We start from the raw sequence: 114,828 nt of genomic DNA on the forward strand, positions 1-114,828 counted from the left end.
TGCCGATTGTCCCTGAAGTAGATCCTCCGAAGGAATTATTTGAGGTTCCAGCACATAAATGCTTTGGCTTAAAAATCAGCCCTAAAAAGCTGAATAACATTCGTAAGGAAAGATTAATTTCCTTAGGTTTAAGTGATAGTGCAAGCTATGCTCAAATTGAACGTATTGAGCAGGAAATGGCTTATTTCGAAAATATTGTGGACAAAATAAAATGCCCTGTTATCGATGTGACAAATAAAGCTGTTGAAGAGACTGCTAATATTATTTTTAATTTATATTACCGCGCTAAGAACAATCATTTCTAAAATAAAAAAACCGCAGAAGAATCGTGCTTTGCAGTTAATAAAAGCTGGATTATCTTTTTAATGCGAAAACCTAACCTTTTCTCAAAAAATACTGTTGTTTTTTTCGGAAAACTTATGGTATTAAGCTAATTAATGTACTATAATAGAAAATTGTGATAAAAAAGTATTGTAAATAGGTTTAGACTTGGCTCATAACGAATAAACTATTTAATGTGAGAAGTCAAGAGGAAGAAAAAAATAATTTTCGACAACGACTCTTTCCATGAAAAAGTATTCATGAAAGAAGGAATATATGGAGTGATGTAGAATTAGTAGTACATTGGATAAATGCATCATATATGTTGACGCTGATTCTTGTCCTGTGAAAGAAGAAATTGTCGAAATGGCTACAAGCAGATCTATTGAGGTAATTTTTATCGCTTCCTATGCTCACATGAAACGGCATGAAGACGGAACAAACTGGAAGTATGTTGACAGTAGCAAGGAAGCAGTAGATATGTTTATTATGAATGCCGTAAAGGCAAATGATGTAGTAGTAACACAGGATATTGGATTGGCAGCAACACTGCTGCCCAAAAGAGTTTATGTTCTTACTCCAAGAGGAAATATCCTTGAGGAAAAAGATATTGGGACAGCTCTGGATATGCGCTATCTTTCTGCTAAAGCAAGAAGAAGAGGCATATACGGAAAAGGACCTAAGCCATTTGAAGAAAAGGATCGGCAGAAATTCAAAAAAAGTTTCGGAATCGTTTTGTCGAAAGTTGCAGGAGAATAAGCTGATTGTGTCGAATGTCTTATGTATAGGAATGTTAGTAGTAGGGAGATGTGTTGAAAATGGTTGAGCGCATTCCTGATGAGAAAGTAAACGAGGTCAAACAGGCAATTGACATAGTTGATGTCATTGGGGAGCATGTTGCATTAACAAAGCAAGGACGCAATTATTTGGGATTGTGTCCATTTCATGGCGAAAAAACCCCCTCATTTTCCGTTTCACCTGAAAAGCAGATATTTCATTGCTTTGGCTGTCACGCAGGAGGAAATGTATTTACCTTTCTAATGGACTTACAAGGCTATTCCTTCCAGGAAGCAGCTTTCCATCTGGCAGAAAGAGCGAATGTTGATCTCGGTGTAGAATTGCAGGAATCAAGCAATAAGCCTGCCATTTCTAAAGACTTGCAGCAAATGATGGATGCTCACGATCAGTTAACTAAATTTTACCATCATATTCTTGTAAATACAACGGATGCTGAGCATGCTTTACAGTATTTGCTTGACAGGGGCTTTACAAAAGAGGTCATTGAGAAGTTTCAAATTGGCTATGCACCGAATCAGTGGGATTTTGCGGTGAAGTATTTAAAGAAATATGACACTTCATTAATGGAAAAAGCCGGTTTAATTATCAAAAGTGAAAAAGGGGATAAATATTTTGACCGCTTCCGCGATCGGATAATGTTTCCTATTTATGATCGAAATGGCAATCCAATTGCATTTTCCGGACGTACACTAGGGGACTCAACTCCCAAATATTTAAACAGTCCGGAGACACCAATTTTCAATAAAAGCAGCACCCTATATAATTTTCATATGGCGAGGCCAAGCATAAGAAAAACACAGCATTCTGTCCTGTTTGAGGGATTTGCTGATGTGATTGCTGCTAACCGTGCAGGTGTGGAAAATAGTGTCGGGACGATGGGAACATCCCTAACGGATGAGCATATTGCTATTTTAAAGCGAAATTCCCGAACGATAACCATTTGCTATGATTCAGACTCAGCAGGAATCGAAGCAGCCTACCGTGCAGGAAAAATGCTGGCTGGTGCCAATTGTACAGTTAAGGTTGCCATGCTTCCAGATGGTCTGGATCCGGATGATTACCTTAACAAATATGGGGAAGAAAAACTGCAGCATGAAATCATGCAGGCGAGCGTTCCGTTTATGAGCTTTAAGCTCATATATCATCGCAGAGGAAAAAATCTGCAAAATGAAGGAGATAAGCTTAGCTATATAGAACAAGTATTGGGAGAAATAGCTAAGCTTGGGAATGCAGTCGAAAAAGACCTTTATTTAAGGCAGCTGTCATCGGAATTTTCCATCTCTCTCGATGCATTAAAAATGCAGGAGGAAGAGCTTGCCGGCAGGCAAACAATAAATAAGCCAAATAAAAGCATTAATGCGCCAGTTAAGCAATATAGTGTAAGAAAAAGATCCAACCACTTATTGCCGGCATACCATACTGCCGAACGAAGGCTGATTGCCCATATGCTTAAAAGTGAGGATATTGTATTGAAGGTCCGGGAAGCTTTGCAAGACAGGACATTCAATATTGATGAACATCAAGCGATTTTCACTTATTTGCTGGCTTTTTATGAAACAGGACAAAGTTCAGATTCAAGCGCCTTCCTTAATTTCATCCGTGACGGTGAACTGCAGCGGATTGTGGCAGACATTGACATGATGGAAGTAAATGAGGAGGTCAGCGATCAAGAGCTTACCGATTATTTGAAACAGCTGTTGAATTACGAAAAAATGCTGGAAATTAATGAAAAGAAAGCATTGCAAAAAGAAGCAGAGCGACAAAATGATTTTCTAAAGGCAGCAGAAATAGGAATGGAAGTCATGTTGTTAGTAAAATCATTAAAATAAATTTGATTGTCTTGATTTTTTGGAAGGAGGGGGACATATGGCTGAAAAGTCAGCCCGTTCAAAAGAGGTTGAAACGGAATTGACCCTTGATCAGGTAAAGGAACAATTAACAGAAGTTGGAAAGAAAACTGGGGTGCTTGCATATGATGATATTGCAGAAAAATTAGCCAGTTTTGAATTAGACTCCCATCAAATGGATGAGTTCTATGAAGTATTAGGTGATCAAGGAATAGAGCTTGTTGGAGATGGCGAGGATGAGCCACCGAATGTTCAAGAGCTTGCAAAAGGCGAGGAAGAGTTCGATCTTAATGATTTAAGTGTGCCTCCTGGCGTTAAAATAAATGACCCTGTACGTATGTACTTGAAGGAAATTGGTCGTGTAGACCTACTTTCCGCAAAAGAAGAAATTGTATTGGCAAAGCGCATCATGGAAGGCGATGAAGAAGCAAAACGACGCCTTGCAGAAGCAAACTTAAGACTTGTAGTAAGTATCGCGAAGCGTTATGTCGGCCGTGGAATGATGTTCCTTGATTTGATTCAGGAAGGAAATATGGGCCTAATCAAAGCAGTTGAAAAATTCGACTACGAAAAAGGATTCAAATTCAGTACGTATGCGACATGGTGGATTCGTCAGGCAATTACAAGAGCAATTGCGGACCAAGCCCGCACAATTCGTATTCCAGTCCATATGGTCGAAACAATTAACAAACTGATTCGTGTTCAGCGTCAGTTGCTTCAGGACTTAGGCCGCGAACCGACTCCGGAAGAAATTGGAGAGGATATGGATCTTACACCAGATAAAGTAAGAGAAATCTTAAAGATTGCACAAGAGCCTGTTTCCTTGGAAACACCGATCGGGGAAGAAGATGATTCTCATTTAGGTGATTTCATTGAAGACCAAGATGCAACATCTCCATCAGAGCATGCAGCATATGAGCTTCTTAAAGAACAGCTTGAAGATGTTCTTGATACATTAACAGACCGTGAAGAAAATGTCTTAAGACTTCGTTTTGGTTTGGATGATGGACGTACGAGAACACTTGAAGAAGTCGGAAAAGTATTTGGGGTTACGCGTGAACGTATTCGCCAAATTGAAGCTAAAGCACTTAGAAAGCTTAGACATCCTAGCCGCAGCAAAAGACTGAAAGATTTCTTAGAATAAGCGAGCTAGTTTAAATTCAAGTAATGATTGCCAAGAAATAGTTTACTTCTTACAATAGAAGTGACTGTTTCTTTTTTTTTTAACCGTATTAACATTAAGGATGGATGTGCTGCTCATGGAGGATAATAGAAAAACAGTGATTATCCAAGAAATACTTTATTGGAAACAAAATAAAATGCTTCCGGAACATTACTGCGATTATTTGCTCACCCTTTATACTGAAGGCAACAGAATAGAAGAGGAAGAGCTGCCAAAGCAAAAAGAAAAACAAAAACATTATATTTCCAGTGCAATCTTTTTATTGTTTATTCCGATTACAGTAGGTTTCTTATATTTTACTGAATTGTCTTTCATTTTGCAAATGGCTATTTCACTAATTTTTCTGATAATTTCAGTGGCAGGCATTTACTATTATCAGGTGAAGGGTCTTGGAAACGATATTCCCGTAACAGTAGCGGCTTTTATTGTCCTGCTGTTCAGTGTCAAAGCTGTACTTGAATATTTTCCTGAACAAATAATATTCTTATATATTATTTTAGCGATAAATTGTATCATTTGGTTTTGGGTAGGGCGAAAATTTAAGCTCATTTATTTTTCGATATCCTCCTATATCGGTTTTTTGATGATAGTGCTCCTCGTTTTTATGTCTTTTCGCTAATACGAAACGGGGCTTAAAGGACATGAGTACCAATGCAAGAATTATGAAAAAGGTAAATTGTGGTTCTTATGGAATTCTATAATTAATTATGTTACAAATAGGTAATAGAACAACTTTGTACAAGAAAAAGCAATGAAATGTGGTGTTAGGGATGAATACAGACAGATTATCTAATCGTCTTGAAACAGTGGCAAAATACATACCGGCAGGAGCAAAATTCGCAGATATCGGTTCAGACCATGCTTATTTGCCATGCTATATGCTGAAAAAACAGAAAGCTTCTTTTGCAATTGCAGGAGAAGTAGTTGATGGACCGTTTCTATCTGCTCAGAAGCAGGTCGTAAATGAAGGCCTTTCAGATGTTATTTCAGTTAGGAAAGGAAACGGATTGGAAGTCATAAACGATGGAGAAGTAGACTGCATCACAATCGCCGGAATGGGAGGCTCTTTAATAGCGGCAATTTTGGATGATGGAAAGGACAAGCTGCGTTCAGTTAAACGACTTGTTCTTCAGCCGAACGTTAGCGCCTATTCAATCAGGATTTGGCTTGTGGAGAATGACTGGTCCTTAGTGACAGAAGAGATTATCGAAGAGGACGATAAGATATATGAAGTGCTTGTCGCTGAAAAAGGAGAAGGGAAAAAACCTTATTCTTCTCATATTGATGCAGAGCTTCTGCTTGGTCCATATTTAAGCAAAGAAAAAAATCAAGCCTTCCAAAAGAAGTGGAGCATTGAAAAAGCAAACTGGGAAAGAATCATTGGCCGCTTAGAAACTGCTAATGAAACAGAGGAGACTGCTGCTAAACGACAGGAGCTATCATGGAAAATTGCACTCGTACAGGAGGTACTCGGAAATGAAAGCAATTAATGGGTTTGAAATTATATCGCTGTTTGAGCAATTTTCACCAAAGGCTTATGCAATGGAAGGGGATAAAATAGGCCTTCAAGTGGGCGATTTGAGCAAACCTGTTCACAATGTAATGATTGCTTTAGATGTTACTGAAAAAGTAGTTGATGAAGCGATATCTTTAAAAACGGATTTGATTATTGCTCACCATCCACCGATTTTTCGCCCCCTAACAAAGATAACGGCTGATAATCCTGCAGGAAGACTTATGCAAAAGCTAATCAAGCATGATATTGCTGTATATGCTGCACATACAAATTTAGATGTGGCCAAGGGTGGTGTAAATGACCTGTTGAGTGATGCATTGGGCTTAAGAGATTGCGAGGTTTTGGTGCCTACATATGAAGATAAGTTAAAAAAACTAGTAGCATATGTTCCTGTGGACCACGCAGAAGCCGTTAAGGAAGCAATCGGCAATGCAGGAGCTGGAGCGATCGGGAAATACAGCCATTGCAGCTTTACAGCATTAGGTAAAGGGGAATTTAAACCAGGAGAGGATTCAAATCCATTCATTGGCGAGCCAGGCAAGCTTGAGGTAGTCGATGAAATGAGGGTTGAGACTATTTATCCTCAAAGCTTGGAAAAAACCGTACTAAAGGAACTTAAGAAGGCACATCCATATGAAGAGCCTGCATTTGATATTTATGATGTCGCACAAAAGGGCGAGCAGCTTGGTCTTGGCAGAATCGGCAAAATAGATGAGATGACTTTGGCTGAGTTTGCTGAACATGTCAAAAAGAGGCTTGATGTCCCTGCTGTTAGAGTAGTGGGAGACGTGAAGACGAAGATTAAGAAGGTCGCTGTTTTAGGCGGAGATGGCAATAAATACTTTTCTCATGCAATTAGAAAAGGGGCGGATGTATATGTAACAGGTGATATGTATTACCATGTTGCTATAGATGCCAATGAACTAGGCTTGAATATTGTTGACCCTGGACATAATGTCGAGAAGGTTATGAAAAAGGGAGTCGCATACAAGCTCGTAGCGATGTGTGAAGAAAGAGGTTATAAGGTTAATATTTTCCCATCTAGCCTTCATACAGACCCATTTCAGTTTGTATAAAATAAAAAGCGATGAAGAACAACGGTTCTTCATCGCTTTTTGTTATTTTTTCTTCACTTTTGGAAGAATTTTGTTTAGTGGAACCTTCTTTTCTCTAGTCCATGTTTCTTCATCTTCTGGTTCATATTGCTCTAAAAAGGCAATCACTTCTTTTGTGATTGGCGTTGGTGTTGAAGCACCTGCAGTAACAGCAACAGACTGGGCATTTTCAAGCCATTCCAATTTCAGCTCGGAAACATCTGCAATACGATAGGCTGGAGTGCTGGCAATTTCTTCAGACACTTGTGCAAGGCGGTTGGAGTTATTGCTCATTGGATCTCCAACAACAATAAGAACATCTGCCTCGCCTGCCTGCTGTGCAACTGCTTCTTGCCTTACTTGAGTTGCAAGGCAGATTTCCTTATGGAACTCTGCATGAGGGAACTTCGAATTAATGCTGTCCATTAGGTCTGCGACGTCCCATTGGCTCATTGTCGTCTGGTTTGTTACAAGGATTTTTTCGTTTGTTATCGTAAGGTTTTCGATATCCTGTACTGTTTCAACAAGGCTCACCGCGTGTGGAGCAACACCGACAGCACCTTCTGGTTCTGGATGTCCTTTTTTTCCAATGTAGATGATATAGTAGCCTTCTTTTTCTTTTTCGCGAATTAAATCATGTGTTTTAGTCACATCAGGGCAAGTTGCATCAAGTGTGACAAGGCCTTTTTGTTTGGCGATTTCTCTAATTTCTGGTGATACACCATGTGCAGTGAAAATGACGGTCCCCGTTTCAACCTTTTCAATGATGTCCTTGCGGTTTTTCCCGTCTAATGTAATAATACCATCCTCTTCAAAGGCATCTGTTACATGTTTATTGTGAACAATCATTCCAAGGATGTAAATTGGACGTGGTAATGTTTTATCTAAAGCCGCATTACGTGCGATAACCATGGCATCAACTACTCCATAGCAATAGCCGCGCGGTGCAATTTTTATTACTTTCATTGTAATCCTCCCACTAGAAACCTCTTTATCCGAAAATATTACGAATAAGTTATAAGGACTCAAAAGATATCTTATCATATTCTATTATATAAAACTTATTAAAATAAGACAAAAATATTGAGATTGGAAGAAAGTACAAAAAATAAAAAGACCCAAGGCATGGGTCTGTAAAGGATTAAATATACATTCTCGGAACAGATACTCCGCCTTCTTGCGGACCGCTTTCAGGTGTTGCCTCAGGGATTTCAGTTGGTACGGCACCGCCATTGCTTGTTACAGCTGTTTCTCCAGCTGTTTTTGTGTTTTCGGTCCTTTTGATAGTCTTTTCTTCATCCTCCGTTGTATCACTGCTAGAGGAACTCAAGCCTTTGTAGAGCTTCCACATTGCCGGGATATTTCTCACCATTGGTCCATACTGGCTTATCATCGGGCCAACCTGGCTTGCTGTAGAAAGAAACTTTTGTGAATTTGCAAGAAAACCGTTGATGGAAGCAGGATTTGTCAATGTTTTTAAGATTCCGCCTCCGCTTGCAGCTGCGGCATTTCTTGTCCCTGCGCCGAATGTGGCACCTAAACCTCTTTGCGCACTATTTGTGTCTCCGCCTTTTCCCCCTCCAAGCAATTTGGAAAGTATGCCTCCGCCCCCATTTCTGGCAGGTGCTCCACCGCCTCTTCCCATCATCTGTCTTTGATAGGGATATGGAGCAGGGCCTTGCGGCATCATTCTTCCCCCCATGCCTCTTGGCTGCGGCATACGCGATCTTGGTGGCATGCTGCTGCCTCCTTTCTATATTTACCTGACAATCACTCGCTACTAGTGTATGCAATATAGTTGTCACTTGTTTAGGATTTAGCGGAGGAGAGAAAAAAAGAAATTTGATTTATTTGTCCGATATAAAAAATAGCAAATAAGGAAAAATAAAAAGAATGATGATAAGCAGGGGAATGAAAGGGAGTTTTCTAGTTATTTCGGCAGCTTTCGGGATTATTCCTTAGATTTAGTGGTGTTTTTATGAGATTTTTATTATAATAATATGATGGACTAGTGAAGCCACGGCAATTTTTATCTTGCCTGAACATAAAGGAGTTTTAAAAATGAGTAAAACAAAATTTAATAAATACGAATTACAGCCGTTCATCCTGAACGCAGTCGATGAGCTTGGCTTTTATGAACCAACTGAAATACAGCAAAAGGTAATTCCATTAATTTTAAAAGGCGAAAGTGCGATTGGACAATCTCAAACAGGAACAGGTAAAACCCATTCCTACGTACTGCCAATTGTCCAAAAAATTGTTTCACAGGAAAGTACTGTGCAAGCTGTTATCACTGCACCAACAAGGGAGCTTGCAACACAGATTCATCAGGAAATTCTTAAAATCACAAAACACGCGCCAGAGGCTATTACTTCCCGTTTGTTCATCGGAGGAACGGATAAACAGCGCGCGATTGAAAAGCTGAAAAGCCAGCCCCATATTGTTGTAGGAACACCGGGTAGAATCAATGATCTTGTGAAAGAGCAAGCCTTGTTTGTTCATACAGCATCAATGCTAATCGTCGATGAAGCAGACTTAATGCTTGATATGGGCTTCATAGAAGACGTGGACCAAATTGCTGCAAGAATGCCGAAGAATTTGAGCATCTTTGTTTTCTCCGCAACAATTCCGGAAAAGCTAAAGCCATTCTTGAAAAAATATTTGGAAAATCCTAAATATGTTCATGTCGAGCCAAAACAGCTAACTGCAGCAAAAATTGAACATGTACTTCTTCCTTCAAGGCATAGAGACAAGGTTGCGACAGTATATGAGGCGTTAACTACTTTTAACCCATTTTTGGCAATCGTGTTCACGAATACGAAGCAAATGTGTGACGAGGTAGCATCAGGCCTTTCTCGAAAAGGGCTTAAGGTTGCTAGACTTCATGGAGGCTTAACACCTCGCGAACGTAAAAAAGTCATGAAGCAAATCTTAGATCTAGAATATCAATATATTATTGCAACTGATTTAGCTGCAAGAGGAATTGACATTAAAGGAATCAGCCATGTCATCAACTATGAGCTGCCATCTGATTTAGATTTTTATGTTCACCGTGTTGGAAGAACGGCAAGAGCTGGTTCTTCAGGTATCGCATTGACGATTTACGAACAAGCGGATGAGGATAAGCTGAATCAGCTTGAAAAGCTTGGCATTGAATTTAAAAACATCGATTTGAAAAACGGTGAGTGGGTCGAAATTGAAGATAGAAACCGCCGTAAAAAACGTCAACGCTCAGCAGATGAAATTGATGCGAAAGCAAAATCACTTGTGAAAAAGCCAAATAAAGTAAAACCAGGCTACAAGAAAAAAATGCAGCGTCAAGTGGAAAGCATCAAGAAGCGTGAAAGACGTCTGAAAAGCCGAAACAAATAATTAATTAACTAAATGGGAAGGGAGAGAGAATTTATGGTGAAAATAGGTTCACATGTTTCCATGAGCGGCAAAAAAATGCTTCTTGCAGCGAGTGAAGAGGCATTGTCTTACGGAGCTAACACCTTCATGATCTATACAGGTGCTCCCCAAAATACCAGACGCAAGAAAATAGAGGACTTGAATATTGAAGCAGGGCTTCGTCATATGCAGGAGAACGGCATTGCAGATATCGTCGTACATGCCCCGTATATTATCAATGTTGCCAATACAACAAACCCTGCAACATTCGAGCTTGGTGTTAATTTCTTAAGATCGGAAATTGAACGAACAGAAGCACTTGGTGCCAAACAAATCGTCCTACACCCAGGTGCCCATGTTGGCGCTGGTGAGGAAATCGGTATTAAGAGGATTATTGAAGGTCTAAATGAAGTACTGACAGGCAAAGAGAATTTGCAAATTGCACTTGAAACAATGGCTGGAAAAGGATCAGAATGCGGTAAGACTTTTGAGGAACTAGCTATGATTATGGATGGTGTCACACATAGTGACAAGCTGTCTGTCTGCTTTGACACATGCCATACACATGATGCTGGTTATAATATTGTCGAGGACTTTGATGGAGTTCTTGATGAGTTCGACCGCATTATCGGCTTGGACAAGCTGAAAGTGCTTCATATCAATGACAGTAAAAATGCTGTAGGGATGAAAAAGGACCGTCATGAAAACATTGGCTTTGGTCATATCGGTTTTGATGCATTGAGCAAAATCGTCCATCATCCCCAGCTAGTAGATATTCCGAAAATCCTTGAGACACCTTTTGTCGGGGAAGATAAGAATAACAAAAAAGCTCCATACATGCATGAAATTGAAATGCTAAAAAGCAAAGCATTCAATGAAAACTTATTAGACGAAATTCTAAAAGGATAAAAAAAGGACCATTTCCCACAAGGTGAAATGGTCCTTCTTATTATAACTAGCAGTGTGAATCAAAGGGTAAAAGCTGCTGCAAGTCCAATGAGAAAAAATAAAAAGGAGCCGACGTTGAAACAATTGATGGAAAGGCTGCCTAATGTCCTTTTTAATTTATAGCTGTTTTTAAACCCTAGAGTGCTCGTTGCTGTTGTCATTTCACTATAGTTAGTGAAAAGTCCTCCAGTGCTTGAAAAGAAGATAAACAGTAAAGAAAAGACTATGCCAACATAAAAGATTGAATCGAGTAATAGGAGATTATATTTTTGTACAAGAAGCAAAGAAATACCAAATTCAACAAGGATAACTGCAAATGTAAGAATTAGAAATTTACCATATTTCATTAAATACCCCCTAAGTATGTCCTTTTTATTTTATTGTAACACAAAATACTGATATTTCTGACATTTATAAAGAAAGCAAAGACTACAAATGTGGTCTTTGCTTTTTGTTAATTTTGTCGATACACATATGGATCATTAGGCTCTGAAACCTTTTCCCATTTTGTTACTTTCAAAACAGGTATTGTCTTTTTGAATGGTTGATAATACATCGAATCGATTGTACCGGTTATTTGCAGCCAATCGTCATTGCTGGTTTTTAAGTCGTCTGGTAAATCAAGCATGATACCATATACCCCTGAATCGGCAATACAATGAATGATTCCAAAACGCAGCAGAAATGCTTGGTTAGGTGCCAGTTCATTATCCTTATATGCGAAGCCTGTCAATGTCATTTCTTCCCCCATGAACTCACCTGGATAATTATAGACTGTTTCAAGGTCATTCAAAAAGGTATCTCCCTCTAAAGTAATGGAGTCTTCTTTATTTAATTTTTTTAGACCCTTATCCATAACCTCAGAATAGCCTTCCTTGCCGTAATAGCTGCTTGTGTCAGGTTGAAGAAACTGGTGCTGGCTGTATTCGTCCCCTTCGTCATAAATTGGGAAAAACAGCCCTTTTTTTTCTACAATATTTGAATCAAGTGTGGCAACAGGTAAAAACAGTCCTGTCAAAACAGGCGTAATCATAATAAGAAAAGCAAACCCTCTTTTCCACCAACGATTTTCCTCATGTGCATGATCATGTCCGCAATCCACGCCGCATTTATGTCCGTGCTCATGTTCATGCTTATCTCCTTTTATATAAAAATAAAGGGAAATCAACGTAAACAAAATAAAGATATAAATCGCAGATTCGGATATATACGAGTACTTCATATTGATATATTTAGAAATATCACCAGAAGCATGCAGATGGAAAAAAAGGTATGTGAACCCGATTAATACAAAAATCCGAAACATTTACATGCCTCCTTAAAAAACTAATGTCAAAACTAAAACAGTAACGGTAATAGCTGTACATAGGACAGCAACAAATTTTACTTTAAATGTACTTAACAGCATCATTGTGTTTTTAATATCAAGCATCGGTCCAAAGAGCAGGAAAGCGAGAATCGAGCTTGTTGAGAAGCTGCCCCGAAAGCTTGCTGCAATAAAAGCATCTGCTTGGGAGCAAAGGCTTAAAACATATGCAAGCCCCATCATCACTACATGAGAGGAGACAGTACCATTCCCAATAGAAACAAGTGTTGATGTTTTAATGGTTGTTTGTACAAGTGCTGCTATAAGAGATCCTGCTACTAAATATTTTCCGACAGAAAAAAACTCATCAATGGAGTGTTTCAGCATGGCAGAAATTTTTTCTGAAAAGGAATGATAATGAGCAGCATGGCTGTCTGTTGATTTTAATGGCGAATCCTTCACAATAAATTGTAGGAAGATGCCAATGATAATGGAAGCCAGTATAGCCAATAAACCACGGTGTAGCACCATGCTCCAGCTGTTTCCAAATGCAATGTAGGTCGAAAAGAGGACGATTGGATTGATGATTGGTCCAGTGACCATAAAAGCAACCGCAGCAGGAACGGACACACCTTTAAGAATGAGCCTTCTTGTTATGGGGATAATTCCACATTCACAAGCAGGAATGATAGCGCCTAAAAGCGAGGCGACTATTATAGCCAAGATAGTATTTTTTGGCATAAGCTTCGCAATCATTTCTTCTGAAATAAAAACTTGAATAATACCGGAGAAGATAACACCAATAAGAATAAATGGCAGAGCTTCTATAACAATGCTTATAAAAATGGTGTTTAATTGCAGTAATGATTCCATATTCATATTATTGCTCCTTTTAACTTCCAAAAAATAAGACAAGCAATTCTTGTCCAAGGACAAACTTTAGCATAGCTAGATGAAAAAAAGATGAGAATTACAAGAAATTATTACAAGCAAAATGGTTATCTTTTTGAGAGGATAGTGGGTTTTTTACCGATTCTTGTTAAATAGGTGAATTTAACTAACGCAGCATGACTAGGTCGTGCCTCTTTTTTGAGTATAGACATTATCTTTTTTTGAAAAGACAAAAGCCTCTTTTCTCTGGGTAGAAAAAAGAGGCTTTTGATTAAGACTATTGTTTTGCGAACAGATTGAACAAGTTATTAACTTCCTTTGCAGTGGCTGGGCTTGTAATGGTAGCAAGCTCTCTAATTAGTTGAGCTCTTTCTGTTGGATTAAAGATATTGACTTTTTTACTGTTCAAGTGTTGTGCGAGTTTTTCTGATTCTGAGTCTGAAATAGGTATTTTAAACTGTTTGCTGTATTTCAGCAGTTCTGTAGGTGTAATCGTATGGATTTTGTGGTTTATTATATTTTCAAAAATTTTCATGTCATCACTCCCCATTCTAACATATGAGTGTTAGGCGAAAATGTGTCATGAAAATTTGAAAAAAATTAAATTGATTTATCTGGAGATGCGGTAACTTTACAATTATAGGGCATTCTTGTATACTAGTTTAGATAAAGTATTAATTAAATCGTAACGATTACTATATATATTCCAGAAATTGGGAGGTGTCACAATTGAATGTTGCACAAGCGTTGGACATACTGAAGGAAGAGGGCTATAAGCATACAGGGAAAAGAGAAGATATGTTAGAGCTGTTTGCTGCAAAAAATAAATATATAACAGCTAAAGATGTACTTGATGCTCTGAAAAATGATTATCCTGGCTTAAGCTTCGACACCATATACCGCAACCTATCCCTTTTTGTTGATCTAAATATTTTTGAGATGACAGAATTAAATGGTGAAAAGCATTTTCGCTTTACTTGCTCTCATCATCACCATCATCACCATTTTATTTGTTTAGAATGCGGAAAAACGAAAGAAATTATTACATGCCCAATGGCAGAACTGACAGACAATCTAAAAGGATACGACGTGTCTGGCCATAAATTTGAAATTTATGGAAGATGTCCAGAGTGTGTCCAATAAAAAAATCTACTGTACAAAACAGTAGATTTTTTTGTATTTATTTTGTTTTTATCCAATTTTCAACCCAATCAGAAGCTTCCTGCCAGCTTGTCACTCGGATGACTCCTTCAGGTATCGGGTCTCTGTTGTAAGGTGTATCAAATAATAGGACAGGAATGCCACATTCCTTATGTATCATTACTGCATTATCATGCTTATCCTCAAAAAAGATATCGACCTCGTATTGTTTAACAGCAGCTATTTTATGATGTGTACCAATTAATTCTATATGATCATAGGAAATACCGTTATTAACAAACCATTCCTTCGTAACATCAAGCAGATGCTTGCCTCTGGCACTGATAAAATACAGCTCATGCTTGCCTGCCCAGCTGCTTAAAACAATATTAGCCCCTTCTGCAAGAGGGGAAGCAGTATAAATTCGCGGCTCATTATCAATAAACCATTTGTCAAATTCCTCATGTGAAACTGAAACAAGAGGGTATAAATCGTATTCCTTAATATCATCAAGCGTAATATTTAACTGAAAGCTTTCATTTAAATAGGGAACGAAGGTATCTGGACTAGTGACAGTGCCATCGATATCAATCCCAAACCGTAATTTATTCATATGTACTCCTTTTTATGTTGTTTTCACGAAGGTTTCTATAGAATCCTTCCCTTAAGCTTAACAAAGATACGGACAAGGAGAAAGTCATAACTTCCCAAAAAAAAGCATATTTGCTGCCAAGCTTTTACACTTATAATCATTGCTGTTTTGGCCATTATAATAAATGCTCCTATTATAGAAAGCGAGGGAATGATCATGGCAGACTACAATAGCAATGAAGAAAAGAATCGCATCGATAGAGAGCAAGACGATTCACGTACAACTGATTACATGGAAGAGACATCTGCAGAGATTGTCAATCCAATGCCTTTTAACACAAGTGTCCCGATCCGTCAGAGAGTGGAAACGACGAATGAAGAGGCCAGAATGGCCACCACAGATCGTAGGGAGCATACAGAAAGCAATGGGAGAGGTATCGGTATTACAGCACTGATTATCTCGATCATTTCCCTGTTTGTGATGCCTATCATATTAGGAATCGTCGGGATTGTTGTAGGATTTGTAGCACGCAGACGCGGTGCAGTTACGCTTGGCTCTTGGGCGATTGCGCTTGGAGCATTGTCCATCATCATTGGCATATTTATAGCACCGTTCTTCTAAGGAAACCCTATAACAGTAACATGCCGGCAGCTTTAAAAGGAAGCTGCCGGTTTTTTTTATGAAAAAAAATAATATTTTTTATAGAAAGCGTTGACAATGATTTTAGTGCGTGTTAAATTTAGCTTATAAAACTTAATGAAACCGCTTTAGGATTGTTACTGATAAGCAGGCAAAACCTAAACTACGTTCTTGATCAATGGGGATATTATATCCTTATTACAGGGCGCAGTTTAGGTTTTTTTTATGGAGTTAAAGCTGGAGGGATGTAAAAAGCAGAAACAAAAAGGTAAATAAAAAGCTGTAAATGGGCGGCCACCCACATACAGCTCATGCAAAAAAACAATATTTTCCCCTAAAAATAGGAGGTACTATCATGGATTATAATAAATTATCAAAGGATATTTTGCAACAAGTTGGCGGTGAAGAGAACGTAGATAATGTCATTCACTGTATGACAAGATTGCGCTTTAACTTAAAAGACAACAGCAAAGCAAATCGTCCTCAAATAGAGGCGCTTGAAGGTGTTATGGGTACAAACATTAGCGGAAGCCAATTCCAAATTATTATTGGAAATGATGTTCCGAAGGTTTATAAAGGAATTATTGATAACAGTAAATTAAGTGGAGAAAAAACTAGCGGCGGATCTTCTGGTCAAAAGAAAAATCCGATAAGTGCTGTATTTGATGTCATTTCAGGTGTGTTTACTCCTATCCTGCCAGCAATTGCTGGAGCAGGTATGATCAAAGGTATATTAGCAATTCTTGTAGCTTTAGGTTGGCTTTCTAATACAAGTCAAACGTACATCATATTAACAGCAGTTGGTGACGGTGCGTTTTACTTCTTGCCAATCATATTAGCTGTAAGTGCTGCACGAAAATTTGGAAGCAATATGTTCGTTGCCGCAGCAATTGGTGCAGCAATACTGCATCCTGATTTAACAGCATTATTCACTGCAGGTGAACCAATTTCCTTTATCGGGCTGCCTGTAACAATTGCTACTTATTCATCAACAGTTATTCCAATTCTGTTAGCAATTTGGATTGCTTCTTATGTGGAAAGATGGATTGATAAAGTTACACATGCATCTTTAAAACTTATCGTAGTACCAAGTGTTACATTATTAGTTGTTGTTCCAGTTACATTGATCACAGTTGGACCGCTTGGAGCCATTCTAGGTGAATATCTATCTGGAGGAATCAACTTCTTATTTGATAATGCAGGACTATTTGCTATGATCCTTCTTGCAGGTTCATTCTCGCTTATCATCATGACTGGAATGCACTACGCATTAGTGCCAATCATGATTAACAATGTTACAGTTAACGGTTTTGACTATTTAATGCCGGCGATGTTCTTAGCGAATATGGGGCAAGCTGGAGCTGCATTTGCAGTTGCAATGAAAACGAAAAACAAAAAATTCAAATCACTTTCTTATTCTGTCAGTGTAACAGGATTAATGGGTGTAACAGAACCAGCTATGTATGGTGTTAACGTTCGTCTTAAAAAGCCATTTATTGCGGCACTTATTGGTGGAGCAGTCGGTGGTGCATATTTAGGAATCACAAAAGTTGCAGCATATATCATGGGTGGTAGTGCAGGTATTCCAGGGGTTACATCATTCATTGGACCAGGACTTAACTTTGTAAACGCTCTTATCGGTATGGCAATCGCGTTTGTTGCTGCAGCAGTTGCGGCATATCTAATTGGATTTGAAGATGTTCCAGCAGAGAATTCAGAAGAGCCAACTCAAGATGCAGAAGCAGAAGCGGCTGCAACGAAAGAAGCAGGTATTGTCTCAGAACAGATTTTAAGCCCAATCGTAGGAAAAGCAGTTTCATTAAGCGAAGTGAATGATCCAACATTCGCTCAAGAAATAATGGGGAAAGGGATTGCTATCATCCCAGAAAAAGGGGAAGTGCTTTCTCCAGTAAATGGTGTGATTACGACTCTTTTCAAAACAAAGCATGCTATCGGTATTACAAGTGATAAAGGAGCAGAAATCCTTATCCATGTAGGCTTAGATACAGTTCAGCTTGATGGTGAGCACTTTACAGCACATATGAAAGAAGGAGATGCTGTCAAAGTTGGAGACAAAATCACTTCCTTTGATATTGATGCATTAAAGAAGGCAGGCTTTGACACAATCACGCCTGTTGTTATTACAAACACAATGGAGTATAAAGATGTAACACCACTTAAGAGTGGTCAAACAGGCTCTAATGATGCAGTGCTTGATTTAACTGTAGTTTAAGTAAAAAAAGGGACCAAAATATGGTCCCTTCTTAATACATCGAAGAGGTGAATAAAATGGGAAAAAGATTTCCAGAAGGTTTCTTATGGGGCGGCGCAGTAGCTGCTAACCAGCTTGAGGGTGCATATAAAGCAGACGGAAAAGGATTGTCTACAGCAGACGTCTCTCCGTTTGGAATTATGAGCCCGCCAGATGAATCAATGACTGCTTACAATTTATATCATGATGGCATCGATTTTTATCATAAATATAAAGAAGATATCGCTCTTTTTGCGGAAATGGGCTTTAAAGCCTTCCGTTTATCGATTGCTTGGACGAGAATATTCCCAAATGGTGATGAAACAGAGCCAAATGAAAAAGGCTTAGCGTTTTATGACAATTTATTTGATGAACTGAAGAAATACAATATTGAGCCTGTAGTAACAATTTCACATTATGAAATGCCTTTGGCTTTAGTGAAGAACTATGGCGGCTGGAAAAACCGTAAAGTTGTTGAGTTTTATGAACACTTTGCAAGAACGGTTTTCACACGTTATAAAGATAAAGTAAAATACTGGATGACATTCAATGAAATCAACGTTATTCTTCATGCACCATTTACAGGTGGCGGACTGTTGTTTGAAGAAGGAGAAAATCAAAAGAATTCTCAATATCAAGGCGCACATCACCAGTTTATTGCAAGTGCACTTGCTGTTAAAGCAGGACATGAGATTATTCCTGGCTCTCAGATCGGTTGTATGATTGCTTCCATGGTAACATATCCATATACATCTAAACCTGAGGATATGTTTGCAGCAATGCAGCAAGACCGTCAGACTTTATTCTTCTCTGATGTTCAGGCAAGAGGCAGCTATCCTGGATACATGAAGCGCTTTTTCCGGGACAACAATATTGAAATTGTTATGGAGGAAGGCGATGAGCAGCTCCTTAAAGACGGCACAGTCGATTATATCGGCTTCAGCTATTATATGTCGTTTGTTGCCAGCACAGATCCAGAGCATCAGAAAACGAGCGGGAACCTGCTAGAAGGTGTCAAAAACCCGTATTTGGCTTCATCTGAATGGGGTTGGCAAATTGACCCTAAGGGATTACGAATTGTCTTAAATCAGCTTCATGACAGATATCAAAAGCCGCTGTTTATTGTCGAGAATGGACTAGGTGCAGTTGATACACTAAGCGCGGATGGAACTGTCCAAGATGATTATCGTATTGATTATCTGCAAAGCCATCTTGAAGAGGTGCGAGAAGCAATTGAGGATGGAGTCGAACTAATCGGCTATACTTCTTGGGGACCAATCGACCTTGTGAGCGCATCTACAGCAGAGCTTAGAAAACGGTACGGCTATATTTACGTTGACAGAGACAGTGAGGGTAAAGGTACTAATGACCGTATTAAGAAGAAGAGCTTCCATTGGTATAAAGAAGTAATTGAAACAAACGGCGAATCACTGTAAAAAAAACACCCCCCTTAGCGAGTTGCTAAGGGGGGTGTTTTGTAGTAAAAACCCCAATCAAAATCGATTGGGGTTTGTTTTCGTAAATTATTGTGAAAGTAAATCCTGTTTCTTTTGTTGTTCTTCCGCTTCCTCTGCCGCTTTTTTAGCAAAATACTCTTCGGCAATAGCGTCAATTTCTTTTTTCAATTCCTCTACCATTGTTTCCTCTGGCACCTTACGGACGATTTTCCCTTTGCGGAATAGCAAGCCTTCGCCTCTAGCTCCAGCAATGCCGATATCAGCCTCTCTCGCCTCACCAGGACCGTTAACAGCACAGCCTAGCACTGCTACTTTAATAGGTGCTTTAATAGTAGAAATATATTCTTCTACTTCATTTGCAATGGATATTAGGTCAATCTCAATCCGTCCGCATGTCGGACAAGAAATCAATGTAGCTGCATTTGCAGACAATCCGAATGATTTAAGTAGCTCACGGGCAACCTTTACTTCTTCAACAGGGTCTGCACTTAAGGAAATACGAACTGTGTTTCCGATTCCTTTGCTAAGAATAGCACCTAATCCTGCTGCGCTTTTTACAGTTCCTGCAAACAAGGTACCTGATTCAGTTATACCAAGGTGAAGTGGATAATCAAAAGCTTTTGCAGCCTTTTCATATGCTTCAATTGCAAGGTTAACATCAGAAGCTTTCATCGAAACAATAATGTTATGGAAGTCAAGGTCTTCTAATATTTTAATATGATGCAGAGCACTTTCTACCATACCGTCTGCTGTTGGGTATCCGTATTTCTCAAGAATTCTTTTCTCAAGAGACCCGGCATTAACTCCAATACGAATTGGAATCCCTTTTGCTTTTGCAGCTTTAACAACTGCTTCAACCTTTTCCCTTTTCCCGATATTACCTGGGTTAATTCTGATTTTGTCAGCGCCGCCCTCAATTGCTTTTAATGCAAGGCGATAATCAAAATGAATATCAACAACAAGTGGGATGTTAATTCTCTTTTTTATGTCTGCGATTGCATTTGCTGCACGCTCATCAGGACAAGCAACACGGACAATTTGGCATCCAGCTTCTTCAAGTCGATTAATTTCTGCAACTGTAGCTTCCACATCATGTGTTTTCGTTGTGGTCATACTTTGGATAACAACTTCATTGTTTCCGCCAATTGTCAAATTGCCAACTTTTATTGGTCGGGTTTTAGTACGATGTATAATTTCACTCAATGGTGATTCGCTCCTTTAATAATTGGAGAACCTAAAAATAACTGGATTCTCAAATAAATTCAAAAGTACATTCCTATTGTAACAATGAAATACTTATATTGACAAGAAACTTGCTGATATTAACAACTGGAAAATTACAATTGGACGTTTTATTGGTGATTACTGTAATCAGGAAAAGTATATGATTTTCCTACTTGGATATCCTCTGGAGAAACTCCTTTATTTAATTGCTTAAAGTCTTCAATTAGTGTATCAATGCTGACAGGGAGGGTTTTGGTTGTCTCTTTCTCCATAATCGTCAATACCGTTTCTCCTGCTTTCACCTCATGCTCGAAATATCCTGTGTTATCAGAATCAGGGGAAGCAGCTTGAACCTCTATAGAAGGCTCTTCTTTTACATTTAATGTACCGTGATTTAAATCATAGTAGATAACGTAGATTGTCAATAGACAAATAAAAATAGCGAAGAGCCTTTTCATATCGAGTTCCTCCTGCAATGGTTTATAGTAAAGAATATGCATAAAGAAAAAATGATAGAACCTTTTTTCTATCATTTTTTCCAAGTAATTAACTTGTTAAGAGAATCCATTTCCATTGTTATATAAAAACAATGTGCTGATATGTCAGGGCATTGACCCTTTATTTTCGTGTAATCACTAATCATAAAGAAGTTTTGACACTGCGCCTAAATCTATCACTTAGGCTTTCTTTCTTCTATCATTTCTCGTAAATAGCAGATTTTGCTGCAAAAAAAACTTGCTCCGTTATTACTAGAGCAAGTTGAATATGGGTATAAGTCTATTAACTATTCTTTTATTGGTGTTTTTGTTTCTATTTCTTTTATAGAAAGGAACACGATAAACATCGTAATGAACCAACTGAGAAGGCTGCCATTCGGTACGTTCGTTTCCAGGCTGTCCATGATGAAGAAGAACAGTGTCGGAATTGTCATACTGTAAACGGTGATTTTCCAAGTCTCCCTATAGGTGATGCCTTTCCCTAAAATTCTTGCGAAGAAGGTGCCAAAAATAGCAAGGATAAAGGCTTCAATTGCTTTTGATGCAGCTAGGAAGATAAAAAAGACTACGGCCATTATGCCTGTTAGCATAGGTATTATAGAATCGAAGTATTGGGCAAGATCCGTCAGGTCGCTTTTAGTCGCAGTTATATTTCCAAAATAGGAATATTCAAACGACTGTGCTTGCCCTGCTGTCACAATTACAAACTCTTTTTGAAGGAGTGCGACAGTATTGCCAGAGGAGCTAATATTCTTTTCATTGTAAGTCCCTGTAGAATCAATGATAATTGTTAAATCCTCTTTATTGATTACTTTAGGCTCCTTTAAATCTGAATGAAGGGAATTGTCTTCGATTCGGAAATCTGGGACATCCTCTTCCATTGTGGAAGCCAATGTATGTATTCCATCATTCATGCCCTTGTTCAAATAATAGATGGTAGGAATGGAGGTAACAATAGACAGGATGAGCAAGTATGCGATTGTTTTCCAAATCCCTTGAGTTCGGAAGCTTGCTATATCTTTTGGTGAATAGAGGCTCCGATAAAATTGCTTAAAAATATTCATTCATTTGACACACCCTTATAAAGATTCACTACTTATTTTATCTTTGCCTAAATGCATATACAAGCATAAGCCGTTGATTCACGAAAAAAACTATGTTAAACATATGATAAGAATGGAAACATTACTTCTTTTCATAAAATCATTTTGAGGAGGCGAACAATGGATATCATCTACTGGGTAATAATTGTAGCACTATTTATTGTAGCGTATATAGGATTGGTATACCCAATTATTCCAAGCGTTATATTTATTATTGGAGGTTTTTTGCTTTATGGACTGTTCTTTACCTTCCAAGAATTTTCATTATTGTTCTGGATTGTTCAAGGAGTGTTCGTCATTTTATTATTTATCGCTGATTATATGACAAACTTAATCAGTGTTAAGAAATACGGCGGGTCCAAAGCAGGTATATGGGGGAGTACGATAGGTCTCTTAGCAGGCCCGTTTCTCATTCCAGTTGCAGGTATACTAATTGGTCCATTTGTAGGAGCGGTTATCGCAGAGTTACTCGTTAATAAATCGCATTGGAAAGCAGCCCTTAAGGCAGGTGTTGGGTCACTAGTCGGTTTTTTAGGAAGTGTCGCAGCAAAAGGGCTCATTCAAACAATTATGATTGTCTACTTCCTTATTGCCATTTAATTAATATAAAGGAAGAAAGCTATGTAAGTGTATGCATTTTAGTTAAGACCGCACACTTCAATGGGACAGCTTTGGCAGTCGACAGCCCTTTTTAAAAAGCTAAGATCTTTTACAATAATCTTTTGGGAGGATGTAGAGATGATTCCGTCATCTCTTAAATCCTTCATTAAACGCTGAATAACTTCGCGAGTGCCGTACGTTAAGTTTGCTAGTTCTTGATGTGTAAGGGGAAAATCAATGAGAATACCATCACAAGTTCTCTTTCCGAAAGAATGGCATAGCCTGATAAGAATGCTATACAATCCACCTTTTTTTCCATTCATGATTAAATCTTGACATTTAATATTTGCTTTCAAATAGCCAGTGCTTAAATAGGAAGTGAGCGAGGCAAGCAGCGCTTTGTCGCGTAAAGCACAGTCCTCGAATTCAGCCCTGTCAATAACAAGCAGCTCGCAATCTGTGATGGGCTTAGCGAAGTGATAATACTTTGGTGCACGCTTGAATATTTGATATTCTAGAATTAAATCTTCTTGTGTAAGAATCTTCATAATAAACTCCTTGCCGTTTTCATGAATTCTTCCTACTGACATTTTTCCATCCAAAAGGATATATATATTATTGACAAAGTCACCTTCTTGAAAAAGTAAGCTTCCTTTTTTATAAACCTGAATATTTTTTAACGAAAAAAAATGCTGCAGCAGCAGACTGTAAAGTGATAATGTCCCTTCCTTCATAGTTAGCACTCCCTTATTTGTCTCTTAAGTTCGATTAAAAAATATTGTGAATATATTGTCAAACTAATAATGTATCGTTTTAGGTTGTTTATTAAGCGTTGTTTTCAAGAATCCTTTATATACCAACGGATAGTCGTTAATGTGTCTATTTAACGAAATTTTTTAAACGGGAACTTCTTTCTTGTTAGGAAAAGATGTTTGTTATTGTAAGCAAGTTGGTATAAAAAGAGTAATCATTAAGATACTAACCGAAGTATACAGAGCTAATTTTAAGACAAGCCGTCAAAATAAAAAATAATCCTTCTAAATAAGGCAAATTATTTGAAAGGAATGGCTTAATTTGGTACTGTTTTAATAGAAAAACTTCTCCCGTAATTATTGTCAAAATAGTGATAATAATTTTAGGGGAAGCAAAAAAATATACCTATACATAGGAGGAATAACAAATGTCTTTCTCATTACCACAATTACCATACGCTTATGATGCATTAGAACCGCATATCGACAAAGAAACAATGAATATTCACCACACAAAACACCATAACACATATGTAACAAACCTAAACAACGCTTTAGAAGGAAATGCAGAATTGCTTTCTAAAACAGTGGAAGAAATTGTGTCTAATCTTGATGCAGTTCCAGAAGCAGCACGTACAGCTGTACGTAACAACGGTGGCGGTCATGCTAACCATTCATTATTCTGGGAAGTAATTTCTCCAAATGGTGGCGGACAGCCTTCTGGCGACCTAGCTTCAGCTATTGACAGCAAGTTCGGAAGCTATGAAAACTTCAAAGAAGAATTCGCTAAAGCTGCTACAACTCGCTTCGGTTCTGGTTGGGCATGGCTTGTAGTTAACAATGGCGAAATTGAAGTAACAAGCACACCAAACCAAGACAGCCCGCTTATGGAAGGTAAAACACCAATCCTAGGCTTGGATGTTTGGGAGCATGCTTACTACTTAAACTACCAAAACCGTCGTCCAGAATACATTAATGCATTCTTTAATGTAATTAACTGGGATGAAGTTTCTAAAAGATACGCTTCAGCAAAATAATGCTTACATGTAAAGCTTGTCGACTTATAAGTCGGCAAGTTTTTTTATGTCTTTTTAAAATGTTGCATAAGCCATCCCTCTTTGTTAAAAACTAGCGAGACAAAGGGGAGTTTTTATCATGAAATTAGGGAAATTGATAGGCGATATTAAGTACACAAAGGAATTAGGATTATTGCTGACAATCGGAGGGCTCTATTCGCTTAGCGTTGCTCTTTCCAACACATTCGTAAATATTTTTCTATGGAAACAATCCGGAGAATTTAAGGATTTAGGCTTGTATAATATGGCTATTATTGTCTTTCAGCTTATTACCTTTACATTGGCAGGGCGTTGGGCAAAAAAAATCGACAGGGTTATCGTTTTCAGAATCGGTGTTATTTTCCTTGCAATGTTTTATTTGACAGTGCTGTTCATTGGCGATAATGCGTCCACATTTTTACTGCTGTTAGGATGCTTGCTAGGCATTGGGAATGGCTTTTATTGGCTTGCTTTTAATGTACTGACATTTGAAGTGACTGAACCAGATACAAGAGACTTTTTTAATGGCTTTCTTGGCATTCTTGGATCTGTCGCAGGCATGGTTGGCCCAATGTTGGCAGGGTACATCATTTCAACATTAACGAAGACAACTGGGTATACGATAATATTCGGCATCTCACTCGGTTTGTTCTCCCTTGCGGTAGTACTGAGCTTCTTTCAGAAAAGGAGACCTGCAAGCGGTCAGTATTTATTGAAGCGGATTATCAAGGAACGGAAAAACGATATAAATTGGAAATTAATAACGAATGCACATTTTTTTCAAGGAATGCGCGAAGGAACATATGCCTTCGTCATTACTGTATTTGTCTTTATCGCAACAGGGAGTGAAATGGCTTTAGGAACATTTGGGCTCATAAATTCAGGGATTTCCTTTGTAGCGTACTATATCGTTTCAAGAAGCATTAAAAATGAAAGGCGCACTAAGTCAATATTAGTAGGGGGGATTCTGTTATTTTTATCCATTTTCATTATTGTTTTTGATTTTTCCTACATTCGACTTCTTATTTATTCGGGAATCATTGCTATCGCCTATCCATTAATATTAGTTCCGTATACGAGTCTGACATATGATGTAATAGGAAGAGGCTGGAATGCTGGAGAAATGAGAATTGAATATATTGTCGTCCGCGAATTGTACTTGAATTTTGGACGGTTAGTGTCTGTGCTAATTTTTATTGCAGGTGTGATGATATTTAATCCAGAAAAGTCGATTCCCGTTATGTTATTTATTCTTGGCTGTGGCCACTCTGTTATTTATTTCTTTACACGAAAAATAAAGCTTTCTCCTGCACCGCGCCTTCATGGACAAGAGTAGCGAAAAATGACTATACATTCTTTTATCGACCTTTAAGCAGTCGGCAAACTCGTAATTATAAGTTTGCCGATTTTTTTTAATTTTGGTCCAAAAACTATATCCTAGGAATAAAGAGAACACGGTAAATTCCAGTTAAAAAGAAGACTATGTTAAAATTGTGAATTCTGTTAAATATTGATAGAAAGAACCATAATTTTACTTTAAAATAGAGGAGAGTGATATTTAAAAAGAGAGGTATATATATGGGGGAAAAAAAGAGAAAGAGGAAATTTCAGCTTTCCTTACGGTTAAATCTATTGTTTTTGGCGATTTTTTTGCTTTTTTCAGCATTGATTTTTCGGTTAGGTTTTGTGCAGATTGTATATGGAGACGAATATAAACGTGCAGTAGATAAAACAGAGGATATTGTTATCAGCACGACTGTTCCAAGAGGAGAAATTTATGATAGGAATGGAAACAGTATCGTAAGCAACAAAGGCAAAAATGCCATCCTGTTTACGAACTGGAAGTACAAACCGAATCAACTGAAGGAAACAGCTGGAAAGCTTGCAGACTTAATTGACATGGATTCAGACAAGGAGTTAAAAAAAATCACAGACATAGACAAACAGGATTTTTGGCTACTTCTGCATCCGAAACAAGCAGCAAAGAAAGTAACTGCTGAGGAAGATGCGGCGTTAAAAGAAAAGTACGGCAGCAAGGAATATCAGAAGAAATTTAATGAGCTTCTTCGTGACAGGGTAACGAATGAAGAAGTCGAAAGCTTAACAGCACATGATTTAGAAACATTGGCTATTTACAGACTTATGAGCAGCGGTTATTATTATGCTCCGCTAATAATCAAAAATGATGGAGTAACAGATGAAGAGCTTGCAAAAGTCAGTGAAAATCTATCCTCCATGCCTGGTGTTGATACTGCTAAAGACTGGGACCGAACTTATCAATATGGGGATACACTTAAAACGGTTCTAGGTAAAGTCAGCTCCACACAAAAAGGAATACCAGCAGAGCAAAAAGAAGAATATCTTGCAAAAGGCTATAACATGAATGACCGTGTTGGTTTGAGCTATATTGAAAAACAATATGAGGATGTTTTGCGCGGAAAAAAACAAATAGTCGAGTATGTAAGAAATAAAAAAGACCAAATTGTCTCATCAAATACTGTTTCACCGGGGAAGGCAGGCAGTGATCTGTACCTGTCCATTGATATGAACCTCCAGCTCGAAGTCGAAAAAATAATTGAGGAAGAATTAAAGAAAACTAAAGCAGGCTATGCAGGTACACAGTTTTTAGACAGAGCATTTGTCGTGTTGTTGGACCCACATACAGGGGAAGTATTAACGATGGCAGGGAAGCAGCTTGCCAAGGATGATAAAACAGGCAAGCAGGAGGTACAGGATTTCGCATTAGGCAATATTACAACCTCCTATAATGTCGGCTCTGCAGTCAAGGGAGCAATGGTGCTTACTGGATATAAAGAGGGTGTGATTCACCCGTATACGACAATGCTTGACGAGGTGATGAGGGTAAAGAAATCACCTGATTTCAAATCATGGACTGTGATGAACACAATAAATGATTTGCAGGCACTCCAACGGTCTTCCAACGTATATATGGCTAAAACAGCTATTGCAATCGGAAAAGGTCATTACGTAGCAGGGCAGCCTCTTGATGTCGATCCAAAAGCATATACAACTATCCGTAATTCTTTCGGGGAAATGGGCCTTGGTGTGCGAACAAATATAGATTTACCAAATGAGATGACCGGATTTAAAGGAGAAGTGAATCCAAATCAGCCGGGTAACTTGATGTTTCTATCAATTGGCCAATACGATACGTATACAAATATGCAGCTTGCACAATATGTTTCCACAATTGCTAATGGAGGTTACCGAATCCAACCTCATATTGTTAAGGAAATTAGGAACTCATCCAAGAACACAGAGAAATATGGTGTTCTAGAGCAGGAAATTAAGCCAGTTGTGTTAAACAAGCTTGATATGAAAGAAGAGTGGATGAATCAAGTGCAAAAAGGCTTTAGAATGGTTATGCAGCCAGGTGGAACAGGCAGTGTCTTCGCAGGAGCTTCCTATACACCTGCAGGCAAAACAGGAACAGCACAGGCTTTTTACGATGGTCCAGAGCGTGATAATTATAAGGAGCCACCACAAGTCATGAATGTCAGCCTTGTTTCTTATGCACCATACGAAAATCCAGAAGTTGCAATGGCAGTCATGGTTCCATGGGTGTATACGACTGCCAATGGTCCATCCCCAAACTTAACGATCGGAAAAAAGGTCATGGATAAATACTTTGAGATGAAAAAGGATTAACAGGAATTGATTAGCAATTTCCTGTTTTTTTTTTGTAATTTTCGCCAAAATTCCACAATATAGAAAGGCAATGATCGCATTTTTCGACTTTTGCAGTATATCCCAGCAGGTTATTAATAGAAATATTAACGAGATTCCATTACAATAGAGTTAGAATGATTGAAGGAAGTGTGGTATTACATTGGGAAACAAGAAGAAGAAAAGGACGTTACCGATTCGCCTTAACCTTATCTTTTTTGCAGTCTTTTTGCTCTTTTCTGCCCTGATTTTAAGGCTTGGATTTGTGCAGATTGTTTACGGGGATGAGTATAAAAGGAAATTGGAAAGAACAGAAGATGTTACGGTTGATACATCTGTACCCCGCGGGAAAATCTATGATTCGACAGGAAAAGTAATTGTCGATAATAGTGCAAAAAATGCAATAACGTACACAAACACTGGCGTCAAATCAGATGAAATGCTGAAGACCGCCGAAACGCTGGCAAAATATATTGATAAGGATACAAAAAAGGTTACCGAGCGTGATAAACAGGATTATTGGATTATGAAGCATCCTGATGAAGCAGAAGCCTTGGTAACAGATAAAGAAAAAACCGCGCTTGCGGAAAAATATACAGATTCGGATGAGTATAATTCAGAAGTATATAAATTGCAGCTGGATCGAATTACAGAGGATGAATTGAAATCTATATCCGAAGATGACCTTGAAGTATTGGCTATCTACCGCGAGTTTGCAAGTGGCTATAAAATGACACCGCATATTGTTAAAAATAATGATGTGACAGACAAGGAAATGGCGGTTGTAAGTGAAAACCTTACTTCATTAAAAGGTGTTGACACAACAACAGATTGGGACAGATCTTATGCATTTGATAATACACTTCGTTCCGTTCTTGGCAGTGTCAGCTCATCAGAGGAAGGTCTTCCAGCTGAATCCTTATCCTATTATCTGTCAAAAGGCTACAGCCGAAATGACCGTGTCGGAAAAAGTTATTTGGAGCTTGAATATGAGGACGTTCTAAAAGGTCAAAAGGAAAAAATCCGCACGCAAACAGATAGTGACGGGAAAGAAACAACAGAAGTGATAACAGAAGGCAAGCGCGGAAATGATCTCGTGCTTGCAATAGACATGGAGCTGCAGCAAAAGGTTGAAGATATTATAGAAAAGCAGCTAAAGAGTGCTAAACAAATGTCTGGAACTAAATTCCTTGATCGTGCTTATGTTGTTCTGATGAATCCAAATACAGGTGACGTTTTGACAATGGCAGGAAAAAGGCTTGTTACAGAAAACGGAAAAACAAAAGTGCAGGATGATGCACTTGGAAATATGACGACATCCTACAACGTTGGTTCTGTTGTTAAGGGTGCAACCGTATTAACAGGCTATAAATATGGAGCTATTAGCCCTGGAACAGTTATCAATGACACAACAGTAAAAATAGGTGACACGGAGAAGAAATCTTGGACACAGATGGGGCCAATTAATGACTTAACAGCATTAATGCGTTCCTCAAACGTATATATGTTCCAAACTGTCATGAAAATAGCTGGTGCACATTATGTTTACGGCCAGCCATTGTCTGTAGACGCAGAGGACTTTACAACAATGAGAAATGCATATGCTCAATACGGCTTAGGAATTCGAACAGGCATCGATCTTCCGAATGAACAGACAGGCTTTAAAGGTACAGATACATCTGTTCCTGGTAAGTTACTCGATATCGCGATCGGTCAGTATGATACGTACACAAATATGCAGCTTGCTCAATACATCTCGACGATTGCCAATGGCGGAAACAGAATGGAGCCGCATATCGTGAAGGAAATTCGCAGCCCTATCTCAGAGGATGGGAAGCTTGGTGCGATTGTTGATTCCATTGAGCCGAAGGTGTTAAACACAGTTGATGCGAAGTCTGAATGGATTGAGCGCGTACAAACAGGCTTTAAGATGGTTGCTCAAAGTCCGAAGGGAACTGCCTATACGTATTTAAGCGGCAAGTCATACTCTCCTGCTGCTAAAACAGGTACAGCAGAGGCTTTCTATGATGGTCCACAAAAAAGCAATTACAAAACATTGCAGGAAGTTATGAACTTGAGCTTGGTTAGCTATGCACCTTCAGATAATCCGGAAGTGGCAATGGCAGTCCTTGTCCCATGGGCATATAACGGCTCTGTCGATAATAAAGCAAACTTAAAAATAGGTGAACAAGTATTTGATGCTTATTTTGACTTAAAAAAAGAGCGTCAAAAGGATGAGGAATAATCAGTATTATCCTTTAATGAAAAAAGGGCTGTCCGAACGGACAGCCCTTTTTACGTCATTTTGTAATTTTTTCGGCGATTTCTCTGAAACTCATGTCACTATATACGCGGAATGTACCAACTTGTACCTTCGTATGGTAGTCGTTATCAATTAAAAAAGCTTCAAACTCGTCTTTGTCTTTAATGATTTTTTGCTTTGCTAATGTCTCCGCAATTTCGGCAGGATTCATGCCGCTTTTTATCTTAAGCTTATAGGATACTGGCTGGTTTGAATCAGCCTTGTCTGTTTCTGTTTCCTTTTGCTCTGCTGCTTTTTTTTCTGCATCTGCTTTTGCCTGTTGTGCAGCCTCAGCTGCCTTGTCTTTGGCAGCTATAAGCTCATCATATTCGTCTTTTGCAATAGCAGTATAGCCTGCAGCTGAAAGTACTTTTTCTGCTTGCTCTGTTGTAATCTGTTTGTCTGTTTTCTCTGCAGTGCCAGAACCACTGTAAACAGTATACGCACCAATGATGCTGGATGCTGCAAACAGCCCGAATGCAAAGGAACGTAAGCTACGTTTATTCATTCCGCAAATCCTTTCTTGACACCCTCAGTAATAATTTGCTGCACTTGATCAGTGGATAAGGATGATTGGGAAGCGATTTTTTCAATTGATACACCTTGAGAGGCAAGGGACCAAACTTGGTTTTTAATGATGGCATGAATCGGATTGGCTGAATTGTCTGTTATTGTCTGTCTGTCGACAACAGGGATTGCAGGATTCATATCCACCTCATCAATAAGCAGCTCTTCTTCAAGTACCTTCAGTTTCTTTTTAATTTTATATATTTCTTGCACTTGTTGGATAGAAAGCTGGTCAATATCCTCTTGCAGCTTTTTATAGGGATCCTTCATAAACAACGACACGATGAAAAGAAGTACAGCTATCCCTAATAAACTATACATTAATATGAACAAAATGAGACACCTCTGCTAAATAGTTTGTAAAATACAAGACTTTTTCATTCTACCACTACCTCTGCACATTTCCTAACAGAAATATAGAAAATAATGCTAGTCTGGTCATAGGAGAAATGTGAATATGGGCAGCAGAATATGTCGGATACAAACTAATTTTATTAATAGTCATTGTCGAATTGCTGTTTTTTATACAACATGCAAAAAATTTTATCACCCTTCATCTTAACAGGGAGAATCATTAGCATGATACGACAAATTCCGTTTATTGTAGGTTCTATCATTCGGTGATACCATATAGGAAGAAGCAAGAATCAGTAAATCGACTAGTAGACTCCAAATTCGACCGATACAATGCGTTCAAACATAAACTTTAAAATAGTATGAAATGAAAGGTGCTGATTCCATTGTTAGAACAGATTATTCATTTAAGGAAGGAAGGCATGTCTTTCCGCAAAATTGCGAAAGAACTGGATATGAGTCTTGGGAAGGTTCAATACCAGTGGACAAAATATACGAAAGAAGTGGAGAAGTCGGAGGAAAAGGAAAGCTCACTTCCTAAAGATTATGCAGAAGCAAGTCCTGCTATACCACCTTTTTTATGGACAAGTATTCAAACATTAAAAAAGAGTAACGGCATGGAGGCGTGGGTCGCAGGAGAAAATAAAGCATTTATTTTCTGGAGTATCCCAACAGCTAAATGGAAGCTTATTTCCTCGTACTGCGGATTCCTTAATGATGATTTGTCATTAAAAATGCGCATCTACGATATTACTAGCATTTATTTCGATGGAAGTAATGCTCATACAACATTGGAAATCCAGTTAGATCATGATAAGAATCAGCTTGTTTTTGAAGGGTTACAGCCAAACAGAAGCTATTGCTTTGAAGTCGGCATACAGGATGGAAGTAGATCTTTCATGCCATTATTAAAGTCTAATCCCCTTCATACACCAAGGACGAGTATATCCCAGTCAGGTGAAAATACAAAGGATGTTATAGATTGGAGCGAAGGGAAATCACCCCTGCCAAATTGGATTGAGCATGTCAGCACATACAGTTATTATGAGACAGAGGCAAAGGAGAGTGTGAAAAAGCAATGAACGTATCGTATTTTCAATTAATCGTTCATGCAGACCTTCCTGTCATGAATTATTATTCCAACAAAAAAGAAGACAAACAAGCATTTTACAAAGCATCCATCGCCTTGCTTACTTTCTTGAAGAGCATGGAAAAGAAGGTATTGCCATACAGTGTTTCCTTTGTGCTACCTCCTGTCTATATAGAACTAACAGAAACAGAAGGCTACCAAGAAGAAATAACTGAATATTTGGAAAAGAATAAATGGCAATGGGAAGAGGAGTATTCCTATTGGCTAAGAATAGACCGTAAAATCACAACAGGCTTAAAAAAGCTGATTTCTGCCCACAAGATAGAGATACTTGCAACTACAGCATCCTATACCTCCATGACAGCTCTTTCGACGAAAAACGGTGTGAAGCTCCAAATGGAAACAGGTCTTTCACTCATAGAGGATCATTTACATATCCGTAATGGCGGGTTTTGGCTCCCTAATGGCGCATATACACCAGGAATTGATTTGCATCTTAAGAAGTCAGGTATTCTTTTCAGCTTCTTACACCATAGCACATTGGCGTTGACTGACCCACTTCCTGTTGTTGAAGGCATGCCGGTGAAGTCACCACATGATTTATGTCTGATTCCTTTAAGACAATGGGCAGAGCTTGGAGAAACAGTAACAGAGAAGATTAGCTGTCTGAAGGATATAACAAAAACAAAAGATACCCTGAATGCTATTGCCTTGAGCTTAACAGAAGTAAATGAGCTCAGTGCTGAAATAGGAGAGGTTTTTGGTGAGAATGAAACGCTGATGCCATTATCACCTGAAACTTATATTCGTCAATTTAGCGATAGCCTAGAGAAGGTTCATATTAGCTCCTCTGCTTTTGATCAAGAAAAGACTTCAAGGTTACTAAAAGACGGTAAGAACTATGCAAAGCTGTCTTTCCTTGAAAAAGAAATAGAAGCATGGCGAGAGCTGAAACTTCCAAATGAAGCGGAAAGAGTACTGAAGCAGCTTGAAAAGGAATGGCTGATGGCCCATGCTGTAATATCCCAAAAAGATTATCAGGATACGTTTTTGCAGGGATTTTACGATGCAGCAGACAAGCTTAGTGCATTTTTTAAAGGCGATATCGATGATAACTGGTTGCAAGAAAGGGAAAGAAAACAGTCTGTCTTTCTCGTACTTCCTTCTGCTTTACCAAAAACGAGCTTACCGCTAGTGAAAAAAGGAAGCAAGAAAAAGATTCTCCTTCTTTCTTGGGAATATCCGCCTAATATAATTGGAGGACTTGGAACACATGTAGCTGGGTTGGCAGAAACGTTAGCAAGACAGTATGAAGTCCATGTTATTACAGCACAGGATATGAATAAAAATCCAGCAGATGAATCCGTGCATGATTCGCTGTTTGTGTATAGAGTTAAGCCTTTGCATCATAGGGAAAAAAACTTCCTCACTTGGATTGGTGGCTTAAATTTAAGTATTTGGGAAAAAGCAATGGAATTGGCTGCTTCTCATTCCTTTGAATTAATACAAGGCCATGATTGGTTAGTAGGTGCAGCTGCTGTATCCTTAAAAGATGAGCTTGGCATACCGTTAGTTACAACAATGCATGCAACAGAGCATGGCAGAAACGGCGGGATCTTTACAGAAATGCAGAGGTTCATTCATGAGAAGGAACGACAGCTTCTAACAGCATCTGATACAGTGATTATATGCAGCGAATATATGAAAACAGAAGTATCCTCTCTATTTTCAATAAGTGGCAGCAAGCTCCATGTCATTCCAAATGGAGTAAAGCTGGATAAAAAGCCACTGCAAAATCCAGCAGAAGAACTAGGGTTGGATCCAACAAAGAAAACAGTCTTTGCAATCGGGAGAATGGTGAAGGAGAAAGGCTTTGAAACATTGCTTGAAGCAGTGACAATGCTTAAAAGAGATGACCTTCAATTTGTCCTTGCAGGTGCAGGCCCGATGTTCAATGAATATAAACAATTTGTGTCATTACATGGCTTAGAACATAAAGTACACTTAATTGGTTATTTACCAGAAGATAAAAAGAACGGCTTCTTTCAAGCTGCAGATATAGTTATTATCCCAAGTTATTATGAACCTTTCGGAATTGTAGCATTAGAATCACTGCTGTTTGAGAAACCGACAATCGTTTCGAATACGGGAGGACTAAAGGGAATTGTAGAGCATGGAAAGACTGGCATGCTGATGGAGCCAGGCAATACAGGAAGCATGCTAGAGCAATTGCATTCATTATTGGAAGATCAGCTTTTGGCTGAGGAAATTGGCAGAAACGGGAGAATCCTTGTAGAGAAGCTGTTTGGCTGGAGTAGAGTCGGTGATGAAACATCAAGGGTTTTTGAAGAAACAATCTTAAATTTGAGAATGGCTGAAAAAGCCTCTTTAAAGGAATAAAAAACTTAATGAAAAAAAGGTGAGTAGGATGAAAACGGAGATTTCTTTACAGTCTGATTTTCAGAATGTCGACAAAGAAATGACAAGAAGCAAGTTGGTCAGCACTCCTGGATTATGGATTAACGGCAAAATTTGCTGGCTCCAGAACGGTTATGAAAAAATACTGCCAGAATACTCAGTTTCGGTACATGTTAAAAGTGTTCAAAAGCATTCGAAGGTTCAATATAATGAAATTTATGTGAGAAATCATTCAAAAGAGAATATTGAGGTAAAGGTGCTGCTTCTCAGTCATTTCTCCAAGTCCGATCCGAATCATCTTGCTTTTGTTTCACCGACAGATAACGTCATTTTTCATTCTGTTGAGGATCAGCTAATGCTTGTAAATGGAGAGTTTAATGGAACAAGCCTGGAGCAGAGAACGGTTCAGCCAATTTGGAATGTCCATACAGATTTAATATGGAAGAATCAAGAAAATGGCAGCCTGAAATATTTGCCGATGGGCAAGGGCGGATATGTCAGTATTTGTTCTCTTCATATGAAACTAGCTCCCCAAACCTCCAATGTGGGTAGGACATGGACAATATATGGTAACAATAAAGAAGTGATTATGGACTTAAATCATATTCTATTGAAAAACAGTACTAGCATTTCATAAAAAAAAATGTTATCATATAAAAGTCGTATGCACGAACTAGTATAGCAATAGTTTGGAGGGAAATAACCATGCGTGTCAACATTACGTTAGCTTGCACAGAATGTGGAGATCGTAACTACATTTCTAAAAAAAATAAACGAAATAATCCAGACCGTCTTGAGCTTAAGAAGTATTGCTCAAGAGAAAAACGCACTACAACACACCGCGAAACAAAATAAGACAGAGGGGGGTAACCCTTCTGTTTTTTTTGTATATAAAAAACAATACATATAATAATAAATGGGGGAATTTGCTATGACAGAAAGTAAACAGGAAATTAGAAGCAGGGTCCTTGCAGAGCTACGGGCCATCCCTAAGCCAGCATATGAGCAGCTTTCTTATGAAATAGCCCAAAATCTATATAACCATCCTCTTTTTCAAAAGGCTAGTCATGTTGGGGTGACCATTTCAAGATTTCCAGAAGTTGACACTTATCAAATTATCAGAGCTGCTTGGGCACAAGGCAAAAAGGTAAGTATTCCGAAATGCCTGCCAAAAACACGCGCGATGGAATTTCGTATACTAGAACGCTTTGATCAGCTAGAGTCTATTTATAGTGGACTTTATGAACCAATGGAAGCAGAGACTAAATTAACAGAAGCAAATGAAATAGAGCTGCTGCTTGTCCCTGGGGTTGCTTATTCTAAGGATGGCTATCGAATTGGATTCGGAGGCGGATATTATGACCGTTTTCTGAAGAGTTTCCATGGCACGACAATCTCGCTTGCGATTGAAAGCCAATTGGAGAAGTCTTTACCGATTGAAAGCCATGACATTCCGGTCCAGCATATCATAACAAATAAAGGCGCAATGGTTGTGGGAGCAAATGATTAGTATCATCATTATCCTGCTTGCTGTCTTTTTTGCCTGGAAAGAAGGATATTTAAGCAAAAGCGGCAGTATAGCAGCCTTTTTTGTCGGAATAGGCATCCAATTTGGCTTCCACTATCAAGGCTTTATTTTACTTGGAGTCTTTTTTCTTACGTCTAGTTTGCTGTCTAAGTTTAAAAAAGACAAAAAAACCAAGATGGAGGATATGCATGAAAAGGGTTCCACTAGAGACTATATGCAGGTGATAGCAAATGGTGGGGCTGCAGCGATTGTTAGTTTGCTTTATGGCTGGAACGGGGAACACGGTCTAATCGTTCTGTTTGCCGTTTTGCTTGCTGCAGCAAACTCAGATACTTGGGCATCGGAAATTGGACCATTAAGCAGAAATAAACCATTCTCTATCAGAACCTTTAAAAAAGCAGAGGCAGGAACTTCTGGTGCCATGAGTGTTACAGGCACATTTGCCGGAATTATGGGGTCGTTGCTGATTGGACTATGTGCATTTATGCTGTTTCCAATAAGTATTGGTGAATTTTTGTTGATTTTTGTCTTTGGCTTTATCGGTAATTTAATTGATACAATCTTAGGTGCCTTTGTACAAGCTGAGTATAAATGTACAGTTTGCGGCGCAAAAGTGGAAAAACGCATACATCATGACAGAAAAGCTAAAAAGATCAAAGGATTTACTGTATTAAATAATGATGCAGTCAATATCCTTTCAGGTGTAATTGCTGCACTTCTTGCTTCCTTTTTTGTCTTGTAATTATCTGAAAAAGTTTGGATAAAAAAAAGCAGCTTATCCCAAACTAATCAATAGGAGGGATGAAAATGTCTAGAATTTTATCCATTGTATTGATTGGTATAGGTGGTTACATGCTGTTAACTAAAAGATACCGCATTTTGAACACTGTATTGAAAAGCCCGATTGTCAGACAATATTTAATAAAGATTGTTATGAATTTTCCAGGCTTGCGCAATAAAATGATGGGCAATGTATTTTCTAAGCCTACTGTGTACCAATAAGTAAAATGATTACCCCCAATCAAAGACAGATTGGGGGTGTTTTATGTTTACAATATGCTTTCTCATCCAGCAGAAATTTGCTGTCTTAAAATAACAGGCTCATTATCTGCTGTTGTGAAGACGACTAGCAGATGGTCCTTAGCCAGTAAAATGACAGGAATAGTGCTTCCAATCGGTTTTGTGACAGTGCCATCCTCTTTTGTTATTCCCAGGAAATAATTTTTGTATAGTCCTTCTGTCAATTGTCCGATAATTGTTGCCGTCTGAGCCTGTGTAAATCCAGGAAATGGTTTGTCATTATAGGCAGCAAGATCTGTTAGTAAAATTTTGTTAGGATAATCCTCTGAATTAACAGAGAAATGCTTTAATGCATCCTTTACATGATAATTAATAACATCCTCTGTTTCTTTATCTAGTAATCCTTTCCATTCCTTTTGTGCCTCTGATTGAGGTGTGGAAAAGCTGAATGCACCTTTATCAAACTTAGAGTTAACTACATACATATGATTGGAGGAAAGCTTCTGGGAGCTAAAGATACGATCATTTTCATCATGGATTTCGGCATAATGGAAGGCGATAGCTTGAAACAGTCTGCTTTCTCTTTCTACAACAGTTTTATCCTCTGTCAGCTCCATCGTATTTTGCTTCCAAGCACCCATTGTGTTTAGCAAACGTCCGTTTGCATAGAGCAGCCCCATGTTTTGCCTTAAGTAAGCTTTTTTATTAACATTGCTCTTCGTTTCCCAAAGAACACTGTATTCGTCATATCTTTGTTTCCCAAGCTCCAAATTAGTTGCTGCTGTTGGAAAAGAGACACTTGTATCAATTGGAAAATAGGTTATGCTTTCTTTAGCAATTTGATTTTGCTGAAAAAAATAAACAGAACTAATGATAATTACTAATGATATGGTTAAAACAATATAATCCTTCTTCAAAATAAACACCACTTTTCCCATTGGATAAACGTAAAGGACAACCTTTTTCATTTGTTACAATATATGAAGAGAAAGGGGCAGAAATTCATTGTTTTTTTTTACGTTTATTTATTGGAGAAGTGCAAACTAGAGCAATATCTCGTTCTTGAGTAAAAACGACTTTTCAATTATACTAAAAAATGAAAACGATTTAATGAGGAAGGAAATTCCCTTAACTAGGGAAGGTTTTAGGGCGCAAAATGAAAACGATTTACGATGTGCAACAATTTTTAAAAAGGTTCGGAACGATCATATATGTAGGAGACAGATTAGGTGATTTGGAGCTAATGAAGGCAGAGTTAAATGATCTCGCTCATACAGAAATAATTGAGCAACAAGAGTTTGAGATGGCTGTTTTACTATTAAATCAAGAAATACAGAAATTAAAAGAGAAGCAGAAATAGAAATAGAAATAGATTGGGGAGAATGCAAATGCAGGAAAAATGGGTGGTTGGAATCGACTTAGGCGGTACGACAGTAAAAATTGCTTTCTTAACAATAGATGGTAGTATGATTGATAACTGGGAAATTCCTACTGATAATTCAAATGAAGGTGCAAATATCACTAGTGATATCGCAAAGTCTATTAATGAGAAACTAACAGAATGGAAGCACAACAAGGAAGATGTGCTAGGCGTCGGAATGGGAGCTCCTGGTCCCTTTGATTATGAAACAGGGGTCATTTATAATACGGTTAATTTGGGCTGGCCAGATAATTTTCCACTTAAGGAAAGCCTAGAAAGAGATCTCGACTTGCCTGTAATCCTTGATAATGATGCAAACTGTGCTGCTCTTGGTGAAATGTGGAAGGGTGCTGGTGAAGGCTATAAGAATCTTGTCTGCGTAACATTAGGCACAGGAGTTGGCGGCGGTATTATTGTTGATGGAAAGATTGTACAAGGAGCAAAAGGTGCTGCTGGTGAAATCGGCCATATTACATCAATAGTGGAAAATGGCGCACCTTGCAACTGTGGAAAATCAGGCTGTTTGGAAACCATTTCTTCAGCAACAGGAATTGTTCGAATTGCAAAAGAGAAGCTTGCGGAAAATCCTAACAGCAGTATGCAGCAAATTCTCCAAGACAATGGCAGCCTTTCTGCAAAGGATGTATTTGACCAAGCAAATGCTGGAGATGTGCTAGCAAATGATGTTGTTTCTTTTGTAGCACTTCATTTAGGTCTGGTCCTTGCTAATATTGCTAATACATTAAATCCAGAGAAAATAGTGCTTGGCGGCGGTGTTTCAAAAGCAGGAGATGTTTTATTAAAGCCTGTTAACGAGTACTTCAAAAAGTACTCCTTCAGTGCTGTTGCTCAGTCAACTGTAATCGATGTTGCTACATTGGGGAACGCTGCAGGTGTTATTGGGGCAGCATTGCTTGCAAAAAAATAAAATAATCAGTATTGAATATTGATAACCTCAAACTATTATGCGATGTAACAAATGGTTCGCGTAATGGTTTGGGGTTTTTTCCTGTTTTTCAGGGCAAACTGCTTCTCAATTACTTTTTAGTGGAGCGGCGGACGCTCATCTCCTTGACCCTGCAGGTGAGTTAAGTATTATACGTTTCTTCAGTGAAAGGAAGCGGATTTAAAATAAGTTGAATTATTTATTTCATGTTGTGATATAACCTATTTTTTATGCGCAGAAGGAGGTATATGTTACAATTGGAATAAATTAGGTTTTTGTTGATAATTGAAGGATAAGAAAAAGAATCGTTTTCATTCTCCCATCATAAGTATATACAGATGAAAGGAGTGTATATTTATGGAGGTTGTGGCAAGGAATGGTGACACTCTATCGTATTACAGCAGGCTGTTTATGATACCAATCCAGCTGCTCATTGACAGCAATTCAGCTTGCAATCCAGAAAGCCTTAATAAAGGAGATTGCATAAAAATCCCAGGGTTCCAAGCAGAAACGCTCCATTTACAGGATGGAGATGCATTATGGAAAATAGCAGGAAAAAGAAATATTTCAGTAGATAGTTTGCTTTTACTAAATCAAGCTTTAAGCATGAAGGACATTCATGCTGGAACAGCAGTAATTGCACCAAAAAGAGTAATGCAAAAATCGGTGGATGCAAGAAAGAAGTACGATTCACAAGCATTAAAAAACGACTTAGAAAAGCTAAAGGAGCATTATCCTTTTATTCAAATAAACATCTTAGGGAAAAGTGTTCTTGAAAACGATATATATGAAATTAGAATTGGCCGTGGAAGCAGAAAAGTACATATGAATGGAAGCTTCCATGCGAATGAATGGATTACTTCGGCAATCTTGATGTCGTATGTTAATGATTATCTGCTGGCTGTTACAAATGGTGGTAAAATCAATAATTTAGAAACATTTCCTATATATCAAAATGTAGATATCTCGATTGTACCAATGGTTAACCCTGATGGAGTCGATTTGGTTCTTAACGGACCCGATGAGCGTGTTTTCGATAAAGTAGTTACAATAAATGAAGGCAGCATGGACTTTACAGGATGGAAGGCAAATATAAACGGCGTGGATTTGAATAACCAATTCCCTGCGTATTGGGAAATAGAGAAGGAAAGAAAAGAACCGAAAAGCCCTGCTCCACGTGATTATCCTGGGGAGGCTCCACTTTCAGAGCCTGAAGCGAAAATCATGGCAAAGCTGGCAGAAGAACGAAATTTCAGCAGAATGATTGCTTTCCATACACAGGGGAAGGAATTCTATTGGGGATATGAAAATTTCGAACCGTCGGAATCAGCAATGCTTGCAAATGAGTTTGCCAGACTAAGTGGCTATAAAGCAGTCCAAAATGTCGATAGTCATGCTGGCTATAAGGATTGGTTCATTCAGGAATTTCGGCAACCAGGCTTTACCCTTGAATTGGGGAAGGGTATTAACCCGCTTCCATTATCACAATTCGATGATATTTATAAAGACGTGCTTGGAATATTTTTGGCATCCTTGTATTTGTAAAATCTACTTCATAAAATAAGCGGAAATTATTAGAAATGGTCGAATATGTTCACACTTTTTATGTTAATATTCAAGGTAGTGAACTGCTAGAAAACATAATAAAAGGGTGTGAAAAGGATGGTATGCCTTTCAAAGAGAAATGTGCATGGATTATTTCTTCTCTTGCTCATTTTCACACTTGTTTTATCTGGATGCTCCCATAAACAGAAGGAAACAACGAGTAAAGAGGATGAGAAAGACAATCAAAAAAAAGAAAAAATACAAGCATTGGCATTGCCAATGCAAGCAGAAAATGGGGAACTTTTGGAAGTGTCTGGATGGCTTGATGACCATACAATTTGCTATATAAGCAAGGGCGATAGCTATTATGTTTTTAAATATGATATTTATTCAGGCAAGCATACACTTTTGTATACGAGTGCGAATGAAATATCAGCCTTGAAAATTAGTCCTGATTATTCGAAGCTGCTTGTTTTTACAAATGAAGAAAATTATCAAGGAACGATAGCAATTTTAAACAATGAGGGAAAACAGCTTTTTTCTAAGCAACTTAAAAGCTATGAAGCAGAATTTGTCTGGAATCCTTTTGATGAAGATAAGCTGTTAGTTTCTTCCTTTACAAAGGAGTGGGCCAGCAGTTCTCATCTGCTGTCGATTCAAAAAGGAACATTGGAAGAAGTAAGTCTAGATAATCCGTTTATTGTTTGGACAGACAAAGAAACCTTCGCTTATTTAGGCTGGCAGGAGGATATGGCGTCTATTTCTTCACCAGTAACAAGTAAAAATATTTATACTGGGGAACAATCGGTATTAGAAAGCGACGCATACTCTATCGGAAGTAAAGGCTCTTCCGTCTTCACCATCTCAGATGATCCAGAAAATATGCAAAAGGCTCATTACACCTTTTATAATAAGCTGAAAGCAAAATCAGAGATTTCTCTGCCGCGTTTGTCTAATTTTTCGGATTGGCTTATCCCATACTATGATATTGCTGACGATAAGATGTACACCTTTTATCCCGAAGAGTCAGGAGATGCAACGACATATGCGGGAACGTATACTTTTGTCACCATTGATATGTCAAGCGGGGAAACAGAAAACGTGATAAAAAAAGACTTGGAGAACGAGCCAATCAGCATTTCACCTGATGGAAAATGGTCATTATACGGATTTTATATGGGAAATATCATAAATCTTGAAACAGGGGAGATTATTCCCCTGTTTTAATGTTTACATCGTTGATGCTTGAGATTCGTTAAAAATTATGACATTATTAAAAATACAAAACTAAGTTACAAAAGGAGTTTTTTTTGATGGCAATAGTAGATGTAACAGTGATACCAATAGGTACAGAATCACCAAGTGTCAGTGCGTATGTAGCAGATATACAGAAGGTATTAAAATCGTACGAGGAAAAAGGGGCAATTAGATTTCAGCTGACACCAATGAATACAATAATTGAAGGAGAATTGCCAGTCTTGTTTGAAGTGATTCAAGCAATGCACGAGGTGCCATTTTCTAAAGGATTGGTTCGTGTCGCAACAAATATCCGAATAGACGACAGACGTGATGTAAAAAGAAAGATGGAAGAAAAAGTCGACAGAGTTCTAAGCCATCTGCAAGATTAATTAAAGGAATGTGGTGACATAAATGATTCAATATAAACAGATGCCATTAGGACCAATACAAACAAATTGCTATGTAATTTGGAATGAACAAAAAGAATGCTTGATTGTTGACCCAGGCGATAATGGAGCGAAAATCATAAAAACGATTGGAGAAATGGGTGTGCAGCCAATTGCCATTCTGCTTACACATGCTCATTTCGACCATATAGGTGCTGTTGAAACAGTTCGTAATGAATTTAATATTCCTGTTTTTATACATAGTAATGAAGATAATTGGCTTACAGATCCGAAGTTTAATGGTAGCTCTGCCTTTAGGCTGCCAAATCCTGTTGTTTGTGAGCCTGCAGACCATTATTTGGACGAAAATCCTGCAATGAAAATAGGCAGCTTTACTTTTGCCGTTTTGGAAACCCCTGGTCATTCGCCTGGTAGTGTGACGTTTTATTTCGCAGAAGAGGGTGTAGCTTTTTCAGGTGATGCATTGTTTTTTGAAAGCATTGGCAGAACAGATCTCGCAGGCGGAAATCAGCGTACATTGCTTAGCAGCATAAATGACAAGCTGATGACATTGCCTGAAGAAACAGTCATTTTATCAGGGCATGGTAAAAGCACAACAATTGGTCACGAAATGGATCATAATCCTTATATTAATGGGTTCTAAAAAGACAAGCGGATAGGGCAGCCTATCCGCTTGTCTTTTTCATTTTTAGTTACTTATGTGAGCAGGTTCACATACATACGCCTTATACGCACATTGTTGACAGCCTGAAAGCATATTTTGCCGTTCTGATAAGCGGACATCTGGGAACACAGCTTCAAACATGCCAATGAAAAACTGTTGATGCATCATGCATACCTTATCTTTATTCAGCTTCGCTGCTTCCTTGAAGGGACAGTTAAATACTTCGAAATAGATGCTAGATTCCTCTTCATCCCATTCAAATTCAGGCTTCAATCCTGCCAATATGGCGGCATGCTTTAATAGTTGGATTTTATCTTTGTTAGATAATTCTTCGATACTGCTTGATAAGCGGTGAAGCTCTTGCCCCATCATTTCCTTGCCGAAGGAGTATCCAGTTTCATAAAGTGCTTTGCTGCCTTCTGGACCAAGCTTCTCTAATGATTGAAGCAAAATGCTGCTTAATAGCTGGTAGTTGCGAAAAGGAAAGCTTAATTGGATAACCTCTGCTGACAGACGGTATAATTTGCTTGGCCGGCCACCTCTGCCAGTTTTTTTTGTTTCAGCATACAGCATGCGCACATCTTCGAGCTTGGAAAGATGTAGTCTTGCTACATTAGGATGAATAGAGAATTTGTCGGCTATTTCCTGAACAGTCACATCACGATGACAGTTAGTAATATACTGATAAATATAAAATCGAGTTGGATCTGATAATACATTTGTGATTTTTAATGTATGTTCCATAAGTATTTACCTCCTGGAATTTCAGTATTTTTGTTCATTATAATATAGTAAATCACCATATCCACCGTACTAACTATTTGTTTTTAAAAAGTTCACATCTTAGAAAATAATTTTTCACAAAATAGTCACTTTTACAGCATTTGTACAATTTTCATATTGTTAACCTTTTGCCAAGGACAAAAAAAGTACAAAAAGCTACGCTTTTTGTACAAGACTGGGCTAGCTGGATTCGAACCAACGAGTGACGGAGTCAAAGTCCGTTGCCTTACCGCTTGGCTATAGCCCAAAATATTCACTTTGTATTTATATTATGGATATATTGTTATTTCTTTATACCCGTCATTTTTTAATAAACATAAGAAGTACCGATGATGATCAAAAGAATGAACAACACAACAAGCAATGCAAAACCTCCGCCAAATCCAAAACCTGCTTCTCCCATTTCTGTGCACCTCCACTTTTTAAAACATAATGTATCGTATGCCCTTAGTGGATGTCCTGTTTTCTAAATAGGCTCTTTCTTGGCAAAATAGACATATGCCTATATTAAAGAGCTGCTGAATTATCAGCAGCCCACAGTATTATTTATCCGTTTTGTTTATCTTTACATGCTTTGGTCGTTCAGGGTAGGAAGCTTCATTAGCTTTTGGTGCGGTAAGGGTGTTTCTTTTATCCAAAACTTTTCCTGAAAACTCAACTGGATCGCGTCTATCCATTCGAAAACCACCTCCTCTTTATAGAATGGTCAATGTGGGCAACGTAATGCATTGAAAAAAGGAAAAAAAGAATGGAAAAATGGAAAAATTAAAAAAGGAATTTAGCAAGTATTGTCGAAATTTACATATAACCAAAAAGGAAAGGATGTGCAATTTTTATTGATTTCCATTGAAGCTTTAGCAAACCGACTCATAAGGGAGGCTGTTGAAGCGAATGCTACAGATATTCATATTGTCCCCAAAAAGAAAGAATCCCACTTGCAATTTCGCATTTCTCACTCCTTACATCACAGAATGACATTGCCTCAAGCTCAATGTGACAGACTTATTTCACACTTTAAATTTACTGCATCAATGGATATTGGTGAAAGAAGACGGCCGCAAAGCGGTGCTATCAGCACAAAGCTAAATGGTCAGGACATTAGCCTCAGGCTCTCCACATTACCTGCAACTCCACATGAAAGTCTTGTTATTCGTTTGCTTGCTGACAACAGCACCATCCCAATCGACAAAATTTCTTTATTTCCAAACACTTCAAAAAAACTGCTGTCACTGCTGAAATATGCACATGGTCTTGTGCTATTTACAGGACCGACTGGTTCAGGCAAAACCTCCACATTATACTCACTTCTAAACAGCAATTCCCATCTTTACAAGCGAAAGGTCATAAGCCTCGAGGACCCCATTGAAAAACCACAGGATAATGTTCTGCAAGTGCAAGTAAATGAAAAAGCCGGAATTACGTATGCTTCTGGCCTGAGGGCTATTTTACGGCATGATCCAGACATTATTATGGTCGGAGAAATAAGGGATGCAGATACTGCCCGGATAGCTGTAAGGGCATCGCTGACAGGACATCTTGTTCTTGCCACAATGCATACAAGGGATGCAAAGGGAGCTATTTACAGATTGATGGAATTCGGCGTCAGTAAGGTAGATATACAGCAAACCCTTATAGCTGTCACAGCGCAAAGATTAGTGGAGCTTGTCTGTCCGTATTGCAGCACAGATTGTCCGCCTTTTTGCTTTAGCGACCAACATCGCAGCAAAAGGGCAAGTGTATTTGAAATATTGACAGGAAAGCTTATACAATCGCTTCTTGCTGAAACCTATGTTCAAAACTTACACCCCAAACCTGCATTAAAGGAGGCAATCGGCAAGGGGATTGCCTTAGGCTATGTAAAGGAGACTGAGTATGCTCGCTGGATTTATGAAGATTAAGAAGGACAGCTGGAGTTTACGCGAACAATCGCTGTTTTTAAAATGTATTGGCGAGCTGCTGACACAAGGCTATTCCCTTTCGGAAGGTGTCCGCTCAAGTGTTCATTATCTCCCTGCTGATAAACAGGAGGATATTATGTCGGTTCTTGGATCTTTGAAAGGAGGAAATTCCTTTTGTGATAATCTGGCAAGACTAAAATTCAATCAGCAGACGATTAGTTATGTTTATTTCGCTGAAAAACACGGAGGATTTGCGAAGGCATTTCTTGATGCCAGCAACATTATGCAAAACCGGCTGCGAACGCTCCAACAACTTAAAAAAATTCTTTATTACCCCCTCTTTCTAGTCCTTTTCACCATCATTTTGTTCTATTTTGTCCATCAAGTTTTGTTGCCCCAGTTTTCCTCTTTATTTTTATCAATGAGTGTAGAAACAAATTTATTTATGTCCTTCATAATAGGTGCAGGCAGAGCAATGCCTTTTGTTTTGCTGTTAATTGGTGCCTTTCTCCTGTCATTACTCTACTATTACCTTCGAATTTTCCGCAAAAAAGATTCTTTGGAAAGGCTGCGGCTTATGGCGGCTATTCCAGTCATTGGCAAGTGCTTTTCTCTTTATTACACCTATATTTTTTCCTTGCAGCTGAGCCATTTGCTGCAAGGTGGATTTTCTATCTTCGAATCTCTTAAGTTCTTTCAGGAAGCCAAAGAGAATGCTCCCTTGGCACTTGCTGGTGAGAAAGTCATAGATCATTTGAAAAAGGGAGAGAGGATGGAGCAGGCGTTTTTATGCCTTACTTTTTTAGAAAAGGAATTTTGCAGGATTTTGCAGCATGGACAAGAAAATGGCAAGCTGGATCAGGAATTGCATTTTCTCAGCCAATTTTGTATGGATAGCTTGCAGGACATGGTAAATCGTCTTATGAAGAAAATACAGCCAGTTATATATGCCGTTATCGGCATCCTGGTTATATCTATTTACTTGGCCGTTTTACTCCCGATGTTCCAACTATTGAATGGTTTATGAAAGGAGAAAAAATGAGAAACGAAAAAGGCTTTACTTTAATAGAAATGATGATCGTTTTGTTAATTATATCCGTTTTATTAATTGTAACATTACCAAATATCACAAAGCATAATTCAAAAATCAATTCGACAGGCTGTGAGGCGTTTATCAAGATGGTGGAAGCAGAGGTTCAAGCCTATTATATGGACAACAGCAGCTATCCTGACTCTACGGAGGATTTAGTTGCAGAAGGCTACTTAAAAGAAGGTCAGACGACTTGTTCTAATGGGAAGGAGTTATCGATTAATAATGGCTCGGTAGATGTGCAGCAATGAAACAAAAATTAACCGAGTCTGGTTTCACCTTGCTAGAGATGTTAACAGCTTTATCCATTCTACTTGTAATCCTGGCGGTCATTCCGATGCTGTTAAGACCACAATACGAGCTTCTTCAGGAAAGAACCTTTTTTACTCAGTTGCAGACAGATTTGTTATATGCTCAAAATTATGCTTTATCCCATCAAAAAATTATCTATGCTCAATTTAATCCGATGGAGAAAAGATATTATTTTCGTGCTGATTTGAAAACTGGGATGATTGTGGACAGGCATTATCATGAGAGCATTACAATAAATGAGGATTCAACTCCAATTAATTTTACAATAACGCCAAGCGGGAATGTATCTAAGTTTGCTTCATACCGAATAAGTATTGGAGACAATAAATACATTTTCACGATTCAAATTGGAAGAGGGAGGTCATATGTTAAAGAACAGTAAGGGGGTTATTTTGCCTGAGTTTTTTCTTGCCTTTAGCACATGGCTTGTAATTGCCTTCTTTTTTGTACCAGCTTATATGCAGCTGCATATGCAAATGAAGGCAATCGAACATGATCTGCTGGCACATCAGCTTTTATATGAAAGCTTATTGAAATGGAAGGCAGAGGATGTATTTATGGAGAGCCACATTATAAAGGAAGATAACATCATGTTCAGATTCAGGTGGGATGAAGGGAAGGAGGCGTGTATAGAGTATGAGGGGGTATCGGAAAAAACAACCCAGGTTTGTGAAAACATATAAGGGAGAGACAGGCTTTATTTTGGCAGAAATGCTTGTTGCCTTATCGTTGTTTTTAATAATATGCGCCTTTTTTCCTCTTACAATAAAACTCATTACAGACGGCAATGCGGTTTCCCACAGTCTTCGTAGTCTTGAATGGGACGTATTTATTCATCAACTCAAAAAAGAAGTTCGTTTGGCTACATCTGTGCGCGTATCAGAACAAAAGCTGAATTTAACGGTAGAAGGAGAAAATGTTCAGTATGAGAAATATGAAAACAAAATAAGACGAAGAGTGAACGGCTCTGGACATGAGGTATGTCTTCAGGAGGTAGAGAAGGTAGAATTTGAAGCAATAGAGAGTGGTGTGAGAATACTAGTGACAGATACTTCGTTGGATAAAAGAATTGCGGCAGCCCGCTCCTTTTTGAGCCTGAATGAGGCTGAGCTGAAATGAGAAAGTGTCAAAAAGGGTTTATCTATCCCGTAACCTTATCTATTTTTCTGCTTGTCCTCAGCTGTTTTTTGGTGATAACCAGTCTGTTTTTAACAGAAAAAAGAATGTATCACAATTCGAAGGAGCTTCTTGTTCAGGAATATTATTTTATGAGTTCAGTAAAGGCTGTCGAGAAGGAGCTACAAATGGGCGAATATGCGCAACAGGGAGCACTCCAATTAAAAAAAGGTACGGTTGATTATTCGATTGAACAAACGACAAATACTATTTTAAAGGTAGAATACCGCCTCCGCACAAAAAATGTTGAAACCGTTGGTTACAGTTATTTTGACAGGCGTGAAAACAAAATGACAAAGTGGGTCGAGGCGAAGTAACGTATAAAAGAAGCAGTTACAGGAGAGACTAATATCTAAAAGGACGATGTAGGTGAATTATGAAAACAAATGATTATGTAAAATATTTAACACAAACATTTGTGCAATACATGGATCAGCCGAAGGAAGAACGAAAAAAAATAAAGCAAGAAAGACGGGTAAATAAAGAGCCTTTCATGCTTAGATGGTTCGGCATTCTTCCATATGTATTTGCCTATTTCTTTAAGAAGAAATACTGAAAAGAAAAAGGATGAATCCTAAACTGGATTCATCCTTTTTTACATTGCCTCGGAAGCGAGATAGAATAGCCCGCCATTTATAATGGAAACATTGACTTTCGGCTCATATTGCTCTTTTAATGCAAGTCTTTCCATTTCAAGGCTCTCAATAAGCTCCTCCTCTGCATCCTCATAAAAATGCTCCAGCAGATTTAAGTCCTTCGCCCATCTTTCCCTTGCATCTGCAGCCCATTGATGATCTTCCTGCAAAACAGCTTGTCTAATTGTGTTTTCGATCCGAATCATTCCACTTTTTGGCATGATCAGTGGGGAAAGTGTAAAGCAATAGTCCGGGATTTTGGCAGAAAGATTAAACTTCTGGACTGTTTCATGAAAATTATCAACAAGCTGACCGTTGATAAGCTGTAATCCAATCGACCGGAAAACATCTCGTTTGCGGTCACATTGATAGGAAATCTTCACATTCATGGAAAGCCAAGGCTTCAACGCTACATGTTTACTCATTTGTCCCGGAATATTTTCATATAAACGAATATAACCAGACAGCTTTTTGGCACAAGCAAATAGTTGATGCAATCTAGGTGAACCAAAATGAATTAACTCGCCCTTTAAATCCTTTGGTGCATGATTAGGATCTGTAATCAATGTAAGTCTGGCAGGATTGGGAACCCCGCCAGTTTTTTCTAAATAATGCCAATAAAAAGGGCGATTCATCAGCTCTTTATCTAAATCAATGGTTAATTGCACAATCATATAGCCTTGTTGGTCTTCAACAAGCTCACAATCATTAGCTAGAAAAAAACGTTTAAGAAATTGATGAATTTCCTGCTGCTTCATAACTATCACCATCCTTGAGATTTTGGGCAAATTCAATCATGCTAGTCAGGTTATCCATTTTGATTCTCATTTCGCCTTCTGAGTTGGAATTAACAAAAATATCGTTCATATAATCATCCATATTGCCGAAATCAAGCTTTGTCAGAATATCATCTAAGTCTCCGATAACTTTTTCAAACAAGTGAATTTTTTCATAGAGCAATTTAAGAATATGATCTTCTACAGTGTCTTTAATGGCGAAATTATAAATCATAACATCCTTTTTTTGTCCAAGTCTGTGAATCCGGCCGATTCGCTGTTCAAGCCGCATTGGATTCCACGGAAGATCGAAGTTAATAATATGGTTGCAAAATTGCAGGTTAATCCCTTCACCGCCAGCCTCTGTTGCAATTAGTACTTGAGCATGGTTTTGGAATAAATCCCGCATCCAGTCCTTTTTGCCGCGTTTGAACCCGCCTCTAAACGGAACAGAAGTAATGCCATGCTGTTTTAAATACCATTGAAGATATAATTGAGTCGCTCTGTATTCTGTAAAGATAATTACTTTATCATCTGCCCTTTTTATGATTTCAAGGGCTTTTTCAGCCTTGGAATTTTTTGTAATAGCATTGATTTTGCTTGTTAACAGATTTATCGTATCCTGAAATTCCTGAGAAGGATTTTCGGTTTTTTTCATCATGTTTTGTATAGTATAATAGACGGATTCTCTGCTGCTGCAAGCTTCCCTTTGTAAGGTAATCATAGAAAAAGGACTCCTTGTTCGAGCGGCATTGTCATCTGCCTCATAGCCTTTAAGCGACTCTATCGTGTCATAAAGAGCTCTTTCCTCCTCTGTAAATTCGATTGTGACAGCCTCAACAACTCGTTTCGTCCATTCGATGCCAGTATCACTTCTTCTGTTTCGAATCATTACTTTATTTACAAGCTCTTTTAAATGCTCATCATCATTAACAGAACGGGAATCCTTTTTATATTTTTCATAGAAGGCCGTCTCACTCCCTAAATGTCCAGGCTTCAATAAGGAAACAAGGTTGAAGATTTCACTTACCCTGTTTTGAATAGGGGTAGCAGTTAGTAATAGACAGAATTTCTTTTTTAGATTTTGGACAAATTCATAGTTTTTTGTCTTATTATTTTTTAGTTTATGTGCTTCATCTATAATGACAAGGTCGTAGTCGAGGCTATTAATTATTTCCCGGTGTGGAGCTCTTTTAGCTGTATCAATAGAAGATACGACAATATCACATTGCTCCCAAACATAGCTTTTCCGTTGTGATACTGCAGGGATAAAAAACTTAGTATTTAGCTCTATTGCCCATTGCGTAACAAGGGAAGCAGGAACAAGAATCAATACCTTTTTCACCAAACCACGAATCATGTATTCCTTTAAAATAAGCCCTGCTTCAATTGTTTTTCCAAGTCCTACTTCATCAGCCAAAATAGCCTTTCCGTTCATATCCTCAATAACCTTTTTCGCAACCTCAAGCTGATGTGGCAATGGGGTTAAATCAGACAGGTGTTTCGGTGCCTGCAAGCCTTCGAATTCAGGAATGATTGTATGCTGCTCTACTTCTAATGCTAATTGGTAAAGTTCCCAATTTGCCCATGGTCCATCATCATTCATACGTTTCGGCAATTCTTCATTCCATAATTGATCAAAGTTGATTTGGATTGTCATATGCTGCATCCTTTCTTGTTTGTTAAGGAAAAAGATAAAGCCAAGCAAGTTGGCTGAATTATTGAAAAATATTTAAAAATCATAAAAAAGTTATTGCCTTGATATGATTGCAAATGTTAGGATGAAGGTGTAAAACGTTTTCTGTTTTGTAGTGATTTTTAATTTTTTATATGCAAAACATGAACGAAATTAATAATAATATATATAAATAATCGTCTTTATTTGGCATAAAGCCTATAAAGATTTTTTCATAGTTACATATTAGTATGGCCATATTGCAGCAATCTATCCATTTACAAGAAGAAATGCTTCAAAAAAGCCAACAAGAAACTGGCACATTTACCGTATATTTTATAAATACATATAAATATAGCGGATGATAAATAGGGGAGAGACTACGTATGTAGCGCCGAAGGAGCAAGCAAAATTTTGTGAATCTCTCAGGCAAAAGAACTCTATTTTGACGCAGCTCTGGAGAGTGCTGGGATTTCGATACTAATCTGAAATCAGCTGAAGTAATTTTGCGCATACTTCTGCCAGCCACCAAAGGGGACACCCGATTCATTCGGCAAACTTTCAGGTGCAAGGACAGAGACCTTTCTTTATCCAAGGATAAAGGGGAGGTTCTGTCCTTTTTTGCGTACACTTTTTTTATAAGTACACATTCCTTCCTTGGATAAAACTTTAGCGTAGTCATAAATGTTCTATATGCTTTCAACAAATTCATTTGGAAATGGGGATGAAAGGATGAATGAATTAAAACAAACCCCTTTGTATGATTTATACAAGGAGTATGATGGCAAAACAATAGATTTTGGGGGATGGGCGCTGCCTGTACAGTTTTCGAGCATAAAGGAAGAGCATGAAGCAGTTCGTACGAAGGCTGGATTATTCGATGTTTCCCATATGGGAGAGATTGAGGTGAAAGGCAAAAACAGTTTGGACTTTCTCCAAAAAATGCTTACAAACGACGTTTCTAAAATACAGGCTGGTAAAGCGCAATACTCAGCAATGTGCTATGAAAACGGCGGAACGGTTGATGACCTACTTACATATAAGCTTGGTGAAGATCATTATTTATTGGTTGTGAATGCATCCAATATTGAAAAGGACTTTGCATGGCTTGCAAGTCATGTGGAAGGAGAAGTGGAGCTTTCAAATCTTTCTGGTGACTATGCTCAATTGGCATTGCAAGGCCCGCTGGCAGAAGAGACGCTAAAAAAACTTGCTGCTGAAAATATAGAGGATATTGGTTATTTTCAATTCCGGCATACAGCCATAGCAGGTAAGGATGTCCTTTTATCGAGAACAGGATATACAGGAGAGGATGGCTTTGAGATTTATTGCAGCAATGATGATGCTGTGCACCTGTGGAAGGAAATATTGCACGTAGGCAAGGATTCTGGTGTGCTTCCATGCGGTCTTGGCTCAAGAGATACTTTAAGATTTGAAGCAACTCTAGCATTATATGGTCAAGAGTTGACAAAGGATATTTCACCATTGGAGGCTGGCATTGGGTTTGCTGTTAAATTGAACAAGGAAGCAGACTTTATCGGAAAAGCGGCTTTATTAAAGCAAAAGGAATCTGGTTTGCAAAGGAAGCTTGTTGGAATTGAAATGGTCGACAGAGGAATTCCACGCCATGGCTATAAAGTTTATAACAATGGCCAAGTGATAGGGGAAGTGACAACAGGTACACAGTCACCTACTTTAAACAAAGCAATCGGGTTAGCCTTGATTAGAAGTTCTTTTGCTGAAGCAGGCAAAGAGGTACAGGTAGAAATTAGAGGGAAGCTTGTAAAAGCGAAAGTAACAGCTACTCCATTTTATAAAAGGAATAAAGCTTGAACATGACAGGAGGAAAAACGATGAAACACCGCTATTTGCCAATGACTGAAGAAGACAGAAATGCCATGCTTAAAGCGATTGGGGCAGCTTCTGTGGAAGAGCTGTTTTCTGATATTCCAGAAAGTGTTCGTTTTAAAGGGGAATACAATATTAAGAACGCAAAAAGCGAATCTGCACTCTTAAAGGAATTAAGTAAGCTTGCTTTGAAAAATGCAGACAGTAAATCCAATGTTTCCTTTTTAGGTGCAGGTGTATATGATCATTACGCACCAGTAATTGTTGATCATGTCATTTCAAGATCTGAGTTCTACACAGCTTACACTCCATATCAGCCAGAGATCTCTCAAGGAGAACTACAGGCAATTTTTGAATTTCAGACAATGATTTGTGAATTAACAGGCATGGATGTTGCCAATTCCTCCATGTATGATGGCGCAACATCTTTAGCTGAGGCAGGCAGCTTAAGTGCTGGTGTAACGAAAAGAAAAAAAATTCTCATGTCTAGCTGTGTCCACCCTGAAGCAAAGGAAGTAGTGAAAACATATGCAAAGGGTCAATACATTGAAGTGATCGAGGTGCCGCATAAGGATGGTGTTACTGATACAGAAGCGTTGAAGCAGTATATGGGTGACGATGTTGCCGCTGTTATGGTGCAATATCCTAATTTCTTTGGCAGAATCGAACCGCTCAAGGAGCTCGAGGGAATTATTCATGCTCATAAGGCGATGTTCGTTGTTTCAAGCAATCCTCTTGCTCTTGGTGCCTTAACTCCTCCAGGCGCATTTAAAGCAGATATTGTTGTTGGTGATGCTCAGCCTTTCGGTATACCAGCCGCATTTGGCGGACCGCATTGTGGCTATTTTGCTGTTACCTCTAAGTTAATGAGAAAGGTACCAGGCAGACTAGTAGGACAGACGGTTGATGAAAATGGTGCAGTTGGATTTGTTTTAACCCTTCAGGCACGGGAGCAGCATATCAGACGTGATAAAGCGACTTCTAATATTTGCTCCAACCAAGCATTAAATGCATTAGCTGCCTCTGTAGCTATGACTGCATTAGGCAAAAATGGTGTGAAGGAGATGGCTTTGGCGAATATTCAAAAGGCATATTACGCTAAGCTGAAATTCAAAGCAGCTGGTTTTGACATACGCTTCGAAGGTCCATCCTTTAATGAATTTATAGTAGAATGCAAGTCTTCGGTTTCTTCCATTAATAAGGCATTGTTGAAAAAAGGGATTATAGGTGGCTATGACCTCGGCAGAGATTATGAAGGATATGATCAATGTATGCTTGTTGCGGTGACAGAGCTGCGCACAAAAGAAGAAATAGACGAACTTGTCAAAGAATTGGAGGATTATCATGCATAAACATCAACCGCTCATTTTTGAAAACAGCACAACTGGACGAATTGGCTACAGTCTGCCTGAAATGGATATTTCAGAGCTTGATGTTAGTGAGCTTATTCCTGCTGATTATATCCGATCTGAACCTGCTGAGCTTCCAGAAGTATCTGAATTGGACATTATGCGTCATTACACAGCATTGTCCAAAAGAAATCATGGCTTAGATTCCGGTTTTTATCCACTCGGTTCATGTACGATGAAATATAATCCAAAAATAAATGAAAATGTGGCTAGATTTAATGGATTTGCCCATATTCATCCGTTGCAGGACGAAAGCTCAGTACAGGGAGCTTTGGAGTTGATGTATGACCTTCAGCAGCATTTAATAGAAATTACAGGAATGGATGAAGTAACGCTGCAGCCTGCAGCAGGTGCACATGGAGAATGGACTGGATTGATGATGATCCGTGCCTTCCATGAAGCGAATGGGGATGTTAACAGGTCAAAGGTCATTGTTCCAGACTCTGCACATGGTACAAATCCAGCTTCTGCAACGGTAGCAGGATTTGAAACGATTACAGTCAAGTCAGATGAGAATGGTCTTGTGGATTTAGAAGATTTGCGCAGAGTGGTGGGGGAGGATACAGCAGCATTAATGCTGACAAACCCGAACACACTTGGTCTTTTTGAAGAGAATATTTTGGAAATGGCTAAAATTGTCCATGATGCTGGCGGGAAATTATATTATGACGGTGCCAACCTAAATGCCGTTCTTTCAAAAGCAAGACCTGGTGATATGGGCTTTGATGTTGTTCATTTAAACCTCCATAAAACATTTACCGGCCCGCATGGAGGGGGTGGACCTGGTTCAGGTCCAGTTGGAGTTAAAACTGATTTAATCCCGTATCTTCCGAAGCCAGTTATAACGAAGATTGGAGAGGAATATGTATTTGATTATGACCGCCCATTATCGATTGGCAGGGTGAAACCGTACTACGGAAACTTTGGAATTAATGTGCGTGCATACACTTATATTAGATCAATGGGTCCTGATGGATTGAAGGCAGTGACGGAAAATGCTGTTCTTAACGCGAATTATATGATGAGAAGATTAGCGGAATATTATGATTTACCTTTTGACAGACATTGTAAGCATGAATTTGTATTAAGCGGCAGACGTCAAAAGAAATTAGGTGTGCGCACATTGGATATTGCAAAAAGGCTGCTAGACTTTGGCTATCACCCACCGACAATCTACTTCCCGCTTAATGTAGAAGAGTGCATCATGATAGAGCCAACGGAAACAGAATCGAAGGAAACGCTCGACCAATTTATTGATGCCATGATTCAAATAGCGAAAGAGGCAGAGGAAACTCCAGAAATCGTGCAAGAGGCTCCACATACTACAGTAATCGGTCGTCTTGACGAAACGCTCGCTGCAAGAAAGCCAGTTCTTCGCTATATAAAAGCATAATAAACAGATGCGCCCATTGCCTTAGCAATGGGTTTTTTAATAAAGGCTCGACCATATTTATTTGGTGATTTTATATTCATGTTAATGAAAAAAGGAGGTTATTCTTTGTTAGATTATATTTGGATTGATGACAGGTCACCTATATTAAAACAACTTCCGAGCAACTTTAAATCCGCAGCCATATTACTCCACCCTTTTATCCAAATGCCTTCAGGATGGGAGGTGATTAAGAGGGAAAACACTTGCCAACACATTTATCCAAGTAATGAAGAGGCCTCTACTATTGGAAATCCTGTTTCTTGGCGGCAAATAATGTCTTATAGTGGGCTAGAGTCTTACAGAGCGCTTGCATTAGCCTTATTAACCTCAATCTGTGCTTTAAAAAAAGATTATAAAAGAGAGGACTTGTCTAATAAGTTAAATTCAAGCCTAAAACCAGACCTTTATTATCCAACAGATGATAGTACCACTGTATTTTTATTAGATAGATTACTGAAAGTCCTTAGCTCAAAAGGGGCTTGCAGGCTATATTATTTAGATCCGATCTTGGATAACTGTGGGGAATTAAATATAAATGAAACTACTGCTTTGGATATAAGTAATCTATTGTATAAAGAGATAATTGTGACTGATGAAAATAGGGATTTCGCTTTTATGAGTTTGTATGAATCCTTTACAACCTTATTATTTGCAAGAGACAAAAATATAGAACATATTGTTCGATCGATGAATTGTGAAGCAATTATATGTGACGAAACAACGTTTATTAACTGGTATTTTAAATAAGGAACTTCTAATGTAGCTGTTTATGGTTTAAATAAAAAAGGACACTCATTAAAGTGTCCTTTCGTTCATTTATGAATTTTTTGTTTTCACTTTTCCAGACCATTTTTTGAAACCGCCTTGAAGTTGTGACAGCTGTCTGTAGCCTTTGCGGTGTAAAAATTGAGCCGCTCTTCCACTTCTCATGCCATTTTGGCAATATAAGTAGACAGGCTTGTCTGAACGGATTTCCCCTTTGCGCATTTTTAATTGGGAAAGTGGGATATTTCTAGCTCCGAGTACGTGACCAGCACTGAATTCATTTGGTTCCCTAACATCAATCAGCTGGGCTTTTCTGTATCCTTGACGGAACTCATCTTCTGAAATCGTCTTAACTATCTTGCGTTGATAGAGATATACGATTATAGAATAGATAGCAAAAATGGCTATCGCGATTAATAGAGTATAAACTGCTTGCAATCTTCATTTCTCCTTTCGAATACATGATGCTCTACTTCTATTATATAAGTGAAACCTTATAGTAGTAAAGCAATAGTTTATAGGGAATGCTGGCAAGTTTTTTTATGTGCTTGTTCCTTTTCAAGCTTGTTCGTTTTTGTTAGACTTATTCACGGGTATATTTACATATTTTAACGTAAAGAGGGTTCACGATGACGAAAGAAACATGGAGATTTATTGATACTGGAAACAGTTCCCCTTCTTTTAACATGGCATTGGATGAGGCACTTTTAGATTGGCATTCGACAGGAGATTTTCCGCCAGTCATTCGTTTTTATGGCTGGAATCCAGCAACATTATCGATTGGATATTTCCAAAAAGTAGAAAAAGAAATTGACATGGATGCTGTGAAGGAATTGAACCTAGGCTTTGTCAGAAGACCAACAGGAGGAAGGGGAGTGCTGCATGAGCATGAATTGACATATAGTGTCATTGTCTCAGAGGAGCATCCTGATATGCCGAAAACAGTGACTGAAGCCTATCGAGTCATTTCAGAAGGCATTCTGCAAGGTTTTCATTTGCTTGGTCTTGATGCTTATTTTTCTGTGCCGAAAACAGAGGAGCAAAAAGCGTCACTTAAAAACCCGCGGTCTGCTGTATGTTTTGATGCACCAAGCTGGTATGAACTAGTTGTCGAAGGCAGAAAAGTAGCCGGAAGCGCTCAAACAAGGCAAAAGGGAGTTATCTTGCAGCATGGTTCCATTCTGTTGGATTTAGATGAAGACAAGCTGTTTCGTCTTTTCAAATATTCAAATGACAGAATTAAGGAAAAAATGCAGGCTGCTTTCAAGGAAAAAGCAGTTGCGATCAATGCAATAACAGATAAGCAAATCACGATTGACATGGCGAAAAAAGCCTTTAAAGAGGGATTTGAACGTGGTCTTAATATTGAGCTGCAGGAGTATGAGCTAACCCGAGAGCAGCTTGCATATGTAGAAAAGCTTGCAAAAGAAAGATATGAAAATGATGAATGGAATTTCAGAAGATAATAAAGCGTACTGGATGGGGGAAATTCCCTGTCCTCTTTTTTATATTTTGGCAAACATTATATATTATAGTCAGAAAAATAAAAGAGAGGGCGATTTGCCGACATGAAGCCATTTGTACCACAATTAGTTTATATAGAGCCGAAAGCATTGGAATATCCGCTCGGACGTGAATTAAAAGAAAAATTTGAGAAAATGGGTGTGGAAATAAGAGAAACGACCTCCCACAATCAGGTCAGAGGAATTCCTGGTGACACAGAGCTCCAGCAATACAGGGTTGCAAAATCAACTCTTGTGGTCGGCATAAGAAAAACATTGAAGTTTGAAACCTCCAAACCTTCCGCAGAATATGCGATTCCTTTAGCAACTGGCTGTATGGGACATTGCCATTACTGTTATTTACAGACTACCCTTGGAAGTAAGCCGTATATAAGAACGTATGTCAACCTGGAAGAAATTTTTGACCAGGCACAGAAATACATGGATGAAAGAGGCGAACAAATAACAAGATTTGAAGCAGCCTGTACGTCTGATATTGTCGGTCTTGACCATTTGACCCATTCCTTAAAAAAGACAATCGAATATTTTGGGAAATCCGACAAAGGTCGTCTCCGGTTTGTAACAAAATATCATCATGTCGATCATTTGCTTGATGCAGAGCACAATGGGCATACTCGATTCCGATTCAGCGTCAATTCTCGCTATGTTATTAAAAATTTCGAGCCTGGAACTTCCACCTTTGATGAACGGCTTGAAGCGGCAAGGAAGGTTGCTAATGCAGGCTATCCGCTCGGCTTTATTGTTGCGCCAATCTATTTGCATGAGGATTGGAAGGAAGGATACTTCGAATTATTCCAAAGGCTGTCAGATAGCCTGCAAGGAGTTAATCTTTCTAATCTGACATTTGAATTGATTCAGCACCGCTTTACAAAACCAGCTAAAAGAGTAATTGCGAAAAGGTATCCGAAGACAAAGCTTGAGATGAATGAGGAAAAAAGAAAGTATAAATGGGGCAGATACGGTATTGGAAAATACGTGTATCAAGACGACGAGGCGAAAGATTTGGAAAATACAATCAGAGGATATGTAGCGCAGTTTTTCCCTGAAGCAGAGGTTGCTTACTTCACATAATGTATAAATTGGAGGGCGCATAAACTTAGTTTATGCGCCCCATTTCATTAATAATAATATCCACCGTATGGATAACCAAAGCCTCCATATGGAGGATAGCTATATCCACCGTATATTGCAGGACCAAGAAGTGCTCCTGTTGCAAGCCCGCCAAGTACACCTAGCCCAAATCCTGCACCTCCGAATCCAGGTCTTCCATAACCAAAACCAGGTCTGCCAAATCCAATTGGTCTTCGCACATTATGATTCATGATGCTTACCTCCTGCATTTTCTAATTCTGTTCATCATAATATATGTGCATTAGTCTACCTGCGATTGGATGAACGTCACGACTGTAAAAAAATCAATGGTGTGTTGTGGATTTATTAAATAAATGGCTTGCCTGCTGTACTATTTTTCTGATTTGAAGATTAAAGTGTATCAATGCTGCAATAAAAGGGGAGAAGGCATTATGCACATTGATGGCGTTTTTTCAGGAGGAGGCATAAAAGGTCTTGCCTTAATAGGGGCATACGAAGTGTTGGAGGAAAAGGGTTTTACGTTTGAGAGAGTAGCAGGGACAAGTGCTGGTTCCATTGTGGCTGCTTTTGTGGCCGCTAAATATACTGGTAAAGAAATAGCCGGGATGCTCGAGCAGCTTGACTTGTCCACATTATTGGACGAAAGAAAGCTTCTCATTCCTTTTCCTTTTACGAAATGGCTGTTTTTGTATTGGCGACTTGGTTTATATAAAGGCATTGCCTTAGAGAAATGGCTGGAGGAAAAGCTAGCAGATAAGGGAATCAGGACATTTTCAGACCTACCGAAGGATTCTTTAAGAGTAATTGCTTCTGATATTACAAATGGAGTCATGCTAGTGCTTCCAGATGATCTGCCTAAATATGGGATAGAACCAGCCAGTTTCTCTGTAGCAAAAGCAATTAGAATGAGCTGCAGTTTGCCGTTCTTTTTTGAGCCTGTAGCCCTTGGCACAAAGCAAAACAAAAGCATTATTGTGGATGGCGGAGTTCTCAGTAATTTTCCGATGTGGCTGTTTGATAAAGAGAATGTTAAGAAGATAAGACCAGTAATTGGGATAAGGCTTAGCCATAAGCAGTCAGAACACCCGAAGCATATGATTAAAAATGCCTTTCATTTGTTTGGTGCGATGTTTGAGACAATGAAGGATGCACATGATTCCAGATATATTTCGAGAAAGCATGAAAAAAATATTATATTTATCCCGTCAGAAGGAGTCATGACGACAGAGTTTACTTTAACGAAAGAAAAGCAAGGAGAAATAATTCAGTTTGGAAGGGATTATGCGAAGAAATTCCTGCGAACATGGACGTACTAAAAAAAAAAATCGAGCCTGCCCATTGGAGTAGGTCGATTTTTTTACGGCACTTGGCTTATTTTGAAATTAGAAGCATTTATATTAGGCAAAAAGGATGCAGGGATTTGCCTTCTTTAAAACAGGTCAAAATGTTGCCCGGTTTTTCTTTTTGCTCTTTTTTCCTTCGATAACAGTCAAGTGTGCACTGCTTGCGCTTCTTTTTTTGCCCTTGAAGGTTGCTGTTTTTGCTTGAGCACCTTGTTTAGGCAATATTTTTCCTTTTGTGTGCTGTTGTCTTTTCTTTGATCTTTTTGCCGCTTTAACAAAAGCCTTTTGCTCTTTTCTTTCAGGGCTAGCTTTGTAAAATCGTCTAACAATAAACCAGATGAGTAGTCCAATAACAACTAATGAAAGTATGTTTTGCATAAACCCAACAGGATTGGAAACGACTGATGATACTAATCCTATTAAAGCTAATAAGCAGACAATCCCAATAACAAGAAAAGGAATTCGATTCTTCAAGAAAAGCCACCTCCCTAAAAGCATGATGAGCATTTTTTACAACTTTTAAACTTCTATTAAAAAAAGTTTATTCACATCATATAAATTTGTTGCTTTAATGAAGCGCTAGACAAAAGATTTTTTTAAAAGCCTTTTGTTAAGTTATATCCCCTGATTTTAGCGGTGTTAATCCGCTGCAAGAATGGCTTTTTCCGATTCTTCTTCTCTGCGCTTTAATTCCTTAAAGGAATAGATGGCTACTTCCACCTGATCGTCAGTCGGCTCTTTTGTTGTTAAAAGCTGCAGCCAAAGACCTGGCAAGCCTAAATATTTCAATACAGGAATATCGCGAAGTTTATTGGTTAATTGAAGAACTTCAAACGAAATACCAAGGACAACAGGAATTAAAGCAATTCTGCTTAATATCCGTTCTATAAAGGAGTCTGTTGGGAAAAGTAAATACAGAAACAGACCAACAAATACAGTGAACAATATAAAGCTGCTTCCACAACGATAATGAAGTCTTGACTGTGCTTGCACATTTTCTACTGTAATGTCTTTGCCATTTTCAAATGCATTTATAACCTTATGCTCAGCTCCGTGATATTGAAATACGCGTTTAATAAGAGGAGTCAGTGAAACAAAGTAAATATAACCAAGTAAAAGAAGCAGCTTAAAGAAGCTTTCGAGTAATATTTGAGCAACGTGTCCGCTGATAACAGGCTTAAAAAATTCCGCCAAAAAGGCAGGCACTAATGTAAAGATGAATTTGCCAAACAGGAAGGAAAGGATTCCAATTGCTGCAACTCCTAAAATCATCGTCATTTTGGATGGTTCTTTTTCTTCCAGCTGGACGTCTTCGCTTGGGTCGACATCATAGCGGTCTGTTGAGAAGTTTAAATGCTTTGTCCCATTCCCGCTTGATTCAATAATAGCGACAATCCCTCTTATGAAGGGGATTTTTTTTAGTTTGGTCAGCTTCGGATTGTGTTTTCTCGGCAAATGAAAATAATCAATGGATTGATCCTTGCGTCTTATTGCAGTCACGTAATGATTTTTGCCGCCAAACATGACGCCCTCAACTACTGCCTGTCCTCCGAATACTGGTTTTTGCTCATTTGACATGAATATTTACACCAACCTCAGGTTAAATTAGGGTGGAAAAGCAAATGATTAATTGTTTTCTCTGTTGGATGGATATGTTGTTCCATCACTATAATTCCCCTATTTACATATTACTAAAAATTTAGAGAAACAACTAGCCTAACGAATTTTAAGTAATTTATAGGTCTTGTTAACAGAGAAGAAAGATAAAATATTCATAGCGGGAGGCATATGGAAATGACAAAGGAAAAAGAAGCGGAAAATCACAGTGGAATAGCAAAAGAGCCATCTATGCATTTCATTACACTTGTTATATGGACAGGGCTATTTGGGGGGATATTTTGGTCCTTCATGGGATTTCTCGCTTATTATTTCAATATGACGGAAATAAGACCAAATGTCATATTGGAGCCGTGGGCAATCGGAAGCTGGAAAACTGGTTGGCTTGGAACACTTATTAGTATTGGTGCAATCGGATTTTTTTCATTAATGGCAGCATTTGGGTATTATCTTTTACTTAGAAAATTTAAGTCCTTTTATATTGGCGTCGGTTTTGGAATAATGGTATTTGGCGTTGTTTTCATCATCTTAAATCCAATTTTTCCGAGCATCAAGCCATTTATGCAGCTTAGTTTAAATACGATAATCACTTCTATATGTCTTTATGTGCTTTGGGGAGTATTTGTCGGCTATACGATTTCTTATGAAGAAAGTGAAATTAGGACGAAAAAACAAAAAGAAAACAAACGTGAGGCGAACATTTCGGGTAGTGAAGGATAATTAATCTATGATAGAATGTTCTACATGAGCATTCTTTTTTTATCATTGCCAATGTTCAGAAGCTTTTACATAAATTCTATCTTTTTAGTGGAATAAAATTTTAGTAAATAATTAGTATCGGGGAGAGAACCTTAATGGAGAAATTAACGAAATTACGGGAAGCTTTAGCAACTGCTGGTGTGGATGGCATTGTTATTGCCAGCAATTATAACCGCCGCTATATCAGTAACTTTACAGGTTCTGCTGGTGTGGTGTTAATCAGTGGAGAGGGAGCTAAATTCATTACAGACTTCCGCTATACAGAACAGGCTGCAAGTCAATGTGTTGGTTTTGACATTGTAAAGCACAGCGGTCCTATTCAAAAGGAAGTGGCAGAGCAGGCAGAAAAACTAGGGATCAAGAAGCTTGGTTTTGAACAGGATTACTTGACATTTACGGAATACAGACTGTATGAAGCTGTATTTAAAGGCGAACTAGTTCCTGTTTCTGGTCTTGTGGAAAAGTTACGCTTGATTAAGAGTAGGGAAGAGATTAAGATATTAAAGGAAGCAGCGGAGATCGCAGATGCCGCTTTTGCCCATATCCTTGAGTTCATTAAGGTTGGGAAGACTGAACTGGAAGTATCGAATGAATTAGAGTTTTTTATGAGAAAAGCAGGTGCGGTATCATCGTCCTTTGACACGATTGTTGCTTCTGGAACTAGATCTGCATTGCCACATGGTGTGGCATCAGAAAAGTTAATCGAAGCAGGCGATTTTGTGACAATGGATTTCGGGGCATATTATAAAGGATATGTGTCTGATATTACGAGAACAGTTGCCGTTGGCAAACCAGACGAAAAGCTAAAGGAAATATATGATATTGTCCTCCAAGCTCAGTTAAAAGGAATGGCAGGAATTAAACCGGGACTTACTGGCATTCAGGCTGATGCATTGACGCGCGATTACATAAGTGCACATGGATATGGTGAATATTTTGGCCACTCTACAGGTCATGGAATCGGTTTAGAGGTCCATGAAGGACCAGGACTTTCTTCTAAATCGGAGACAGTTCTTGAGTCAGGCATGGTTGTAACGGTTGAACCAGGCATCTATATTCCAGGTCTGGGCGGGGTTCGCATTGAGGATGATACTATCATAACAGATGATCATAATGAAGCTTTAACCCATTCACCAAAAGAATTGATTATTTTATAGGATTAACAGGAGGATCATTTATGATTTCAGTAAACGATTTTAAAACAGGTTTAACAATTGAAGTGGATAACGGAATTTGGCGTGTATTGGATTTCCAACATGTTAAACCAGGAAAAGGCGCTGCATTCGTACGTTCTAAATTAAAAAACCTTCGTACAGGAGCAGTTCAAGAAAAAACGTTCAGAGCAGGCGAGAAGGTTGCGAAAGCACAAATTGATAACCGTAAAATGCAATACTTGTATGCAAGCGGTGACCAACATGTGTTCATGGACCAAGAATCTTATGACCAAATTGAGCTTTCTGCAGATGCAATTGAATATGAATTGAAGTTCTTGCAAGAAAATATGGAAGTTTATATCATGATGTACCAAACAGAAACACTTGGTGTTGAGCTTCCAAATACAGTAGTGCTTGAAGTAACAGAAACAGAGCCTGGTATTAAAGGTGACACTGCTTCTGGCGGTACTAAGCCTGCGATTTTAGAAACTGGCCTTTCTGTGCAAGTTCCTTTCTTCATCAACCAAGGCGACAAATTGATTATCAATACAGCTGAAGCGAGCTATGTATCTCGCGCGTAATTTCAGTTTACGGTTTTTACCATTTGCGTTTCATGTATGGATGCTGTATTATATAAATATAATCGCTGCGTTGTACGTTATCGTATGAAGTTTCAACCTTTATCGTTAATTAGGGAGTTCTATATTAAAGAAGGATCAGCATGCCTTATGATTAGCTCATTAGGACATATGAAGAAATCTTTTGCGAACACCCACCTGGTGGAGCAGGTTTTGAAACTCCATACACCTAAGCGGCAAATGCGGCAAAAAAGAAGAGAACATTGTTCTCTTCTTTTTTTTGTGGAAATTAAATTATTTATGCAGTTAGCTTTCCGGTATGATAAGCTTTTGACCTGCATAAATTTGGTTTATATTTTGAATATTATTCGCTTCAGCAAGAGCAGAAACCGAGACACCGTATCGCTGGCTTATTGCTGACAGTGTATCACCGGCTGCAATCGTATAAGATTTAGCAGGTTTGCTTGGAGCAGTGCTTTGCTGGTTTTGGTTTTCATCTAAATAAGGAATTGGATTGACTGCATTTGATTTAGCGCTATTCCATCTTCCACGATGAAGTTCAAAATGCAGATGCTGTCCTGTCGATTGGCCAGTGTTGCCCATGACACCGATAGTTTGTCCAGCTTTGACTCTTTCACCAACAGAAACCCTTCTTGAACCAGAACGCAAGTGAGCATAAACAGTTTCCCAAACCTGCCCACCAACCTGATGGACAATCATGATGCACTCCCCATAGCTTGAGGAAACATAGGAGCGAGAAACAGTCCCATCAGCTGCAGCTGCAATCGGGTTTGTGCCAGACTTCGCAAAGTCGACTCCAAAGTGCTTGTTAGAACCAGTAGTTCGGAAAGGGTTGCTGAGATTGGTAACGGATGTTGGTCGCCTAAACATGGAAATCACCTCCAAGATATGTTATGTACAAAAGAGGAGGGAAGCTTGGACACTAATTCTTTTTAAAAAGAAAAAGGCACAGCCTAAGGTTGCTGTACCTTTTGTACATGCTTAATTTCCAAAGTCATAGCCTTTCATATTAGCAATAATCTTTGAAATATCTGTATTATCAATGACTCCATGGAACTTTTCTGCACCTTTTCCATAAGCAAATAAAGCAATCATATTACCTGTATGACCTCCCGTTGTTCTGCTAAGCTGCTGTGTAGTGCCATCCAGTATGCCAGCATGATAATGCCTGGCAATGATTCTTCCTATTTCTCTGCCGACCTTTTGCTCCGGATAAATACTTCCATCCTGCTTTTTTATTCTTTCCTTAAATTGCGCCAACTCTTCTTTTGTTAGCTTAATATTTGCGTATTTTTGAAACAACTCCATAATACTTTCCGTTGTATAATCTTTTGTATTTGCTGCCTTCGTTAATTTTTGTGCCATTAATTCTGGTGTTATTTGAATGTTTTTTAATGCCTTTATGTCCATCGGCTCTGTCACCGAAATCCCCATTGTTTCATGATCTGCTACAACAATCACTAAAGTGTCCTTCCGTTTTTGCGCCCATTCCACACAGTATTTGACTGCTTTATCAAATTCAATTGTTTCTTTCCATATACTCGGAATATCAGTTGAGTGAGCTGCGTGATCAATTCTCGCTCCTTCTATAACTGCAAAGAATCCATTATTACCGTTTGCAAGTGTTTCAATTGTTTTACCAGCCATTTCTGTCAATGTTGGCTCCGTGCTTTTTAGCTCCTTTCGATCTTGTTTAAAGGAAAGGTGCTTGCTAGCGAAAAGACCTAGTATTTTGTCACCATTTGATGAGGCAAGCTCTTTTTCTGATGTGACAAACGTGTATCCTCGATCTTTGTATGCTTCTATTAACTCCCTATTTTTCCCGAAGTACATCGCTCCGCCGCCCATTACGACGTCAATGTTGTTTTTCAATTGCTGTCTCGCAATTTCCTCCTGATCTGCCCATCTATCCTTAACACTAGCTGTAAAGCTTGCTGGAGTGGCATCTGTCACACTATTAGTCGAAACAATTGCCGTCTTATTTCCATTAGCCTTAAATACATCCAGAATACTTGGAGAGTCCTTGCCATCCTTCGTCATGCCAATCATGCCATTGTTTGTTTTTTTCCCAATAGCGATGGCAGTTCCTCCTGCTGCAGAATCCGTCACATTATTATTTGCAGAGTACGTTTTGACAAGGGCGGTGTACGGCAGTGTTTGCAAAAATAACCTGCCTTCTTTTCCATGCTCAAATAGGCTCGCAATTTCCATTTGGCCAAGACCCATTCCGTCTCCAATCAGAAGAATGACATTTTTCGGACCATTAGCTGCTTTAGCAGCATAAGGCAAGCCTCCAAAAGCCATACAAATAGCGAGAAGCAGACAGATACAGTGAACTAATTTTGTTTTCATTCAAAAGACTCCTTTTTAAGTAAATGTTTCTTATAGCTTTTGGAATCTGCGAGCTTTTTAGTCGTATTTATAAAACTGCTAAAGAACGAGAACAGGCAGTCATAATATTGTTCTTCGTGCATACATTTTAATAAGTCGCATTATAAGCCAGTGATTTTAGTTGAGTTGGACAACCTTAAAAAAGGAGAAAAGCGCTGTGAACACATTCTATTCATTCTTGCCCAAAAAAATAGCTGATCAACTACTCACACTCTCTCCTGATGAAAGAGAGCGAATAGAAGAAATCAGAATCCGTATTGGGAGACCATTGGAAATATCTCTACATGACGGTGTTCGATTTATCGATATGGAAATGACGAAGGAGGATGCCGTTCAGTTTCTTAATAAACTCAGTCATTACTCTGTTTATACAATGGATGAAGAGCTGAAGAGGGGCTACATCACCGTCGAAGGCGGCCACCGCGTTGGTCTTGCAGGTAAAGTTATCTTAGAGGAAAGTTCAGTCAAGGCGATTAGGGATATTGCTTCCTTTAATGTGCGAATAGCAAAGGAGAAAATTGGCTCTGCAGAACCATTCGCACCGTTTCTCTATAACGGGGCGAAATGGCTGCATACGATGATTATTGGGCCACCGCAAACAGGAAAAACAACGATATTACGAGATTTAGCGAGAATTGCTTCAACAGGAAATGCAAAGCACAAAATCCCAGCCCTTAAGGTCGGGATTGTCGACGAAAGGTCTGAAATAGCTGGATGCTTGGATGGCATTCCTCAAATGACATTTGGAACACGGGTAGATGTTCTTGATTCCTGTCCAAAGGCAGAAGGAATGATGATGATGATCCGTTCTATGAGTCCAAATGTCCTTGTTGTCGATGAGGTTGGCCGCAAGGAGGATGGAGAGGCGATATTAGAAGCTGTAAATGCAGGCATTCAGCTAATTATGACTACACATGGGACTTCATTTGAGGAAATTAAAAACAGACCAACACTTAAACCGATTATTGAATCGGGAATTTTTGAAAGATATGTAGAGCTGAATAGGGCAAACGGCCCTGGGACTGTTAGTGCTATTAGAAATGGCAATGGACAGATCTTAAGGGAAATGAAGGTGATGTAAATGATGAAAATAATTGGTGCAATCATCATTTTAGCCACCACAAGCCTTGGCGGAATGGAAATAGCAAAATCATTTAGTGAAAGACCGAAGCAGCTTAGGCAATTGAAATCGGCTTTGCAGTCTTTAGAAGCAGAAATCATGTACGGTCATACACCACTGCATGAAGCGGCCAGACGTTTATCGGAGCAGCTCCATCAGCCCTTAAGCACTTTTTTCGAAAATTTTTCGCAAAAGCTCATGACAGAAGAAACAACGGTAAGGGATGCTTGGACAACCTGTCTTGATGACATTTGGAAAAGGACGGCAATGAAAAAGCCTGAATTGGAAATTATGAAGCAGTTCGGTGAAACGCTCGGCAGACATGACAGGGCTTCCCAGCAAAAACAAATTATGCTGACACTAACGCATATTGAAAGAGAAGAGCAAGAGGCAAGAGACCATCAATTGAGATATGAAAAAATGTTTAAAAGCTTAGGCGTGCTTTCAGGGCTATTGATTGTCATTTTATTGATGTAGGTTTAGGAGGAGACATAATGGGTTTAGAGGTGGATATTATCTTCAAGATAGCTGGTGTCGGCATTGTTGTAGCTTTTTTGCACACGATACTAGACCAGGTTGGAAAAAAAGAGTATGCACAGTGGGTAACATTATTTGGCTTTATCTATATTTTATTTATGGTCGCCAACATCGTAGATGACTTATTCCAAAAAATCAAATCGGTTTTCTTATTTCAGGGATAAAGGGGGATACGATCATTGAGATTCTTCAAATAGTCGGAATTGCCCTTATTTCGACCTTTTTAGCCTTAATCATAAAAGAGCAAAAACCCAATATCGCCTTTTTGCTTGTTGTTTTTGTCGGCTGTGTCATTTTTCTTTTTCTCGTTGATCAAATTGCTTCCATCATTGAAATGGTGGAAAGAATCGCTCTTAATGCGAAAGTGAATACCGTATATGTAGAAACAATCTTAAAGATTATCGGAATTGCTTATATTGCTGAATTTGCTGTTCAAATAACAAAGGATGCTGGACAAGGTGCAATAGCATCCAAAATTGAATTGGCGGGGAAAATTTTAATCCTGGCAATGGCTGTGCCAATCCTAACAGTCCTTGTAGAAACAATCATTAATATGATTCCGAATTAATGTAAGATGTTTAATCTTGAGGTGAACTAATGAAAACGAAACTAAAAATTGTACTATTATTCCTATTCACATTCTTTTTATTCATTAATCCAGTTGTACAAGCAGAATCTCCTCAAGAAGATACAGAAGAAGCAGCAACTAGTCAGGCATTTAGCCCGGAAGAGGTCGTTCAATCCCAAATAGACAGTCTTGATTTAACAGAGCTGAAAGGCTTTTGGGAAAGCATTACGAATGAGTATGGAGGCTATCTGCCAGAGATTCAAAAGGGAAGTCTCTATGACTTTATCAAAGGCGAAAAGGATTTTGACTTCAGTATGTTTTTTTCTGGCTTAACGAAGTTTATCTTTCATGAAATTGTCGTGAATGGCAAGCTGCTCGGATCGCTCATTCTATTGACTGTTTTCAGCATGCTGCTACAGATGCTGCAAAACTCCTTTGAAAACAGCTCCATTAGTAAGGTAGCCTATTCTATTGTGTTTATGGTTTTGATTATTTTAGCACTAAATAGCTTTCACGTCGCGATTACCTATGCCAATGAGGCGATCACAACCATGACAAGCTTCATTTTGGCGCTCGTGCCGCTGCTGCTTGCATTGATGGCAGCATCAGGAGGTGCGATATCGGCAGCGTTTTTCCATCCCGTTATTCTGTTCCTAATGAACACTAGCGGGATGCTGATTTCCTACGTCGTATTACCATTATTGTTTTTGTCCACATTGCTGCATATTGTCAGCAGCTTATCAAGTCAGTATAAAGTGACGCAGCTAGGTAATTTGCTTCGCAATATCAGCATTGGCATTCTTGGCATATTTTTGACAATCTTCTTAGGCGTCTTATCTGTTCAAGGAATATCGACTGCTGTTACAGATGGAATTACATTGCGTACAGCTAAATTCGTAGCAGGAAATTTTATTCCAGTAATAGGCAGGATGTTCACAGATACGGCTGATACTGTTATTAGTGCCTCGCTTTTGCTGAAAAACACGGTCGGGATTGCCGGTGTTGCCATTCTTTTGATAATTGTTGCTTTTCCGGCATTGAAAATTTTAGTAATCTCAATTATTTATAAATTTGCGGCAGCCTTGCTTCAGCCGCTTGGAGGCGGCCCTGTTATCAACTGTTTAGACATTATCAGCAAAAGCGTTTTATATGTTTTTGCAGCCTTGGCTATCGTTTCTCTCATGTTCTTTTTAAGTCTTACCGTTATCATCGCCGCAAGCAATGTGACGATGATGATGAAATAAGGTAGGTGATTAATATGAGCTATATAACAGAATGGGTTACTAATATCATTCTATTTGTTTTGCTGGCTACAGTGATTGATATGCTGCTGCCGAATTCTACATTTCAAAAATATGCAAAGCTCGTTTGTGGTCTTTTGCTGATCACCGTTATCCTGACACCAGTGTTTAAGCTTGTTTCAGGTGATTTTGAGAAAGTGCTTGAGGCGGCTACTACAAATCTTCCAGAAGAAAAAAATATAGAAAATTCGATAGAATCGCAAAAAAAAGAAATACAAGCATCACTTGATGAATATACATTAGAAAAAATGGCTGTCCAACTGAAGGAGGATGCCAACAAGGAGTTGATAGCAGATTACGGTGTCGAAATAGATTCCATTAAACTATCGTTAAATGATCAATCAAAAGAAAGCTTTCCAGACAATTTAGACAGACTTGTCCTAGTCCTGAAGGAGGCGGATGAGGAGTCACAGGGGGCAGTGGAAGCAGTCAGTCCTGTATCCATTGATACACAGCAACCCCTTCCAGAAAGCAGTGACAAAGAACAAGTGGATACAGCTAATATTGTTTCATTTCTATCAGGTAAATGGGATGTGCCAGAAGGTGACATCGCCATACTAGCTAAAGGAGGGGAGTAGTGCAGACATGGAAAAAGACAATGACAAGGATAAGGATAAGACCAAGACCAAGGACAAGGACAATCCACAGGGTCCAATCACTTTTCTGAAAAAAATGCTGTCTGGCAACAACAACAAAAAGCAGGGGAAGGCCCAGTATTTAATTATCGTTGTATTGTTCGGGGCTGCCATAATGCTGTTAAGCAATATGTTCTTTAAAGATGGTAACGCAGATGTCTCGGCATTCAGTCAAAACGAGACAGCAAGCACAGACCAGGCAGAAGAGGTATTTGGTCAAAAATCAGGCAAGTCAACAGATATTACTGATTACGAAAAGCTCTACACAGAACAGATAAAAGAGGCAATCAACGCTATGGCTGGCGTGAAGGACGCAGTTGTTTATGTCAATATTGATGGCTCTGAGACGAAGGTGTATGAGAAGAATAAGACCAATTCAAGCCAGACAACACAAGAAGAGGATCCTCAGGGCGGAAAACGAACTGTCGAAGAGAACTCCTCAGAAGAGAGTTTGGTAACAGTGCCAAATGGAGATAAGCAAGTTCCGATTGTGGTGGAAACAAAGAAGCCGACAATTAGAGGTGTTCTTGTCATTGCAAAAGGAGCTGAAAATATAAAAGTGAAAAGCATGATAGTCGAGGCAGTTACAAGGGCATTGGATGTCCCAAGCCACCGGGTATCTGTTCAAGCAAAACAAAATTAAGGGGGATTCATAAATGTTATTGAAAAAGCAAACGGTATGGTTATTGACAATGTTAAGCTTAGTGGTTGTATTGACAGTGTATTACACAACTTCACCAGAACAGACAAATGAATTTGCGGCAACAGAAGATGCAGCAAAGGAAAATACAGCAAAGGAAAATACAGCAAAGGAAGAAGCAGCTACTGAAAATGCTAAAGGAGAGCAAGCGGCAGAAGATGGTAGCTCTGTATCAACTATTGCCTCAGATGAAGTATTTGAAGAAATGAGATTACAATTGGATGAACAGCGTAGTAAAGAAGAAGAGCAGCTGACTGAAACAATGTCAGAAGCAAAGACAGCTGAGGAAAAAAGCGCGGCTCAAGACAAAATTGAGGAGCTGCAAAAGCTGTCTGATAATGAAAAAATGATGGAAACGCTTATTAAAGCGGAAAATTATGATGATGTTCTTGTCCGTGCTGTTGACGGAAAAGTGAATGTGACTGTAAAAGCTGGCGAGCTATCTGCTGAAGCAGCTAATGATATCGTCCAATTAGTTAGAGAAAACTTAAATCAGCCAAATGCCTTTGTTGCAGTAAAAATCGATCCAAAATAAGAAAAAAGGCAAAAAGGGAAGACAGCTTTCCTTTTTGCCTTTTTTTTATATTTGTCAGAAGAAAAAAGGATGTGAATAGTTATTTTCTGCAGAAAATGGTATGATAATTTAGCAGAAGGAATAAAAAACTGCAAGAAAAATGATACTGAATGATAGAAGTGGTTGAACTATTAGAAGGTCTTATCGTATGATATTAGTATCTAGTCATAAAGAATTGTAATGAAGGAGTGCAAAAGCATGTTAAAAATAGAAGAAATCAAGGATCTGATTAACCTTATCAACGATTCAAACATTAGCGACTTCGTATATGAAAATGAAGGAGCAAAAGTAGAAATCAAAAAAAATCGTCCTGAAGTTCAAGCAATCGCAGCTGTAAGTGCACCTGCACAGCAAGTTCAAGCAGTTCAGCCGCAAGCAGCACAAGTAGTCCAAGAAGAAGTGGCTCAAGCTCCTGCGGTAAGCTCAAATGAGAACTTACATAAAGTAACTTCGCCAATGGTAGGAACTTTCTATCAATCTGCAACACCTGATGCAGCTGCATATGTGTCTGTTGGAGATAAAGTGTCAAAAGATACAGTAGTATGTATTGTAGAGGCAATGAAGCTATTCAACGAAATCACGGCAGAGGTTGAAGGGGAGATTGTTGAAATTCTTGTCAAAGACGGCGAGCTAGTAGAATACGGTGAACCTTTATTTTTAGTGAAGGCTCTGTAAAGAGAGGGTTTAACATATGATTAAGAAGCTATTAATCGCAAACAGAGGAGAAATAGCGGTACGGATTATCAGAGCGTGCCGTGAATTGAATATTGAAACGGTAGCAGTATTTTCAGAGGCGGACAGAGAAGCCCTTCATGTTCAGCTCGCAGATGAAGCTATTTGCATCGGGCCGACTTCCTCTAAGGAAAGCTACTTGAACTTTACAAATATTATCAGTGCAGCAATGCTGACTGGCAGTGATGCCATCCATCCTGGTTATGGATTTTTGGCAGAAAATGCAGACTTCGCAGAGCTTTGCCGTGATTGCAACATAACTTTTGTGGGACCAAGTCCAGAAGCTATTAATAAAATGGGAACAAAAGACGTTGCGAGAGAAACAATGCGCGAAGCTGGCGTTCCGATTGTGCCAGGATCTCAAGGCATCATTAAAGATGTTGAGGAAGGCATTAGTCTTGCAAAGGAAATTGGCTATCCTGTTATCATTAAAGCAACTGCAGGCGGAGGCGGTAAAGGTATCCGTGTTGCGAGAACAGAAGAAGAGCTTATCAATGGAATTAACATCACTCAGCAGGAAGCTTTAACAGCTTTCGGTAATGCTGGTGTTTATTTAGAGAAGTTCATTGAAGATTTCCGCCATGTTGAACTGCAAGTACTTGCAGATAACTATGGCCAAGTAATTCATTTAGGTGAAAGAGACTGTTCTATCCAAAGAAGATTGCAAAAGCTTTTGGAAGAGACGCCATCTCCAGTATTGACAGAGGAAATTCGTGAAAGAATGGGTGCAGCTGCAGTTAAGGCAGCAGAAGCTGTGAAATACAGCGGTGCAGGCACGGTTGAATTTATTTACGATTACCAAAATCAACAGTTCTACTTCATGGAAATGAACACTCGTATTCAAGTAGAACACCCTGTTACAGAAATGGTCACAGGTATTGATTTAATAAAAGAGCAAATACTAGTAGCATCTGGAAAACCATTGGCTGTAACACAAAAGGATGTTGAATTTAATGGATGGGCGATTGAATGCCGTATCAATGCTGAAAATCCTGCAAAGAACTTCATGCCATCAGCTGGAAAAATCAATATGTATCTTCCTCCGGGCGGTTTAGGTGTTCGTGTTGATTCAGCAGCATATCCAGGCTACACAATCCCGCCATACTATGACAGTATGATCGCGAAGGTGATTACATATGGCGCGACAAGAAATGAAGCAATCGCACGTATGAAGCGCGCACTTAGTGAATTCGTTATTGAAGGCGTTCATACAACAATTCCGTTTCACTTGAAACTCCTTAATCATGAAAAATTTGTGGAAGGAAACTTCAACACAAAGTTTTTAGAGATGTATGATTTGATGAAATCTGAAGATTAAAGGGAGGAACCAAAATGAGCGAATCAACTATTTTAGATATGAACCAGGAATACACTGGCTTGGGGAAAGTGGAAATTGCTCCTGAAGTCATCGAAGTAATCGCTGGGATTGCAGCATCTGAAGTGGAGGGTGTAGCCCAAATGAGAGGAAACTTTGCTTCTGGAGTTGTGGAAAAGCTTGGTAAAAAGCTGCACAACAAAGGAGTTAAAGTGGAGCTCGCTGAAGATGGCATAAAGGTGGATGTCTACTGTGTAATGAACTTTGGCATTTCCATCCCGCAAGTCGCACAGCAAATACAAGATAATATTCGCCAAACACTGCTCAATATGACAGCGTTAGTGGCAGAAGAAATTAATATACATGTGGTTGGCGTTCAGTTTGAGAATGCTAAACAAGATACAGAAACACAGCAAGAGATGTAAATAAATAAGCTGCTTTGAGGATATGCTTAACTTTTTCTACATATAGCGTTCCAAGCTATGTGTAGAAAAAGCTGCAATGGCTCTTGGCAGCTTTTTTAGTGCGGAAAGTTTCCAAAAGTTTAATGGCGAATAGAAGTTTCTGTCTATATATGCTATTATCTTTTTAGCATGTTAAGATGGTAATATGGAAATGGCCGTATGACATAATGATAAAGAGTCCAAGACATGGATTCTTTAAAAGAATAATGGACAAGCATGTTTTAATCATGCAAGTGTTTAAAGGAGCATAAAGGAAATGAAAAGAAGAACGGCAAGAGAAAAGGCGCTTCAAGCGTTATTTCAAATTGACCTAAGTGAAATAGACAAGAATGAAGCAATCATCCATGCACTTGATGGCGAAAAACCGGATGTATATCTGTCTGCACTTGTTAATGGAGTGCTAGACCACCAAATATCAATTGATGAGCAAATAAGCAAGCATTTGGAAAATTGGACAATCGACAGAATTGCCAATGTAGACAGAAATCTATTAAGAATTGCTGTTTATGAACTAGTGTATGGCTCAGAAGAAGTGCCGGCAAATGTTGTCATTGATGAAGCGGTAGAAATTGCAAAAGCATATGGTGACGACAAGTCCAGCAAGTTTGTTAACGGACTGCTTTCTAAAATCAAAAACAGTTTGTAAAGCTTATGTAGAGGGAAATAGAAAGAATCGTTGACAAATAGAGATACGCGAACACAAAAAAGGGAAAGCAGATACACTGCCATTCCCTTTTATCCTGTAAGGGAGCGTTTAAAATGGAAAATAGGTATTTATCAATACAAGCTTTAACGAAATACATAAAAAGAAAATTCGACGCCGACCCCCATTTGCAGCATGTCCATGTTAAGGGAGAAATATCAAATTTCAAACAGCATAGCAGTGGGCATATGTACTTCACCTTAAAGGACGATAAGGCAAGAATCCTTGCTGTCATGTTTGCCAGAAGTGCCCAAGGAATGAAATTCAAGCCGGAAAACGGCATGAAGGTCCTTGTGAAGGCTTCTGTTACTGTGTATGAGCAAAGCGGCCAATATCAAATGTATGTCCAAGAAATGAGACCAGACGGTATCGGCGACCTGTATTTGGCTTATGAGCAGCTTAAGAAGAAATTGGAGGCAGATGGACTGTTTTCTGCTGCCCATAAAAAACCTATCCCTAAATATCCTGATACGATTGGGATTATCACTTCTCCAACAGGTGCAGCTATCAGGGACATACTTATCACCATCAAAAGGCGATATCCAATTGCCAAAATTATCATTTTTCCCGCCCTTGTGCAAGGAGAAGCAGCAGCACCATCTATCGTGAAAGCTATCAACAAGGCTAACAGCATGGAAACCCCACATATCGATGTATTGATTGTCGGTAGAGGTGGAGGATCCATTGAAGAACTTTGGGCATTCAATGAGGAAACGGTAGCAAACGCGATTTTTGCCTCTTCAATCCCTATTATTTCTGCTGTTGGCCATGAAACAGACTTTACAATTGCTGACTTTGTAGCAGACCTAAGAGCCCCGACACCAACAGGAGCAGCCGAAATGGCAGCCCCACATATGGAGGAGCTTATGGAAAGGGTGCTAACAAGAAAAGCAAGATTAATTCGGGCAACAAAGGAAAGGGTCGATAAGGAAAAGCACAGGCTCGGAAAAATGGAAAAATCCTACGCTTTTCGCTATCCGAAATTGCTGCTTGACCAAAAAATGGAGCAATTGGACAGACAAAATGAATTATTACAGCGCAATATAAATAAACTGTTTTTGCTTAAAGAAGAAAAGCATGAGTTAATCATGAGACGTCTTAGCAGAAGTCATCCGCAAGAGCTGCTGCATAATGCAGAAAAAGACAGAGTTAATTTGGAAAAAAACCTCGTACGAAACATGAATCTAATACACCAGAAAAAATCACATATGTTCCAATCGATTATTGGGAAAATGGATGCGTTAAGCCCGCTGAAAATTATGGAAAGAGGCTATAATCTGGCTTATTCTCCTGAGGGGAAATTGATTTCGAGCATCAAGCAGGTAAAAGAGGATGAACAAATTGAACTGCGTCTATCTGATGGAACAGTGGAGGCACGTGTAACATCTATTAAGGAGTGAAAGAACGATGGCTAAAAATGGATTATCTTTTGAAGAAGCGATGGAAGAGCTAGAGAAAATCGTAGAAAAGCTTGAAGAGGGAGATGTTCCTCTAGAAGAAGCAATTAATACATACAAAAGAGGCATGGAACTGTCTAAGTTTTGTCATGATAAATTAAAAAATGTGGAAGAACAGCTTGCAGAAATTGTTTTAGACAATGGGCAAAAAGAAGCTTTCTCCATAAACGAGGAGGAATAAGCGATTGTCTGGTCTCTCTTTAACAGCTTTTACGGAAAAATATAAAAAACTTGTAGAACAGGAACTGAAACACAGCGTATCACAGCTGGCAGCGCCAGAAATCATCTTGGACTCGATGCATTATTCGCTTTCTGCTGGAGGGAAAAGAATTCGTCCATTGCTAACCTTTGCGACGATGTCTGCATTCGGAAAAGATCCGGAAACGGGTATGCTTCCTGCAGCAGCAATTGAAATGATTCATACATATTCATTGATTCACGACGATTTACCAAGCATGGATGATGATGATTTGCGAAGAGGCATTCCAACTAATCATAAGGTTTACGGAGAAGCAATTGCCATATTAGCTGGTGATGCTCTTTTAACATATGCTTTTCAGCTAGTAACCGCAATGAAATTTGATGCGGAAACAAAGATAAAAGTGCTCGAAATTATCGCTAAAGCTGCAGGTGCAGAAGGAATGGTTGGCGGACAGGTTGGAGATATAGAGGGCGAAGGAAAAAATCTTTCTAAAGAAGACCTTGAATATATTCACGTCCACAAAACCGGGAAAATGCTTGAAGCAAGCATCCTGATAGGCGCAGTCCTTGCAGGTGCGGATAAGGAACAAATGGAGCTTTTGACAAGCTTTGCCTACCACTTAGGTCTTGCTTTCCAAATAAGAGATGATATCTTGGATGTTGAAGGTGATGAAGAACTGATTGGCAAACCGCTTGGTAGTGATGTGCATAATCATAAGAGTACATACCCTGCACTTTTAACGATGGACGGTGCTAAGAAAGAGCTGACATACCACTTAAGTGCTGCTAAAGAAAAACTTAATCAGCTATCACTTAAAACGGGGCTTTTGGAGGAAATGACAGATTTAGTCGGAAATCGCAACAGCTGACTGTGTTTAATACAGGAAGAATAAGGGTATATAGTGAGGAAGAAACCGCTTTATACAAGACGATTTAACCTTATACATGAAGAATATGCTGATATATGGCCGTTATCACTTTGTGTTAGCGGTTATTTTTAGGAGCTTTATGTTAAAATAAACTTATATGTACTATTGACGCGAAAACGGTTCGAAATGATTAATTGCAGCAACCTATTCTTTAACCACATAGTAAGACCTATATAGAATTACTTCCTATTAAGGTTGGTTGAATGGTATAATACATATTTAACATGTATAGCTACTAATAACACAAAAGATTATGCTTAGCATACATAACAATAAACTAATTACGTGAAAAGTAAAAATAAGCAAAAGTTCATAATATAAGGTTTAAATTGAATGAAAGAGAGTTGTTAACGATGGATTTATTGTCAATAAAGAATCCAGCCTTTCTAAAAGACTTATCGGTGGAAGAACTCGAGAAGTTGAGTGAAGATGTTCGTACGTTTTTAATAAATACACTGTCGACGAAAGGCGGACATATCGGCCCGAATCTTGGTGTTGTCGAATTGACAATTGCTTTGCATAAGTGCTTTGACAGTCCGAAGGATAAATTTATTTGGGATGTTGGCCACCAAGCTTATGTCCACAAAATTTTGACTGGTAGAACGAAGGATTTCGATACATTAAGACAGTACAAAGGGATGTCTGGTTTCCCAAAAATGAATGAGAGTGAGCATGATGTATGGGAAACTGGCCATAGCTCCACTTCATTGTCAGCAGCAATGGGCATGGCTGTCGCAAGAGATTTAAAGAAGGAAGATTCTTTTGTTGTGCCAATTATCGGTGATGGTGCACTGACTGGCGGAATGGCTTTAGAGGCCCTGAACCATATTGGTGATGAAAAAACAAACATGATTGTCATTCTTAATGACAATGAAATGAGTATCGCACCAAATGTTGGTGCATTACATCATGTACTCGGTCGATTAAGAACTGCCGGTAAATACCAATGGGTAAAAGATGAGCTCGAAATGCTGTTGAAGAAAATTCCAGCAGTTGGCGGTAAGATGGCAGCAACAGCAGAAAGAATTAAGGATAGCTTAAAATATCTGCTTGTTTCAGGTGTGTTTTTTGAAGAGCTTGGATTTACTTACTTAGGTCCAGTGGACGGCCATAACTATGAAGATTTAATCGAGCATTTAAATTATGCTAAAAAAACAGAAGGACCAGTTCTTTTGCATGTTTTAACGAAAAAAGGTAAAGGTTATTCTCCTGCTGAAGAGGATAAAGTTGGAACATGGCATGGAACAGGACCTTATAAAATTGAAACAGGTGCAATTGTGAAGCCTGTTAATACTGCACCTGCTTGGAGCAAGCTTGTCAGCGATACTGTGCTGAAGCTTGCGAGGAAGGATGAAAGAATTGTTGCTATAACTCCTGCGATGCCTGTAGGCTCTAAACTGGAAAGCTTTGCAGCAGAGTTCCCAAACAGAATGCTCGACGTTGGGATTGCTGAACAGCATGCTGTTACTTTGGCAGCAGGACTTGCCACACAAAAAATGAAACCATTTTTAGCGATTTACTCCACATTCCTGCAAAGAGCGTATGATCAAATGCTTCACGATGTGTGCAGGCAAAACCTAAATGTCTTTATCGGGATTGACCGTGCAGGTCTTGTAGGAGCAGATGGTGAGACACATCAAGGTGTATATGATATTTCATTCTTGCGTCATATGCCGAATTTAGTGCTAATGATGCCTAAGGATGAAAACGAAGGGCAGCATATGGTAAATACGGCAATTTCATATGATGCTGGTCCGATTGCAATGCGTTTCCCACGTGGTAATGGACTCGGTGTCCCTATGGATGAGGAATTAAAGTGTATCCCGATTGGGTCATGGGAAGTTCTTAGAGAGGGAAGCGACGCAGCAATTTTGACCTTCGGAACGACAATTGGTATGGCAATGAGTGCGGCGGAAATTTTAGAAAAGCAAGGAACATCTGTGAAGGTTATAAATGCAAGATTTATTAAACCATTAGATGAAGCAATGCTTACAGAATTGTTCAAGCAGCAAATGCCAATATTAACGATAGAAGAAGCAGTTCTTCAAGGTGGATTTGGAAGCTATGTGCTTGAATATGCACAAGAAGCTGGCTTTGGGTCCACTGTGATTGACAGAATGGGAATTCCTGATCAGTTTGTTGAGCATGGTGATGTAGATTCCTTATTAGCAGAAATTCATTTAACAACAGAAGAAGCAGTTAAAAGAATTAACTCGATTGCGAGAAAAAAACAAAAAAGGGCTTAGATAATAAATGAAGAAAGAACGCATAGATGTTTTATTGGTGGAGCAAGGATTATTTGAAACGAGAGAAAAAGCAAAAAGAGCGATTATGGCTGGAATCGTCTATTGCGACGAAGAGAGATTGGATAAACCGGGAGAAAAAATCGCCGTGGAATCCAAGCTCACAGTAAAAGGTAAAACACTTAAATATGTAAGCCGCGGTGGCTTGAAGCTAGAAAAAGCACTTGAGGTGTTTGATCTAACTGCAAAAGACAAAGTATTGCTGGACATTGGCGCTTCAACAGGCGGTTTTACAGATTGTGCCTTGCAAAACGGTGCAAAATTGTCCTATGCATTAGATGTCGGTTATAATCAGCTGGCTTGGAAGTTAAGACAGGATGAAAGAGTTATTGTAATGGAACGCACGAATTTCCGGTATGTAACTCCTGCAGACTTGGAAGGAGAAATGCCAAACTTTGCATCGATAGATGTGTCGTTCATTTCATTAAAGCTGATTCTTCCTGTTTTAAAAACCTTACTTGCCTCAGGCAGTGATATTATTGCATTAGTGAAGCCGCAATTTGAAGCAGGCAGAGAGCAAGTTGGTAAAAAAGGAATTGTCAGGGATAAGAAGGTGCATGCAGATGTTCTGGAACGAATCATTGCATTTTCCAAAGAAGAAGGCTATCAAATCAAAAACCTTTCCTTCTCACCGATTACAGGCGGAGATGGGAATATTGAATTTCTTCTTCATCTTCACTGGTCAGAACTTGGCGGCGAAGACACTTTAGTTGATGTAAATGCAGTGGTTGATAGTGCGCATGAGGAATTGAAGAAAGCAAAGCAATAAGTTAATAAGGACTCTTCCAAAGGAATAAGTTCAACTTATTCCTTTTTGGATTGCAAAAGAATACATACAAATTATAGAATAAAGATACAATGAAATTACAAGGATATAGCAGTTTTTTGTCGAAATATAGGAATACAGCCTAAATGCCATTATTATAATAGGCTTATTAAAAGGGTAGACACCAAGCTTGCTTTACAAATCTAAAAAAACCAGTGGACATAATGTCCATTAAAGGAATGATAGTAATGAATAAAGGACAAAGGCATATTAAAATTAGGGATATTATCTCCAATAATGAAATAGAAACACAGGACGACCTTGTCGATGAGCTGAAAAATGCTGGATATAATGTAACACAAGCAACGGTTTCCAGAGATATTAAGGAGTTGCATCTTGTGAAGGTACCTCTGCAGGACGGACGATATAAATACAGCCTTCCAGCAGATCAGCGTTTCAACCCGCTGCAGAAATTAAAAAGGACACTAATGGATGCATTTGTAAAAATTGATTCTGCCGGCAATTTACTTGTATTAAAATCATTGCCAGGAAATGCCCAAGCTATTGGCGCATTAATTGATAATTTAGATTGGGATGAAATACTAGGAACTATTTGCGGTGATGACACATGTCTAATTATTTGTCGCACAGCAGAGGATGGCCAAATAATTACAGATCGTTTTCTTGATATGCTGTAAAAGAGGTGACATATTTTGCTTAATGAATTATCTATCAAAAACTTTGCCATTATTGAATCGCTTGCCGTCTCTTTCCGTAAAGGATTAACGGTTCTGACAGGGGAAACAGGTGCTGGGAAATCAATTATAATTGATGCGATTAACCTGCTTGTTGGCGGAAGAGGCTCCGCGGAATTTGTTCGTCATGGAGAGGAAAAAGCAGAAATTGAAGGGCTGTTTTATATTGAAAATGGACATCCTTGCTTTTTGAAAATGCAGGAATTTGGTATAGATATTGAAGAGGGTACGATTATCCTTAGAAGAGATATTTCCGTTTCCGGTAAAAGTGTTTGCCGCATTAACGGAAAGCTTATTACTATCTCCACATTAAGAGAGATAGGCTCAAGTCTTATTGATATACATGGTCAGCATGAGCATCAGGAATTGATGGATGAAACAAAGCATCTCATGCTTCTTGATACGTATGCAGCTTCAGAGCTTGCGCCAGTGTTTAAGGAATATGAAGGTTTATATCGTACGTATACCCAAACACAAAAAAAACTGATGAATTTGACTGAAAATGAACAGCAAATGGCGCATCGTCTCGACTTACTAACATTTCAGCACCAGGAAATCATCAATGCAAACTTACAGAAAAATGAAGATGACGAATTGCTGGAGGAAAAAAAGCGCCTCGGCAACTTTGAAAGAATTTTCGAAAGCATCCAAACAGGATACACAGCCTTAAAGGGTGAGCAAAAAGGGCTTGACTGGCTTGGTGAAGTGATGGGGCATATGGAAGAAGCTGCAAGTCTTGACCCGGAATATGCAGATATTTCCGAGTCTGTGTCTAACAGCTTTTATATTCTTGAGGATGTTGCAAGCAGGTTGAGAAACAGCCTTGATTATCTCGAATATGATCCTGCACGGCTTAATAGTATTGAAGCAAGGTTGAATGAAATTAATTCACTTAAGAGAAAATATGGAAAATCTGTTGATGAAATACTAGAATATGCTGCTAAAATTGAGGAAGAGCTAGAAACACTTCAAAATAAAGAAACACATATTGATATGCTCGAAAAAGAATTATTAAGCATAAAAAAGGATTTGCTTGTTGAAGCAAATGAACTTAGCTCCCTTCGCAAAAAAGCAGCTATTCGATTAACAGACGATATTCATCATGAATTGAAAGAGCTTTATATGGAGAAAACCATCTTTGAGGTAAGATTTAACTCAGACGAGGATAATATCTCCAAAGCAGGGATGGATAATGTGGAATTTTATATATCTACAAATCCAGGCGAACCGCTTAAGCCTTTGTCTAAAATAGTCTCAGGTGGAGAGCTGTCGAGGATGATGCTCGCGTTAAAGAGCATTTTCTCGAAGCATCAAGGTGTCACTTCCATCATTTTTGATGAGGTGGATACAGGCGTAAGCGGCAGAGTCGCACAGGCAATTGCAGAAAAAATTTCAAGTGTCTCAGCTGGCTCTCAAGTGCTTTGTATTTCCCATATGCCTCAAGTAGCGGCAATGTCTGATACACATCTTTACATTGCAAAAGCAATTCATGATGGACGGACATCTGCAACAGTTACTCCATTGGAAACACAGGATAAAATAAAGGAAATTGCGAGAATGATTTCCGGAACTGAAATAACGGATTTAACAAAAAAACATGCAAAAGAGCTGTTAAAATTGGCCCAAAAGGTCAAGAATAAAAGATAGAACAAGGAATCCCCTGTTTAACAGGGGTTTTTATTTTTAATAGGAAAAAATTGTATGAGATCATAACTACTAAAATAAATTGCATTTTGCTTAATTCGTTATTCACGTTTTACAAAATTGCTATTACTAACCAAAGTGTGCAGGTTTTTTATAGTTTTTACAGTAATAAATGATCACCATGCAGGCAAACTTATATATAAGCCAAGAATTTGGTGATTAGAAGCGAGGAGAGTGAATGATATGAAAATGGATTTCCTAAGAAAAATAATTGGTGGAATTCTCCTTGTTTCATTAATTTCTATATGCTTTAACAAACCCTTTCAAGAATATCTTCATATCCCAAAAAGCGTCACTATCTTTGAAGGCCAGAATACAGTGATAAGCAGTTCATCCATACCCGCATCAAGCATGGTTACGGAGGATAACTCAGTCGTTGCCCTAAGTCAAGATGAAGGGGAGTATTCGCTGCATGGTGAAGAGAATGGTAAAAACGAGATGGTTTTAGAGCTGGCAGGCTTTCCGATTAAAAAGGTTGATGTGAATGTTTTAAAGGACTTTAAAGTTATCCCTGGCGGACAATCTATCGGGGTGAAGCTAAATTCAGTTGGCGTACTGATTGTTGGACATCATCAGGTGAATACAGTGGAAGGCAAGGCATCACCAGGTGAAAAGGCTGGCATTAAAGTAGGAGATATGATTACAGAAATCAATGGCAAAAAAATTGAAAAGATGGCAGATGTGGCACCATTTGTCCAAAGTGCAGGAGAAACAGGAGAGCCGCTTAACTTAACAATATTGCGTGAAAAAGACACAATTAAAACTAAATTAGAACCTTTAAAGGAAAAAGGTTCCAACACATTTAAATTAGGCTTATATATTAGAGATTCAGCAGCTGGCATTGGAACGATGACGTTCTATCATCCTGAATCAAAAAAATATGGAGCTTTAGGTCATGTTATTTCTGATATGGATACAAAAAAACCAATTGTCGTGGATGACGGTGAAATTTTACGTTCAACTGTCACTAGCATTGAAAAAGGTGAAAATGGCAACCCAGGTGAAAAGCTGGCACGCTTCTCCTCTGACAAAGAAGTAATCGGCAATATTACCACAAACAGCCCATTTGGAATTTTCGGTGAACTGAATAGAGGAATGACAAATGGAATCATGGATAAGGCTATGCCAATCACATTATCAGATCAGGTGAAAGAGGGACCAGCCCAAATTCTAACTGTTGTTGATAATGATGTAGTGAAGCTATTTGATATTGAAGTGGTCAGCTCTGTACCGCAAAAGTTCCCAGCAACAAAAGGAATGGTAATCAAGGTTACAGACAAAGAGCTTCTCAAGAAAACAGGGGGCATTGTTCAAGGGATGAGCGGAAGCCCAATCATTCAAGATGGTAAGTTGATTGGTGCCGTTACCCATGTGTTCGTAAATGACCCGACAAGCGGATATGGTGTCCATATTGAATGGATGCTGAATGAAGCAGGAATTGACATATATGAAAAAGGAAAGCAAAAAGCTTCCTAAATAAGTAAAAGCGCACCATTACGGTGCGCTTTTACTTATAGGTTTGAAAAGATAAAATCAAGCAAGATGCCGATTCCTAAAAACAACCCAAAAAATGTATTTGTTTGTGCCGTTGATTTCATCGCAATTGGAGTTTCACTGCGACTTCCTTTAAAGCCTTTAATTGCTTGAATCGGTTTTTTAATGCTAAGAAACACAATTAATAACCACGGACTGCTGATACCAAATATCACAAGGCCAAGTACCCAAATATAAGAGATAATAAACAATGCAGCAAGAAGCTGAACAGCTTTTTCAAATCCCATTAAAATGGCAATTGTTTTTCGGCCGCCAAGTGTATCTTCCTCAATATCTCTTATATTGTTAGACAAGTTGATGCATCCGATTAAAATCGCAATTGGCACTGATATTAAAATGCTTTGTTCATTAACAAAACCTGTTTGAATATAGAAGGAAATCAAAATGAAGATCGTTCCCATGCAAATACCTGAAAATAATTCACCAAATGGTGTATATGCAATAGGAAGCGGCCCACCTGTGTAAAGATAGCCAATAGCCATTCCTAACACCCCAACAAGGGCAATCCACCAGCTTGTGCTCATGCAGATATACACACCAAGTAATAGGGAAGCAGTATATAAGGCAATCGCCAAGTTCATCACTGTTTTTGGCTTCATGCCATGCCTTACGATAGCTCCTCCAATTCCTACTGATTCAGCTGTATCTAATCCTCTAATGAAATCATAGTATTCATTGAACAAATTAGTAGCTATTTGAATGAACAAGCAAGCAAATAGCATGGCTAAAAACAAGCCAGTATGAATCTGTTCATATTGTAATGCTAAAACTGTCCCAATAAAAACGGGAACAAAAGAAGCAGTTAACGTGTGTGGTCTCGTCAGCTGCCACAATACTTTATGTGTAGGCTGATCGTTCTTTGCAACATTTTCCATAAAAAAAATCCTTTCTTTAAAACCATTTCTAAAAGTACAATATGTGAAAGTCCACCTTATATAATAACTTAAATTTCCTATCAGCAACAAGAGCGTATTCATAAAATCGCCATCTTTTTTTAGTTATAAAAATCTAAAATGTGCTGTTTTCTTTTATATTCTTTAAAATATAGCGTGTTTATTAATTAATTCTTTATTATTACCATATATAGGGTGTATAATAAATCTATAAAGATTTTTCGACAAATGTTCATCTAGGGATGTAAAATGGCGAATGAGGTCGAAAATGAGAGAATTCATGAGAAAAAACGAGTTTTTCTATATTTTTTTATAAAATCAAAGGAATTTTAGTTACTTTGTCGAAATTGTCATTTAGAATAAAGAATAAATAGAGAGATATGGATATTGAGGAGGAAACTATCATTGAAGAAAATACAAGTATGTGTCGTCGATGACAATAGAGAGCTTGTTGGATTGCTTGAGGAGTACATAAATTCTCAAGAGGATATGGAAGTTGTCGGTATTGCTCATAACGGACAGGAATGTTTGGAATTATTGGAAGACATTCAGCCTGATGTAATGCTTTTGGATATCATTATGCCTCATTTGGATGGTCTGGCGGTTTTGGAAAGAATGAAGCAGCTGAATATTCCTTCGATGCCAAACGTTATTATGCTCACAGCCTTCGGACAAGAGGATGTTACGAAAAAAGCTGTTGATCTTGGCGCATCCTACTTTATACTTAAACCATTTGATATGGATTATTTAGCTAGTCATATCCGCCAAGTAAGCGGCAAGTCGAATAGTTTTGCTCGCAAAAGCACAACATCCACTTCTTATAGATCACAACAAGAGCAAAAACCAAGAAATCTTGATGCAAGCATCACAAGCATTATCCATGAAATCGGCGTACCAGCACATATTAAAGGATACCTTTATTTAAGGGAAGCAATCTCCATGGTATACAACGATATCGAATTGTTAGGATCCATCACAAAAGTACTTTACCCTGACATCGCTAAAAAATACAATACAACTGCAAGCCGTGTAGAGCGGGCTATTCGTCATGCTATTGAAGTCGCTTGGAGCAGAGGCAATATCGATTCCATCTCCACCTTGTTCGGCTACACTGTCAGCATGTCCAAAGCAAAGCCGACGAACTCAGAATTTATCGCAATTGTGGCAGATAAGCTGAGATTGGAGCATAAGGCTTCTTAAAGAAGTGGCCCTGTTTCTGACTAAGTTTTGTTTTAATTAGTTTTATTATTTGTAAAAGTACTTCCTGGTTATTGAGTTTATAATGAACTTAATAAACAGGAAGTGCTTTTTTCTTTAAAATTAGTTATATTTTTCGGATTAAAATAGCAACCAATACATTTGCAGTATTGGGTAAATGCACTAACTTTCCATTCCATAAAAAAAAACGGCTTTAATAGCCGTTAATTGTAGTAACCGTATTAATATCATTTACTTAACGCAGGTAAATATTTTTTATCCATTTTAACGGCAATAATGGCTAGAAACTTCTGTACAGTCATACTTTCCTCTGCTTTTGTGTACCAAGATAACTTGGAGCCATAATCTTCCCCATCATAATTTACGCTGCGGGGCGTATAGCTTTTCAGTTTAGATGTTTCGGTGTAATCAAAATCAATAATTAAAAACTTGCCGTCTTGTGTTTCCATTTTAACAACATATCTAGGACGTGCGTAGTCAGGTTTGTACTTTGTCCCTATAATTTTAGCTTTAGTTCTCATAATGATCTCCTTTATCGGGATTAACACCTACCACAAGTAATAGTAGAGAAACAAGAAATTTACTAAAATTATTTAAAGTGCTTATTGACAAGCATACCACAGTAAATTAAATAAGTATATGTAAGGCGAACAATGGCTCTTGTTAGTAAAGTAATTATTACTATACATATAGTAGATCTTTTACCCATTCATAAATAGAAAGTATAAAACGAATAGGAGAAGCTTTAAAAGTCACTTTCCGTTTTTTTAAGCGATTTTAAGCATTTATGCTTCCTAAAATAAGATCGAGAAATCTCTTTGCTTTCATTAGCAAGGAGGTTTTTTTTTGACAAAACAACGCAATATTCAGCCGGAAAATACTTATGTAAGTAAAAAAAGTAAAAAAAGAGACCGTGGTTTGAAACGGTCTTTCAAGCTGGGCTGGAATCACATCCATTTTTTTGCCCATAATTCTACTACATCCAATGCTTTGCCTAGTTCATGGCCTTTTTTTGTTAAGGAATATTCGGTGCGTATCGGTCTTTCTGTAATAACATTGCGAATGACGATGCCGTGATGCTCTAGGTCCTTAATTCGTTCATTAAGCATACGTTTGCTGAGATCTGGAATAAAGCTGTGAATTTCGCTGAATCGCTTCGGCTCATCCATCAGTGCATGGATAATAAGGCCAGTCCATTTCTTGCTGATGAATTGGTACAGCTTCTCCACCTTTTCACTTAAATTGCGCGGAGTCTTTTCTTCGCTCATTTCATTCATCCTCATTTTTTTAGTTATTAATGATAACCAATATATTATAAATAACATAGTTAAATAATTAAAAAAATCACCCTTACTTACATAATATCATATAAAGCGGTTTCATTAAATTGGTTTGTGACAATTCTGTGGCAGTGACCGTTGACGAAGAAAAAATAGGGGAGTAATATCTGTAACGTAAATTAACCAGTTAACTTTAAGTAACCAAGTTGAAGGAAGAAGGAATAGAAGATGAGCAAAGTTATTTTCTTAGAAAAAGACGGTTCCATTCATACAGCATTAAAAGGTAAAGATGTTTTAGCAAATCCATTGCTGAACAAAGGAGTTGCCTTTACAGAAAAAGAAAGAGAGGAGCTTGGCCTAAACGGTATCTTGCCTCCGGCAGTGTTGACTCTTGAAGAGCAAGTGCAAAGAGCGTATGAGCAATTCACATCAAAGTCGACTAATTTAGAGAAAAACAATTCATTAAATGATTTGTTTAACCGTAATGTCGTTTTATATTACAGACTGTTGACAGATCATTTAAGTGAAATGCTGCCAATCGTTTACACACCAACTGTTGGTCAATCTATCCAAGAATACAGCCATGAATACCATCGTCCAGGTGGAGTTTACCTGTCTATTAATGATTTAGACGGTATTGAGCAAGCTCTTGCAAATACAGGTGCTTCTTCAGATGATATTGATTTAATCGTAGCAACTGACTCTGAGAGCATTTTGGGTATTGGTGACTGGGGTGTTGGCGGTATCAATATTGCAATCGGAAAATTAGCTGTTTATACTGCTGCAGCTGGTATCCATCCTAAACGTGTATTACCAGTAGTGCTTGATGCAGGTACAAATAATGAAAAACTAATTAACGACCCATTATATATCGGTAACCGTCATGAAAGAATTCGCGGTGAAAAATATAATCAGTTCATTGATGCATATATCGAAAAATCCCTTGAAATGTTCCCGAATGCATTGCTGCACTGGGAGGATTTCGGTAATGTAAATGCGCGTCATATTATTGAAAAATATAAAGATAAAGTTTTAACATTCAATGATGATATTCAAGGTACAGGTGCTGTTACATTGGCAGGTATTCTTTCTGGTCTTAAAATCAAAAATGAATCATTGAAGGACCAACGCATATTAGTGTTTGGACCAGGAGCTGCAGGTATTGGGAACGCAGATCAAATGAAAGATACGATGGTTCTTGAAGGTTTGACAGAGGAAGAAGCATGTGCAAGATTCTGGGCTGTAGATCACAGAGGTCTTTTAACAGATGGAATGGATGGAATTTTAAGCTTCCAAAAACCATATGTACGCCCTGAAGCAGAAGTTGCTGACTGGGAAAGAGAAAATGGCATCATTACATTGATGGAAACAGTTAAACATGTGAAGCCAACTATTTTAATTGGTACGTCAGGTGTTGCTGGTGCATTCACAGAAGCAATCGTGAAAGAAATGGCTAAACATGTGGAGCGTCCAATTATCATGCCAATGTCCAATCCAACTCATCTTGCAGAAGCAGTTCCTGCAGATTTGATTGAATGGACAGACGGTAAAGCGCTAATCGCAACTGGAAGCCCATTTGAACCTGTTGAATATAAAGGTGTAAGCTACGAAATTGGTCAATCCAATAATGCTTTCGTATTCCCAGGTCTTGGTCTTGGTTCTATTGTAGTTAAATCAAAATTAATCACAGACAGCATGTTTATTGCTTCTGCTGATGCAGTTGCGAAGCTTTGCGATACAAATAAAGAAGGAGCTTCCTTGCTTCCAAGCATTTCTCAGCTTCGTGAAGTGTCCTATGAAGTAGCGGTTGCTGTTGCTAAAGCAGCAATTGCAGACGGTGTCGCACAAAGCATACCTGCAAATGTAGAGGAAGCAGTGAAGGATGCTATGTGGTATCCAGTATATAAAGATATCGAAGTACTATAAGGATAAAGTTTTCAAGAAATAAGGCTTTAAAAAGGCGGCTTTTAATCATAGATAATTGATTAAAAGTCGAGCTTATTGCCTTTTAGAGCAGTCTCACTTATTTTTTGAAGTGAATAAAAACCTACTTAGATAATAGGTGGAGTAATAGTTTAATGAGCGTGTTTTAAACACGCTATATTTTGGGGGATTTGAATTATGGGTATAGGTCAAATATTTATTATATTAATACCAATTTTCTTTGTCATTATTTTAGGATACTTGGCAGGATATTTTAAGAAGTTTGATGCAGCATCATCTAAAGGTTTGAACACACTTGTGACTAAGTTTGCGTTGCCTGCGCATTTATTTGTCGGGATTACAACAACTTCTAAACAAACTTTAATTGATAAATGGCCGTTCTTTGTAACGATGTTCATTGGAATTATCGGCTTCTATGTTGTACTTTTACTGATTTCACGTTTCGTATTTAAAACATCTACAACTCCTGCATCTATGTTTTCGTTAAATTCTACGCAGCCATCATTTGCATTTATGGGTATCCCTGTATTAGGGAGCATCTTTGGTGCAGATGCAGTTGCGATTCCTATTGCGATTACTGGTGTAGTAGTTAATGCGCTTCTTGATCCTTTGGCTAGTATTATCGGTACAATTGGCCAGTCAAGTGCCAATGCGAAGGAAAAGGGACAAAGCTTGTGGAAAGTAACGATTTCTTCTATCTTGCATGGATTGTCTGAACCACTTGCATGTGTACCGTTGCTTGGTGTCGTTTTAATTCTTTGCGGTTTCCATTCACCAGACATATTGGCAGACAGCTTAGACGAAATTGGTTCCATCACTTCAGGTGCTGCTTTGTTTGCAATTGGTGTAACAATCGGTATCCGTAATATTAAGTTTAGTAAAATTGCCATCGGTATTGCTTTCATTAAAGCAATCATTCATCCACTAGCGATGGTTCTGATTGCTCTTATGATGGGATTATCTAAAACAGATATGACAAATGCAATCCTATTGGTTGCTTTCCCAGGATCAGCAGTTGCTGCCATGATTGCAACTAGATTTGAGACATTGGAAGCTGAAACAGCATCCTCCTTTGTCCTGAGTGCTATCCTGTCCTTAATTACATTACCAATCTTCTTGTCCTGGTTAATGTGACGAAAAGACAAAAGATGGCTTGGGCATTAGTGTATAAGCTCTAAGTCGAAGAGGCTAGGACATAAGTAAGTGAACCAGCGTATAGACCGAACTACTTAATCAACTATTGATTAAGTAGTTCGGTTTTTTGTTTCTAGTTTAAATACAAAAAATCAGAAATTTTAGTGGAATGGAGCGGAGGCCACTCGACTCGGGGGAAATAGAGGAAAGGATGAGACCCCGCAGGCGAAGACGAGGAGGCTCCATACCTCCCCGCGGAAAGCGAGTGGGTGCAGCGCAATGAAACGAACTAACTTTAACTCAAAATTCTATTTAGACACAACCTTCATTTTCCAAACTTAGATGTAATTTCTATTATTCGTGTTTAGAAAGCTTATCTTTTGTTTTGTCCCAGCCTCTTTTTTATTTACTATGCTTTGTTTAAACCAATAATAGAACATCTTACTGAAAGGGAGCGGAGACCACTCGAATCCAGTGGGGGAAATAAGACGATTTAGACCGCGCAGGCTAAGAAGGAGGAGGCTACATTCCTCCCTGCGGACTCCTCGAGGGCGTGCGCTCTATGAACCGAACAAAGTTTCAAGGGTTACATTATTTATAAACAAACGGTCCTATGTTTATTAGATGAAATTATTATTCGTATTGAGATAGGAGAATTTTATTTTATCTTAGCCTCTTGTTATCGATTTTTTATAGCTAATTTGATTAAAAATGTAAATTTTTTTAAGCTTTTTGTAAACTTTGGTGGAAAAGTTTGCTTTCGGATGTTTAACCTGTTACTATAAAGGAGACTTATTTTTGTTCGAAGTATATAGTTAGGAAAACATTCTTTATTATTATGTAGAGCAAGGATAGTAATACATAGTGTGTGAAACACTTAGGAGGAAACAAAAATGGCTACAGGTAAAGTAAAATGGTTCAACGCTGAAAAAGGATTTGGTTTCATCGAAACTTCAGAAGGACAAGATGTATTCGTACATTTCAGTGCAATTCAATCTGAAGGTTTCAAAACTTTGGATGAAGGACAAGAAGTTTCTTTTGACATAGAAGAAGGACAACGTGGCCCACAAGCTGCTAACGTTACTAAAGCTTAATTAACTTCAACAAAAAAAGACTCTAACTTCTGTTAGAGTCTTTTTTACTACAATTTGAGTCTATATTATTCTAGTTTAGGAGTGTGTACCCATGACATTGATATTCGCCCATAGAGGTTATTCTGCGCGTTTTCCTGAAAATACAATGAGAGCGTTTATAGAGGCAGAAGGGACTTTAGCAAACGGGATAGAATTGGATGTTCAACTGACAAAGGACGGCGAGATAGTCGTTATTCATGATGAAACAGTGGATCGTACGACAAATGGAACTGGATATGTAGTAGACTATAATTATTCTGATTTAAGAAAATTACAAGCTTCCTATAAATTCACAGAAAATAATGTGCAAATACCCTCATTAAAAGAGGTGTTTGAATGGATGCAAAGCAACAACTTATTATGCAATATTGAATTTAAAAATAATAATGTCCCTTATGAAGGTCTGGAAGAGAAAACAATCGCACTTATAAGAGAATATGGGTTAAGTGACAGAATCATTTTTTCATCCTTTAATCATTATAGTATGGTGCACAGCTACCGAATTGCACCTGACATAGAGACAGCGGTACTTATGTCTGACAGGATATATCAGCCGTGGATTTACGCGGGGGCAATTAAAGCAAAAGGAATCCATCCAAATTATAAAAGGATTACTCTTTCTATGGTTGAGCAGGCTGAAAAAAATGGCATACATGTTAGACCATATACAGTGAACGATCCTAAAAAGATGAAAGAATTCATTCAAGCAGGCATTTCAGCAATCATTACAGATGAACCGATAGAAGCCAGGAAAATACTCGAAGCCCGTTTATAAAAGTGCGAACCTGTAAAAAATTGCAGGTTCTTTTTATTTTTATTAATGTAAGCGTTCTATACAGAGTAGTTGTCTGAATAAATAAATATTAAGAAAAAATTTGCATGGATTTGCAAAAGTGTTTATAGTATAGATATGAAATAAATTGCACGGTAGAAAATATGATGATGCAAAAAGTGAGGTTTTGCAATGGATCTGTCTTATCAATCAATAGAGCAATCCATCTTTCAGGAATTAAAAGAAGCTGTCATCCTGATTGATAAACACGGAAAAATCGTTTGCTATAACCAACAGGCTAAAGTTGTTGCTCAAAGTCAGCACAGCCGGGAATTATCTATGCATGCACATATTCTTGACGTATTTCCAAAAAGTGAACTGATGAGAGTTCTGCAGACAAAAAAGGCAGAAATAAGAAAGTTGTTTCGTCTAAATGACACACTGTCTGTTCACGTATCCCGTTTTCCGCTTTTAGATAATGCAGGGGAACTACTCGGAGCAGCCGCTATCATTCAACAGGACGGAGCTTCTGCAGAAAATAACTGGCAGATCGATGAATACATACAAGAAGGCATGCAGACAGTTTTGCAAAATACATCACAGGCTTTTGTAATTTTGAATGAGCACGGATTTACTATTTTGCAAAATCCTGCACACGAGAAATTTTTGCTCACGCTGCAAAAAGACAGTGCCGCAGAAGCTGTTTGGAAACAGAAGCTAGAAGAGGTGTGTAAGAAGACACTTCAAACAAGACGAATGGTCGAAGAGAAGATTAGGGGCGAATCAATGGAAGGCAGTGTTAAATGTCTTCCTAACTTAATAGATGGTGTGCTGAAGGGCTGTATTCTGTTCATTGACCACAATATGGAGCAAGCGGAGCTGAGGAAGAAACTAGAGCAATCAAGAAGGATTATTCGCGCACTGGAAACGCAAAGCCGGTTCAAGGATTTTACGATAAACTCTGCGAGAATGAAAATGGCAGTCCAGCAAGGGAAAATTGCTGCAGATATGGATTATCCCGTTTTTTTGAGAGGGGCTGCAGGAACTGGCAAGAAGATGCTTGCAAATGCCATTCATAATGACGGGAAAAGAAGATATCAAGCATTTACTGTTGTTGATTGTTTGAAGGATGAGGGAAAGCTTGCAGACTATTTGGGCAGGATGAGTAGTAAGGATATTTCCAGTCATCCGCAAGGAACCGTATATTTTAAAAATATTACAGCATTACCCTTGAACCAACAAATGCAGCTGCATCAAATTGCTCTTAACAGTCAGGGAAATGCAGCTGTCTACCGTTTGATTGTTTCCTCTGATGTAAATGTAGAAACAGCTATGATAGAAGGCGCCTTCCAGAAAGAGCTTTATTATGACCTGTTGCAAACAAGCATCCATATGCCAGCATTAAAAGAAAGAAAAGAAGACATCGCTCCACTTGTGGAAGAGTGGATTCAGATTGGCAATGAGGAATATGGTAGCTGTATAACGTCCATTGACCCAGCAGCAATGGAAGTGCTGCAAAATTTCCCATACAATAATAATTTCAAAGAATTGCGGGCAAGTTTAGAGCATTCACTTGCAAAATTAGATAGAGGGACAACTACATTAAGTGTTAGTCATCTTGCTTTTTTTGCCAATGCTAAGAACAACCAAGAAGAAAGTAATCCTGATACTGGGGATAAGCCTCTTTCTGAGCTGGTTGAAGAATATGAAAAGGTCATTATAAAAAAGACAATGGCGGAGCTTGATGGTAATAAGACACTTACTGCAAAAAAATTAGGCTTATCCGTTCGGAATTTATATTATAAATTGGAAAAATACCAATTGAACTAGCTGCTAATAAAAGGGGAGGATTGTCAAAGATGAAGAAAAAACATCGCATATTAATCATAAATCCGAAAGCGGATGCAACTGCTATTGCATTATATGAGAATGAAGTACCCATCTTTGAACAATCTATCATACAGGAGGATACAAAAGGTTATTCTGCTGTCTCGCTTCAAGCACCAGCTCGGACCAAAAAAATTCTTGATTTTCTTTTGTCAGAAGGCATTAACCTATCCAAAATTAATGCTGTTGCCGGAAGAGGCGGGCTGCTAAAGCCGATTAAAGGCGGTACATACATGGTTAACGACGAGATGCTAGAAGACCTGAGAGCTGGTGAAAGAGGAGAGCACGCCTCCAATTTAGGAGGAATTATTGCTGCAGACATTGCTAGTGGATTGAATATCCCTGCATTTATTGTTGACCCTGTTGTCGTTGATGAGCTAGATGATGTAGCAAGGATATCAGGCTATCCACTCATCTCAAGAAAAAGTGTATTTCATGCACTGAATCATAAAGCATGCGGAAGAAGAGCTGCCATGGAGCTTGGCAAGCGCTATGAGGACTGTCATTTTATTGTGGCACATCTTGGCGATGGGATTACGATAGGGGCGCACAAGCAAGGCAAGGTCATTGACGTGAATAATGGTTTGAATGGAGAAGGCCCTTTCAGTCCTGAAAGAGCAGGCAGCCTCCCACACGGAGATTTGATCGACCTTTGCTATTCAGGTAAGTACAGCTATAAGGAAATGAAAGAGCAATTGCTGTACCATGCAGGGATTTCAGGCTATTTAAATAAGAACGATCTCACCCAATTAGAGGAAGGCATGAAGGATGGGAGCGAGCAGGATGAACTCATTTTCCGTGCGTTAGCGTATCAAGTAGCGAAGGAAATCGGGAGTGCGAGCACGGTCCTGTCAGGCCAAATTGACGCGATTATTTTAACTGGGGTGATGGCATACAGCCATTTACTCGTTGATGAAATTGTGAAAAGAACAAATTGGATTGCAGATGTGTTTACATATCCAGGTGAAAATGACATGCAATCACTTGCGAACGGCTGTTTACGTGTACTTCGCGGTGAAGAGCAAGCAAAAGAATATACACATAAAGTTGGAAAACAGGAGAGTGAATTATATGGCTAATGAATATGATTTAGTTATTTTAGGCGGAGGTACTGGCGGCTATGTTGCCGCAATCCGCGCCTCCCAATTAGGTCTTAAAACAGCCATCGTGGAAAAAAGCAAGCTTGGCGGAACATGCCTGCATAATGGCTGTATTCCAAGCAAAGCATTATTGAGAAGTGCGGAAGTTTATGCCACTGCAAAAAAAGCGGAGGACTTTGGTGTACTTACGAGTAATGTGAGTCTTGACTTTGGAAAAGTTCAAGCGAGAAAGGCTGGGATTGTCCAAAAGCTTCATAGTGGTGTGCAATATTTAATGAAAAAAGGCAAAATAGACGTTTATGAAGGAAACGGAAGAATCCTCGGTCCATCCATCTTCTCACCAATACCAGGAACCATTTCGGTGGAAATGAATAATGGAGAAGAAAATGAAATGCTGCTTCCAAAAAACGTCATAGTTTCAACGGGTTCAAGGCCAAATGCATTGCCAGGACTAGACGTTGATGGAAAGTATGTTCTTAGCTCTGAGGAAGCATTGAAAATGGAGGAGCTTCCTAAATCCATTCTAATTGTTGGCGGCGGTGTTATTGGAGTGGAGTGGGCTTCCATGCTTGCTGATTTTGATGTCGATGTTACGGTAATTGAATATAGTAACACCATTGTTCCTACGGAAGATAAAGAAATCAGCTTAGAGCTGAAAAAACAGCTGGAAAAGAAGGGCGTTAAGGTCGTTACAGGTGCTAAAGTACTGTCTGAGACATTAGAGAAAAAAGAACAAGTTTCAATCCAAGCCGAAATCAAGGGCGAAAAGGTATTTTTTGCTGCTGAAAAGGTGCTTGTGTCGGTTGGCAGAATTGGCAATGTAGAAGGCATTGGGTTAGAGAATACAGATATTATTGTGAACAATAATAAAATAGAAGTTAATGACCATTTCCAAACAAAGGAATCTCATATTTACGCGATTGGTGATGTAATCGGAGGTCTGCAGCTTGCCCATGTTGCTTCTCACGAAGGATTGAAGGCTGTCGAACACATTGCAGGATTAACGCCAGAGCGTCTCGATTATCAAAAAATCGCTAAATGTATTTATACACATCCGGAAGTAGCAAGCATTGGTTATTCTGAGGAAGAGGCTATTGCTAAGGGCTTTGCTATTAAAAAAGGAAAGTTTTCCTTCCAAGCAATCGGTAAGGCATTGGTGCATGGCGAACAGGAAGGCTTTGTCAAAATAATCGCAGACCGCAAAACAGATGACATATTGGGTGTTCATATTATTGGTCCACATGCTACAGATATGATTTCAGAAGCGGCACTTGCGATGGTGCTTGATGCGGCTCCGTGGGAAATTGGAGCAACCATACATCCTCACCCGACATTGTCGGAAGCAATTGGAGAGGCTGCACTTGCAGTCGATGGAAAGGAGATACACGGATGATGCAAATAGTAGGGGATAATAAAGTAAGACAAGGAAATGTAGGAGGTAATAAAATGGTAGAAAAACGCCATTTACAGGCAGGATTAACGGATGAGCAAGTACTTGAAATGTATAGATATATGCTGCTGGCACGCCGCATTGATGAAAGGATGTGGCTGTTAAATCGTTCAGGTAAAATTCCTTTTGTTGTTTCATGCCAAGGGCAAGAAGCAGCTCAAGTAGGTACAGCATTTGCTTTTGACAGGGCGAAAGATTATTCGTTGCCGTATTATCGTGATTTAGGGGTTGTGCTTGCATTCGGACAAACACCTAAGGAAATTATGCTGCAAGGGTTTGCGAAGGCAGAGGACCCGAACTCAGGCGGCAGACAAATGCCAGGACATTTCGGACAAAAGAAAAACCGGATCGTGACAGGCTCTTCACCTGTAACAACACAGGTTCCTCATGCTGTCGGAATTGCGTTGGCAGGAAAAATCGAGAAAAAAGACTTTGTTACCTATGTGAGCTTTGGAGAAGGATCTTCCAATCAGGGTGATTTCCATGAAGGAGCCAATTTCGCTGGAGTGCATAAACTCCCAGTCATTTTCGTTTGCGAAAATAATAAATATGCTATTTCTGTTCCAATTGAAAAGCAATTGGCTTGTGAAAATGTTTCTGACAGAGCAATCGGATACGGCATGCCTGGTTATACAGTCGATGGTAACGATCCGATTGAAGTATACCGTGTCACAAAAGAAGCGGTTGACAGAGCAAGAAGAGGCGAAGGACCAACTTTGATTGAGACAGTATCATACCGCTTAACGCCTCACTCTTCTGACGATGATGACAGAGCATACAGAGGTCGTGAAGAAGTGGCAGAAGCAAAAGCGAAGGATCCAGTGATTACATTCAAGCAATACTTATTAGACACAGGCGTTCTGACAGAAGAAATGGATAAAGAGCTTAATGCTGACATGATGCAAATCATTGATGATGCAACAGAATATGCAGAAAAAGCTCCATATGCAAAACCTGAAGATGCGATGAATTATGTGTACGGGAATTAAGGGGGAAAGAAATAATGGCAGTTATTTCATATATTGATGCAGTTACTATGGCCATCAGAGAAGAGATGGAAAGAGATGATAAGGTATTTATTTTAGGTGAGGATGTTGGCGTTAAAGGCGGCGTATTTAAGGCAACAACCGGATTATATGAGCAGTTTGGTGAAGCAAGAGTCATTGATGCACCACTGGCAGAGTCTGCGATTGCAGGTGTTGGAATTGGTGCGGCAATGTATGGAATGAAGCCGATTGCTGAAATGCAGTTTGCTGATTTCATTATGCCTGCAGTTAACCAAATAGTCTCAGAGGCGGCAAAAATCCGCTATCGCTCGAACAATGACTGGACTTGTCCTATCGTTATTCGTGCACCATACGGCGGAGGTATCCATGGCGCTCTTTATCATTCCCAATCAGTGGAAGCGATGTTTGCGAACACACCTGGTTTGAAAATTGTTATGCCTTCTACACCTTATGATGTGAAGGGACTATTAAAAGCAGCTGTCCGCGACCCTGATCCTGTATTGTTCTTTGAGCATAAACGTGCCTATCGTTTGATTAAAGGCGAGGTGCCAGAAGACGATTATGTGCTGCCGATCGGTAAGGCAGATGTGAAGCGTGAGGGCGAGGATATCACTGTCATTACATACGGATTATGTGTGCATTTTGCATTACAGGCAGCAGAAAAGCTTGCTGAAGACGGGATTTCTGCACATGTATTGGATTTACGCACTGTTTATCCGCTTGATCAAGAAGCAATTATTGAGGCTGCTTCAAAAACAGGAAAGGTACTCCTAATTACAGAGGACAACAAAGAAGGAAGTATCATTAGTGAAGTTGCAGCGATTATTGCTGAAAATTGCCTATTTGACTTAGATGCGCCGATTATGAGACTTGCAGGTCCAGATATCCCAGCAATGCCTTATGCGCCAACAATGGAAAAACACTTCATTATCAGCCCAGAAAAAGTCGAAAATGCAATGCGTAAGCTGGCAGAATTTTAATCGGCTAAGGATAAGGAGGGATACTATGTCCAGTGAAAAAATAACAATGCCAAAGCTTGGTGAAAGCGTAACAGAGGGAACAATCAGCAAATGGCTGGTTTCTGTCGGTGACACTGTCAAGAAGTATGAACCATTGGCTGAGGTAATGACAGATAAAGTAAATGCAGAAATACCATCATCCTTTACTGGAAGTGTCAAGGAGCTGATAGCAGGTGAAGGAGACACACTGCAGGTTGGTGAAGTCATCTGTATCCTTGATGTCGAAGGAGAAGAAGAAGTAACAGTAGTAACTGCAAGCAAGCAAAACGCTGAGAGCAGCAGCAAGGAGGAGAATTCTGTTTCTAATAAATCCAGATATTCTCCAGCTGTGCTTCGTCTGTCACAGGAGGCGGGTCTTGACCTGAGCCAGATAAAAGGCACGGGAATGGGTGGAAGAATTACAAGGAAGGACGTCCAAGCTGCTATTAGCGGAGGACAGAAGCCACAGCAGGATTTACAAGTTCCTACAACAACAGCACCAGTCGTGCAAAAGGAACCACAAACAGAGCCTGTCGTAACTCAAGCGCCTACCCAGCAAATGGAGCCAGTCGTGCAAATACAGACTTCTCCTGGAGATGTGGAGATTCCGGTAACTGGTATCCGCAAGGCTATTGCTGCTAATATGAAAAAGAGCAAGCATGATATACCGCATGCATGGACGATGATTGAAGTGGATGCAACGAAGCTAGTGAATTACCGCAATGAAGTGAAGGATTCCTTCAAAAAGGACGAAGGCTATAATCTTACATATTTTGCGTTCTTTGTTAAGGCAGTTGCCCAAACATTGAAGGAATTCCCGGAAATCAACTCAACATGGGCAGGCGATAAGATTATCCGCAAAAAGGATATTAATATCTCAATCGCTGTTGCAACAGAAGCTGCTTTATACGTGCCAGTGATTAAAAATGCAGATGAAAAGTCGGTAAAAGGTATTGCCAGAGAGATTACAGAGCTTGCCGCTAAAGCAAGAAAGGGTACATTGCAGCTTCACGAAATGGAAGGCGGCACCTTTACTGTTAATAATACTGGCTCATTCGGTTCTGTTCAGTCTATGGGGATTATTAATCATCCGCAAGCAGCCATATTACAAGTAGAATCCATTGTCAAAAGACCTGTTATTAAGGATGGCATGATTGCGATTAGTGATATGGTAAATCTATGCATGTCACTTGACCATCGTGTGCTTGACGGGTTGGTGTGCGGAAGATTTATGCAGCGCCTGAAGGAAAGAATAGAAAACACAACAAAAGAATCAACGCCAATCTATTAATGGGATGTAATCATATTTATTGAAAGTTACATGTCAATTGATAATAATAAGGTATGATGATTGATTTGGACAATTATGTTCTAAACAAATATATCGGAGGGGGCAAAATAATGAATATCGATTTCAATTTATTCATGAACGATGTTGTTCGCCAAGCACGCCAAGACATGGAAGAAGCAGGTTATAAAGAGCTTACTACACCTGAATCAGTGGATGAGGCATTCGCTAAAAAAGGAACGACATTAGTGTTGGTCAATTCTGTTTGCGGATGTGCAGGAGGCATTGCCCGTCCAGCTGCAGGATATTCGTTGCATTATAAAAAGAAACCAGATCATTTAGTGACAGTATTCGCAGGTCAGGATAAGGAAGCAACAGAAAAAGCAAGAGCCTACTTCACAGGATATCCGCCATCCTCTCCATCCTTCGCATTGTTAAAGGATGGGCAAATCGTAAAAATGGTAGAGCGCCATGAAATCGAAGGACATGATCCAATGGAAGTAGTTGGCAAGCTGCAGCATGCATTTGAAGAATATTGTGACGAAGTATAAGCTCGGAGCAATAGGACAAAAAAGCAGAGGAGAAATCCTCTGTTTTTTTCTTTGGAAACTTTTTCAGAAAAATAGTTCTATTCTATCTATCAGAAATTTATTTTTTTAATGAATTTGTATAAAGTGTATTGAATAATTATAAGTTTGTGTTAAAATTCATATAGTTGTATGAATATAAATCTCATGAGAACAGAAAATCATCGCGAAAAATACATCATTATGATTATAGGGGGAAAACTTTAATGAAGAAACTAATGGCACTTATGCTTTTAATGATAGCAATTCTAGCAGGTTGTGGTACTAGCTCAGACAGTGAGGGATCTGACAAGAAAGAGCTTATTATGGGAACATCTGCGGACTATCCTCCGTTTGAATACATCGATTCAGCGAAAAGTGAGGAAATCATCGGATTTGATATTGATTTAGCAAATGCACTTGGTGAAAAACTAGGCTATACAATTAAAGTGAAAGATTTTGATTTCAGCGGCTTGATTCCGGCAATCCAAGCAGGTCAAGTAGACTTGGTCATGTCAGGAATGTCACCAACACCTGAAAGAAAAGAAAATGTTGATTTCAGTGATATTTACTATACGGCACAAGATTTAGTAATCACGAAAAAAGACAGCAATATTAACAGCGTAGAAGATTTAAAAGGTAAAACAATCGGCGTACAGCTTGCATCCATCCAAGAAGATGCTGCGAAAGAAATCGCAAAAAACGTGGATGTGAAAGTGGAAAACCGTGACCGTATTCCACAATTGGTTGAAGAAATTAAAGCTGGCAGATTCGATGCTGCAATCATTGAAGATGTGGTAGCACAAGGATATTTGAAAAAGGATGATTCTTTGAGCTCATTCACTGCTACAGAGGCAAATGATGATGCAGGTTCTGCAATCGCGTTCCCGAAAGACAGCTCGATGACAAAAGAGTTCAATACTGAATTGAATAAAATGAAAGAAAACGGCGAATTAGATAAGTTAATTGTTAAATGGTTTGGTAACTAATATAAATAAATAGCTTAAATAAGAAAAACGTTTAAAGAGGCACTCTTTAACGTTTTCTTATTTTTTGAAAGGATTGAGTTATAGAATGGAATTGGATTTTCAACAGTTTATTCCATCCCTTCCTTTTCTATTAAAAGGAATTACTGTTACATTAAAAATTGTATTTGTTGCCGGGATTTTGGGCTTTGTATTAGGTATTGTTCTATCAATTTTAAAAATAAGCAAATTTCCAGTATTAAGCTGGATTGCTGATGCGTATACATCTATTTTCAGAGGAACACCGCTAGTCCTTCAATTAATGATTATTTATTACGGTACACCGCAAATTACTGGTGTGCAAATTGAACCGGCAGCTGCTGCAATTCTGTCATTTGGATTAAACTCCGCAGCATATATTTCTGAAATTATCCGTGCAGGTATTCTTGCTGTTGATAAAGGTCAGAAAGAAGCGGCACTTGCTCTTGGAGTTAACAACAGACAAGCTATGTTTGATTTAATCCTTCCACAAGCACTGAAAAACATCTTTCCAGCACTTATAAACGAAGCAGTATCTCTGACAAAAGAATCAGCGATTGTTACTGTTATTGGTGTTACGGATATTATGAGACGAGCTTATATAATGGGTGGAGACAAATTTTCCTACTTCGAACCATTATTGTTGGCAGGGGTAATTTATTATGTAATGGTAATGGTACTGACATTGCTTGCGAAGGTTCTTGAAAGGAGAATGAGAAGAAGTGATTAATGTTCAACAATTGCATAAATCATTCGGTTCCTTACATGTCTTGAAAGGAATCTCAACAGAAATAAAAAAAGGCGAGGTTGTGACAATTATTGGACCATCTGGTTCTGGTAAATCCACTTTCCTGCGCTGCTTGAATTTATTAGAGGTGCCTACTGAGGGTAAAATTTTCATTGATAATGTGGAAGTTACTGCTAAGAAGGCTAATATAAAAAAAATGAGAGAAAATGTCGGTATGGTGTTCCAGCATTTTCATCTTTTCCCGCATAAGACTGTATTGCAAAACGTTACGTATGCACCAATTAAGGTAAAAGGCATCAGCAAATCAGATGCTGAAAAGCTTGGGATGGAATTGCTTACAAAAGTTGGCCTTGCTGAAAAAGCCAATGAATATCCTAGTCGTCTTTCAGGCGGGCAAAAACAAAGGGTAGCTATTGCCAGAGCACTTGCAATGAACCCTGAGGTGATTTTGTTCGATGAACCAACTTCAGCACTTGACCCTGAAATGGTTAAAGAAGTTCTGGAAGTAATGAAGTCTCTTGCGAATACAGGGATTACAATGTTGATTGTGACACATGAAATGGGATTTGCAAGAGAAGCTGCAAGCAGAGTTTTGTTCCTTGACGAAGGATCAGTTGTTGAAGATGCACCACCTGCTGAGTTTTTCTCCAATCCAAAAAGCGCAAGAGCAAAAGAATTTCTGGAAAAAATGCTTTAATCCTAAAAGCTGTCTTGATACAAGACAGCTTTTTTTCTATCCTACAAAAACTGGTATAAAAACAAGATGCGGGCACACACTATAAACTAAAAAGGGTGAGTGTCATGCTGAAGTTCTTGGCATTTATGCTGCTGGGATTATCCCCGCTCTGGCCTCTGGGAGATAATCCCTTGCCAGGAGATCCATTCGTTATCATCAATAAAAGTACAAACGAATTGACGCTAATTGATGATAATCGAGTGCAGACCGTTATTAGTGTCGCGACAGGAAAAAGGGATGAGCTGACCCCAGAGGGCTTGTTCACCGTCACAGTAAAAGCGGAGAATCCTTATTACCGGAAGAAGAATATTATGGGTGGAGACTCAAAAAACCCACTTGGCACGAGATGGATTGGATTCGATGCTGAAGGAACAGACGGAAGAACATATGGAATTCACGGGACAAATAATCCTGCTTCCATTGGTCATTATGTGTCTGAAGGCTGTGTGAGAATGCAAAATGAGGTAATTGAATCCATTTTTCAAACAGTACCACTTGGAACAAAAGTATTAATTACTGATTCTAAACAAGGCTCAGAAGCGCTAGCAATTGAATACGGAGCAATTAATCATGAATGAGTTAGAAAATAATAAAAAAAGCTGATTTTAGCCTATTGCGCTAAAATCAGCTTTTTTTTAGAATAACATACCTATGCCAATCAGCAAGGTTGATAGTAACATGATGAAAATCATTAAGTAGACTACGAATTTCTGAAATTTTTTATTTCTCATAAATTCCTCCAATTACTCTCTCTATGTCCTTTTATTTTACTAGGAAAAGCATAAAGTAACAACTATAAAGAAATTTCCAACAAACTTAGAGATTATATTTCAAACATTTGCTACTTTAGGTGTATACTAATAAAGTGAGTAATTATTTGGAGGAACGAAATATGATTAATAATGAACGTTTATTGAACCAATTTTTGGAGCTTGTACAGGTTGATTCTGAAACAAAATATGAAAAAGAAATTTGTGCATTGCTTAAAAGTAAATTCGAGGCACTTGGATTAGACGTATTTGAAGATGATACGACAGCTGTAACTGGCCATGGTGCGGGGAACTTGATTTGTACCCTTCCAGGTACTGTTGAAGGAGCAGATCCGATTTATTTCACTTCGCATATGGATACAGTAGTACCAGGCGTTGGTATTAAGCCTTCCATTAAGGATGGGTATGTTGTAACAGACGGCACGACTATTTTGGGTGCTGACGATAAAGCAGGTCTTGCAGTTATGCTGGAGGTTATCACTGTTTTGAAAGAGCAGTCTATCCCGCATGGTACGATTCAGTTTGTTATTACAGTTGGGGAAGAGTCAGGTTTGGTTGGTGCAAAAGCTCTTGATCCATCATTGGTAAAGGCTAAATACGGCTATGCATTAGACAGTGATGGAAGCGTTGGTAATATTGTCGTTGCTGCACCAACACAAGCAAAGGTGAAAGCAACAATTCTTGGCAAAACAGCGCATGCCGGTGTAGCGCCTGAAAAGGGTATTTCTGCTATTACTATTGCGTCAAAAGCAATTTCTAAAATGCCGCTTGGCAGAATAGACAGTGAGACAACAGCAAATATCGGACGTTTTGAAGGCGGACAGCAAACAAACATCGTTTGTGACCATGTGGAAATATTAGCAGAAGCTCGTTCCTTGATTGCTGAGAAAATGGAAGCTCAAGTGGAAAAAATGAAGAATGCATTTGAGTCTGCTGCTAAAGAAATGGGTGGCCAGGCGATTGTTGATGTGGAAGTGATGTATCCAGGCTTTAAGTTCGGTGAAGGTGACCATGTTGTTGAGGTTGCTCGTAAAGCTGCAGCGAAAATCGGCAGAAGCTGTGAATTACAGCAAAGCGGTGGCGGAAGTGACGCTAATGTCATTTGTGGTTTTGGTATTCCTACAGTGAACCTTGCTGTTGGCTATGAGGATATACATACAACAAATGAAAGAATGCCGATTGAAGAATTGAATAAATTGGCGGAAATGGTTGTAGCAATCATTGAGGAAGTTGTAGCAAGTAAATAATAGAGCAGAAGCACTTCCCCTTTTATGGGGAAGGCTTTTTTATTTAAATTACTATTCAGAAATAATAGGCGAAATATTGGAGGATAATGTCTTGCCCGTTTGCTTAAGCAGGAATTAGGCTTTTTTATAGAGGAAATCAATGAAAATTAGTATAATAATACTAGGTAGATTTCGAAATTATTGATTTTACATAAAAGTTTATAGAGAAAGCGGGAGAAAAACGAATGATAGAAGCTATAGATAAAGCCGTTATATTTCAAGTAGCAGGTGGAGAATACGCTATTTCCATTCAGGATGTTATATCAATTGAAAAAGAGGAGAATATAACTAGTGTTGCCCAGCTGCCATCATATGTAATTGGTATAACGAAGGTGCGAGATGAGCTTATACCAGTGATTGATCTTGAAAATATCCTGTATAACAAAACATCAACTTCATCAGAGCATAACAGACTTATTGTCATCAGACAGGAGGAACTGTCATTTGCTGTCCTTGTTCATGCAGCGAAAGAAATAATTGATGTGAAAGCCGAAATGATCAAGCAAGCTGGCCTGTCCGTTTACCAAAAGACAAGTTATTTTACTGGTGTTTTAAACGTAGAGGATGATCGCTTAATTATGATGATTGATCCGAAAAATTTACTTGATTCACTTGCAGGCCTCAACGATATCAAGGATTATATGAATAAACAGCCTGTGTAAAGATGAGGATTGGTGGGTGCTATGAAGGAGTTCTATCCGAAAAAAGGCAGAGTAATTTTGCATGTTGATATGAACAGTTTTTATGCATCTGTAGAAATGGCATATGACCCTGAATTAAAAGGAAAGCCACTTGCTATCGCTGGAAATGTGGAGGAACGAAAAGGGATTATTATCACTTGCAGCTATGAGGCCAGAAAATTTGGCGTGAAAACAACGATGCCTTTATGGGAAGCGAAAAAACTGTGTCCCAATATGATTATTAAGAAGCCGCAGTTTGACAGATATCGAACAGCTTCTGTTGCCATGTTTGATATTTTGCGTGAGTTTACCGATTTAGTTGAGCCTGTTTCAATTGATGAGGGTTATCTTGATATTACAGAGAGTTATGAATTTGGAACACCGCTAGAAATAGCGGAAACCATTCAAAAAAGAATATACGACAGACTCGATTTACCATGCAGTATTGGGATTGCTCCTAATAAATTTCTTGCAAAAATGGCGTCGGATTTCAAGAAACCAATGGGGATCACGGTTTTGCGGAAAAGAGATGTTCCTTCTGTGCTTTGGCCACTTGCTGTGGAGGAAATGCACGGAATTGGCAAGAAGACAGGCGAAAAGCTTAGGAGCCAGGGGATTGATACAATTAAGGCCCTTGCAGAGGCTGATTCTATCCAGCTGAAGGGATTACTTGGTATTAATGGGCCACGGCTTAAGGATCGAGCAAATGGTATTGACAACAGACATGTCGATCCGCAAAGTGCAAATGAATTTAAAAGTATCGGTAACTCGACAACACTTGCTAAGGATACATCAAACCAGCAGGAGCTATTTCTTACTATAGCTGAGCTGGCACATAAGGTCGCGACGCGCATGAAGCGCAAGAAAGTCCACACAAAGGGGATAAGCATTACAATCCGTTATAGTAACAGAAAGAACTTTTCAAAAAGCAAAAAGCTGAATAATCCACTTAAGTCAGAAAGTGATTTAATAGAGGTCAGCAAGGAATTATTTCTGCAGGGCTGGAATGGAAATCCTATTAGACTGCTTGGTATTACTGCGACAGACTTAGTAGAAAATGACCATGTTGCAAAACAGCTAGACTTGTTTTCATTTGAGAAGGAAGCGGAAAAAGAACCGTTATGGAAAACGATTGAACAGCTGAAGGAGAAGTATGGCACGAAGATTATTGAACCTGCCTCTGAGCGAAACGGTATATCAAAATCTGACGAAGATGTCGGTACTCAAACCAGTTTTAACAAAGATTTCCTTCAAGGAAAGTAGTTTTTAAGATAATTTGCTTTTTGAGAAAATTTTTTTCAAAATTTCGATGAAAGTTTGTTTGGAATGAGCTAGAATAGTTGTATAAATAGTAGAATCTTGCTAAAGTAAAGTGAATTCAACTATAAAGCTAAGGATACATAGTTTAGAAGGGACGTTAAAAGATGACAAAACAGCAATTTGGGGTTATTGGTTTAGCAGTAATGGGTAAAAACCTTGCTATGAACATCGAAAGCAGGGGCTATACTGTTTCAGTATTCAACCGTTCTAAAGAAAAAACGGAAGAAATGCTGCAAGAAACAGAAGGCAAAAACATTTTCGGAACATACACAATGGAAGAGTTTGTGCAATCATTGGAAGTGCCTCGCAAAATCATGCTTATGGTTAAAGCCGGCCCAGCAACTGATGCTACAATCGAACAATTAAAGCCATTGCTTGATAAAGGCGACATTGTTATTGATGGAGGAAACACTTTCTTCGTAGATACGCAACGACGCAACAAAGAATTAAGTGAGCTTGGAATCCACTTTATCGGAACAGGTGTATCCGGCGGAGAAGAGGGAGCTCTTAAAGGGCCTTCTATCATGCCTGGTGGACAAAAAGAAGCTTATGAGCTTGTAGCTCCTATCTTCCAAGATATTTCCGCTAAAGTGAACGATGAGCCTTGTACAACATACATCGGTCCAGATGGTGCTGGCCACTATGTAAAAATGGTTCATAACGGAATTGAATATGGAGATATGCAATTAATCTGTGAAGCATACTTCATCATGAAGCATGTTCTTGGCCTTGAAGCTCAAGAATTGCATGAAGTGTTTGCTGACTGGAACAAAGGCGAGCTTGACAGCTACTTGATCGAAATCACTGCAGATATCTTCACTAAAGTGGATGAAGAAACTGGTAAGCCACTAGTAGACTTGATCCTTGACACTGCAGGCCAAAAAGGTACTGGTAAATGGACAAGCCAAAGTGCATTAGACTTAGGTGTTCCGCTTCCAATGATTACTGAATCAGTATTTGCACGTTTCATTTCTGCAATGAAAGACGAACGTACAAAAGCTAGCAAAGTATTGACTGGACCAGAAATCAAAGCATTTACTGGCGATAAAGCAGCATACATTGAGTCTGTTCGCAAAGCGCTATACTTGAGCAAGATTGTTTCTTATGCGCAAGGTTTCGCGCAAATGAGAGCTGCATCTGAAGAGTATAACTGGGATCTTAACTACGGTGAGATTGCGATGATTTTCCGTGGAGGCTGCATTATCCGTGCACAATTCCTACAAAAAATCAAGGATGCTTATGACCGTGACCCAGAATTGAAAAACCTATTGCTTGATCCTTACTTCAGCGATATCACAGAGCAATACCAATCTGCTCTTCGCGAAGTAATTTCAGGTGCTGTATTAAACGGTATTCCTGTACCAAGCTTTGCTGCTGCACTAGCTTACTTTGACAGCTACCGTACAGAAACACTTCCAGCAAACCTTCTTCAAGCACAACGTGACTATTTCGGTGCACACACATACCAACGCACTGATAAAGAAGGCGTATTCCACACTAACTGGATGAAATAATAAGCCAAACAAAAAAACACCTATATGGTGTTTTTTTGTTTGCTTGCTTTTATACAAATTCAATATCAATACATACAATTTCTGAACGGCTTCCTAAACGAATCGGAGGTCCCCAAAAGCCATATCCAGATGATACAATTGCATGAAGCTGCTCCTTTTGTTTATAGCCCCAATCGAGTTCAAATACCCTTCTAGTAATTAAATGATTTGGTGCCATTTGACCTCTATGTGTATGGCCAGATAAGGATAAATCGATACCCTCCTCCATTGCTTGCACTAACTCTGCAGGCTGGTGATCCATCATAATCACAGGGAAATCGGCAGGTTTTTGTTTCACCAGTTCCTTGATAGGCAAGCGCTTTTTATCTGTCTTATCCTTTCTGCCAACCAGGATAAACCGGTCATCTATTACTTCTGTCTCATCCATTAATATCTTTACACCGACACGATTCATTTCCTCCAAAAACTCCGGAATTTTATTGCCATAATATTCATGGTTTCCTAGCACGCCGTAAATTCCTAAGGGAGCAGTTAATTCCATCATTTTATCGCCCATTCTTTTACGAAGGAAAGGAATAGGGTCATCGTCAATAATATCTCCTGGAAAAAGAATAATATCTGGTGTCAATCCATTGATTTGCTCAACTAAACGGTTTAAATGAGCATTGCCTGAAAGTGTGCCGAAATGCATATCTGATGCCATTGCTATTCTCAGCTTACTTGGTTTTGCTGCTGTTTTAGGGATCATAAGCTCATATTGTTTGACAACAGGGGAATACGCATTATAGCTCCCGGCTATCAGTAAATAGGCAAATACTATAAAGGTGGCAATCCCGACTATAGCAATTGTTTTATCAGCATCTGTATATCGTGAAATAATGTATGCTATCAAGTCAGCTAATGGTAGGATAAGGACAGCATACTGAAGAAAACCGAGCCAGTAAGAACCGACAATTCGGAATACAGGAATGGACCGAATGAGATGGCCGGCAAAATACGAATAAGCGACGATAAGCAGTAAAGCTGTTAAAACAGGAACATATACATTCGGCAGCAATACCTCGAGCCATGTGAAGATATTCCAGCCAATATATAAAATAATTAAATTATACAGAAGAAACATGAGTAAGAACTGCAAGACTATTTTTGTTTTTCCCATCAAACTTCCAAACTCCCATCATTTTATAAGTACATAAAAACGTGAAATCGAGGATTTCACGTTTTTGATATTGTTATAATTATAATCAGCAAACATCTACTTCAAACTGGCTAAGTGGCCACCAGAAGAAGCCATCCTTTTCAAGCAGTTCGTCTGCTTCCTTCGGTCCCATGCTGCCTGCAGCGTAGTTAGGGAAGTTTTCAGCAGTTGTGCTTGACCATGCTTGTGAGATTTTATCAACATAGCTCCAAGAAAGAGCTACCTCGTCCCAGTGGGTAAAGTTAGTTGCATCGCCATGAATGCTGTCATCAATCAGCTTTTCATATGCTTCAGGTGTATTGATGCTTGCAATGCCTGTGTTTGCATAGCTTAATTTAATTGGTGTAGCTTCCATATTTTGACCAGCTTTTTTAGCGTTTAAATGCAAGGTAATGCCTTCTTCTGGCTGAATATGAATAACAAGCAAGTTTGGAGTAAGTGCTTGATCTTTTTTATCGTAAAGGTTCATTGGAATGTCCTTGAACTGAACAACTATTTTTGTAGATTTTGATTCAAGGCGTTTTCCTGTACGGATATAAAAAGGCACTCCAGCCCAACGGAAGTTATCGATCATGACTTTTCCGGCTACAAATGTTTCTGTTTGTGATGCTGGATTAACCATTTGTTCTTCTCTGTAGCCTGGTACCTCTTGGTCTTCGACAAGTCCTTCTCCATACTGGCCTCTGACAAAGTAGTTCTTTACGTCTTCCCCTTCAACAGGGCGCATCGCACGGAACACTTTAACCTTCTCAGAACGGATTTCATCAGGTGTTAGACGAATAGGCGGCTCCATTGCAAGCAACGCAACCATTTGCAAGATATGGTTTTGCACCATATCACGAAGTGCTCCGCTAGTTTCATAGTATCTGCCTCGTTCTTCAACACCCAAAACTTCACTTGAAGTAACTTGAATATTGCTGATATAGCGGTTATTCCAAAGGTTTTCAAAAATGGCATTAGAGAAACGGATCGTTTCAATATTTTGTACCATTGCTTTACCTAAATAATGGTCAATGCGGTATACTTCATTTTCAGCAAATGCTGTCCGGATTTGTTCGTTCAGTTCTTTTGCTGATTCAAGGTCATGGCCAAATGGCTTTTCGATGATAAGGCGTTTAAAGCCTGAAACATCTGTAAGACCATCCTGTTTAAGATGGATAGCGATTGGGCCAAAGAATTCAGGTGCCATTGCCAGATAGAACACACGGTTTCCACCTAAACTGTATTTGTTATCCAGGTCGTCCGCGATGTTTTTCAAAGCAGCATATGAGCTGGAATCTGTAACATCATGTGAATGGTAGCAGAAGTGAGAAGCAAATGCTTCTAAATCCTTGCTTCCATCAATCGCTTCAGCGACAGAGTTCTGTACATTTTGTTTGAACTGCTCATCCGTTAACGTTCTTCTTCCTACACCGACTACAGCAAAGCGGGAAAGCTTGCCTTTTTGATACAAACGGTAAAGGGAAGGAAACAGCTTTCTGTTTGCCAAATCTCCAGTTGCCCCAAAAATCATGATTAACGCAGTAGAATGTTGATTTTGATTCACGTACATGGACCTCTTTTCTATATATATGTATGGATCTCAATGCTTTTATCTCCAATGGTGTTGATCTTGCCATGTTTTTTCTATGGTAAGCATCTTACAGGTATAGAATTTTAGCTGACTAAAATCATTTTAGCAAATATTATGTTTGAATATTTGAAAATTTTAATAAGTAGGCAGCCGCCATATCGATACCTAAAAAATATGTTATCTTTTTAGATATTACATGATAATAGGGAAACTTACTAGGAAAAAGTTTTAATATATTTGGATTAGGTCATTTTTTGCATTATACTGCTAGTATCAACGGTTATTTTGTGCAAATTATACAATGTTAGCATACCTAACCTCTTATAAAGGTAAACAAGAGAAAAAGAGAAAGAAGTGAATGGTTTTTATGCAATTAACATTTTTAGGCACTGGTGCTGGAATACCAGCAAAAGCGAGGAATGTGACAAGCATCGCGTTAAAGCTGCTTGAGGAAAAAGGGAGCATTTGGTTATTTGATTGTGGTGAAGCGACACAGCATCAAATTTTACATACAAATATTAAGCCGCGAAGAGTGGAAAAGGTGTTTATTACTCACCTCCATGGTGATCATATATACGGTTTGCCAGGCTTTTTGGCAAGCAGGTCCTTTCAAGGCGGAGAAACCCCACTGACTGTTTATGGTCCAAAAGGCATTGCAGACTATATTGCTGTCAGCTTGAAGGTCAGTCAAACTTATTTGAAATATGAACTGAATATAGTCGAAGTAAATGAGGGCATTATTTTAGACGATGATCAGTTTTATGTCGAAGCGAAAATGCTAGAGCATGGTGTGCAAAGCTTTGGTTATCGAATTGTCGAGAAGGTTCGGCCAGGCGCTCTTTTGACGGAAAAATTGGCGGAAATGGGAGTTAAGCCTGGACCACTATTCAGAGAAATTAAAGCAGGCAAGGAAGTAACCCTTGATAATGGTACCATCATTGAC

The 114,828-nt window shown here is 38.8% G+C and carries 121 protein-coding genes, 1 tRNA gene, 1 other RNA gene, 1 pseudogene and 1 riboswitch (2 of these 125 cut by a window edge); of the genes and pseudogenes, 91 read left to right on the top strand and 33 right to left on the bottom strand.

Annotation, left to right across the window (positions count from 1 at the left end; all coding sequences use genetic code 11):
- The 7 genes from NQZ71_RS08240 to NQZ71_RS08270 form a co-directional block, all read left to right on the top strand.
- A protein-coding gene (locus NQZ71_RS08240; protein ID WP_127737422.1) for a pyruvate, water dikinase regulatory protein crosses the window boundary here: on the top strand, window positions 1–305 show its 3' end. Its footprint begins 523 nt before the window's first position; the window shows 305 of its 828 coding nt (coding positions 524–828); the start codon falls outside the window, past its left edge; the stop codon is at window positions 303–305.
- Window positions 306–687: 382 nt separating this feature from the next.
- Window positions 688–1,080 (top strand): DUF188 domain-containing protein, encoded by a 393-nt coding sequence (locus NQZ71_RS08245; protein WP_260053801.1) that lies wholly within the window; start codon window positions 688–690, stop codon window positions 1,078–1,080.
- Window positions 1,081–1,139: 59 nt separating this feature from the next.
- Entirely contained in the window at window positions 1,140–2,948 is a 1,809-nt protein-coding gene (dnaG, locus tag NQZ71_RS08250) for a DNA primase (protein ID WP_144452614.1), read from the top strand.
- A gap of 37 nt (window positions 2,949–2,985) precedes the next feature.
- Window positions 2,986–4,110 (top strand): RNA polymerase sigma factor RpoD, encoded by a 1,125-nt coding sequence (gene rpoD / locus NQZ71_RS08255; protein ID WP_127737424.1) that lies wholly within the window; start codon window positions 2,986–2,988, stop codon window positions 4,108–4,110.
- Window positions 4,111–4,225: 115 nt separating this feature from the next.
- Window positions 4,226–4,768 carry an LTA synthase family protein gene (locus NQZ71_RS08260; RefSeq protein ID WP_317011654.1) on the top strand — a complete coding sequence of 181 codons (543 nt, stop codon included), beginning with the start codon at window positions 4,226–4,228 and terminating at the stop codon, window positions 4,766–4,768.
- Window positions 4,769–4,919: 151 nt separating this feature from the next.
- Window positions 4,920–5,639, top strand: a complete 720-nt coding sequence (locus NQZ71_RS08265; protein ID WP_317011655.1) for a tRNA (adenine(22)-N(1))-methyltransferase — start codon at window positions 4,920–4,922, stop codon at window positions 5,637–5,639.
- Entirely contained in the window at window positions 5,626–6,741 is a 1,116-nt protein-coding gene (locus tag NQZ71_RS08270) for a Nif3-like dinuclear metal center hexameric protein (RefSeq protein WP_317011657.1), read from the top strand. The genes NQZ71_RS08265 and NQZ71_RS08270 overlap by 14 nt, the downstream gene beginning before the upstream one ends.
- Window positions 6,742–6,783: 42 nt before the next feature.
- On the opposite strand, the gene NQZ71_RS08275 is transcribed toward NQZ71_RS08270, so the two are convergent.
- A complete protein-coding gene (locus NQZ71_RS08275) occupies window positions 6,784–7,725 on the bottom strand; it encodes a 4-hydroxy-3-methylbut-2-enyl diphosphate reductase (RefSeq protein WP_144452618.1) in 942 nt (313 codons plus the stop codon).
- 175 nt (window positions 7,726–7,900) lie between these two features.
- Window positions 7,901–8,497 (bottom strand): YqfQ family protein, encoded by a 597-nt coding sequence (locus NQZ71_RS08280; RefSeq protein WP_260053804.1) that lies wholly within the window; start codon window positions 8,495–8,497, stop codon window positions 7,901–7,903.
- 323 nt (window positions 8,498–8,820) lie between these two features.
- Here NQZ71_RS08280 and NQZ71_RS08285 point away from each other — a divergent pair, with 323 nt between their 5' ends.
- Window positions 8,821–10,131 carry a DEAD/DEAH box helicase gene (locus NQZ71_RS08285; protein ID WP_317011658.1) on the top strand — a complete coding sequence of 437 codons (1,311 nt, stop codon included), beginning with the start codon at window positions 8,821–8,823 and terminating at the stop codon, window positions 10,129–10,131.
- A gap of 33 nt (window positions 10,132–10,164) precedes the next feature.
- Entirely contained in the window at window positions 10,165–11,058 is an 894-nt protein-coding gene (locus NQZ71_RS08290) for a deoxyribonuclease IV (protein WP_144452620.1), read from the top strand.
- 59 nt (window positions 11,059–11,117) lie between these two features.
- Here NQZ71_RS08290 and NQZ71_RS08295 read toward each other — a convergent pair whose 3' ends face one another.
- The 4 genes from NQZ71_RS08295 to NQZ71_RS08310 all read right to left on the bottom strand — a co-directional run bounded on the left by NQZ71_RS08295 (window position 11,118) and on the right by NQZ71_RS08310 (window position 13,829).
- Window positions 11,118–11,444 carry a hypothetical protein gene (locus NQZ71_RS08295; protein WP_317011659.1) on the bottom strand — a complete coding sequence of 109 codons (327 nt, stop codon included), beginning with the start codon at window positions 11,442–11,444 and terminating at the stop codon, window positions 11,118–11,120.
- A 107-nt stretch (window positions 11,445–11,551) separates the two neighbouring features.
- Entirely contained in the window at window positions 11,552–12,403 is an 852-nt protein-coding gene (locus NQZ71_RS08300) for a TIGR03943 family putative permease subunit (RefSeq protein WP_144452622.1), read from the bottom strand.
- Window positions 12,404–12,415: 12 nt separating this feature from the next.
- Window positions 12,416–13,282, bottom strand: coding sequence for a permease (locus NQZ71_RS08305; protein WP_317011660.1), 867 nt, complete (start codon window positions 13,280–13,282; stop codon window positions 12,416–12,418).
- Between the two features lie 289 nt (window positions 13,283–13,571).
- The gene (locus tag NQZ71_RS08310) at window positions 13,572–13,829 is read right to left on the bottom strand and encodes a DUF2624 domain-containing protein (RefSeq protein WP_144452624.1); all 258 of its coding nucleotides are present in this window, start codon (window positions 13,827–13,829) and stop codon (window positions 13,572–13,574) included.
- Window positions 13,830–14,023: 194 nt separating this feature from the next.
- Here NQZ71_RS08310 and NQZ71_RS08315 point away from each other — a divergent pair, with 194 nt between their 5' ends.
- Window positions 14,024–14,437 carry a zinc uptake transcriptional repressor Zur gene (locus NQZ71_RS08315; RefSeq protein ID WP_127737436.1) on the top strand — a complete coding sequence of 138 codons (414 nt, stop codon included), beginning with the start codon at window positions 14,024–14,026 and terminating at the stop codon, window positions 14,435–14,437.
- 37 nt (window positions 14,438–14,474) lie between these two features.
- Here NQZ71_RS08315 and NQZ71_RS08320 read toward each other — a convergent pair whose 3' ends face one another.
- Entirely contained in the window at window positions 14,475–15,047 is a 573-nt protein-coding gene (locus NQZ71_RS08320; protein ID WP_144452625.1) for a 5' nucleotidase, NT5C type, read from the bottom strand.
- Between the two features lie 195 nt (window positions 15,048–15,242).
- Between NQZ71_RS08320 and NQZ71_RS08325 the strand changes: the two genes are divergently transcribed.
- The 3 genes from NQZ71_RS08325 to NQZ71_RS08335 all read left to right on the top strand — a co-directional run bounded on the left by NQZ71_RS08325 (window position 15,243) and on the right by NQZ71_RS08335 (window position 19,352).
- A complete protein-coding gene (locus tag NQZ71_RS08325; RefSeq protein ID WP_144452626.1) occupies window positions 15,243–15,647 on the top strand; it encodes a DUF308 domain-containing protein in 405 nt (134 codons plus the stop codon).
- Window positions 15,648–16,020: 373 nt separating this feature from the next.
- Window positions 16,021–17,898 carry a beta-glucoside-specific PTS transporter subunit IIABC gene (locus NQZ71_RS08330; protein WP_260053808.1) on the top strand — a complete coding sequence of 626 codons (1,878 nt, stop codon included), beginning with the start codon at window positions 16,021–16,023 and terminating at the stop codon, window positions 17,896–17,898.
- Between the two features lie 56 nt (window positions 17,899–17,954).
- Window positions 17,955–19,352 (top strand): aryl-phospho-beta-d-glucosidase, encoded by a 1,398-nt coding sequence (locus NQZ71_RS08335; protein ID WP_375545198.1) that lies wholly within the window; start codon window positions 17,955–17,957, stop codon window positions 19,350–19,352.
- A gap of 87 nt (window positions 19,353–19,439) precedes the next feature.
- Here the strand turns inward: NQZ71_RS08335 and ispG are convergent, their stop codons facing one another.
- The 3 genes from ispG to NQZ71_RS08350 all read right to left on the bottom strand — a co-directional run bounded on the left by ispG (window position 19,440) and on the right by NQZ71_RS08350 (window position 22,158).
- Complete coding sequence (gene ispG / locus NQZ71_RS08340; protein WP_260053810.1) at window positions 19,440–20,576, bottom strand: flavodoxin-dependent (E)-4-hydroxy-3-methylbut-2-enyl-diphosphate synthase; 1,137 nt, start codon at window positions 20,574–20,576, stop codon at window positions 19,440–19,442.
- A 149-nt stretch (window positions 20,577–20,725) separates the two neighbouring features.
- A complete protein-coding gene (locus tag NQZ71_RS08345) occupies window positions 20,726–21,055 on the bottom strand; it encodes a LysM peptidoglycan-binding domain-containing protein (RefSeq protein ID WP_144452630.1) in 330 nt (109 codons plus the stop codon).
- A 326-nt stretch (window positions 21,056–21,381) separates the two neighbouring features.
- Complete coding sequence (locus tag NQZ71_RS08350) at window positions 21,382–22,158, bottom strand: DUF1189 domain-containing protein (protein WP_144452631.1); 777 nt, start codon at window positions 22,156–22,158, stop codon at window positions 21,382–21,384.
- 159 nt (window positions 22,159–22,317) lie between these two features.
- Between NQZ71_RS08350 and NQZ71_RS08355 the strand changes: the two genes are divergently transcribed.
- The gene (locus NQZ71_RS08355) at window positions 22,318–22,797 is read left to right on the top strand and encodes a DUF456 domain-containing protein (protein WP_144452632.1); all 480 of its coding nucleotides are present in this window, start codon (window positions 22,318–22,320) and stop codon (window positions 22,795–22,797) included.
- Window positions 22,798–22,835: 38 nt separating this feature from the next.
- Here the strand turns inward: NQZ71_RS08355 and NQZ71_RS08360 are convergent, their stop codons facing one another.
- A complete protein-coding gene (locus NQZ71_RS08360; protein ID WP_317011661.1) occupies window positions 22,836–23,531 on the bottom strand; it encodes a Crp/Fnr family transcriptional regulator in 696 nt (231 codons plus the stop codon).
- Between the two features lie 446 nt (window positions 23,532–23,977).
- Between NQZ71_RS08360 and NQZ71_RS08365 the strand changes: the two genes are divergently transcribed.
- The 4 genes from NQZ71_RS08365 (at window position 23,978) to NQZ71_RS08380 (ending at window position 30,536) form a co-directional block, all read left to right on the top strand.
- Window positions 23,978–24,586 (top strand): superoxide dismutase, encoded by a 609-nt coding sequence (locus NQZ71_RS08365; protein ID WP_127737446.1) that lies wholly within the window; start codon window positions 23,978–23,980, stop codon window positions 24,584–24,586.
- Between the two features lie 118 nt (window positions 24,587–24,704).
- Window positions 24,705–25,940 (top strand): MFS transporter, encoded by a 1,236-nt coding sequence (locus tag NQZ71_RS08370; protein WP_375545199.1) that lies wholly within the window; start codon window positions 24,705–24,707, stop codon window positions 25,938–25,940.
- A gap of 242 nt (window positions 25,941–26,182) precedes the next feature.
- Window positions 26,183–28,273, top strand: coding sequence for a peptidoglycan D,D-transpeptidase FtsI family protein (locus tag NQZ71_RS08375; RefSeq protein ID WP_317011662.1), 2,091 nt, complete (start codon window positions 26,183–26,185; stop codon window positions 28,271–28,273).
- A 181-nt stretch (window positions 28,274–28,454) separates the two neighbouring features.
- Window positions 28,455–30,536 carry a peptidoglycan D,D-transpeptidase FtsI family protein gene (locus tag NQZ71_RS08380; protein WP_317011663.1) on the top strand — a complete coding sequence of 694 codons (2,082 nt, stop codon included), beginning with the start codon at window positions 28,455–28,457 and terminating at the stop codon, window positions 30,534–30,536.
- A 55-nt stretch (window positions 30,537–30,591) separates the two neighbouring features.
- On the opposite strand, the gene NQZ71_RS08385 is transcribed toward NQZ71_RS08380, so the two are convergent.
- Window positions 30,592–31,101, bottom strand: coding sequence for an endolytic transglycosylase MltG (locus NQZ71_RS08385; protein WP_144452637.1), 510 nt, complete (start codon window positions 31,099–31,101; stop codon window positions 30,592–30,594).
- A complete protein-coding gene (locus NQZ71_RS08390; RefSeq protein WP_144453370.1) occupies window positions 31,098–31,481 on the bottom strand; it encodes a hypothetical protein in 384 nt (127 codons plus the stop codon). The genes NQZ71_RS08385 and NQZ71_RS08390 overlap by 4 nt, the downstream gene beginning before the upstream one ends.
- Before the next feature lie 419 nt (window positions 31,482–31,900).
- Between NQZ71_RS08390 and NQZ71_RS08395 the strand changes: the two genes are divergently transcribed.
- The 7 genes from NQZ71_RS08395 (at window position 31,901) to NQZ71_RS08425 (ending at window position 37,552) form a co-directional block, all read left to right on the top strand.
- Window positions 31,901–32,596, top strand: a complete 696-nt coding sequence (locus NQZ71_RS08395; protein WP_260053816.1) for a DUF4912 domain-containing protein — start codon at window positions 31,901–31,903, stop codon at window positions 32,594–32,596.
- Window positions 32,593–35,004: a glycosyltransferase gene (locus NQZ71_RS08400; RefSeq protein ID WP_317011664.1), complete on the top strand. Its 2,412-nt coding sequence runs from the start codon at window positions 32,593–32,595 to the stop codon at window positions 35,002–35,004. The genes NQZ71_RS08395 and NQZ71_RS08400 overlap by 4 nt, the downstream gene beginning before the upstream one ends.
- A 28-nt stretch (window positions 35,005–35,032) precedes the next feature.
- On the top strand, window positions 35,033–35,659 hold the full coding sequence (locus tag NQZ71_RS08405) for a hypothetical protein (protein ID WP_144452640.1): 627 nt from the start codon (window positions 35,033–35,035) through the stop codon (window positions 35,657–35,659).
- 68 nt (window positions 35,660–35,727) lie between these two features.
- Window positions 35,728–35,877 (top strand): 50S ribosomal protein L33, encoded by a 150-nt coding sequence (gene rpmG, locus NQZ71_RS08410; protein WP_101175018.1) that lies wholly within the window; start codon window positions 35,728–35,730, stop codon window positions 35,875–35,877.
- Between the two features lie 76 nt (window positions 35,878–35,953).
- Window positions 35,954–36,532, top strand: coding sequence for a 5-formyltetrahydrofolate cyclo-ligase (locus NQZ71_RS08415; protein WP_317011665.1), 579 nt, complete (start codon window positions 35,954–35,956; stop codon window positions 36,530–36,532).
- Complete coding sequence (locus NQZ71_RS08420) at window positions 36,525–37,292, top strand: DUF92 domain-containing protein (RefSeq protein ID WP_317011666.1); 768 nt, start codon at window positions 36,525–36,527, stop codon at window positions 37,290–37,292. Before NQZ71_RS08415 ends, NQZ71_RS08420 begins: the two co-directional genes overlap by 8 nt.
- 65 nt (window positions 37,293–37,357) lie before the next feature.
- On the top strand, window positions 37,358–37,552 hold the full coding sequence (locus NQZ71_RS08425) for a hypothetical protein (RefSeq protein WP_144452643.1): 195 nt from the start codon (window positions 37,358–37,360) through the stop codon (window positions 37,550–37,552).
- A gap of 62 nt (window positions 37,553–37,614) precedes the next feature.
- Here NQZ71_RS08425 and NQZ71_RS08430 read toward each other — a convergent pair whose 3' ends face one another.
- Window positions 37,615–38,487 carry a hypothetical protein gene (locus NQZ71_RS08430; protein WP_260053820.1) on the bottom strand — a complete coding sequence of 291 codons (873 nt, stop codon included), beginning with the start codon at window positions 38,485–38,487 and terminating at the stop codon, window positions 37,615–37,617.
- Between the two features lie 239 nt (window positions 38,488–38,726).
- On the opposite strand from NQZ71_RS08430, the gene NQZ71_RS08435 reads away from it, so the two are divergent.
- From NQZ71_RS08435 to NQZ71_RS08460, 6 genes are all read left to right on the top strand, one after another.
- Window positions 38,727–38,930, top strand: coding sequence for a YqgQ family protein (locus tag NQZ71_RS08435; RefSeq protein ID WP_260053821.1), 204 nt, complete (start codon window positions 38,727–38,729; stop codon window positions 38,928–38,930).
- 28 nt (window positions 38,931–38,958) lie between these two features.
- Window positions 38,959–39,918, top strand: a complete 960-nt coding sequence (locus NQZ71_RS08440) for an ROK family glucokinase (RefSeq protein ID WP_260053822.1) — start codon at window positions 38,959–38,961, stop codon at window positions 39,916–39,918.
- A gap of 375 nt (window positions 39,919–40,293) precedes the next feature.
- Entirely contained in the window at window positions 40,294–41,481 is a 1,188-nt protein-coding gene (locus NQZ71_RS08445; protein WP_144452647.1) for a M14 family metallopeptidase, read from the top strand.
- A gap of 117 nt (window positions 41,482–41,598) precedes the next feature.
- The gene (locus NQZ71_RS08450) at window positions 41,599–42,708 is read left to right on the top strand and encodes a YqgU-like beta propeller domain-containing protein (RefSeq protein WP_317011667.1); all 1,110 of its coding nucleotides are present in this window, start codon (window positions 41,599–41,601) and stop codon (window positions 42,706–42,708) included.
- Window positions 42,709–42,794: 86 nt separating this feature from the next.
- Complete coding sequence (locus tag NQZ71_RS08455; RefSeq protein ID WP_127737462.1) at window positions 42,795–43,109, top strand: MTH1187 family thiamine-binding protein; 315 nt, start codon at window positions 42,795–42,797, stop codon at window positions 43,107–43,109.
- A gap of 22 nt (window positions 43,110–43,131) precedes the next feature.
- Window positions 43,132–43,770 carry an MBL fold metallo-hydrolase gene (locus NQZ71_RS08460; RefSeq protein ID WP_311200959.1) on the top strand — a complete coding sequence of 213 codons (639 nt, stop codon included), beginning with the start codon at window positions 43,132–43,134 and terminating at the stop codon, window positions 43,768–43,770.
- A gap of 45 nt (window positions 43,771–43,815) precedes the next feature.
- On the opposite strand, the gene NQZ71_RS08465 is transcribed toward NQZ71_RS08460, so the two are convergent.
- The 4 genes from NQZ71_RS08465 to NQZ71_RS08480 all read right to left on the bottom strand — a co-directional run bounded on the left by NQZ71_RS08465 (window position 43,816) and on the right by NQZ71_RS08480 (window position 45,251).
- Window positions 43,816–44,535 (bottom strand): helix-turn-helix transcriptional regulator, encoded by a 720-nt coding sequence (locus NQZ71_RS08465; protein WP_144452649.1) that lies wholly within the window; start codon window positions 44,533–44,535, stop codon window positions 43,816–43,818.
- A 214-nt stretch (window positions 44,536–44,749) separates the two neighbouring features.
- Window positions 44,750–44,821, bottom strand: a tRNA-Gln gene (locus NQZ71_RS08470).
- 60 nt (window positions 44,822–44,881) lie between these two features.
- The gene (locus tag NQZ71_RS08475; RefSeq protein ID WP_127737464.1) at window positions 44,882–44,977 is read right to left on the bottom strand and encodes a YjcZ family sporulation protein; all 96 of its coding nucleotides are present in this window, start codon (window positions 44,975–44,977) and stop codon (window positions 44,882–44,884) included.
- 139 nt (window positions 44,978–45,116) lie between these two features.
- The gene (locus tag NQZ71_RS08480) at window positions 45,117–45,251 is read right to left on the bottom strand and encodes a hypothetical protein (protein WP_260055392.1); all 135 of its coding nucleotides are present in this window, start codon (window positions 45,249–45,251) and stop codon (window positions 45,117–45,119) included.
- 159 nt (window positions 45,252–45,410) lie between these two features.
- Between NQZ71_RS08480 and comGA the strand changes: the two genes are divergently transcribed.
- The 8 genes from comGA to NQZ71_RS08520 are packed head-to-tail and all read left to right on the top strand — an operon-like array spanning window position 45,411 to window position 49,606.
- Window positions 45,411–46,472 (top strand): competence type IV pilus ATPase ComGA, encoded by a 1,062-nt coding sequence (gene comGA, locus NQZ71_RS08485; protein ID WP_144453374.1) that lies wholly within the window; start codon window positions 45,411–45,413, stop codon window positions 46,470–46,472.
- On the top strand, window positions 46,447–47,499 hold the full coding sequence (gene comGB / locus NQZ71_RS08490; protein WP_144452650.1) for a competence type IV pilus assembly protein ComGB: 1,053 nt from the start codon (window positions 46,447–46,449) through the stop codon (window positions 47,497–47,499). Before comGA ends, comGB begins: the two co-directional genes overlap by 26 nt.
- A gap of 11 nt (window positions 47,500–47,510) precedes the next feature.
- Window positions 47,511–47,813: a competence type IV pilus major pilin ComGC gene (comGC, locus tag NQZ71_RS08495; protein ID WP_317011669.1), complete on the top strand. Its 303-nt coding sequence runs from the start codon at window positions 47,511–47,513 to the stop codon at window positions 47,811–47,813.
- Entirely contained in the window at window positions 47,810–48,256 is a 447-nt protein-coding gene (comGD, locus tag NQZ71_RS08500) for a competence type IV pilus minor pilin ComGD (RefSeq protein ID WP_260055391.1), read from the top strand. Before comGC ends, comGD begins: the two co-directional genes overlap by 4 nt.
- Window positions 48,240–48,557 (top strand): hypothetical protein, encoded by a 318-nt coding sequence (locus tag NQZ71_RS08505; protein WP_144452653.1) that lies wholly within the window; start codon window positions 48,240–48,242, stop codon window positions 48,555–48,557. The genes comGD and NQZ71_RS08505 overlap by 17 nt, the downstream gene beginning before the upstream one ends.
- Window positions 48,511–48,993: a competence type IV pilus minor pilin ComGF gene (gene comGF / locus NQZ71_RS08510; RefSeq protein ID WP_260055390.1), complete on the top strand. Its 483-nt coding sequence runs from the start codon at window positions 48,511–48,513 to the stop codon at window positions 48,991–48,993. The genes NQZ71_RS08505 and comGF overlap by 47 nt, the downstream gene beginning before the upstream one ends.
- Window positions 48,990–49,367, top strand: coding sequence for a competence type IV pilus minor pilin ComGG (gene comGG / locus NQZ71_RS08515; RefSeq protein WP_317011670.1), 378 nt, complete (start codon window positions 48,990–48,992; stop codon window positions 49,365–49,367). Before comGF ends, comGG begins: the two co-directional genes overlap by 4 nt.
- A gap of 59 nt (window positions 49,368–49,426) precedes the next feature.
- Window positions 49,427–49,606, top strand: a complete 180-nt coding sequence (locus tag NQZ71_RS08520; protein ID WP_144452656.1) for a YqzE family protein — start codon at window positions 49,427–49,429, stop codon at window positions 49,604–49,606.
- Window positions 49,607–49,645: 39 nt separating this feature from the next.
- Here the strand turns inward: NQZ71_RS08520 and NQZ71_RS08525 are convergent, their stop codons facing one another.
- Window positions 49,646–50,443 carry a YqhG family protein gene (locus NQZ71_RS08525; protein ID WP_127737472.1) on the bottom strand — a complete coding sequence of 266 codons (798 nt, stop codon included), beginning with the start codon at window positions 50,441–50,443 and terminating at the stop codon, window positions 49,646–49,648.
- Window positions 50,412–52,121: a DEAD/DEAH box helicase gene (locus NQZ71_RS08530; protein WP_127737473.1), complete on the bottom strand. Its 1,710-nt coding sequence runs from the start codon at window positions 52,119–52,121 to the stop codon at window positions 50,412–50,414. The genes NQZ71_RS08525 and NQZ71_RS08530 overlap by 32 nt, the downstream gene beginning before the upstream one ends.
- 376 nt (window positions 52,122–52,497) lie before the next feature.
- Window positions 52,498–52,587, top strand: a riboswitch (glycine riboswitch).
- A gap of 281 nt (window positions 52,588–52,868) precedes the next feature.
- On the opposite strand from NQZ71_RS08530, the gene gcvT reads away from it, so the two are divergent.
- The 4 genes from gcvT (at window position 52,869) to NQZ71_RS08550 (ending at window position 57,572) form a co-directional block, all read left to right on the top strand.
- Window positions 52,869–53,969: a glycine cleavage system aminomethyltransferase GcvT gene (gene gcvT, locus NQZ71_RS08535; protein ID WP_317011671.1), complete on the top strand. Its 1,101-nt coding sequence runs from the start codon at window positions 52,869–52,871 to the stop codon at window positions 53,967–53,969.
- A 20-nt stretch (window positions 53,970–53,989) separates the two neighbouring features.
- Window positions 53,990–55,336, top strand: a complete 1,347-nt coding sequence (gene gcvPA, locus NQZ71_RS08540; protein ID WP_317011672.1) for an aminomethyl-transferring glycine dehydrogenase subunit GcvPA — start codon at window positions 53,990–53,992, stop codon at window positions 55,334–55,336.
- Entirely contained in the window at window positions 55,329–56,786 is a 1,458-nt protein-coding gene (gene gcvPB, locus NQZ71_RS08545; RefSeq protein ID WP_394374120.1) for an aminomethyl-transferring glycine dehydrogenase subunit GcvPB, read from the top strand. The genes gcvPA and gcvPB overlap by 8 nt, the downstream gene beginning before the upstream one ends.
- Window positions 56,787–56,864: 78 nt before the next feature.
- Window positions 56,865–57,572: a DUF2711 family protein gene (locus NQZ71_RS08550; RefSeq protein ID WP_394374121.1), complete on the top strand. Its 708-nt coding sequence runs from the start codon at window positions 56,865–56,867 to the stop codon at window positions 57,570–57,572.
- Window positions 57,573–57,641: 69 nt separating this feature from the next.
- Here NQZ71_RS08550 and NQZ71_RS08555 read toward each other — a convergent pair whose 3' ends face one another.
- Window positions 57,642–58,028, bottom strand: coding sequence for a rhodanese-like domain-containing protein (locus NQZ71_RS08555; protein ID WP_144452662.1), 387 nt, complete (start codon window positions 58,026–58,028; stop codon window positions 57,642–57,644).
- Window positions 58,029–58,219: 191 nt separating this feature from the next.
- On the opposite strand from NQZ71_RS08555, the gene NQZ71_RS08560 reads away from it, so the two are divergent.
- Together NQZ71_RS08560 and splB are read left to right on the top strand one after the other, a co-directional pair.
- Window positions 58,220–59,056, top strand: a complete 837-nt coding sequence (locus NQZ71_RS08560; protein ID WP_144452663.1) for a lipoate--protein ligase family protein — start codon at window positions 58,220–58,222, stop codon at window positions 59,054–59,056.
- Between the two features lie 102 nt (window positions 59,057–59,158).
- Window positions 59,159–60,184 (top strand): spore photoproduct lyase, encoded by a 1,026-nt coding sequence (gene splB / locus NQZ71_RS08565; protein WP_144452664.1) that lies wholly within the window; start codon window positions 59,159–59,161, stop codon window positions 60,182–60,184.
- A gap of 47 nt (window positions 60,185–60,231) precedes the next feature.
- Here the strand turns inward: splB and NQZ71_RS08570 are convergent, their stop codons facing one another.
- The gene (locus NQZ71_RS08570; RefSeq protein WP_317011674.1) at window positions 60,232–60,435 is read right to left on the bottom strand and encodes a spore coat protein; all 204 of its coding nucleotides are present in this window, start codon (window positions 60,433–60,435) and stop codon (window positions 60,232–60,234) included.
- Between the two features lie 201 nt (window positions 60,436–60,636).
- Here NQZ71_RS08570 and NQZ71_RS08575 point away from each other — a divergent pair, with 201 nt between their 5' ends.
- Window positions 60,637–61,521: a patatin-like phospholipase family protein gene (locus NQZ71_RS08575; RefSeq protein WP_317011676.1), complete on the top strand. Its 885-nt coding sequence runs from the start codon at window positions 60,637–60,639 to the stop codon at window positions 61,519–61,521.
- Between the two features lie 123 nt (window positions 61,522–61,644).
- On the opposite strand, the gene NQZ71_RS08580 is transcribed toward NQZ71_RS08575, so the two are convergent.
- Window positions 61,645–62,022, bottom strand: coding sequence for an SA1362 family protein (locus tag NQZ71_RS08580; RefSeq protein ID WP_144452666.1), 378 nt, complete (start codon window positions 62,020–62,022; stop codon window positions 61,645–61,647).
- A 165-nt stretch (window positions 62,023–62,187) separates the two neighbouring features.
- Window positions 62,188–63,126, bottom strand: coding sequence for a DUF1385 domain-containing protein (locus tag NQZ71_RS08585; RefSeq protein WP_317011677.1), 939 nt, complete (start codon window positions 63,124–63,126; stop codon window positions 62,188–62,190).
- A gap of 216 nt (window positions 63,127–63,342) precedes the next feature.
- Between NQZ71_RS08585 and NQZ71_RS08590 the strand changes: the two genes are divergently transcribed.
- The 4 genes from NQZ71_RS08590 (at window position 63,343) to ssrS (ending at window position 65,909) form a co-directional block, all read left to right on the top strand.
- Window positions 63,343–63,885 (top strand): YqhR family membrane protein, encoded by a 543-nt coding sequence (locus NQZ71_RS08590; RefSeq protein ID WP_144452668.1) that lies wholly within the window; start codon window positions 63,343–63,345, stop codon window positions 63,883–63,885.
- A gap of 134 nt (window positions 63,886–64,019) precedes the next feature.
- Window positions 64,020–65,081 carry a M24 family metallopeptidase gene (locus NQZ71_RS08595; RefSeq protein ID WP_144452669.1) on the top strand — a complete coding sequence of 354 codons (1,062 nt, stop codon included), beginning with the start codon at window positions 64,020–64,022 and terminating at the stop codon, window positions 65,079–65,081.
- A gap of 20 nt (window positions 65,082–65,101) precedes the next feature.
- Window positions 65,102–65,659, top strand: a complete 558-nt coding sequence (gene efp, locus NQZ71_RS08600; protein WP_144452670.1) for an elongation factor P — start codon at window positions 65,102–65,104, stop codon at window positions 65,657–65,659.
- 59 nt (window positions 65,660–65,718) lie between these two features.
- Window positions 65,719–65,909: non-coding RNA, 6S RNA (ssrS, locus tag NQZ71_RS08605), on the top strand.
- A gap of 53 nt (window positions 65,910–65,962) precedes the next feature.
- On the opposite strand, the gene NQZ71_RS08610 is transcribed toward ssrS, so the two are convergent.
- From NQZ71_RS08610 to NQZ71_RS08620, 3 genes and pseudogenes are all read right to left on the bottom strand, one after another.
- Entirely contained in the window at window positions 65,963–66,166 is a 204-nt protein-coding gene (locus tag NQZ71_RS08610; protein ID WP_317011736.1) for a LysM peptidoglycan-binding domain-containing protein, read from the bottom strand.
- Window positions 66,146–66,553, bottom strand: a pseudogene (locus NQZ71_RS08615) (M23 family metallopeptidase); the annotation flags it as partial. The pseudogene NQZ71_RS08615 and the gene NQZ71_RS08610, both read right to left, overlap by 21 nt.
- A gap of 105 nt (window positions 66,554–66,658) precedes the next feature.
- Entirely contained in the window at window positions 66,659–68,029 is a 1,371-nt protein-coding gene (locus NQZ71_RS08620) for an alkaline phosphatase (protein ID WP_317011678.1), read from the bottom strand.
- Window positions 68,030–68,225: 196 nt separating this feature from the next.
- Between NQZ71_RS08620 and spoIIIAA the strand changes: the two genes are divergently transcribed.
- The 20 genes from spoIIIAA to spoIVB all read left to right on the top strand — a co-directional run bounded on the left by spoIIIAA (window position 68,226) and on the right by spoIVB (window position 86,308).
- Entirely contained in the window at window positions 68,226–69,149 is a 924-nt protein-coding gene (spoIIIAA, locus tag NQZ71_RS08625; RefSeq protein WP_144452673.1) for a stage III sporulation protein AA, read from the top strand.
- The gene (spoIIIAB, locus tag NQZ71_RS08630) at window positions 69,150–69,665 is read left to right on the top strand and encodes a stage III sporulation protein SpoIIIAB (RefSeq protein ID WP_144452674.1); all 516 of its coding nucleotides are present in this window, start codon (window positions 69,150–69,152) and stop codon (window positions 69,663–69,665) included.
- Between the two features lie 17 nt (window positions 69,666–69,682).
- A complete protein-coding gene (gene spoIIIAC, locus NQZ71_RS08635) occupies window positions 69,683–69,889 on the top strand; it encodes a stage III sporulation protein AC (protein WP_127737492.1) in 207 nt (68 codons plus the stop codon).
- Window positions 69,890–69,900: 11 nt separating this feature from the next.
- A complete protein-coding gene (gene spoIIIAD, locus NQZ71_RS08640; RefSeq protein WP_182103747.1) occupies window positions 69,901–70,293 on the top strand; it encodes a stage III sporulation protein AD in 393 nt (130 codons plus the stop codon).
- Between the two features lie 29 nt (window positions 70,294–70,322).
- On the top strand, window positions 70,323–71,537 hold the full coding sequence (gene spoIIIAE, locus NQZ71_RS08645; RefSeq protein ID WP_144452675.1) for a stage III sporulation protein AE: 1,215 nt from the start codon (window positions 70,323–70,325) through the stop codon (window positions 71,535–71,537).
- A gap of 14 nt (window positions 71,538–71,551) precedes the next feature.
- Entirely contained in the window at window positions 71,552–72,172 is a 621-nt protein-coding gene (spoIIIAF, locus tag NQZ71_RS08650) for a stage III sporulation protein AF (protein WP_127737495.1), read from the top strand.
- A gap of 7 nt (window positions 72,173–72,179) precedes the next feature.
- Entirely contained in the window at window positions 72,180–72,872 is a 693-nt protein-coding gene (gene spoIIIAG / locus NQZ71_RS08655) for a stage III sporulation protein AG (protein WP_275005869.1), read from the top strand.
- A 13-nt stretch (window positions 72,873–72,885) separates the two neighbouring features.
- Window positions 72,886–73,464 carry a SpoIIIAH-like family protein gene (locus tag NQZ71_RS08660; protein ID WP_260055380.1) on the top strand — a complete coding sequence of 193 codons (579 nt, stop codon included), beginning with the start codon at window positions 72,886–72,888 and terminating at the stop codon, window positions 73,462–73,464.
- 237 nt (window positions 73,465–73,701) lie between these two features.
- Window positions 73,702–74,178 carry an acetyl-CoA carboxylase biotin carboxyl carrier protein gene (gene accB / locus NQZ71_RS08665; RefSeq protein WP_144452678.1) on the top strand — a complete coding sequence of 159 codons (477 nt, stop codon included), beginning with the start codon at window positions 73,702–73,704 and terminating at the stop codon, window positions 74,176–74,178.
- Between the two features lie 16 nt (window positions 74,179–74,194).
- Window positions 74,195–75,553, top strand: a complete 1,359-nt coding sequence (gene accC / locus NQZ71_RS08670) for an acetyl-CoA carboxylase biotin carboxylase subunit (protein WP_144452679.1) — start codon at window positions 74,195–74,197, stop codon at window positions 75,551–75,553.
- Between the two features lie 14 nt (window positions 75,554–75,567).
- Window positions 75,568–75,975 carry an Asp23/Gls24 family envelope stress response protein gene (locus NQZ71_RS08675; protein ID WP_127737500.1) on the top strand — a complete coding sequence of 136 codons (408 nt, stop codon included), beginning with the start codon at window positions 75,568–75,570 and terminating at the stop codon, window positions 75,973–75,975.
- Window positions 75,976–76,270: 295 nt separating this feature from the next.
- Window positions 76,271–76,660 carry a transcription antitermination factor NusB gene (nusB, locus tag NQZ71_RS08680; RefSeq protein ID WP_144452680.1) on the top strand — a complete coding sequence of 130 codons (390 nt, stop codon included), beginning with the start codon at window positions 76,271–76,273 and terminating at the stop codon, window positions 76,658–76,660.
- Window positions 76,661–76,773: 113 nt separating this feature from the next.
- Window positions 76,774–78,117, top strand: coding sequence for an exodeoxyribonuclease VII large subunit (gene xseA, locus NQZ71_RS08685; RefSeq protein ID WP_144452681.1), 1,344 nt, complete (start codon window positions 76,774–76,776; stop codon window positions 78,115–78,117).
- Between the two features lie 7 nt (window positions 78,118–78,124).
- Entirely contained in the window at window positions 78,125–78,355 is a 231-nt protein-coding gene (xseB, locus tag NQZ71_RS08690; RefSeq protein ID WP_127737503.1) for an exodeoxyribonuclease VII small subunit, read from the top strand.
- 4 nt (window positions 78,356–78,359) lie between these two features.
- A complete protein-coding gene (locus NQZ71_RS08695; protein WP_144452682.1) occupies window positions 78,360–79,244 on the top strand; it encodes a polyprenyl synthetase family protein in 885 nt (294 codons plus the stop codon).
- 413 nt (window positions 79,245–79,657) lie between these two features.
- Complete coding sequence (gene dxs / locus NQZ71_RS08700) at window positions 79,658–81,550, top strand: 1-deoxy-D-xylulose-5-phosphate synthase (RefSeq protein WP_144452683.1); 1,893 nt, start codon at window positions 79,658–79,660, stop codon at window positions 81,548–81,550.
- A gap of 7 nt (window positions 81,551–81,557) precedes the next feature.
- On the top strand, window positions 81,558–82,376 hold the full coding sequence (locus tag NQZ71_RS08705) for a TlyA family RNA methyltransferase (RefSeq protein WP_144452684.1): 819 nt from the start codon (window positions 81,558–81,560) through the stop codon (window positions 82,374–82,376).
- 245 nt (window positions 82,377–82,621) lie between these two features.
- Entirely contained in the window at window positions 82,622–83,071 is a 450-nt protein-coding gene (ahrC, locus tag NQZ71_RS08710; protein WP_275005862.1) for a transcriptional regulator AhrC/ArgR, read from the top strand.
- A 15-nt stretch (window positions 83,072–83,086) separates the two neighbouring features.
- Window positions 83,087–84,775: a DNA repair protein RecN gene (gene recN / locus NQZ71_RS08715; RefSeq protein ID WP_260055375.1), complete on the top strand. Its 1,689-nt coding sequence runs from the start codon at window positions 83,087–83,089 to the stop codon at window positions 84,773–84,775.
- A 240-nt stretch (window positions 84,776–85,015) separates the two neighbouring features.
- Complete coding sequence (spoIVB, locus tag NQZ71_RS08720) at window positions 85,016–86,308, top strand: SpoIVB peptidase (protein WP_144452686.1); 1,293 nt, start codon at window positions 85,016–85,018, stop codon at window positions 86,306–86,308.
- Window positions 86,309–86,343: 35 nt separating this feature from the next.
- Here spoIVB and NQZ71_RS08725 read toward each other — a convergent pair whose 3' ends face one another.
- On the bottom strand, window positions 86,344–87,261 hold the full coding sequence (locus tag NQZ71_RS08725; RefSeq protein WP_275005858.1) for a 1,4-dihydroxy-2-naphthoate polyprenyltransferase: 918 nt from the start codon (window positions 87,259–87,261) through the stop codon (window positions 86,344–86,346).
- A gap of 423 nt (window positions 87,262–87,684) precedes the next feature.
- Here NQZ71_RS08725 and spo0A point away from each other — a divergent pair, with 423 nt between their 5' ends.
- Window positions 87,685–88,479 carry a sporulation transcription factor Spo0A gene (gene spo0A / locus NQZ71_RS08730; protein ID WP_144452689.1) on the top strand — a complete coding sequence of 265 codons (795 nt, stop codon included), beginning with the start codon at window positions 87,685–87,687 and terminating at the stop codon, window positions 88,477–88,479.
- 245 nt (window positions 88,480–88,724) lie between these two features.
- Here spo0A and NQZ71_RS08735 read toward each other — a convergent pair whose 3' ends face one another.
- Window positions 88,725–89,018 (bottom strand): hypothetical protein, encoded by a 294-nt coding sequence (locus NQZ71_RS08735; protein ID WP_144452691.1) that lies wholly within the window; start codon window positions 89,016–89,018, stop codon window positions 88,725–88,727.
- Between the two features lie 426 nt (window positions 89,019–89,444).
- Window positions 89,445–89,765 (bottom strand): winged helix-turn-helix transcriptional regulator, encoded by a 321-nt coding sequence (locus NQZ71_RS08740; protein ID WP_127737526.1) that lies wholly within the window; start codon window positions 89,763–89,765, stop codon window positions 89,445–89,447.
- Window positions 89,766–90,005: 240 nt separating this feature from the next.
- On the opposite strand from NQZ71_RS08740, the gene NQZ71_RS08745 reads away from it, so the two are divergent.
- From NQZ71_RS08745 to NQZ71_RS08815, 15 genes are all read left to right on the top strand, one after another.
- Window positions 90,006–91,703 (top strand): NAD-dependent malic enzyme, encoded by a 1,698-nt coding sequence (locus tag NQZ71_RS08745; RefSeq protein ID WP_144452693.1) that lies wholly within the window; start codon window positions 90,006–90,008, stop codon window positions 91,701–91,703.
- Window positions 91,704–91,898: 195 nt separating this feature from the next.
- Window positions 91,899–92,855, top strand: a complete 957-nt coding sequence (locus NQZ71_RS08750) for an AEC family transporter (RefSeq protein ID WP_144452695.1) — start codon at window positions 91,899–91,901, stop codon at window positions 92,853–92,855.
- 893 nt (window positions 92,856–93,748) lie between these two features.
- Window positions 93,749–93,949 carry a cold-shock protein gene (locus NQZ71_RS08755; RefSeq protein ID WP_127737529.1) on the top strand — a complete coding sequence of 67 codons (201 nt, stop codon included), beginning with the start codon at window positions 93,749–93,751 and terminating at the stop codon, window positions 93,947–93,949.
- A 91-nt stretch (window positions 93,950–94,040) separates the two neighbouring features.
- Complete coding sequence (locus NQZ71_RS08760; RefSeq protein WP_144452697.1) at window positions 94,041–94,763, top strand: glycerophosphodiester phosphodiesterase; 723 nt, start codon at window positions 94,041–94,043, stop codon at window positions 94,761–94,763.
- 189 nt (window positions 94,764–94,952) lie between these two features.
- Window positions 94,953–96,590 (top strand): sigma 54-interacting transcriptional regulator, encoded by a 1,638-nt coding sequence (locus NQZ71_RS08765; protein ID WP_275005852.1) that lies wholly within the window; start codon window positions 94,953–94,955, stop codon window positions 96,588–96,590.
- A 29-nt stretch (window positions 96,591–96,619) separates the two neighbouring features.
- Complete coding sequence (gene buk / locus NQZ71_RS08770; RefSeq protein ID WP_260055373.1) at window positions 96,620–97,726, top strand: butyrate kinase; 1,107 nt, start codon at window positions 96,620–96,622, stop codon at window positions 97,724–97,726.
- Window positions 97,719–99,140: a dihydrolipoyl dehydrogenase gene (gene lpdA / locus NQZ71_RS08775; protein ID WP_260055372.1), complete on the top strand. Its 1,422-nt coding sequence runs from the start codon at window positions 97,719–97,721 to the stop codon at window positions 99,138–99,140. Before buk ends, lpdA begins: the two co-directional genes overlap by 8 nt.
- 53 nt (window positions 99,141–99,193) lie before the next feature.
- Complete coding sequence (locus NQZ71_RS08780) at window positions 99,194–100,186, top strand: thiamine pyrophosphate-dependent dehydrogenase E1 component subunit alpha (protein ID WP_275006762.1); 993 nt, start codon at window positions 99,194–99,196, stop codon at window positions 100,184–100,186.
- Between the two features lie 14 nt (window positions 100,187–100,200).
- Complete coding sequence (locus NQZ71_RS08785; RefSeq protein ID WP_275005848.1) at window positions 100,201–101,184, top strand: alpha-ketoacid dehydrogenase subunit beta; 984 nt, start codon at window positions 100,201–100,203, stop codon at window positions 101,182–101,184.
- A gap of 25 nt (window positions 101,185–101,209) precedes the next feature.
- A complete protein-coding gene (locus NQZ71_RS08790; RefSeq protein WP_275005846.1) occupies window positions 101,210–102,493 on the top strand; it encodes a dihydrolipoamide acetyltransferase family protein in 1,284 nt (427 codons plus the stop codon).
- A gap of 110 nt (window positions 102,494–102,603) precedes the next feature.
- Window positions 102,604–103,041: a BrxA/BrxB family bacilliredoxin gene (locus tag NQZ71_RS08795; protein WP_144452707.1), complete on the top strand. Its 438-nt coding sequence runs from the start codon at window positions 102,604–102,606 to the stop codon at window positions 103,039–103,041.
- A 242-nt stretch (window positions 103,042–103,283) separates the two neighbouring features.
- Window positions 103,284–104,045: a transporter substrate-binding domain-containing protein gene (locus NQZ71_RS08800; protein ID WP_127737537.1), complete on the top strand. Its 762-nt coding sequence runs from the start codon at window positions 103,284–103,286 to the stop codon at window positions 104,043–104,045.
- Between the two features lie 85 nt (window positions 104,046–104,130).
- A complete protein-coding gene (locus tag NQZ71_RS08805; protein ID WP_127737538.1) occupies window positions 104,131–104,790 on the top strand; it encodes an amino acid ABC transporter permease in 660 nt (219 codons plus the stop codon).
- Entirely contained in the window at window positions 104,783–105,505 is a 723-nt protein-coding gene (locus NQZ71_RS08810; protein ID WP_127737539.1) for an amino acid ABC transporter ATP-binding protein, read from the top strand. The genes NQZ71_RS08805 and NQZ71_RS08810 overlap by 8 nt, the downstream gene beginning before the upstream one ends.
- A 104-nt stretch (window positions 105,506–105,609) precedes the next feature.
- Complete coding sequence (locus tag NQZ71_RS08815; RefSeq protein WP_260055369.1) at window positions 105,610–106,122, top strand: L,D-transpeptidase; 513 nt, start codon at window positions 105,610–105,612, stop codon at window positions 106,120–106,122.
- A 57-nt stretch (window positions 106,123–106,179) separates the two neighbouring features.
- On the opposite strand, the gene prli42 is transcribed toward NQZ71_RS08815, so the two are convergent.
- Window positions 106,180–106,275: a stressosome-associated protein Prli42 gene (gene prli42 / locus NQZ71_RS08820; RefSeq protein ID WP_150908772.1), complete on the bottom strand. Its 96-nt coding sequence runs from the start codon at window positions 106,273–106,275 to the stop codon at window positions 106,180–106,182.
- A gap of 161 nt (window positions 106,276–106,436) precedes the next feature.
- Between prli42 and NQZ71_RS08825 the strand changes: the two genes are divergently transcribed.
- From NQZ71_RS08825 to gndA, 4 genes are all read left to right on the top strand, one after another.
- Window positions 106,437–107,561 (top strand): tripeptidase T, encoded by a 1,125-nt coding sequence (locus NQZ71_RS08825; protein WP_260055368.1) that lies wholly within the window; start codon window positions 106,437–106,439, stop codon window positions 107,559–107,561.
- A 224-nt stretch (window positions 107,562–107,785) separates the two neighbouring features.
- The gene (locus NQZ71_RS08830; RefSeq protein ID WP_317011679.1) at window positions 107,786–108,262 is read left to right on the top strand and encodes a chemotaxis protein CheW; all 477 of its coding nucleotides are present in this window, start codon (window positions 107,786–107,788) and stop codon (window positions 108,260–108,262) included.
- Between the two features lie 21 nt (window positions 108,263–108,283).
- Window positions 108,284–109,543 (top strand): DNA polymerase IV, encoded by a 1,260-nt coding sequence (locus NQZ71_RS08835; protein WP_144452713.1) that lies wholly within the window; start codon window positions 108,284–108,286, stop codon window positions 109,541–109,543.
- Between the two features lie 161 nt (window positions 109,544–109,704).
- Complete coding sequence (gndA, locus tag NQZ71_RS08840) at window positions 109,705–111,114, top strand: NADP-dependent phosphogluconate dehydrogenase (RefSeq protein WP_144452715.1); 1,410 nt, start codon at window positions 109,705–109,707, stop codon at window positions 111,112–111,114.
- 49 nt (window positions 111,115–111,163) lie between these two features.
- Here gndA and NQZ71_RS08845 read toward each other — a convergent pair whose 3' ends face one another.
- Window positions 111,164–112,273, bottom strand: coding sequence for a metallophosphoesterase (locus NQZ71_RS08845; protein ID WP_275005835.1), 1,110 nt, complete (start codon window positions 112,271–112,273; stop codon window positions 111,164–111,166).
- Window positions 112,274–112,358: 85 nt separating this feature from the next.
- Window positions 112,359–113,864 (bottom strand): glucose-6-phosphate dehydrogenase, encoded by a 1,506-nt coding sequence (zwf, locus tag NQZ71_RS08850; protein ID WP_144452717.1) that lies wholly within the window; start codon window positions 113,862–113,864, stop codon window positions 112,359–112,361.
- 388 nt (window positions 113,865–114,252) lie between these two features.
- Here zwf and rnz point away from each other — a divergent pair, with 388 nt between their 5' ends.
- Window positions 114,253–114,828 carry the 5' portion of a ribonuclease Z gene (rnz, locus tag NQZ71_RS08855; protein ID WP_317011737.1) on the top strand. 348 nt of this gene lie beyond the right edge of the window, so 576 of the gene's 924 nt are visible here — the first part of the coding sequence; its start codon is at window positions 114,253–114,255; its stop codon lies off the right edge, out of view.

It is taken from the genome of Niallia taxi (genome assembly GCF_032818155.1).
Lineage (GTDB): Bacteria > Bacillota > Bacilli > Bacillales > Cytobacillaceae > Niallia > Niallia taxi_A.

Bases quoted from the DNA above. Each gene is read 5' to 3' on its own strand.
- NQZ71_RS08245 (WP_260053801.1), top strand. From the start codon at position 688: ATGGCTACAAGCAGATCTATTGAGGTAATTTTTATCGCTTCCTATGCT.
- dnaG (WP_144452614.1), top strand. From the start codon at position 1,140: ATGGTTGAGCGCATTCCTGATGAGAAAGTAAACGAGGTCAAACAGGCA.
- rpoD (WP_127737424.1), top strand. From the start codon at position 2,986: ATGGCTGAAAAGTCAGCCCGTTCAAAAGAGGTTGAAACGGAATTGACC.
- NQZ71_RS08260 (WP_317011654.1), top strand. From the start codon at position 4,226: ATGGAGGATAATAGAAAAACAGTGATTATCCAAGAAATACTTTATTGG.
- NQZ71_RS08265 (WP_317011655.1), top strand. From the start codon at position 4,920: ATGAATACAGACAGATTATCTAATCGTCTTGAAACAGTGGCAAAATAC.
- NQZ71_RS08270 (WP_317011657.1), top strand. From the start codon at position 5,626: ATGAAAGCAATTAATGGGTTTGAAATTATATCGCTGTTTGAGCAATTT.
- NQZ71_RS08275 (WP_144452618.1), bottom strand. From the start codon at position 7,725: ATGAAAGTAATAAAAATTGCACCGCGCGGCTATTGCTATGGAGTAGTT.
- NQZ71_RS08280 (WP_260053804.1), bottom strand. From the start codon at position 8,497: ATGCCACCAAGATCGCGTATGCCGCAGCCAAGAGGCATGGGGGGAAGA.
- NQZ71_RS08285 (WP_317011658.1), top strand. From the start codon at position 8,821: ATGAGTAAAACAAAATTTAATAAATACGAATTACAGCCGTTCATCCTG.
- NQZ71_RS08290 (WP_144452620.1), top strand. From the start codon at position 10,165: ATGGTGAAAATAGGTTCACATGTTTCCATGAGCGGCAAAAAAATGCTT.
- NQZ71_RS08295 (WP_317011659.1), bottom strand. From the start codon at position 11,444: ATGAAATATGGTAAATTTCTAATTCTTACATTTGCAGTTATCCTTGTT.
- NQZ71_RS08300 (WP_144452622.1), bottom strand. From the start codon at position 12,403: ATGTTTCGGATTTTTGTATTAATCGGGTTCACATACCTTTTTTTCCAT.
- NQZ71_RS08305 (WP_317011660.1), bottom strand. From the start codon at position 13,282: ATGAATATGGAATCATTACTGCAATTAAACACCATTTTTATAAGCATT.
- NQZ71_RS08310 (WP_144452624.1), bottom strand. From the start codon at position 13,829: ATGAAAATTTTTGAAAATATAATAAACCACAAAATCCATACGATTACA.
- NQZ71_RS08320 (WP_144452625.1), bottom strand. From the start codon at position 15,047: ATGAATAAATTACGGTTTGGGATTGATATCGATGGCACTGTCACTAGT.
- NQZ71_RS08325 (WP_144452626.1), top strand. From the start codon at position 15,243: ATGGCAGACTACAATAGCAATGAAGAAAAGAATCGCATCGATAGAGAG.
- NQZ71_RS08330 (WP_260053808.1), top strand. From the start codon at position 16,021: ATGGATTATAATAAATTATCAAAGGATATTTTGCAACAAGTTGGCGGT.
- NQZ71_RS08335 (WP_375545198.1), top strand. From the start codon at position 17,955: ATGGGAAAAAGATTTCCAGAAGGTTTCTTATGGGGCGGCGCAGTAGCT.
- NQZ71_RS08345 (WP_144452630.1), bottom strand. From the start codon at position 21,055: ATGAAAAGGCTCTTCGCTATTTTTATTTGTCTATTGACAATCTACGTT.
- NQZ71_RS08350 (WP_144452631.1), bottom strand. From the start codon at position 22,158: ATGAATATTTTTAAGCAATTTTATCGGAGCCTCTATTCACCAAAAGAT.
- NQZ71_RS08355 (WP_144452632.1), top strand. From the start codon at position 22,318: ATGGATATCATCTACTGGGTAATAATTGTAGCACTATTTATTGTAGCG.
- NQZ71_RS08360 (WP_317011661.1), bottom strand. From the start codon at position 23,531: ATGAAGGAAGGGACATTATCACTTTACAGTCTGCTGCTGCAGCATTTT.
- NQZ71_RS08365 (WP_127737446.1), top strand. From the start codon at position 23,978: ATGTCTTTCTCATTACCACAATTACCATACGCTTATGATGCATTAGAA.
- NQZ71_RS08370 (WP_375545199.1), top strand. From the start codon at position 24,705: ATGAAATTAGGGAAATTGATAGGCGATATTAAGTACACAAAGGAATTA.
- NQZ71_RS08375 (WP_317011662.1), top strand. From the start codon at position 26,183: ATGGGGGAAAAAAAGAGAAAGAGGAAATTTCAGCTTTCCTTACGGTTA.
- NQZ71_RS08385 (WP_144452637.1), bottom strand. From the start codon at position 31,101: ATGAATAAACGTAGCTTACGTTCCTTTGCATTCGGGCTGTTTGCAGCA.
- NQZ71_RS08390 (WP_144453370.1), bottom strand. From the start codon at position 31,481: ATGTATAGTTTATTAGGGATAGCTGTACTTCTTTTCATCGTGTCGTTG.
- NQZ71_RS08400 (WP_317011664.1), top strand. From the start codon at position 32,593: ATGAACGTATCGTATTTTCAATTAATCGTTCATGCAGACCTTCCTGTC.
- NQZ71_RS08405 (WP_144452640.1), top strand. From the start codon at position 35,033: ATGAAAACGGAGATTTCTTTACAGTCTGATTTTCAGAATGTCGACAAA.
- rpmG (WP_101175018.1), top strand. From the start codon at position 35,728: ATGCGTGTCAACATTACGTTAGCTTGCACAGAATGTGGAGATCGTAAC.
- NQZ71_RS08415 (WP_317011665.1), top strand. From the start codon at position 35,954: ATGACAGAAAGTAAACAGGAAATTAGAAGCAGGGTCCTTGCAGAGCTA.
- NQZ71_RS08420 (WP_317011666.1), top strand. From the start codon at position 36,525: ATGATTAGTATCATCATTATCCTGCTTGCTGTCTTTTTTGCCTGGAAA.
- NQZ71_RS08425 (WP_144452643.1), top strand. From the start codon at position 37,358: ATGTCTAGAATTTTATCCATTGTATTGATTGGTATAGGTGGTTACATG.
- NQZ71_RS08435 (WP_260053821.1), top strand. From the start codon at position 38,727: ATGAAAACGATTTACGATGTGCAACAATTTTTAAAAAGGTTCGGAACG.
- NQZ71_RS08440 (WP_260053822.1), top strand. From the start codon at position 38,959: ATGCAGGAAAAATGGGTGGTTGGAATCGACTTAGGCGGTACGACAGTA.
- NQZ71_RS08445 (WP_144452647.1), top strand. From the start codon at position 40,294: ATGGAGGTTGTGGCAAGGAATGGTGACACTCTATCGTATTACAGCAGG.
- NQZ71_RS08450 (WP_317011667.1), top strand. From the start codon at position 41,599: ATGGTATGCCTTTCAAAGAGAAATGTGCATGGATTATTTCTTCTCTTG.
- NQZ71_RS08455 (WP_127737462.1), top strand. From the start codon at position 42,795: ATGGCAATAGTAGATGTAACAGTGATACCAATAGGTACAGAATCACCA.
- NQZ71_RS08460 (WP_311200959.1), top strand. From the start codon at position 43,132: ATGATTCAATATAAACAGATGCCATTAGGACCAATACAAACAAATTGC.
- NQZ71_RS08465 (WP_144452649.1), bottom strand. From the start codon at position 44,535: ATGGAACATACATTAAAAATCACAAATGTATTATCAGATCCAACTCGA.
- NQZ71_RS08475 (WP_127737464.1), bottom strand. From the start codon at position 44,977: ATGGGAGAAGCAGGTTTTGGATTTGGCGGAGGTTTTGCATTGCTTGTT.
- NQZ71_RS08480 (WP_260055392.1), bottom strand. From the start codon at position 45,251: ATGGATAGACGCGATCCAGTTGAGTTTTCAGGAAAAGTTTTGGATAAA.
- comGB (WP_144452650.1), top strand. From the start codon at position 46,447: ATGCTCGCTGGATTTATGAAGATTAAGAAGGACAGCTGGAGTTTACGC.
- comGC (WP_317011669.1), top strand. From the start codon at position 47,511: ATGAGAAACGAAAAAGGCTTTACTTTAATAGAAATGATGATCGTTTTG.
- comGD (WP_260055391.1), top strand. From the start codon at position 47,810: ATGAAACAAAAATTAACCGAGTCTGGTTTCACCTTGCTAGAGATGTTA.
- NQZ71_RS08505 (WP_144452653.1), top strand. From the start codon at position 48,240: ATGTTAAAGAACAGTAAGGGGGTTATTTTGCCTGAGTTTTTTCTTGCC.
- comGF (WP_260055390.1), top strand. From the start codon at position 48,511: ATGAGGGGGTATCGGAAAAAACAACCCAGGTTTGTGAAAACATATAAG.
- comGG (WP_317011670.1), top strand. From the start codon at position 48,990: ATGAGAAAGTGTCAAAAAGGGTTTATCTATCCCGTAACCTTATCTATT.
- NQZ71_RS08520 (WP_144452656.1), top strand. From the start codon at position 49,427: ATGAAAACAAATGATTATGTAAAATATTTAACACAAACATTTGTGCAA.
- NQZ71_RS08525 (WP_127737472.1), bottom strand. From the start codon at position 50,443: ATGAAGCAGCAGGAAATTCATCAATTTCTTAAACGTTTTTTTCTAGCT.
- NQZ71_RS08530 (WP_127737473.1), bottom strand. From the start codon at position 52,121: ATGACAATCCAAATCAACTTTGATCAATTATGGAATGAAGAATTGCCG.
- gcvT (WP_317011671.1), top strand. From the start codon at position 52,869: ATGAATGAATTAAAACAAACCCCTTTGTATGATTTATACAAGGAGTAT.
- gcvPA (WP_317011672.1), top strand. From the start codon at position 53,990: ATGAAACACCGCTATTTGCCAATGACTGAAGAAGACAGAAATGCCATG.
- gcvPB (WP_394374120.1), top strand. From the start codon at position 55,329: ATGCATAAACATCAACCGCTCATTTTTGAAAACAGCACAACTGGACGA.
- NQZ71_RS08550 (WP_394374121.1), top strand. From the start codon at position 56,865: ATGTTAATGAAAAAAGGAGGTTATTCTTTGTTAGATTATATTTGGATT.
- NQZ71_RS08560 (WP_144452663.1), top strand. From the start codon at position 58,220: ATGACGAAAGAAACATGGAGATTTATTGATACTGGAAACAGTTCCCCT.
- splB (WP_144452664.1), top strand. From the start codon at position 59,159: ATGAAGCCATTTGTACCACAATTAGTTTATATAGAGCCGAAAGCATTG.
- NQZ71_RS08570 (WP_317011674.1), bottom strand. From the start codon at position 60,435: ATGAATCATAATGTGCGAAGACCAATTGGATTTGGCAGACCTGGTTTT.
- NQZ71_RS08575 (WP_317011676.1), top strand. From the start codon at position 60,637: ATGCACATTGATGGCGTTTTTTCAGGAGGAGGCATAAAAGGTCTTGCC.
- NQZ71_RS08585 (WP_317011677.1), bottom strand. From the start codon at position 63,126: ATGTCAAATGAGCAAAAACCAGTATTCGGAGGACAGGCAGTAGTTGAG.
- NQZ71_RS08590 (WP_144452668.1), top strand. From the start codon at position 63,343: ATGACAAAGGAAAAAGAAGCGGAAAATCACAGTGGAATAGCAAAAGAG.
- NQZ71_RS08595 (WP_144452669.1), top strand. From the start codon at position 64,020: ATGGAGAAATTAACGAAATTACGGGAAGCTTTAGCAACTGCTGGTGTG.
- efp (WP_144452670.1), top strand. From the start codon at position 65,102: ATGATTTCAGTAAACGATTTTAAAACAGGTTTAACAATTGAAGTGGAT.
- NQZ71_RS08620 (WP_317011678.1), bottom strand. From the start codon at position 68,029: ATGAAAACAAAATTAGTTCACTGTATCTGTCTGCTTCTCGCTATTTGT.
- spoIIIAB (WP_144452674.1), top strand. From the start codon at position 69,150: ATGATGAAAATAATTGGTGCAATCATCATTTTAGCCACCACAAGCCTT.
- spoIIIAC (WP_127737492.1), top strand. From the start codon at position 69,683: ATGGGTTTAGAGGTGGATATTATCTTCAAGATAGCTGGTGTCGGCATT.
- spoIIIAE (WP_144452675.1), top strand. From the start codon at position 70,323: ATGAAAACGAAACTAAAAATTGTACTATTATTCCTATTCACATTCTTT.
- spoIIIAF (WP_127737495.1), top strand. From the start codon at position 71,552: ATGAGCTATATAACAGAATGGGTTACTAATATCATTCTATTTGTTTTG.
- spoIIIAG (WP_275005869.1), top strand. From the start codon at position 72,180: ATGGAAAAAGACAATGACAAGGATAAGGATAAGACCAAGACCAAGGAC.
- NQZ71_RS08660 (WP_260055380.1), top strand. From the start codon at position 72,886: ATGTTATTGAAAAAGCAAACGGTATGGTTATTGACAATGTTAAGCTTA.
- accB (WP_144452678.1), top strand. From the start codon at position 73,702: ATGTTAAAAATAGAAGAAATCAAGGATCTGATTAACCTTATCAACGAT.
- accC (WP_144452679.1), top strand. From the start codon at position 74,195: ATGATTAAGAAGCTATTAATCGCAAACAGAGGAGAAATAGCGGTACGG.
- NQZ71_RS08675 (WP_127737500.1), top strand. From the start codon at position 75,568: ATGAGCGAATCAACTATTTTAGATATGAACCAGGAATACACTGGCTTG.
- nusB (WP_144452680.1), top strand. From the start codon at position 76,271: ATGAAAAGAAGAACGGCAAGAGAAAAGGCGCTTCAAGCGTTATTTCAA.
- xseA (WP_144452681.1), top strand. From the start codon at position 76,774: ATGGAAAATAGGTATTTATCAATACAAGCTTTAACGAAATACATAAAA.
- xseB (WP_127737503.1), top strand. From the start codon at position 78,125: ATGGCTAAAAATGGATTATCTTTTGAAGAAGCGATGGAAGAGCTAGAG.
- dxs (WP_144452683.1), top strand. From the start codon at position 79,658: ATGGATTTATTGTCAATAAAGAATCCAGCCTTTCTAAAAGACTTATCG.
- NQZ71_RS08705 (WP_144452684.1), top strand. From the start codon at position 81,558: ATGAAGAAAGAACGCATAGATGTTTTATTGGTGGAGCAAGGATTATTT.
- ahrC (WP_275005862.1), top strand. From the start codon at position 82,622: ATGAATAAAGGACAAAGGCATATTAAAATTAGGGATATTATCTCCAAT.
- spoIVB (WP_144452686.1), top strand. From the start codon at position 85,016: ATGAAAATGGATTTCCTAAGAAAAATAATTGGTGGAATTCTCCTTGTT.
- NQZ71_RS08725 (WP_275005858.1), bottom strand. From the start codon at position 87,261: ATGGAAAATGTTGCAAAGAACGATCAGCCTACACATAAAGTATTGTGG.
- NQZ71_RS08735 (WP_144452691.1), bottom strand. From the start codon at position 89,018: ATGAGAACTAAAGCTAAAATTATAGGGACAAAGTACAAACCTGACTAC.
- NQZ71_RS08740 (WP_127737526.1), bottom strand. From the start codon at position 89,765: ATGAGCGAAGAAAAGACTCCGCGCAATTTAAGTGAAAAGGTGGAGAAG.
- NQZ71_RS08745 (WP_144452693.1), top strand. From the start codon at position 90,006: ATGAGCAAAGTTATTTTCTTAGAAAAAGACGGTTCCATTCATACAGCA.
- NQZ71_RS08750 (WP_144452695.1), top strand. From the start codon at position 91,899: ATGGGTATAGGTCAAATATTTATTATATTAATACCAATTTTCTTTGTC.
- NQZ71_RS08755 (WP_127737529.1), top strand. From the start codon at position 93,749: ATGGCTACAGGTAAAGTAAAATGGTTCAACGCTGAAAAAGGATTTGGT.
- NQZ71_RS08760 (WP_144452697.1), top strand. From the start codon at position 94,041: ATGACATTGATATTCGCCCATAGAGGTTATTCTGCGCGTTTTCCTGAA.
- NQZ71_RS08765 (WP_275005852.1), top strand. From the start codon at position 94,953: ATGGATCTGTCTTATCAATCAATAGAGCAATCCATCTTTCAGGAATTA.
- buk (WP_260055373.1), top strand. From the start codon at position 96,620: ATGAAGAAAAAACATCGCATATTAATCATAAATCCGAAAGCGGATGCA.
- lpdA (WP_260055372.1), top strand. From the start codon at position 97,719: ATGGCTAATGAATATGATTTAGTTATTTTAGGCGGAGGTACTGGCGGC.
- NQZ71_RS08780 (WP_275006762.1), top strand. From the start codon at position 99,194: ATGGTAGAAAAACGCCATTTACAGGCAGGATTAACGGATGAGCAAGTA.
- NQZ71_RS08785 (WP_275005848.1), top strand. From the start codon at position 100,201: ATGGCAGTTATTTCATATATTGATGCAGTTACTATGGCCATCAGAGAA.
- NQZ71_RS08790 (WP_275005846.1), top strand. From the start codon at position 101,210: ATGTCCAGTGAAAAAATAACAATGCCAAAGCTTGGTGAAAGCGTAACA.
- NQZ71_RS08795 (WP_144452707.1), top strand. From the start codon at position 102,604: ATGAATATCGATTTCAATTTATTCATGAACGATGTTGTTCGCCAAGCA.
- NQZ71_RS08800 (WP_127737537.1), top strand. From the start codon at position 103,284: ATGAAGAAACTAATGGCACTTATGCTTTTAATGATAGCAATTCTAGCA.
- NQZ71_RS08805 (WP_127737538.1), top strand. From the start codon at position 104,131: ATGGAATTGGATTTTCAACAGTTTATTCCATCCCTTCCTTTTCTATTA.
- NQZ71_RS08815 (WP_260055369.1), top strand. From the start codon at position 105,610: ATGCTGAAGTTCTTGGCATTTATGCTGCTGGGATTATCCCCGCTCTGG.
- prli42 (WP_150908772.1), bottom strand. From the start codon at position 106,275: ATGAGAAATAAAAAATTTCAGAAATTCGTAGTCTACTTAATGATTTTC.
- NQZ71_RS08825 (WP_260055368.1), top strand. From the start codon at position 106,437: ATGATTAATAATGAACGTTTATTGAACCAATTTTTGGAGCTTGTACAG.
- NQZ71_RS08830 (WP_317011679.1), top strand. From the start codon at position 107,786: ATGATAGAAGCTATAGATAAAGCCGTTATATTTCAAGTAGCAGGTGGA.
- NQZ71_RS08835 (WP_144452713.1), top strand. From the start codon at position 108,284: ATGAAGGAGTTCTATCCGAAAAAAGGCAGAGTAATTTTGCATGTTGAT.
- gndA (WP_144452715.1), top strand. From the start codon at position 109,705: ATGACAAAACAGCAATTTGGGGTTATTGGTTTAGCAGTAATGGGTAAA.
- NQZ71_RS08845 (WP_275005835.1), bottom strand. From the start codon at position 112,273: ATGGGAAAAACAAAAATAGTCTTGCAGTTCTTACTCATGTTTCTTCTG.
- zwf (WP_144452717.1), bottom strand. From the start codon at position 113,864: ATGTACGTGAATCAAAATCAACATTCTACTGCGTTAATCATGATTTTT.